This window comes from Streptomyces sp. NPDC058464 (assembly GCF_042721035.1).
Classification (GTDB): domain Bacteria; phylum Actinomycetota; class Actinomycetes; order Streptomycetales; family Streptomycetaceae; genus Streptomyces.
Genome location: NZ_JBHXMA010000037.1, coordinates 1 through 114,986, shown reverse-complemented (window position 1 = coordinate 114,986; position 114,986 = coordinate 1). Strand labels below are relative to the sequence as shown.

At 69.4% G+C, this 114,986-nt stretch carries 96 protein-coding genes and 2 pseudogenes (1 of these 98 running past the window's edge); 53 read left to right on the top strand and 45 right to left on the bottom strand.

All coding sequences use genetic code 11. From position 1 onward, the window contains the following. Positions 1-240, bottom strand: partial view of a cupin domain-containing protein gene (locus ACFWPQ_RS38305; RefSeq protein WP_384045539.1) — the start only. 876 nt of this gene lie to the left of the window's left edge; the window shows 240 of its 1,116 coding nt (coding positions 1-240); its start codon is at positions 238-240; its stop codon lies off the left edge, out of view. Positions 241-347: 107 nt separating this feature from the next. Here ACFWPQ_RS38305 and ACFWPQ_RS38300 point away from each other — a divergent pair, with 107 nt between their 5' ends. After that, positions 348-1,082, top strand: coding sequence for an IclR family transcriptional regulator (locus tag ACFWPQ_RS38300; protein ID WP_384045536.1), 735 nt, complete (start codon positions 348-350; stop codon positions 1,080-1,082). Positions 1,083-1,247: 165 nt separating this feature from the next. On the opposite strand, the gene ACFWPQ_RS38295 is transcribed toward ACFWPQ_RS38300, so the two are convergent. The 5 genes from ACFWPQ_RS38295 to ACFWPQ_RS38275 all read right to left on the bottom strand — a co-directional run bounded on the left by ACFWPQ_RS38295 (position 1,248) and on the right by ACFWPQ_RS38275 (position 7,813). Continuing rightward, positions 1,248-4,070 carry a hypothetical protein gene (locus ACFWPQ_RS38295; RefSeq protein ID WP_384045533.1) on the bottom strand — a complete coding sequence of 941 codons (2,823 nt, stop codon included), beginning with the start codon at positions 4,068-4,070 and terminating at the stop codon, positions 1,248-1,250. Positions 4,071-4,098: 28 nt separating this feature from the next. After that, positions 4,099-4,629 carry a hypothetical protein gene (locus tag ACFWPQ_RS38290; RefSeq protein ID WP_384045530.1) on the bottom strand — a complete coding sequence of 177 codons (531 nt, stop codon included), beginning with the start codon at positions 4,627-4,629 and terminating at the stop codon, positions 4,099-4,101. Continuing rightward, positions 4,629-5,858, bottom strand: coding sequence for a hypothetical protein (locus ACFWPQ_RS38285; RefSeq protein ID WP_384045527.1), 1,230 nt, complete (start codon positions 5,856-5,858; stop codon positions 4,629-4,631). The genes ACFWPQ_RS38290 and ACFWPQ_RS38285 overlap by 1 nt, the downstream gene beginning before the upstream one ends. A 21-nt stretch (positions 5,859-5,879) precedes the next feature. After that, on the bottom strand, positions 5,880-6,578 hold the full coding sequence (locus ACFWPQ_RS38280; RefSeq protein ID WP_384045524.1) for a hypothetical protein: 699 nt from the start codon (positions 6,576-6,578) through the stop codon (positions 5,880-5,882). A 542-nt stretch (positions 6,579-7,120) separates the two neighbouring features. Beyond that, entirely contained in the window at positions 7,121-7,813 is a 693-nt protein-coding gene (locus tag ACFWPQ_RS38275; RefSeq protein WP_384045521.1) for a TetR/AcrR family transcriptional regulator, read from the bottom strand. A 96-nt stretch (positions 7,814-7,909) separates the two neighbouring features. On the opposite strand from ACFWPQ_RS38275, the gene ACFWPQ_RS38270 reads away from it, so the two are divergent. Beyond that, positions 7,910-8,836: an SDR family oxidoreductase gene (locus ACFWPQ_RS38270; RefSeq protein ID WP_384045519.1), complete on the top strand. Its 927-nt coding sequence runs from the start codon at positions 7,910-7,912 to the stop codon at positions 8,834-8,836. 88 nt (positions 8,837-8,924) lie between these two features. Next, on the top strand, positions 8,925-9,398 hold the full coding sequence (locus ACFWPQ_RS38265) for a 4-oxalocrotonate tautomerase family protein (protein ID WP_384045517.1): 474 nt from the start codon (positions 8,925-8,927) through the stop codon (positions 9,396-9,398). A gap of 17 nt (positions 9,399-9,415) precedes the next feature. Here ACFWPQ_RS38265 and ACFWPQ_RS38260 read toward each other — a convergent pair whose 3' ends face one another. Next, on the bottom strand, positions 9,416-10,228 hold the full coding sequence (locus ACFWPQ_RS38260) for an amidohydrolase family protein (RefSeq protein WP_384045514.1): 813 nt from the start codon (positions 10,226-10,228) through the stop codon (positions 9,416-9,418). Between the two features lie 65 nt (positions 10,229-10,293). Then, positions 10,294-10,707: a PaaI family thioesterase gene (locus ACFWPQ_RS38255; protein ID WP_384045512.1), complete on the bottom strand. Its 414-nt coding sequence runs from the start codon at positions 10,705-10,707 to the stop codon at positions 10,294-10,296. Between the two features lie 85 nt (positions 10,708-10,792). Here ACFWPQ_RS38255 and ACFWPQ_RS38250 point away from each other — a divergent pair, with 85 nt between their 5' ends. Then, positions 10,793-11,218 carry a MarR family winged helix-turn-helix transcriptional regulator gene (locus ACFWPQ_RS38250; protein WP_384045509.1) on the top strand — a complete coding sequence of 142 codons (426 nt, stop codon included), beginning with the start codon at positions 10,793-10,795 and terminating at the stop codon, positions 11,216-11,218. Between the two features lie 1,050 nt (positions 11,219-12,268). Here the strand turns inward: ACFWPQ_RS38250 and ACFWPQ_RS38245 are convergent. Together ACFWPQ_RS38245 and ACFWPQ_RS38240 are read right to left on the bottom strand one after the other, a co-directional pair. After that, positions 12,269-12,661, bottom strand: a complete 393-nt coding sequence (locus tag ACFWPQ_RS38245; RefSeq protein ID WP_384045507.1) for a VOC family protein — start codon at positions 12,659-12,661, stop codon at positions 12,269-12,271. A gap of 5 nt (positions 12,662-12,666) precedes the next feature. Beyond that, positions 12,667-14,541 carry an AMP-dependent synthetase/ligase gene (locus tag ACFWPQ_RS38240; RefSeq protein ID WP_384045504.1) on the bottom strand — a complete coding sequence of 625 codons (1,875 nt, stop codon included), beginning with the start codon at positions 14,539-14,541 and terminating at the stop codon, positions 12,667-12,669. Between the two features lie 167 nt (positions 14,542-14,708). Here ACFWPQ_RS38240 and ACFWPQ_RS38235 point away from each other — a divergent pair, with 167 nt between their 5' ends. Beyond that, positions 14,709-15,983, top strand: coding sequence for a PucR family transcriptional regulator (locus ACFWPQ_RS38235; RefSeq protein ID WP_384045501.1), 1,275 nt, complete (start codon positions 14,709-14,711; stop codon positions 15,981-15,983). A gap of 50 nt (positions 15,984-16,033) precedes the next feature. Continuing rightward, positions 16,034-16,678: a TetR family transcriptional regulator gene (locus ACFWPQ_RS38230; protein ID WP_384045498.1), complete on the top strand. Its 645-nt coding sequence runs from the start codon at positions 16,034-16,036 to the stop codon at positions 16,676-16,678. Positions 16,679-16,690: 12 nt separating this feature from the next. On the opposite strand, the gene ACFWPQ_RS38225 is transcribed toward ACFWPQ_RS38230, so the two are convergent. The 12 genes from ACFWPQ_RS38225 to ACFWPQ_RS38170 form a co-directional block, all read right to left on the bottom strand. Beyond that, entirely contained in the window at positions 16,691-17,935 is a 1,245-nt protein-coding gene (locus ACFWPQ_RS38225; protein ID WP_384045495.1) for an MFS transporter, read from the bottom strand. A 101-nt stretch (positions 17,936-18,036) separates the two neighbouring features. Further along, positions 18,037-18,540, bottom strand: a complete 504-nt coding sequence (locus ACFWPQ_RS38220; RefSeq protein ID WP_384045492.1) for a VOC family protein — start codon at positions 18,538-18,540, stop codon at positions 18,037-18,039. Positions 18,541-18,604: 64 nt separating this feature from the next. After that, positions 18,605-20,284, bottom strand: coding sequence for a thiamine pyrophosphate-binding protein (locus ACFWPQ_RS38215; RefSeq protein ID WP_384045489.1), 1,680 nt, complete (start codon positions 20,282-20,284; stop codon positions 18,605-18,607). A gap of 70 nt (positions 20,285-20,354) precedes the next feature. Further along, positions 20,355-21,137 carry an SDR family NAD(P)-dependent oxidoreductase gene (locus ACFWPQ_RS38210; protein ID WP_384045486.1) on the bottom strand — a complete coding sequence of 261 codons (783 nt, stop codon included), beginning with the start codon at positions 21,135-21,137 and terminating at the stop codon, positions 20,355-20,357. Between the two features lie 44 nt (positions 21,138-21,181). Next, complete coding sequence (locus tag ACFWPQ_RS38205) at positions 21,182-22,066, bottom strand: SDR family oxidoreductase (protein ID WP_384045483.1); 885 nt, start codon at positions 22,064-22,066, stop codon at positions 21,182-21,184. Positions 22,067-22,732: 666 nt separating this feature from the next. Beyond that, positions 22,733-23,773 (bottom strand): LacI family DNA-binding transcriptional regulator, encoded by a 1,041-nt coding sequence (locus ACFWPQ_RS38200; protein WP_384045480.1) that lies wholly within the window; start codon positions 23,771-23,773, stop codon positions 22,733-22,735. A 40-nt stretch (positions 23,774-23,813) separates the two neighbouring features. Next, positions 23,814-24,710, bottom strand: a complete 897-nt coding sequence (locus tag ACFWPQ_RS38195) for a carbohydrate ABC transporter permease (RefSeq protein ID WP_384045559.1) — start codon at positions 24,708-24,710, stop codon at positions 23,814-23,816. Positions 24,711-24,781: 71 nt separating this feature from the next. Next, positions 24,782-25,762, bottom strand: coding sequence for a carbohydrate ABC transporter permease (locus tag ACFWPQ_RS38190; protein WP_384045477.1), 981 nt, complete (start codon positions 25,760-25,762; stop codon positions 24,782-24,784). A gap of 78 nt (positions 25,763-25,840) precedes the next feature. Next, positions 25,841-27,160, bottom strand: a complete 1,320-nt coding sequence (locus ACFWPQ_RS38185; protein WP_384045474.1) for an ABC transporter substrate-binding protein — start codon at positions 27,158-27,160, stop codon at positions 25,841-25,843. Positions 27,161-27,843: 683 nt separating this feature from the next. Continuing rightward, on the bottom strand, positions 27,844-28,887 hold the full coding sequence (locus tag ACFWPQ_RS38180) for a lactonase family protein (RefSeq protein ID WP_384045471.1): 1,044 nt from the start codon (positions 28,885-28,887) through the stop codon (positions 27,844-27,846). A 118-nt stretch (positions 28,888-29,005) separates the two neighbouring features. Next, complete coding sequence (locus ACFWPQ_RS38175; RefSeq protein WP_384045468.1) at positions 29,006-30,058, bottom strand: glycoside hydrolase family 43 protein; 1,053 nt, start codon at positions 30,056-30,058, stop codon at positions 29,006-29,008. Between the two features lie 418 nt (positions 30,059-30,476). Continuing rightward, positions 30,477-31,256, bottom strand: coding sequence for a DeoR/GlpR family DNA-binding transcription regulator (locus ACFWPQ_RS38170; protein ID WP_384045465.1), 780 nt, complete (start codon positions 31,254-31,256; stop codon positions 30,477-30,479). Positions 31,257-31,798: 542 nt separating this feature from the next. On the opposite strand from ACFWPQ_RS38170, the gene ACFWPQ_RS38165 reads away from it, so the two are divergent. After that, positions 31,799-32,467 carry a DUF1080 domain-containing protein gene (locus tag ACFWPQ_RS38165; protein WP_384045462.1) on the top strand — a complete coding sequence of 223 codons (669 nt, stop codon included), beginning with the start codon at positions 31,799-31,801 and terminating at the stop codon, positions 32,465-32,467. 41 nt (positions 32,468-32,508) lie between these two features. Next, positions 32,509-33,744 (top strand): glycoside hydrolase family 27 protein, encoded by a 1,236-nt coding sequence (locus tag ACFWPQ_RS38160; protein ID WP_384045460.1) that lies wholly within the window; start codon positions 32,509-32,511, stop codon positions 33,742-33,744. Positions 33,745-33,869: 125 nt separating this feature from the next. Here the strand turns inward: ACFWPQ_RS38160 and ACFWPQ_RS38155 are convergent. After that, positions 33,870-34,013: pseudogene (locus ACFWPQ_RS38155) on the bottom strand (2Fe-2S iron-sulfur cluster-binding protein); the annotation flags it as partial. A 20-nt stretch (positions 34,014-34,033) separates the two neighbouring features. Here ACFWPQ_RS38155 and ACFWPQ_RS38150 point away from each other — a divergent pair. The 4 genes and pseudogenes from ACFWPQ_RS38150 to ACFWPQ_RS38135 all read left to right on the top strand — a co-directional run. Next, positions 34,034-34,183 (top strand): annotated as a pseudogene (locus ACFWPQ_RS38150) (TetR/AcrR family transcriptional regulator); the annotation flags it as partial. 61 nt (positions 34,184-34,244) lie between these two features. Beyond that, positions 34,245-34,523 (top strand): hypothetical protein, encoded by a 279-nt coding sequence (locus tag ACFWPQ_RS38145; protein ID WP_384045457.1) that lies wholly within the window; start codon positions 34,245-34,247, stop codon positions 34,521-34,523. A gap of 408 nt (positions 34,524-34,931) precedes the next feature. Further along, complete coding sequence (locus tag ACFWPQ_RS38140) at positions 34,932-35,486, top strand: TetR/AcrR family transcriptional regulator (protein ID WP_384045454.1); 555 nt, start codon at positions 34,932-34,934, stop codon at positions 35,484-35,486. Positions 35,487-35,531: 45 nt separating this feature from the next. Further along, positions 35,532-36,400 (top strand): IS5 family transposase gene (locus ACFWPQ_RS38135; RefSeq protein ID WP_384045451.1). Its coding sequence is split into 2 segments (ribosomal slippage): positions 35,532-35,906 and positions 35,909-36,400, totalling 867 coding nucleotides; the frame shifts between segments, so codons are not numbered across the junction. A 34-nt stretch (positions 36,401-36,434) separates the two neighbouring features. On the opposite strand, the gene ACFWPQ_RS38130 is transcribed toward ACFWPQ_RS38135, so the two are convergent. The 3 genes from ACFWPQ_RS38130 to ACFWPQ_RS38120 form a co-directional block, all read right to left on the bottom strand. After that, entirely contained in the window at positions 36,435-37,073 is a 639-nt protein-coding gene (locus tag ACFWPQ_RS38130) for a DUF6518 family protein (protein ID WP_384045448.1), read from the bottom strand. Positions 37,074-37,375: 302 nt separating this feature from the next. Then, positions 37,376-37,804 (bottom strand): transposase, encoded by a 429-nt coding sequence (locus tag ACFWPQ_RS38125; RefSeq protein ID WP_384045445.1) that lies wholly within the window; start codon positions 37,802-37,804, stop codon positions 37,376-37,378. A 691-nt stretch (positions 37,805-38,495) separates the two neighbouring features. Beyond that, positions 38,496-38,990: a transposase gene (locus tag ACFWPQ_RS38120; protein ID WP_384045442.1), complete on the bottom strand. Its 495-nt coding sequence runs from the start codon at positions 38,988-38,990 to the stop codon at positions 38,496-38,498. Positions 38,991-39,642: 652 nt separating this feature from the next. On the opposite strand from ACFWPQ_RS38120, the gene ACFWPQ_RS38115 reads away from it, so the two are divergent. Then, the gene (locus ACFWPQ_RS38115; protein WP_384045439.1) at positions 39,643-40,329 is read left to right on the top strand and encodes a ThuA domain-containing protein; all 687 of its coding nucleotides are present in this window, start codon (positions 39,643-39,645) and stop codon (positions 40,327-40,329) included. Between the two features lie 57 nt (positions 40,330-40,386). Beyond that, a complete protein-coding gene (locus ACFWPQ_RS38110; RefSeq protein WP_384045436.1) occupies positions 40,387-41,898 on the top strand; it encodes an alpha-L-arabinofuranosidase C-terminal domain-containing protein in 1,512 nt (503 codons plus the stop codon). Between the two features lie 226 nt (positions 41,899-42,124). On the opposite strand, the gene ACFWPQ_RS38105 is transcribed toward ACFWPQ_RS38110, so the two are convergent. Beyond that, the gene (locus ACFWPQ_RS38105) at positions 42,125-43,003 is read right to left on the bottom strand and encodes a VOC family protein (protein WP_384045433.1); all 879 of its coding nucleotides are present in this window, start codon (positions 43,001-43,003) and stop codon (positions 42,125-42,127) included. A gap of 48 nt (positions 43,004-43,051) precedes the next feature. Then, on the bottom strand, positions 43,052-43,894 hold the full coding sequence (locus ACFWPQ_RS38100) for an alpha/beta fold hydrolase (RefSeq protein WP_384045430.1): 843 nt from the start codon (positions 43,892-43,894) through the stop codon (positions 43,052-43,054). A 304-nt stretch (positions 43,895-44,198) separates the two neighbouring features. On the opposite strand from ACFWPQ_RS38100, the gene ACFWPQ_RS38095 reads away from it, so the two are divergent. The 8 genes from ACFWPQ_RS38095 to ACFWPQ_RS38060 all read left to right on the top strand — a co-directional run bounded on the left by ACFWPQ_RS38095 (position 44,199) and on the right by ACFWPQ_RS38060 (position 51,486). Then, on the top strand, positions 44,199-45,017 hold the full coding sequence (locus ACFWPQ_RS38095; RefSeq protein ID WP_384045427.1) for an IclR family transcriptional regulator: 819 nt from the start codon (positions 44,199-44,201) through the stop codon (positions 45,015-45,017). Positions 45,018-45,184: 167 nt separating this feature from the next. Further along, positions 45,185-46,519, top strand: coding sequence for an aromatic ring-hydroxylating dioxygenase subunit alpha (locus ACFWPQ_RS38090; protein ID WP_384045425.1), 1,335 nt, complete (start codon positions 45,185-45,187; stop codon positions 46,517-46,519). A 5-nt stretch (positions 46,520-46,524) separates the two neighbouring features. Further along, the gene (locus tag ACFWPQ_RS38085) at positions 46,525-47,091 is read left to right on the top strand and encodes an aromatic-ring-hydroxylating dioxygenase subunit beta (RefSeq protein ID WP_384045422.1); all 567 of its coding nucleotides are present in this window, start codon (positions 46,525-46,527) and stop codon (positions 47,089-47,091) included. 5 nt (positions 47,092-47,096) lie between these two features. Beyond that, positions 47,097-47,471 (top strand): bifunctional 3-phenylpropionate/cinnamic acid dioxygenase ferredoxin subunit, encoded by a 375-nt coding sequence (locus ACFWPQ_RS38080; RefSeq protein ID WP_384045557.1) that lies wholly within the window; start codon positions 47,097-47,099, stop codon positions 47,469-47,471. A gap of 2 nt (positions 47,472-47,473) precedes the next feature. Then, positions 47,474-48,271, top strand: a complete 798-nt coding sequence (gene hcaB, locus ACFWPQ_RS38075) for a 3-(cis-5,6-dihydroxycyclohexa-1,3-dien-1-yl)propanoate dehydrogenase (RefSeq protein ID WP_384045419.1) — start codon at positions 47,474-47,476, stop codon at positions 48,269-48,271. Between the two features lie 106 nt (positions 48,272-48,377). Further along, the gene (locus tag ACFWPQ_RS38070) at positions 48,378-49,673 is read left to right on the top strand and encodes an NAD(P)/FAD-dependent oxidoreductase (protein WP_384045416.1); all 1,296 of its coding nucleotides are present in this window, start codon (positions 48,378-48,380) and stop codon (positions 49,671-49,673) included. After that, on the top strand, positions 49,670-50,290 hold the full coding sequence (locus ACFWPQ_RS38065) for a helix-turn-helix domain-containing protein (RefSeq protein ID WP_384045413.1): 621 nt from the start codon (positions 49,670-49,672) through the stop codon (positions 50,288-50,290). The genes ACFWPQ_RS38070 and ACFWPQ_RS38065 overlap by 4 nt, the downstream gene beginning before the upstream one ends. Before the next feature lie 182 nt (positions 50,291-50,472). Beyond that, positions 50,473-51,486, top strand: a complete 1,014-nt coding sequence (locus ACFWPQ_RS38060) for a zinc-binding dehydrogenase (protein WP_384045411.1) — start codon at positions 50,473-50,475, stop codon at positions 51,484-51,486. 261 nt (positions 51,487-51,747) lie between these two features. On the opposite strand, the gene ACFWPQ_RS38055 is transcribed toward ACFWPQ_RS38060, so the two are convergent. Continuing rightward, the gene (locus ACFWPQ_RS38055; RefSeq protein WP_384045408.1) at positions 51,748-52,653 is read right to left on the bottom strand and encodes a helix-turn-helix domain-containing protein; all 906 of its coding nucleotides are present in this window, start codon (positions 52,651-52,653) and stop codon (positions 51,748-51,750) included. Between the two features lie 325 nt (positions 52,654-52,978). Between ACFWPQ_RS38055 and ACFWPQ_RS38050 the strand changes: the two genes are divergently transcribed. The 6 genes from ACFWPQ_RS38050 (at position 52,979) to ACFWPQ_RS38025 (ending at position 60,708) form a co-directional block, all read left to right on the top strand. Beyond that, complete coding sequence (locus tag ACFWPQ_RS38050; protein WP_384045405.1) at positions 52,979-54,097, top strand: saccharopine dehydrogenase family protein; 1,119 nt, start codon at positions 52,979-52,981, stop codon at positions 54,095-54,097. After that, a complete protein-coding gene (locus tag ACFWPQ_RS38045) occupies positions 54,094-55,323 on the top strand; it encodes a thiolase family protein (RefSeq protein WP_384045403.1) in 1,230 nt (409 codons plus the stop codon). Before ACFWPQ_RS38050 ends, ACFWPQ_RS38045 begins: the two co-directional genes overlap by 4 nt. A gap of 32 nt (positions 55,324-55,355) precedes the next feature. Further along, positions 55,356-56,204 carry an enoyl-CoA hydratase/isomerase family protein gene (locus ACFWPQ_RS38040; protein WP_384045400.1) on the top strand — a complete coding sequence of 283 codons (849 nt, stop codon included), beginning with the start codon at positions 55,356-55,358 and terminating at the stop codon, positions 56,202-56,204. Between the two features lie 12 nt (positions 56,205-56,216). Next, a complete protein-coding gene (locus ACFWPQ_RS38035; RefSeq protein WP_384045397.1) occupies positions 56,217-57,518 on the top strand; it encodes an acyl-CoA dehydrogenase family protein in 1,302 nt (433 codons plus the stop codon). A 26-nt stretch (positions 57,519-57,544) separates the two neighbouring features. Continuing rightward, positions 57,545-59,116: a class I adenylate-forming enzyme family protein gene (locus ACFWPQ_RS38030; RefSeq protein WP_384045394.1), complete on the top strand. Its 1,572-nt coding sequence runs from the start codon at positions 57,545-57,547 to the stop codon at positions 59,114-59,116. Positions 59,117-59,235: 119 nt separating this feature from the next. Beyond that, positions 59,236-60,708 carry an FCD domain-containing protein gene (locus tag ACFWPQ_RS38025; protein ID WP_384045392.1) on the top strand — a complete coding sequence of 491 codons (1,473 nt, stop codon included), beginning with the start codon at positions 59,236-59,238 and terminating at the stop codon, positions 60,706-60,708. Here the strand turns inward: ACFWPQ_RS38025 and ACFWPQ_RS38020 are convergent. Beyond that, on the bottom strand, positions 60,698-61,339 hold the full coding sequence (locus ACFWPQ_RS38020) for a hypothetical protein (protein ID WP_384045389.1): 642 nt from the start codon (positions 61,337-61,339) through the stop codon (positions 60,698-60,700). The genes ACFWPQ_RS38025 and ACFWPQ_RS38020 overlap by 11 nt on opposite strands. 318 nt (positions 61,340-61,657) lie before the next feature. On the opposite strand from ACFWPQ_RS38020, the gene ACFWPQ_RS38015 reads away from it, so the two are divergent. Further along, complete coding sequence (locus ACFWPQ_RS38015; protein WP_384045386.1) at positions 61,658-61,918, top strand: hypothetical protein; 261 nt, start codon at positions 61,658-61,660, stop codon at positions 61,916-61,918. 851 nt (positions 61,919-62,769) lie between these two features. On the opposite strand, the gene ACFWPQ_RS38010 is transcribed toward ACFWPQ_RS38015, so the two are convergent. Continuing rightward, positions 62,770-63,354: a TetR/AcrR family transcriptional regulator gene (locus ACFWPQ_RS38010; protein WP_384045383.1), complete on the bottom strand. Its 585-nt coding sequence runs from the start codon at positions 63,352-63,354 to the stop codon at positions 62,770-62,772. 213 nt (positions 63,355-63,567) lie between these two features. Between ACFWPQ_RS38010 and ACFWPQ_RS38005 the strand changes: the two genes are divergently transcribed. The 6 genes from ACFWPQ_RS38005 to ACFWPQ_RS37980 all read left to right on the top strand — a co-directional run bounded on the left by ACFWPQ_RS38005 (position 63,568) and on the right by ACFWPQ_RS37980 (position 70,457). Next, the gene (locus ACFWPQ_RS38005) at positions 63,568-64,254 is read left to right on the top strand and encodes a PaaI family thioesterase (protein ID WP_384045380.1); all 687 of its coding nucleotides are present in this window, start codon (positions 63,568-63,570) and stop codon (positions 64,252-64,254) included. A 192-nt stretch (positions 64,255-64,446) separates the two neighbouring features. After that, positions 64,447-65,484, top strand: coding sequence for an AraC family transcriptional regulator (locus ACFWPQ_RS38000; protein WP_384045377.1), 1,038 nt, complete (start codon positions 64,447-64,449; stop codon positions 65,482-65,484). Positions 65,485-65,540: 56 nt separating this feature from the next. Further along, the gene (locus tag ACFWPQ_RS37995) at positions 65,541-67,064 is read left to right on the top strand and encodes a flavin-containing monooxygenase (protein WP_384045374.1); all 1,524 of its coding nucleotides are present in this window, start codon (positions 65,541-65,543) and stop codon (positions 67,062-67,064) included. Between the two features lies 1 nt (position 67,065). Beyond that, a complete protein-coding gene (locus ACFWPQ_RS37990; RefSeq protein WP_384045371.1) occupies positions 67,066-68,220 on the top strand; it encodes a serine hydrolase domain-containing protein in 1,155 nt (384 codons plus the stop codon). 873 nt (positions 68,221-69,093) lie between these two features. After that, on the top strand, positions 69,094-69,417 hold the full coding sequence (locus tag ACFWPQ_RS37985; RefSeq protein ID WP_384045368.1) for a putative quinol monooxygenase: 324 nt from the start codon (positions 69,094-69,096) through the stop codon (positions 69,415-69,417). Between the two features lie 20 nt (positions 69,418-69,437). Next, the gene (locus ACFWPQ_RS37980) at positions 69,438-70,457 is read left to right on the top strand and encodes a zinc-binding dehydrogenase (RefSeq protein WP_384045365.1); all 1,020 of its coding nucleotides are present in this window, start codon (positions 69,438-69,440) and stop codon (positions 70,455-70,457) included. Positions 70,458-70,558: 101 nt separating this feature from the next. On the opposite strand, the gene ACFWPQ_RS37975 is transcribed toward ACFWPQ_RS37980, so the two are convergent. The 7 genes from ACFWPQ_RS37975 to ACFWPQ_RS37945 all read right to left on the bottom strand — a co-directional run bounded on the left by ACFWPQ_RS37975 (position 70,559) and on the right by ACFWPQ_RS37945 (position 81,069). Continuing rightward, on the bottom strand, positions 70,559-71,758 hold the full coding sequence (locus tag ACFWPQ_RS37975) for an alginate lyase family protein (RefSeq protein ID WP_384045362.1): 1,200 nt from the start codon (positions 71,756-71,758) through the stop codon (positions 70,559-70,561). 109 nt (positions 71,759-71,867) lie between these two features. Continuing rightward, positions 71,868-75,251, bottom strand: a complete 3,384-nt coding sequence (locus tag ACFWPQ_RS37970; RefSeq protein WP_384045359.1) for a Tat pathway signal sequence domain protein — start codon at positions 75,249-75,251, stop codon at positions 71,868-71,870. 102 nt (positions 75,252-75,353) lie between these two features. Further along, positions 75,354-76,949, bottom strand: coding sequence for a beta-xylosidase (locus tag ACFWPQ_RS37965; RefSeq protein WP_384045357.1), 1,596 nt, complete (start codon positions 76,947-76,949; stop codon positions 75,354-75,356). Next, a complete protein-coding gene (locus tag ACFWPQ_RS37960) occupies positions 76,946-77,743 on the bottom strand; it encodes an alpha/beta fold hydrolase (protein ID WP_384045355.1) in 798 nt (265 codons plus the stop codon). The genes ACFWPQ_RS37965 and ACFWPQ_RS37960 overlap by 4 nt, the downstream gene beginning before the upstream one ends. A gap of 152 nt (positions 77,744-77,895) precedes the next feature. Further along, positions 77,896-79,179, bottom strand: coding sequence for an ABC transporter substrate-binding protein (locus tag ACFWPQ_RS37955; RefSeq protein ID WP_384045352.1), 1,284 nt, complete (start codon positions 79,177-79,179; stop codon positions 77,896-77,898). 55 nt (positions 79,180-79,234) lie between these two features. Next, complete coding sequence (locus ACFWPQ_RS37950; protein WP_384045349.1) at positions 79,235-80,059, bottom strand: carbohydrate ABC transporter permease; 825 nt, start codon at positions 80,057-80,059, stop codon at positions 79,235-79,237. Next, complete coding sequence (locus ACFWPQ_RS37945; RefSeq protein WP_384045346.1) at positions 80,056-81,069, bottom strand: carbohydrate ABC transporter permease; 1,014 nt, start codon at positions 81,067-81,069, stop codon at positions 80,056-80,058. Before ACFWPQ_RS37945 ends, ACFWPQ_RS37950 begins: the two co-directional genes overlap by 4 nt. A gap of 431 nt (positions 81,070-81,500) precedes the next feature. Here ACFWPQ_RS37945 and ACFWPQ_RS37940 point away from each other — a divergent pair, with 431 nt between their 5' ends. From ACFWPQ_RS37940 to ACFWPQ_RS37920, 5 genes are all read left to right on the top strand, one after another. Beyond that, entirely contained in the window at positions 81,501-82,478 is a 978-nt protein-coding gene (locus ACFWPQ_RS37940; RefSeq protein WP_384045554.1) for a hydroxyacid dehydrogenase, read from the top strand. A gap of 106 nt (positions 82,479-82,584) precedes the next feature. Then, positions 82,585-83,661 carry a LacI family DNA-binding transcriptional regulator gene (locus ACFWPQ_RS37935; protein WP_384045343.1) on the top strand — a complete coding sequence of 359 codons (1,077 nt, stop codon included), beginning with the start codon at positions 82,585-82,587 and terminating at the stop codon, positions 83,659-83,661. A 17-nt stretch (positions 83,662-83,678) separates the two neighbouring features. Next, on the top strand, positions 83,679-86,306 hold the full coding sequence (locus ACFWPQ_RS37930; protein ID WP_384045340.1) for a family 78 glycoside hydrolase catalytic domain: 2,628 nt from the start codon (positions 83,679-83,681) through the stop codon (positions 86,304-86,306). Between the two features lie 80 nt (positions 86,307-86,386). Continuing rightward, complete coding sequence (locus ACFWPQ_RS37925; RefSeq protein ID WP_384045551.1) at positions 86,387-87,415, top strand: LacI family DNA-binding transcriptional regulator; 1,029 nt, start codon at positions 86,387-86,389, stop codon at positions 87,413-87,415. Then, on the top strand, positions 87,412-89,055 hold the full coding sequence (locus tag ACFWPQ_RS37920) for a glycoside hydrolase family 43 protein (protein WP_384045338.1): 1,644 nt from the start codon (positions 87,412-87,414) through the stop codon (positions 89,053-89,055). The genes ACFWPQ_RS37925 and ACFWPQ_RS37920 overlap by 4 nt, the downstream gene beginning before the upstream one ends. Before the next feature lie 42 nt (positions 89,056-89,097). Here ACFWPQ_RS37920 and ACFWPQ_RS37915 read toward each other — a convergent pair whose 3' ends face one another. After that, positions 89,098-90,717, bottom strand: a complete 1,620-nt coding sequence (locus ACFWPQ_RS37915; protein ID WP_384045335.1) for a hypothetical protein — start codon at positions 90,715-90,717, stop codon at positions 89,098-89,100. Between the two features lie 785 nt (positions 90,718-91,502). On the opposite strand from ACFWPQ_RS37915, the gene ACFWPQ_RS37910 reads away from it, so the two are divergent. Genes ACFWPQ_RS37910 through ACFWPQ_RS37885 form a run of 6 tightly spaced genes read left to right on the top strand, consistent with a single transcriptional unit; the run spans position 91,503 to position 98,494 of the window. Next, positions 91,503-92,390 carry a branched-chain amino acid ABC transporter permease gene (locus tag ACFWPQ_RS37910; RefSeq protein ID WP_384045333.1) on the top strand — a complete coding sequence of 296 codons (888 nt, stop codon included), beginning with the start codon at positions 91,503-91,505 and terminating at the stop codon, positions 92,388-92,390. Then, complete coding sequence (locus tag ACFWPQ_RS37905; RefSeq protein ID WP_384045330.1) at positions 92,377-94,290, top strand: ATP-binding cassette domain-containing protein; 1,914 nt, start codon at positions 92,377-92,379, stop codon at positions 94,288-94,290. The genes ACFWPQ_RS37910 and ACFWPQ_RS37905 overlap by 14 nt, the downstream gene beginning before the upstream one ends. Continuing rightward, positions 94,287-94,991: an ABC transporter ATP-binding protein gene (locus ACFWPQ_RS37900; protein ID WP_384045326.1), complete on the top strand. Its 705-nt coding sequence runs from the start codon at positions 94,287-94,289 to the stop codon at positions 94,989-94,991. Before ACFWPQ_RS37905 ends, ACFWPQ_RS37900 begins: the two co-directional genes overlap by 4 nt. A gap of 14 nt (positions 94,992-95,005) precedes the next feature. Beyond that, a complete protein-coding gene (locus ACFWPQ_RS37895) occupies positions 95,006-96,259 on the top strand; it encodes an ABC transporter substrate-binding protein (RefSeq protein WP_384045323.1) in 1,254 nt (417 codons plus the stop codon). A 56-nt stretch (positions 96,260-96,315) separates the two neighbouring features. After that, positions 96,316-97,224 carry an intradiol ring-cleavage dioxygenase gene (locus ACFWPQ_RS37890; RefSeq protein WP_384045320.1) on the top strand — a complete coding sequence of 303 codons (909 nt, stop codon included), beginning with the start codon at positions 96,316-96,318 and terminating at the stop codon, positions 97,222-97,224. A gap of 46 nt (positions 97,225-97,270) precedes the next feature. Then, on the top strand, positions 97,271-98,494 hold the full coding sequence (locus tag ACFWPQ_RS37885) for an FAD-dependent monooxygenase (RefSeq protein WP_384045548.1): 1,224 nt from the start codon (positions 97,271-97,273) through the stop codon (positions 98,492-98,494). A 57-nt stretch (positions 98,495-98,551) separates the two neighbouring features. Here ACFWPQ_RS37885 and ACFWPQ_RS37880 read toward each other — a convergent pair whose 3' ends face one another. Then, complete coding sequence (locus tag ACFWPQ_RS37880) at positions 98,552-99,478, bottom strand: helix-turn-helix domain-containing protein (RefSeq protein ID WP_384045317.1); 927 nt, start codon at positions 99,476-99,478, stop codon at positions 98,552-98,554. Between the two features lie 399 nt (positions 99,479-99,877). Here ACFWPQ_RS37880 and ACFWPQ_RS37875 point away from each other — a divergent pair, with 399 nt between their 5' ends. The 3 genes from ACFWPQ_RS37875 to ACFWPQ_RS37865 all read left to right on the top strand — a co-directional run bounded on the left by ACFWPQ_RS37875 (position 99,878) and on the right by ACFWPQ_RS37865 (position 101,871). Then, positions 99,878-100,057, top strand: coding sequence for a hypothetical protein (locus ACFWPQ_RS37875; RefSeq protein ID WP_384045315.1), 180 nt, complete (start codon positions 99,878-99,880; stop codon positions 100,055-100,057). 104 nt (positions 100,058-100,161) lie between these two features. Beyond that, the gene (locus ACFWPQ_RS37870) at positions 100,162-101,007 is read left to right on the top strand and encodes an MFS transporter (RefSeq protein WP_384045312.1); all 846 of its coding nucleotides are present in this window, start codon (positions 100,162-100,164) and stop codon (positions 101,005-101,007) included. A 216-nt stretch (positions 101,008-101,223) separates the two neighbouring features. Then, positions 101,224-101,871: a MarR family winged helix-turn-helix transcriptional regulator gene (locus ACFWPQ_RS37865; protein ID WP_384045309.1), complete on the top strand. Its 648-nt coding sequence runs from the start codon at positions 101,224-101,226 to the stop codon at positions 101,869-101,871. Here the strand turns inward: ACFWPQ_RS37865 and ACFWPQ_RS37860 are convergent. After that, positions 101,859-103,319 (bottom strand): benzaldehyde dehydrogenase, encoded by a 1,461-nt coding sequence (locus ACFWPQ_RS37860; RefSeq protein WP_384045307.1) that lies wholly within the window; start codon positions 103,317-103,319, stop codon positions 101,859-101,861. The genes ACFWPQ_RS37865 and ACFWPQ_RS37860 overlap by 13 nt on opposite strands. A 123-nt stretch (positions 103,320-103,442) precedes the next feature. Then, positions 103,443-104,948 (bottom strand): carotenoid oxygenase family protein, encoded by a 1,506-nt coding sequence (locus tag ACFWPQ_RS37855; RefSeq protein ID WP_384045304.1) that lies wholly within the window; start codon positions 104,946-104,948, stop codon positions 103,443-103,445. Between the two features lie 204 nt (positions 104,949-105,152). On the opposite strand from ACFWPQ_RS37855, the gene ACFWPQ_RS37850 reads away from it, so the two are divergent. Together ACFWPQ_RS37850 and ACFWPQ_RS37845 are read left to right on the top strand one after the other, a co-directional pair. After that, positions 105,153-105,836 carry a TetR family transcriptional regulator gene (locus tag ACFWPQ_RS37850; RefSeq protein ID WP_384045301.1) on the top strand — a complete coding sequence of 228 codons (684 nt, stop codon included), beginning with the start codon at positions 105,153-105,155 and terminating at the stop codon, positions 105,834-105,836. Next, positions 105,829-107,436, top strand: coding sequence for an MDR family MFS transporter (locus ACFWPQ_RS37845; protein WP_384045298.1), 1,608 nt, complete (start codon positions 105,829-105,831; stop codon positions 107,434-107,436). Before ACFWPQ_RS37850 ends, ACFWPQ_RS37845 begins: the two co-directional genes overlap by 8 nt. Before the next feature lie 336 nt (positions 107,437-107,772). On the opposite strand, the gene ACFWPQ_RS37840 is transcribed toward ACFWPQ_RS37845, so the two are convergent. From ACFWPQ_RS37840 to ACFWPQ_RS37830, 3 genes are all read right to left on the bottom strand, one after another. Continuing rightward, a complete protein-coding gene (locus ACFWPQ_RS37840; RefSeq protein ID WP_384045295.1) occupies positions 107,773-109,338 on the bottom strand; it encodes an aldehyde dehydrogenase family protein in 1,566 nt (521 codons plus the stop codon). 45 nt (positions 109,339-109,383) lie between these two features. Further along, complete coding sequence (locus ACFWPQ_RS37835) at positions 109,384-110,877, bottom strand: MFS transporter (protein WP_384045292.1); 1,494 nt, start codon at positions 110,875-110,877, stop codon at positions 109,384-109,386. Between the two features lie 163 nt (positions 110,878-111,040). After that, positions 111,041-112,384, bottom strand: a complete 1,344-nt coding sequence (locus ACFWPQ_RS37830) for an acyl-CoA dehydrogenase family protein (RefSeq protein WP_384045289.1) — start codon at positions 112,382-112,384, stop codon at positions 111,041-111,043. A gap of 367 nt (positions 112,385-112,751) precedes the next feature. Here ACFWPQ_RS37830 and ACFWPQ_RS37825 point away from each other — a divergent pair, with 367 nt between their 5' ends. Both ACFWPQ_RS37825 and ACFWPQ_RS37820 read left to right on the top strand, forming a co-directional pair. Further along, positions 112,752-114,107, top strand: a complete 1,356-nt coding sequence (locus ACFWPQ_RS37825) for a helix-turn-helix domain-containing protein (protein ID WP_384045286.1) — start codon at positions 112,752-112,754, stop codon at positions 114,105-114,107. A 151-nt stretch (positions 114,108-114,258) separates the two neighbouring features. Further along, on the top strand, positions 114,259-114,986 hold a 728-nt coding region (locus ACFWPQ_RS37820), incomplete at its 3' end, for a dolichyl-phosphate beta-glucosyltransferase (RefSeq protein WP_384045284.1).

The window sequence follows — 114,986 nt, the reverse complement described above, 5'->3', positions numbered from 1 at the left end:
CCCGACCGGGATCAGCTCGCCGGCCCGCGCCGCGGCCGGCCGCAGCCGCTGCCAGCGCCACAGATGCGGCACGGCCCGCGACGAGGGACTCGGCGGCATCAGCTCACCGATCTCGGTCCACAGCGGTACCAGAAGCTGGTGTTCGAAGGAGCGGTACAAGTCCTCCAGCTGGGGCGTGCGTTCAGGCTGGTCCGAGGCGTCGGTGGCCTGGATGCGCACAGGTGACGTGACGGGTGTCATGCGGGTACTCCCGATCTCTCGACGGCGGCATGCCGTCGACTCCCTGCGGGTGCCGGTCGTCCCCCACCCTTCACCCCTTCCCGCTCTGTGGGATAGGTTTTTCTGCTGTGAAGAATGCACCGCCCTATCCGATCGCCTCGGTCGACCACGCGCTGCACCTGGCGCTGCTGCTCAGGCAGGAAGGGCCGCTCGGGGTCAGCGACGCGGCGGCACGGCTCGGGGTGTCGGTGTCGACAGCCCACCGGCTGCTCGCGATGCTGGTCTACCGGGGTTTCGCCGAGCAGCGGACCGACCGCCGTTACGAGGCCGGGGAGGTGCTGCGCCCGGCCGCCGCCACCCTGGCGCCGGTGGCGGAGCTGCGCCGGGCCGCGCTGCCGTTGATGGAGCGACTCGTCGACCGGACGGGGGAGTCGGTCAACCTGATCGTCCTCGCCGGAGCCGAGGCCCGGTTCGTCGCCACCGCCGAGTGCGACCAGGTCCTCAGGGTGGGCAGCCGGGCGGGCCGGGTCCTGCCTGCCCACCTCACCTCGGGCGGCAAGGTCCTGCTGGCCGCGCTGGACCAGGATCAGGTCACCGCCCTGTACGCCGCCGATCCGGGAGTGGACCTGCCCCGGCTGCGTCGCGAACTCGCCCTGGTCCGGAAGCGCGGGTTCGCCATCAACGACCAGAAGACGGAGACCGGACTCACCGCGGTCGCCACCGAGGTCCGGGACCCGGACGGGACACCCGTGGCCGCGGTGGCCCTCGCGATGCCGAGCGCCCGTTTCGACCAGGACCACCTGCCGGGCTGGGTCGCGGCGCTGCACGGCACGGCAGCGGCGGTCACGCGCGCACTGGGCTGACGGCAACCCGGCCGGGAAGGGAGTGTCCGATCTGACCGGACGTATCCGGAAGCCGGGCTTCACCGTACTGGTCATAGCGGTTCTTCCACTTGGACAGGCAGCCGCGGGACACGCCGGTCTCGGCGACGTGGGCGATCGGAAGGGTGCGGCCGGGCCGGAGCGGCATCAACGCAGGTAGAACTCGACGGCCCGACGAACCCAGTCGGAACGGACTTCCATTCGGCGCACGTCACCCGAGTAGTCCCGTACACCGAGTCTCGCGAGTCCGTAGATCGCGGGAGCCTGCACCGAGGGGTCCGGGTCGAAGATGCAACTGGCGATGGCCTCCGTCGCGACCGGTCCCCCAAGGCGCACCAGGGCGTAGATGGCCCGTTCCCGTACCTGACCGCTGCTGTGGCGGGAGGCCCCTGCGATGACCGTGACACATTCCGGGGACCGGATCGATTCGAGCGCGTCCAGGCAGGCGGTGATCTCCTCCATGTCGTGCGATGTGCTCAGCAGAGAACGTAGGGACCCGATGAGCATCTCGGAACGAATGACGCTGGCGGCCCCCAGCGCGGCCATCCTCATTTCCCGGTCGGACTCCGGCTGTGTCAGTACGTCGGCGAGAACGGCTCCTGCCTCGTCAGGCCTCAGAGTTCCTAGAAGCCGAAGGGCTGCCGCGCGTACAGTTCCTTGTCCGAGGCGTACCTCGGTACGGAGGAACTCAGCCGAGGGAGCCTCCTGGTAATGCGTCACAACCTGCAGGATCGCCTCCCTGATCAAAGGGGAGGGATCACGCTCCACCAGTTGCAACAACTCCAGCGCGTTCTCCTTCGGCAGTGAGGTGCGCAAAGCATAGGTCGCCCCTTCCCGCACGATCTCACTGCGGTCTTGAAGCGCCAGTTGCAGAAGGGGGAAACGATCGCGCGGCAGAATGTCGGCGGCGATCTCCGTGAAAGCCTCGCGCACCAGAGCGGACGGCTCGGAGGAGAACTTCTGGATCAGGTATCCCTCGTCGAGCAGGCTCGCAACGGCCGGAACCTGCAAGACGGTACGACGCCTGAGGTCCACGTCGGCGGAAGTGAAGAAGGAACCCAGGGTTTCCCGCCAGCCGTGCGCGCGGCTCGTGAGAGTAATACGGAGTCCGAAGGACGCGATTTCGGAATCCTCGGACCGTTGGATTTCGCCGACTTCGTCTTGGAGCCATAGGTAGTGATGGTCCGACAGGAGCCGTAGCAGGCTTCCCTTCGCGCGAGGGGGACACTTCGCCCATAGCCGCAAGGCGTTTTCCTCCGAGGGAGACTGCATTCCCCTGACACAGTAGGAATCGAGCACCAGCCTCCAGATCCGCAAGGGCCAGGTCTGCGTTTCTCCGGTCAGGAGTCCCAGCAACTCTGTATTTCCCGAGTCCACGATGGCCCGCCGGATGAGTGAGTCGTTGAAGGACTTCACCTCCTCGTTCATCGATGTGAGGATGCGGAGCACGTTCAGCCCCCCTTCGGAATCCTGAGGGACCAGCAGGGCGAAGATCTCCGCGGGCTCCAGTTCGGCGGGCCTGCCCAGGCGGCCCGCCCGCGAGAGCACCACCCTGCGGATCGTCTCCGAGTCCATGGAACGTCCGACGCGCCTGATGAGATGCAGGAGTCGGTCGTCTCTGCGGTAGAGCCTGTCGAAGGAGATGGCCGCGACGCAGACGAAGTGCGGGCTCGCGATCTCGCCGGAAGCCAGCTGGAGCTCAAGTTGCTGGAGGACCACATTGGACGGCGTCTCGTTCTGGCCGAGCCAGGCCCCGACTCCCCGGTCCAGCAGTTCGATCTCGAGTTCGTCCTGCGACCCACCGGTCCTGAGGAGCAGCGCCGCCGAGAGCAGGCTGTCGTGCGCCGGGCCGAACCGCCCTGGCCGAATCTCGCGTACCAGACCGAAGGCATCGAGGTGGGCCATGGCAAGTTGCACGTCATACTCCGTCAAACCCGGCGCACTCGCCGCGATCGACCTGACTGCCTGCGGGCCGGCGCTGGCACTGAGTCTCGCGATTTGGTGGAGGACCACGAGCGCGTCCTCGGCCTGCGAGCGCTCAAGTGGTTCCAGACGAGCCCGCACTGCCCTGGCAAGTACTTCTGCCGGCGTCGCCTCCCGCTGAGACCTGTTTCCGGCCAGCCGTCGGGTGTACTCCTCTTCCAGGATCGCCTGCCAGGCGACCGGCCAGACCAGCCCTTCCTCCGTCGCCACCTTTTTCGACAGCGCCGCGAGACGGCGAGGTGGAATACGCACCGGAGTGTCTGCCAGAGCGGACTGCGCGTACTTCACAGCATCGTCGGTCGTGACTCCCCTGATGACACCGATGTACTGGGCAGGTCGCGTCGTTTGGGCTATCCGTGCGAGCAGTTCGCCCATGTAACGGTCACGGACTCCGAGAATCACGGCCAGATGGGAGTGCTCCAGACATGAGATCGCGATCAGCGAGGTGAGGATCGACTTCTGCTCCGCGGTTTCTTCCACCACGAGTTGCTCGGCCTGGTCGATGAGGAGGCAGACCCGCTCCGATCCCTCAGTAACCAGCGATAGGAGGCGCGCCAGAACAGAGTCGGTCCCCGGACCACTGGTTGCGGTGGCGGACTGGATCATCTGAACGATGTTGACGGAACTGGATCGTTCGACGTCACCTGCCGACTGCTGAATCTGCTGCACTCCTGGTTCACGCCCCAGGCTGCTGGCCACGATTATCAGCAAGTTGTCCGGATCGGCGATCTGTCCGGCGGAGAGGTAGACGGGCCGCCATCCGTTGGACTCGATCACGGCTCGCGCACGCGTCTGGAAGAACGACGATTTCCCCGCTCCGACCGGCCCGGAGATGATGCCCCACCGAAGTACTCCGCGAAGCGTGTCCGCCACCACACCTTCGGCGTCCTGCCAGGACGCGAACGCGAACGGAGCCGCGTCCAAGGCGACGAACGGGCGGAACGGCCCTCTGGACCGGGAACCGTGGCCTTCGCTGCTCTGATTCATCACAGGCCCTCAAACGCCTCGGAGTTACTCAGAGATTGCCCCGCAATCTGCTTCCCAGCCATTGAAGGAACCGCATGACCGGTTCCGGCTCGATGAGATGCGTCAGGAGGAGTGTCATGGGTGCGGCCACCGCCATGGCTTCCACACTGGACAGCGATCCGATGGCCAACGCCCCGGTCGTCACCGTGAGAGCGGCGGCCAGAGCCTGGATCGCTCGCGACACCTTGCTGCTGCCGTTGTCCAAGTGCTCCGCCTGCGCGGCTGCTAGCTCGGCATCTGCCGAGGTGATGGTCACCTGTCCGATGCTGCCCAGCGCCGCCCGGACCTCTTCGAGTGATACGTCATGCAACGCCGCGGAGCCGAGCAGAGAGCTGGCGAGATCCAGCGACTGACCGACCTGTTGTCTGATCCGCACCCCGCGCGAAGCTCTGATGCTCCCGACTGCCTGCGAGAATTCGCCATCGGTCTCCGCGTACTGGTCGACTGCGATGTCTTCGGAGTCCGATACGTCACCTACCGACTGGCGCCTGTTTGCAGGTCCGCTGTTCTCCGCCGCCATCACCGCGTTCCCATCTGCCCGCCGAGCGCCACTTGAACGCCAGGTTCCGTGCTGTTCTTCGCGGTATCGATCAGCCGTGCCGACCGATCCTCCGACTCATCTCCGTCGGCGAACGACCGAGCCAGCGATTCCGCCGCGATGATCTGGGCTCGCATGCGTGGTCCGGGGTCTGCGAGTGTGATCGGTACATACGTGGACGGGTCGTGAAGGTCTTCCATCAGTGCGGGGGTGAGCAGGCCGGCGGACAAGAGCAGGTCACAAACCGTCTTGAACCCCCGGACGGCCCCGATGTAGTTGAGCGGATCCTCGGCCATCCGACGGAATGAGGTGGAGAAATCTGTCCCGTCTCGCGAGACGTTGCCGTAGGGGAGCGGCATGCCGCCGTACAGATAGACGTCCCCGCTCCAACGGACACCGGCGTTCCATCCGCCCTTGTAGAGCATGGGCCAGCCACCGCCGAGTTCGTACTCGTAGGCTTCCAGGAGTTCTGCTGCCGTCTTTTCCTGAATCCTTCTGGCGCGCGACAGACGCATTCTTCCCAGTGGCACTATTCCCCGGGCTGTCACAGGGAACGTGAGGTCTCCCACCCGTGCGCTCAGCGACCCGCGTCCTGCATCACGAAGCGATCCGCCGAGCCTGCGAATCAGGTCCTCGACATATGTCTCCTGCCCGAGGATCGTACGCACTTCGTATGACACATCCACGGAGGAATCACACCCGATGTGGGCGCGGGATGCCGAGACGATATTGCCGAGTATCTCGTCGCCCAGGGTCCGGGCATGAAACCGGTCTACGCTGAGCCGAATCGTCAGGCTGCGTTGCGTAACACCTGATCGCGAGAGGTCGATGAGACTGCGCAGCATTTCTGACGCGTCCGCGGCCGTCCGCGCCCATTGGCCGGCGGTGTAGAGGCTGACATTTTTCGTGAACGTGCGGTTCAAGAGGGCTGCGACCACGGTCATTTCATAGGTGGGTTCACCCCCTCCGGTGATGATCAGTTCTTCCAGGGGGTGGGACGCAGAGAATCGAACGACTGCGTCCAGGGCGCTCGGCGGCAAAGACATGCGGCGCGCATCGCCGACACCACGGGGGACAGGACTGTACTTGCAGAAGGTGCATCCGACGTCGCAGTTCAGTGTCGGCTCGACAAAGAGACGACGGGGATACAGGCGATGGACGGCCTCGTCGGGCAGTTCGAACCGTAAATCAGTGGGAAGGAATTCGGTCAAGTGAATGCACCCCTTCGAGCTTCAGTGGTCCAAACTGACTCGCTCACCTGGGCGGTACGAAACAATTGCCGTTCCATGATCGGTCCGCGTGATCAGATGCACCTTGCCGAGGCCATGGACGAGCCCGGCAGAGCCCACTACGTGGAGCAAGGTGTCCTCGTCAATGGCGACGGCGCGCTCCACGAGACGTGAGGCCACGGCCGTGATGGCGCGAGACAGGGTGCCCCACTGGGTGGCGTGCACCTCGACCGACCAGTCCAGGAGGCCGATACCGCTGCTGATGAGAAGCTCGTCCGTTTCCTCGCTCGACTCCTCCGGACAGATCCGGATGCCGTCGTGCAACCAGCCGCCGACGATCCCGACCTGCGCCGCCGCCGCGGCACCCGCGGAGTATCCGCCGTAGGGGCGCGCACCCGTCCGCAGCCACTCCCGCAGTTCTCGAGCGTAGGGGGAGAGCGCCTGCGCGTAGGTGGGTGTGTGTCCTGCGCAGACGAAGAGCGCGTCCCCGTCGGTGTCCTGGAGGCGCTTCATGGTGAAGGGGTCGTTCTCGGTCGCCATCACGGGAACCGGCCTGCACGTCTGCGCCGCCTGCAAGGCCTTGGCGGCCCGCTCGTACGTCCCCCAGTCGCCCTCCGGGTGAACGACGACGCAGGCGATTTTGGGATTGGGCACTCGACTGGCCGCCGCGGCTACGAAGGGGCCGTAGATGTCGCCGTACACGTCGCTGCGCTCGCCCCCGCCAACAAGGTGGATTCCCAACCCGGCCCCCCGATTCCGTATCGCCCCTCGACGCGGGAACAACTGCCCCCGACTCAGGCTACGACGAGCGGTAGTCCACGTACAGACAGTGAACAGATCGGGTGACAACCGGGACAAATTTCCTACCGTCGGCCGTGCGCTCGTCGGAACAGAGGCCGATCGGCGCTCTCCTCGACCATGTCGACGGCTGGCGGGCCGCGGTGCTCAAACCCAATTCCCGCCAGCGGGAACAGTGCGGCGGCTGATGGTCCGGCTGCGCGACCGGTCCGGCGCTTGAAGGTCGCCGAGTGGCTCCGCGATGTATGTGTCAGACCCTGGCCAGGGTGATGTTCTGCGGGGTGGCGTGGAAGAACGACGGCAGCGTGCCGGACGAGGGGTGAGTCCGTGGTCGTCGCCTCGAAATGAGTTGCACTGAGTGAACCGTCCACTGGGGCCGCGGCGGGAGCGGTGCCGCACTTGGAGCGGGCAACGGACAGGAATGAAGGACCCCTGGATGATGCGGATCAGGCCGAGTCGGCGTGGGCCGCGCGGGCCAGCAGGCCGGAGAGCAGCACCTCCAGCGTCTGCCGGAGTGCGTCGATGAAGTCGAGGCGTGCCGCGGCCAGGTCGGGATCGGCCTCGTACGCGGCGATCACGGCCGCGGACGGATGCGCGTGTATCCATACGGCGCCGGTCGTCATGAAGGTCGCTCCGGCGAAGCGCAGTGCGTCGTACTCGCCGAGTTCCGGGATCCGTTCGCGGACGAGGCCGGCCAGCACGGCGGTGTTCGCGTTGGAGGCGTGCTTGTACTCCGCGGCCGCCCGGGCCGACACGTTGCGTTCCAGGACGGAGGCCTGGGCGTTGACGAGATCGCACAGCACCGGACGCTCGGTGAGCGTGGCCGCGAGAACCGCGGCCACCTGGTCGCCGCGCGACATGGCCTCGGCGTCCATGTCGACCCCGCTCCGGAGATCCGCGCCCAGGTGGTCGAGCCACTCGTGGCAGGCCGTGTCCAGCAGTTCCAGGAGCACCGCCTCGCGGGACTCGAAGTAGCGCAGCACGTTCGACTTCGCCAGGCCCACCCGGCGGCTCAGCTCGTTGAGGCTCACCTGTGCGACCGGCATCTCCGTGAGCATCGCGGCGGCGGTGTCGAGGATCGCCTGCCGGCGCAGAGCGCGTTGCGGTTCGCTTCGGGCGCGCTGGAAGGGCGTGGTCATGTGTCCCAGGTTACAGACTCCCGGTCTTTTGCTATCGAACCACCGGTCTGATAATTTTCCTGCAAGAGACCGATGGTCTGATAGAGGGGAGTTGCTGTGTACAACCTGCCTGACCAAGGCGGCAGAGTGGCGGTCGTCACCGGCGCCAACAGCGGCGTCGGCAAGGAGGCCGCGCGCCGGCTCGCAGATGCGGGGGCATATGTGGTCATGGCCGTGCGGACCCCCGCGGCGGGGGAGCGGGCGCGTGCCGAGCTGCTGCGGCGGAACCCGGACGCGCTGCTGGAGGTGCGCCGTCTGGACCTGGCCGACCAGGCCTCGGTGCGGGAGTTCGCCGCCGGACTCGTCGCCGACGGGCTGCCGGTCGATCTGCTGCTCAACAACGCCGGAGTGATGGCCCCTCCGGCCCGGACCGTCACGGCCGACGGCTTCGAGCTCCAGATGGCCACCAACTTCCTCGGCCCCTATGCCCTCACGGTCCGGCTCCTGCCCGCCCTGCTCGTGGCCCGGGCGCCGAGGGTGGTGTTCATGAGCAGCGGAGTTGCTGATCACGGGCGGATCGACTTCGACGATCTCCAGTGGGAGCACCGGCGCTACAGTGACACCCGGTCCTACATGCAGTCCAAGCTCGCCGTCCTCATGCTGAGCCAGCGGCTGGCTGCGCTCGCCGCCGACCGGGGCTGGAACCTGTTGAGCGCTGCGGCGCACCCCGGATACACGCGGACCAACCTGCTCACCTCGGGCCCCAGCCTCGGGCGTGACAAGCCGAAGCGCTCGCTGTTCACCATGCTCGGCTTCCTGCCCTCACAGGACGTGACCGAGGGAGCGGGTTCGCTGCTGTACGCGGCGACGAGCTCCGAAACCGTCCCCGGCGGTTACTACGGGCCGGGCGGCCGCCTCGGTCTGGTCGGGCCGACGGTCTCGCTCGACGTCACCCCGAAGGCCCGCGACGCCGTGGCCGGTCAGCGCCTGTGGGCGGAGGCCGAGCGCCTCACCGGCGTGGTGCCGATGGTGTCCACGTCGTGACGTGCCGCCCGGCCGTTCCGGGTCCCGGCCCGGCCGGACGCAACCGATCCATCAGCCGCGCAACACCATGTCAACCGGAGGTACCGTCATGACCGTCATCACTGTGAACACCCCGAAGGGCCGCCTGAGCCGGGAGCAGCGCGCCAGGCTCGCCGAGTCGCTGACCGACGCCGTACTCGTTCCCGAGGTCGGCCAGTTCGTCCCGGCGGCCCGCGTCGGATTCCAGGTGCACTTCGTCGAGCGCGAGCCCGACATGGTCGCCATCGGAGGGATCCTGCTCGCCGACGCGGCGGAGCCGGCGGACGTGATGGTCATCGACGTGGCCGTCATGAACGCGGACTGGTCCGACGAGGTCCGCGGCGAGGCCATCCGTCGTGTCCTCGCGGCCATGACGGAGGCCTGCGGGCTGCCGGAGCCGTCGCCGACCTGGTGGGTGAACTTCCGTGTCATCGAGGAGGGCGCCTGGGGCTCGCGCGGCGGTGTGCTGTCGATCCTCGATCTGCTCGGCAGCGGGGTGTTCACCGAGGAGCGGGCCGAGGCCATTCGGGCCGCGCTGGCCTGACGTGTTCGGCCGGGGCGCTACAGGCCGAAGACGCGACGGGCGTTGCCCGACAGGAACAGCTCTCGCGTCTTCGCGTCCAGGCCGAGGTCGTCCAGGTGTTCCAGGGCCCGAGCCGGCGTGATCATCGGGTAGTTGGTGCCGAACATGACCTTGTCGCGCCCCCGGCCGCGCAGGTATTCCACCAGTTCGGGCGGATAGCGCCGGGCCGTGTAGGCGCTGGTGTCGATGTAGACGTTCTCGTGTTTGTCCGCGACAGCGATCATCTCCGTGGTCCACGGGTAACCGATGTGCCCGCACACGATGACGAGTTCGGGGAAGTCCAGGGCCACCTGGTCGACATAGGGGATGGGGCGCCCGGTCTCGGAAGGGCGCAGTGGGCCCGTGTGCCCGACCTGGGTACAGAAGGGGACTCCGAGGTCCACGCAGGCCGCGTACAGCGGATAATAGAGCCGTTCGGTGGGCGGCAGGCCCCAGAGCCAGGGCACGATCCGCAGCGCCACGAAATCCAACTCCCTGATGGCATAACGGAGTTGGCGCACGCCCTCCATGGGGTTCGCCAGGTCGGCCCCCGCGACGCCGCGCAGTCGGCCACCGGACCGCTCGACGAATCCGGCCACCTCCTCGTTGCTGATCAGCGGTCCGTCGGGGCCGTACCAGGCCGCCGCGAGGCCGAGTTCCACGTCTGCGGCCTCCAGCGCGGACACGGTCACCTCGACCGGCAGGGCCTCCTCGAGAAGGCCCTGCCCGGTCCACCGCCGCAGTGACTCGAACATCTGGTGGTTGGAGTGACGCAGCGTCGGATGCTGCATCCACACGTCGACGATGGACAAGGTTCCGCCTCTCCGTGCTGTCGTGGTGCGGTCAGGGTGCGCCGTGCCGGATGCCGTTCGAGGGGTCAGGTGAAGGAGACGGCGCCCTGGGCGACGGCGCAGAGGGCCACGGCGCCGTCGGCGGCGACGGTGGTCAGGTCGCATCGGGATACGGCGCGCGTGCGGCCGGCCCGGATCACGTGGGCGCGGGCGCGCAGGAGTACGCCCTGTGCCGGGCGGACATAGTCGATGGTGAATCCGGCGGTGAGCGGGCGGCTCCCGGCCGCGGTGCCGGCGGCGAAGGTCAACGCGTTGTCCGCCGCGTAGCTGAGGACCCCGCCGTGGACGAAACCGTTTTGCTGGCAGAGCTCTTCGCGGATGTCGAGCTCCAGTGCGGCCTCTCCGTCACCGAATGCCACCAGTCGTGCGCCCAGGAGGACACTGAAGGGCTGGGTCGCCAGGATCTTCTGGGCGAGGGCCAGGTCGGGGACGTCGGTCATGTTCTTGCCTGCCTTACTTCACCATTCTCAATTCACTACTGAACTGAGAATGGTGCCCGGCCGTCGCGTCTGTCAAGATCGGTCCATGCCCGAGCCCGACCAGCGTCTGTTCTTCCTTCTGCAGCGTGCGGCGCATCAGCTGCGCACCAGTGCCGACCGGCGTTTGCTGGCCGCGGCCGGGATCACCACCGCGCAACTGGGCGCGCTGCTGGCGCTCAGCGACGAGCCCGGCATCACCCAGCAGCGACTGGCCGGCATCCTTGAGCAGCGCGAGTCCGGAATCACCGCGCTGGTCCGCCGGCTCTCGGCCGCGGGTCTCGTCACCAGACGCAGGCACCCACACGAGCACCGGGCCGTCGTAGTGGAGCTGACCGAGCGCGGGGCCGATGCGCTGGCCGCGGCCAGGCCGGAGATCGACCGCTTCAACGCCGAACTGCGGGCGCTCCTCGGTACCGACGGCTTCACCGGCACCGTCGTGGCCCTGGACAGGTTGGCACACTGGGACTCCTGAACAGCGCACGGTACGTTCGGGACACCGCCGTCCTCGGCCGCTGCGAACACCGCAAGCCGTCCCTCGGCTGCTGCGCCCGCGTGTGGGGAATCGAGCAGTTCAGGAGGCGGACGCTGACTACGGTCGCCACGGTCACCGGTCGCGATGAGCGATGTGCCCGAGCGGAGCCTGGGGACGTGGGTGATTCCTGGGCGGGAACGGCTGGTGGAGTCCAGCGATCGGTACGAGTCTCACCGGCTCCCCGATCGCGAGGGTCTGACGGTGGAAGCGATCGCCGTCGACTTCCGGGAGGTACTGGCGGCCGGGAAGGCCCCGGTGACGGCCTGCGGCAGTTCGGAGAAGCACGGTGCGCCGCCGCCCCGGCCCGGTTCCCGCGCCTGGTGCCTGCTGGAGGTGTTATCGCGCCTGGGCCCAGGATTCCGCCCCTCACCAGGATTCCACCGTGATCCAGGAAGTCTGCACGCGCTCCTCGATGCTCCGGCCGATCCCGCCCGGCGCCCGCGCCAGGCCGAGATCCGCAGCAACCTCGTCGCCCGGATCACCGAAGCCGGACGCGAAGGCCGGCTCGGCGAAACGAAGGACCCGATGTCGGCCTTGCCGGTGCCCTGGACGAACTCGCCCGGCTCGACGACGAACAAGCCCGCAACCGGCGGCCTGTCGATCTCGGGATGTCCTCATTCACCCAACTCGCGGGAGATGCCTCCTCAGCCGCGCATGGTCGCCCGGGCCCGGAGGGCACAGGCTCCCAGAAGAGCACTGTCTGACTTCTTCGATCACCTCGGCAGTGCCCTGCGTGAACTGGTACCGGTCGTGTTTCAGGCGTCCGGAGGGACTGGTCCCTGGCGTGACGAGTGCGACCGCCAGGGAGGCGCGGCCAGGAGACCGAACTCTTCGACGGTCAGGTCGACCTGGACACCAGCGGTCACATCAAGGTCGCCGCCCCGTCCACGTGAACGAACCTGCCGGGAGTCCTCGACGCCGAACGCCACCTTGCCGCTCGACGAGGGGATCGCGTGCGTCGGACGGACGTGGACGCACACGATCGGTGGGTCATGCCTCCAGGCCGAAGTAGTGACGCAACTCCGGCGGGAGGAGCGTCGGATCGGGCTGGAAGATCTCGATCAGCAGGTTGTCCGGTCCCTTGGCCATCGCATACGTCGCGGTGGGTTCCTGGCGGATGTCCGTGACCGACACTCCCAGCCGCCGCAGTCGCTCGACCACGGTCTCCAACTCGTCGGTCTGCACACCGAGGTGGTGGACAGTGCCCTGCCCGACCACCTTGGGCGGCTGGTCGTAGAGATGGATACGGCCGGTGCCGAGGGTCAGGAAGACGTTCCGGGAACCCGCGAAGTCGACGTCGTAGACGACCTTCGCGCCGAATCCGTGTCGCCAGAAGGACATCGTCTCCTCGATGTCGGTGGCCATGAGATGGGCGTGGTGCATGTTGATCAACGGACCGGCTCGCTTTCGTGCGGGGTGTTTCCGTGGGTGTCCGCCGTGTACAGGGCGGAGATCTCGGCGGCGTATCGCTCGTGGATGATCCGCCGCTTGAGCTTGAGGGTCTCGGTGGTCTCGCCGGTCGCCGCGCTCCACGGGTCGGTGATCACGCGGTACCGCTTCACCTGCTCGACGCGGGCCAGCCGGGCGTTGGCGGCGGCCACCGCCTGCGCCAGCTGGTCCCGGATCTCCGGCCGTTCGGCCAGCAGCGCCGGCTCGGTGCCGGCCAGGCCCTGCCCGGCCGCCCACGCTCCGAGCGCCTCGTGATCGAGAACCAGCAGCGCGGTCACGTACGGCCGGCGGTCTCCGATCGCGAGGGCCTGTGCGACCAGCGAGTGTTCTCTGAGCAGGCTCTCGACCTGGGCCGGGGCGATGTTCTTGCCGCCGGAGGTGATGATGATCTCCTTCTTGCGGTCCGTGACCGTGAGGAAGCCGTCGTCGTCGAGGGAGCCGACGTCGCCCGTGGCGAACCAGCCCTTCTCGTCCACCTCCGGCCGGATCCTGCCGTCCTCCTGGAGATAGCCGAGGCACACCACCGCCCCGCGGACGAGTATCTCTCCGTCGTCGGCGAGCGCGACCTCGGTCCGGCCCAGCGCCCGGCCCACGCTCCCGGCCCTGAAGCCGGTGGCGGAGTTGGTGGTGAAGACCCCCGACGTCTCCGACATGCCGAGAACCTCGTAGACCTCGAGACCGACGCCCGCGAGGGTGCGCAGCACCTCGACCGGAACCGGGGCCGAACCGCAGCTGAGGAACCAGAGCCGGTCGAGTCCCAGGGAGCGCCGCACGGGAGCCAGCACCGCCGGGTCCACCTCGGCGATCCCGGCCGTCAGCTCGGCGGGCACGTCCTGTCCGGCGCTGCGCAGGTCGTAGTCCCGCTTGCGCAGTTCCATCGCGTCGAGCAGCGCCGCGCCGGCCTCCGGCGGCAGGGTCTCCCAGGTCCGCCGCAGCCCGGCGGCCAGCTTCTCCATCAACTGGGGCACGCCGAAGAACTGCTGCGGGCGAACCTTCGGCAGCGCCGCGCCGATCGCCCGCGGGTCGGCGAGGGTGTGCACATGGCCGGCGCCCACGATCGGCATGTAGACCGAACCCTGCCGCTCGGCGATGTGCGCCAGCGGGAGATAGGAGATGTTCGTCATGTGCATGGGGCAACCGTGCAGTTCGAGCAGGGCGTACGACTGGTCCAGCACCCCGCGGTGCGAGAGCACGACGCCCTTGGGGTCGCCGGTGGTCCCGGAGGTGTAGATCATCGAGAGCGGATCCTCGGGGCGTACGGCCGCGCAGGCGTCCTCGAACACCCGCGGATCGGCGGTGTGCAGTGCGGCGCCGGTGCGCCGCAGCTCCTCCCAGGAGACGTACCGTTCGTCGCCCTCCGGCACGGCGGCGGGATCGATCAGGACGACCCGCCGGATCGCCGGGAGCTCTCGCAACGCCCTTTTCCACCGGCCGAGTTCGTCCGCACCACCCAGCACGACCACGCGTGCTCCGCTGTGCCGGGCGAGGTACACGATCTGGTCAGGGCTGAGCGTCTGGTACGCGGTGCAGGAGATCGCTCCGAGATGGACCGCCGCGAGATCGGCGATCAGATGGTCCGGAGACGAGGCCGCCATGATGAGCATCCGGTTGCCTCGAGCCAGCCCGATGGCGGCCAGACCGCGTGCGGTCTCGGCGATCTCTTGGCGCAGGCCGGCCCAGGTGATCGTGGGACGATCCGCTTCGTCCAGGGACGACAGCGCGGGCGCGTCGCCGTAGAGCGTCGCGTTGCGCAGGACGAGGCGCGGAAGAGTCTGCTCCTGGGGACGCTCGGTGGCATAGAGCGCTTCGGTCACCGTTGACCTCCTCGTAGTGCGCTGTAGCCGGCCCCGTCGGGATACCGGCGTCTCGGCAATATGTGCCACAGCACAGCCTCTGCCATGGCGGACCTGCTGGATACTGGGAGCTCTCGCAGAGATTCCGGGAGGTTATTGTGACGGGTCACAAAAGTCCGCTTGATGGCATGGACCTTCCCAGGACCGAGCTCAAGGTGGGGGGCGAGCCCGTCCATCTCCGGCTGACGGGCATGGTGCCCGTGCTGGCCCGACGGATCGTGCTGAGCTTCGTGGACACGATCCCGATCTACCGGCAACTTCCCGACGAGGAGATCCAGGGCGACATCGCCCGGGTGGTCGAGGACAGCCTGCTGCTCGTAGCCCGGCTGCTCGGTGAGCGCCGGGACCCGCTGCCGGAGGAACTGTCCGAACTGGTCGACTCGGCCGCACGGCGGGCCGAGGAGGGAGTGCCGCTGGAGGCGGTGATCGCCGGATACCACCTGGGTATGCGGCAGTTGTGGGACGCGCTCGTGGAACCGGCGGCACCCGGCGACCTCACGGACGTCCTGAGCGCCAACCGGCTCGTGATGCGTTTCCTCGGTGCCGCCGTCGAGGCGATCTGCGAGGGCTATCTCCTGGAACGGCAGAGCATGCTCAACCAGGAGCAGCACGCCCGGGACATGGTCACGTCCGTGCTGCTGCGAGGTGAATCGCCGGCCGAACCGGCGGCGAACGCCGGCATCCGGCTGGCCGACCTCTATCTGGTGATGCCGCTGAGGCTGGGCGAGCATCCGGACGAGGCAGAGCGGGGACCGGGCGGCCCTATCGCCGGCCGTCGCAAACTGCGCCGGGTGCGGGCCGCACTGGAGCGCTTCACGGCGGAACCCGTGCTGTCCGTGCTCGACCACGGCGGCGGCATCGTACTGGTGCCCGTGGACAGTGCGGGCACCTCCTGGGACTGGGGCACCGTCGGCACCCTCGTCGCGGACATCGGCCGGGCCGCGGGCGTCGACATCACGGCGACCGCCGAACTCGCGGCCCCGGACGGCGTCAAGGACGCCGCCCAGCTCGCCCGCCAAGTCCTCGACGTGGTACGGGCCTTCGGGCGCCCACCCGGCCTCTACCGGCTCCCCGACGTGCTTCTCGAATACCAGCTCACCCGCCCCGGTGAGGGCCGCACCGCACTCGCCGCGCTGCTGGAACCGCTGGCGGACCATCCAGACCTGGCGCACACCCTGGACGTCTACGCGGCCAGCCGGTTCGACCGCCGCGGGACGGCTGCGGCCCTCCACGTCCACCCGAACACCGTCGACTACCGGTTGCGCCGCGTGGCGCACCTCACCGGACTCAACCCCGCCGATCCCGTGGACATGCAGCGGCTCGCCGCGGCCCTCGCAGCCCGCCGGCTCATCGCTCCGCAGGGACTCCGTGATTCCTCCGGCCTTGCTCGAAGCCGCGACTGATGTCCGGCTCGCGGGCTCCACCCCGTCCGGCGTATTCGTGCAGTCACTGCATGCTTTACGTCCTGTGTAATAATCCGTTCATGGTCATCCCCGGTGAGAGCCTGCGGGAGCGCAGGCGCCGTGAAACGCGTCATGAGATCCGCGTAGCCGCCCTGCGGCTGGTCCGGGAGCACGGTTTCGACAAGGTCACCACCGACATGATCAGCGCGGAGGCGGGCGTCTCCTCCCGGACCTTCTTCAACTACTTCCCGAACAAGGAAGAAGCGGTTCTGCCGGGGCCGACGGAACTGCCCTCGCCACTGATCGAGGAGTTCGTCGCGGCGGGCCCCGCGCCGGCCAGGGAGGTCCTCGCCGACCTGACCCGGCTGCTCGTGCGGGAACTGGCCGACAACCCGCCGTCGCGTGCGGACCTGCGCGACGTGTTCGCGCTCGCCGGTGAGCATCCCGCTCTCCATACCGCGCTGGTGGCCCGCTTCGACGGGTTCCGGCGGTCCGTCGCCGAAGTGGTCGGCCGACGGCTCGGTCTGGAGCCCGGGGACGAGGTTCCGGGCCTGATGGCCGCCCTCGCCCTCACCGCGGTGCGCACGGGGGTGGAGCGCTGGTCGGGATCCGGCTCGGAGGGCACCGACGACGATTCGCCGGTGCCCCATGTCGAGAGGTCGATGGAGCTTCTGCGGTCGCTGCTGACCGGCTGAGCCGGTCCCCGGTCAGGCGGCGGCTGTCTCGGCCGCGGCGGCGACCGGTTCGGGACTCTGCCGACGCCGGGTCTCCTTGAGTGCCAGCGCCACGAGGACGACGACCAGATAGGAAGCGGCCGAGGCGCCCATGACCGCCGTCAGCCCGTTGCTGTCGGCCAGCCGTCCCGCGATGCCCACCACGAACGCCCCGAGCAGTTCACCGGTACCCATGATCAGCGCGCCCGCTGTGGCCATCAGGGCGGGCGGCGCGCTCTCCACCGGGATGATGCTGGTGAACAGCGAGGTGAGCGTCAGGATGATGCCGCCGATCGCCACATAGACGACCAGACTGCCCGTGCTCTTGGGGAACAGGAACAGCAGTGCGGGCGTGATTCCGGCGAGCACGGCGTAGCCGAGCATGGCCGGCCTGCGGCCGATCCGGTCCGAGGAGTAGGGCAGGAACACCTGCCAGAAGATGGTGCAGATGCCGAAGGCCGACATGACCACGCCCGCGGTGTTCACGGACAGCCTGCTCACCTCGGTGAGGTAGAGCGAGATGTACGAGTTGAAGGTCCACAGGCCGGCCATCGCGAAGACGCTGATGACCACGCAGGTCACGATGTTCCGGTTCTTCAGTACGGCGGCCAGGGTGGCCCGGTCCGCCGCCGCGGCCGGGTTCGCGGCGGGCAGCACGCCGACGTCCTTGACGCCGAACCACACCAGCACGGCGGCGATCAGGCTCGGCACGCTGATGAAGAGGAACGCGAACCGCCAGTTCGTCGCGGTGGCGACCTGGGTCACCAGGGTGGGGCCGATGGTGGAGGCGATGACCGCCGCACCCGCGTAGACGAGTCCGACGTTGCGGCCCAGCTTCCGCGGCCGGGACGCCATGGCGACCAGCGTGATCGCGATCGGCATGACGACCCCCTCGGCCGCGCCCAGCAGGGCCCGGACGACGATGAGGTAGGTCAGTGAGTGCGCGCCCACCATGGCGGCCGTCAGGACGGAGGTCGCCGCGATGCCGATGAGAAGGATGCGCTTGCGGTTGCCGAGCCGGTCGGCCAGCAGGACGAACGTCGGCGCCGACAGCGCGTAGCAGATCGTCTGCCACATGTTGACCTGGCCGATCTCACCGTTGGTGAGGGGAACGTCCTTGATGATCAGGGGCATCAGGATGGACAGTGCCTGGCGGTCCAGGAAGACCAGCCCCCAGGCGAGGAAGAAGATCGCGACCAGACGGTGCTCGTACGTCAGAGTTCTCTTGATGCGGCTCATCGGGGTTTCTCCTGCGCTTTCAGGGACGGGTGTGCGACGGGGGAGGGGAACGGGGAAGGCGCGGTGAGCGGGGAGTCGGGGAGCGGACGGGGAGGGGGCGGCTAGGGGAGGGCCGCCTTGTACATCGCTGTGAACATGGAATTGAGCGACGGGCTCGCCTCCATGAGTTCGGTCATGCCGGGGAGGACGTCCCGGGTGTCGAAGTACGCCACGCGTGATCCGGGGCCGACGCGGTCCGTGAACACGGGTGGGTAGCCCTTGTCCCGCATCGCGCGCACCCGTTCGTCGAACTCGGTGGTGGCACAGCCGAAGTGGTGGAACCCGTAGCCGCGTTCCAGGACGACGTCCCGGTGCACCGAGGGCAGGTCGTCCGCCGGCTGGATGAGTTCGTACTGCAGGTGCCCGCCGAACCCGAGCGCGACATGCGCGCGTGCCTCGGTCGGGCTGTCGTGGTAGCGAGGGGCCTCACCGGCGAAGTCGCGGAACACGGTCCACGGGCCCACCCCGAGGCTGTCGGTGAACCGGGCCATGGACGTGTCGAGGTCCTCGACGACGAAGGCCAGCTGGATGATGCCGTCGGTGGGTTGGCCGAAGTCGAACAGCACGGTCCACTCCTTCGTGGGCTGCGGCCTGGTGGGGATCGCGGTGGAACGGTCACGGACACGCTGCTCAGAACGGACTGCCGCCCATGATCACGCGCTCCTCCGGCGGTACGGGGTCGAGGCTGACGTGCACCTCGACGCAGGCCGGGCGCCGGGCCGCCAGTGCCTTGGTCAGCGCGGGCGCGAGATCCGCGATGTCCGACACCTGGTAGGCGTCCGCGCCGAGGGCCGCCGCGACCGCGCTGTAACAGCCGTTCTCCAGACGGTTGTTGACGATCCGGTGCGGTCCGTGCGCAGCTTGCTGCGCGTGCAGGGTGGCGCCCCAGGCCCGGTTGTTCAGTACGACGGTCACCACGGGGAGTCCGGCGCGGACCATGGAGTCGAACTCGGCGAGGCTGTAGCCGAGCGCGCCGTCACCGGTGACCAGGACGACGTGGCCGTCGCGGTCGGCGGCCTGCGCTCCCAGGGCCACGCCCATGCCCACCCCCATGGAGCCGAGGTATCCGTGGCAGAGGAAGGCGCTCGGGGCCGCGTCGGGGATGGTCTCGGACAGCCACAGATAGGTGAGGGCGCCGTCGGCGACGACGACCGAGCCGGCCGGGACGCAGCCCGCGATGGTGCGGACCGCCCGGTACGGGTGGATGCGGTCGTCCAGGACCACCTGGGCGGCCACGGCGTCGCGGCGGCGCCGGAGGTGTGTGCGCAGCAGTTGTTTCCAGGCGTGCCGCTGCCGGTCCGCCGTCGCCGGCCGGCGCGCGGCCTCCTGATCCAGTTCGCGCAGCGCCGGGAGCGGGTCGGCGACGACCGACAGATCGACCTGTTGCAGCAGTCCCAGCTCGGAGCCGTCCGGGTCGATCTGCACCACGCGGGCGGAGTGCGGGACGAGGGCGCCCGACCCATGGGCGGTGGTGAGCCCGAAGCGCAGGCCGACCATGACCACCAGGTCGGGTTCGGATCCGGCGGGCAGCCCGTGGAGCGACTGCAGCAGGCCGAAACCGAGTGGACTGCCCGTCAGCGAGCCGAGCCCCTCGAAGTCGGCGAACACCGGGACGTCCATCCGCTCGGCGAAGGCGCGCAGCGCACCACCGGCCCGCGACCGGGGCACCTCGGAGCCCGCGAGGATCACCGGACGTTCGGCCTCGGCCAGCATGTCCAGCACCTGCGCCACGGCGGTGGAGGAAGGGGCGGGGCCGTGGTCGGGCCGGCCGATCAGTTCGCCGCTCAGGTCCGGTTCGTCGGTCTCCGCCGTCAGTACGTCCCACGGCAGATCGATCATCACAGGGCCGCGCGGTGCGGACAGCGCGGTGCGGACCGCGCGGGCCAGGACACGCGGGATCAGTTCGGTGCGGGTCACCCGATGGGCCCACTTGGTCACCGGAGCGGCCACCGCGACCTGGTCCAGGCCCGCCTGGAGGGTGTTGGTCTGGTCGTCGGCGAGCGGCCCGGACGCGGCGAGGTAGAGGACGGGGGTGCGGTCCAGGAGCGCGTTGGCCATCGAGGTCACCGCGTTGGTGAAGCCGCCGCCGGCGGTCAGCAGGGCGACACCGAGGGCGTTGCGGACTCGGGCGTATCCCTCGGCGGCATGGCCTGCGTTCATCTCGTGCCGGGTGTCCACCACGGGCAGACCGTGGTCCAGGGCTGCCTGGTAGACGCTGTCGATGTGGGCGCCGTTGATGCCGAACAGGGTGTCGACGCCGGCCTGGCGCAGGATCCGTACGACGATCTCGCCGCCGTTGATGCGGCCCATGGGTTTCCTCCTTGCTGGTCCCGGGCGCTCGCGGGCGCGGCTCCGGGAGGTCGACGAGCCGGGACGGGGCTCAGGGTGCAGCCGTCTCCCCGCCGTCCACGCTCAGGACGTGACCGGTGACGAAGCTCGCCCGGGGCGAGGCCAGCCAGTAGGCGGCCTCGGCGATCTCGCGGGGCTCGGCGATCCTGCCGAGGGGGGTGCCGGCGGCGGCACCGGCCACGTCGAGGTGCTCGATGTCCCTGAGATGCCGCAACATGCCTGTCTCCGTCAGTCCCGGAGCGATGGCGTTCACGCGGACCCCGTGCCGCCCGTGCTCTGCCGCCGCAGACCTGGTCAGACCGACCACACCGTGCTTGGCCGCGGCGTACCCGGCCGAGCCCGGGCAGCCGGCCACCCCGGCGACCGACGACGTGTTGACGATCGAGCCGGCGCGCCGTGGCACCATCACGGCCAGTTCGTACTTCATGCACAGCCAGACACCGCGCAGGTTGACCGCCAGGGCACGCTCCCAGTCGGCGGCGCCGATCGTCTCCAGCGGTCCGACGGGTGGCGCGACACCGGCGTTGTTGAAGGCGGCGTCCAGGGCTCCGTACCGGTCGAGCGTGATGGCCACCATCGCTTCGACCTCGGTCTCCACGGAGACGTCCGCCCGCACGAAACACGCCGTGCCACCGGCGGCGCGTATCTTCTCGGCGGTCTCGGCTCCCGACTCGGAGCGGTCCGCTGCCACCACGAGGGCGCCGCGTTCCGCGAAGAGCTCGGCGGCCGCCCGGCCGATCCCGGAGCCGGCCCCGGTGATCAGGACGACCTGGCCCTGGGTCTCGGACCAGGACGGGACAAGCCCCTTGGCCACGGACGGGGGCGCATCAGGGCTCCCCGCCACGGACGGGCCGGGCGTCATGACCGCGCCCGGTGGGCGAGGGCGACCACGTCGTCGTAGACCGGGTTGGCCAGGATGGAGCGCTCGACCGTGGCGCGGCGGGGGTCGGGCTCCTCGTCCGGGACCGAGCACAGGATGGCCTCGAAGCGGCGGGAGAGCAGTTCCCGGTGTTCCGGGTGGGTGACGACGTAGAAGCGGTTGTCGAGGATCGCCCTCAGCACGCGGTCGCCCACTTCTCTCGGGTCCATCGCGGCCGCGTGGAGGGCGTCCTCCGTCGCGCCGCCCGGTGTCCGGGCGGGCGCGGAGCCCGGAGGCGGCGGACCGTGGTGGATGTTGGTCCGGGTGATCCCCGGGACCACGACGGACACCTTGACGTCGGTGTCCCGCAGTTCCACCGCGAGGGATTCCATGAGGCCGATGACACCGGCCTTGGCCGCCGAGTACACCGCGCCGGGTGCGCCGAGCAGGCCGCCGATGGAGGCGGTGGACACGATGTGGCCGGGACGGCCGGAGGCGAGCATACGGGGCAGGAACGTGCGGACGCCGTTGTAGACACCTGTGAGGTTGATGTCGAGGACCCAGTCCCACTGCTCGAAGGTCGCCTCGGCGGCGGACGAGAGGAAGCCGACACCGGCATTGTTCACCAGGACGTCCACGCCGCCGAAGTCCCGGTCGAGCAGGTCGGCGACGTCCGCGAACGCCCCGCGGTCGCGGACGTCCAGGGTCACCGCCCGGGCCTCGCCGGTCCGGGCCAGCCTCTCCTCCGCCTCACGCAGTGTCTCCTCGACGAGGCCACAGATCACGACCGTCGCCCCGGCCTCACCGAGCGCCTGGGCGATGCCGAATCCGATGCCACTGTCGCCACCGGTGACGAATGCCGTTTTTCCGCGCAGGTCGTACATGGCCTCGTCGCCCTTCTTGCTGTCCTGTTTTGTGGGAGTGACATCCCGTAAAGCGGGACACTGGGGCCAGTGGGTGTGTCATGTCAAGGGTTGTGCGCAACGGGAGGGTGCCTCCGGTAGGCGCGGGGCGGGCGACGGCCGGGCGGCGAGATTCCTCGGCGGGAGGATGCCGCGGGATCCAGGACGCCCTTGATCTGGTCGTGGGTGTCGAAGAGCGCCAGGCGGAAAGTCGCGGCGTCCGGCACTGTTGCCGAAGTGGCGGCTCGGCGGGTCGAGTGGTGGCATGTCGGGGATGCGGGGCGGGAGCAGGTCTGGTGGACGCGTCTGGTCCGCCGTCACGTCGTCCCGGTTGTGGAGCGACTCGACCGCTATGGGTGAACGCGCCGCGCAGTCTCTCGGCGGCCTTGGCCGTCATTGCGTCCGGTGGATGAGGAGGCGTGCCCCCGGTAGCCGATTGGGTGCGCATGCCGCTGCGGTCAACTGTCCTGAATAACAAGACTTTGCACCTTGCAATCAGGAAGCGACTTATGTCATCTCGGGGGCGACCGTCGCCCCGGAGCGGGGCCGGGCCTGCATGTGTCGGGAAGGACGCCTGCGCCGTCATCGACGAGGTCACCCGGAATGATGTGGGCCTGATGCACGGCATCCGTCGGTCGCCGTCGCCGATCAGCGGAGCGGCCTCGCCGTGGTGGAACGGACCACCAGCTGCGTCGGCAGTTCCACGCGGATGTCCTCGGGAGGCATTCCACGGGCCATGCGGGCCAGCATGCGCACGCCTTGGGCGGACATGTCGGCGATCGGCTGCCGCACTGTGGTCAGCCCGGGCAGGGGCCAGTGGGATGCGGCGATGTCGTCGAAGCCGACCACGCTGAGCTCCGAGGGAACCCTCAGTCCGCGCCGAACGGCCGCCCGCAGGACTCCCGCGGCCATCTGGTCCGAGGCCGCGAAGATCGCGGTCGGCGGGACGGTCAGACCGAGCAGTTCGTGCGTGGTCCGCTCCGCGAGCCCGGTGTCGAAGTTCGCGTGGCGGACGAACTCCGGTCGATGCCGTACACCGGCCGCGGCCATCGCCGACCGGTAGCCGTCGACACGTGCCCGGCTGCACAGGGTGTGAGGGTGGCCGCCGAGCACGGCGATCCGGCGATGGCCCAGCGCGAGCAAGTGCTCGGTGGCCTGTCTGCCGCCGTCCCGGTTGGCGGCGCCCACCGCGGGTACGCCGGCCGGCGGCTCGGTACCGGGGTCGACGAAGACGTACGGTACCCCGTTCCGGGTCAGCCACATGTACTGGGCTGCGGTGAGCTCCGCGAGTCCGAACAGGACACCTGACGTGCCCCGTTCGCGTACCCGGTCCAGCCAGCCGCTGGGCGGCCGCATCCCCGGCCCGGCGGCGGCTCCCCCGCGCTGTCCCGAGACCACGACGCCCAGACCGCGATCGGCGGCGGCCTGCTCGGCGCCGCGGAGCATCTCCCCCGTCCACGGACTGTCGAGGTGAGGCACCACCAGATCGAGCAGGGGCGTCGCCAGGGTCTCGGAGGCCCGCGGCCGGGGCCGGTAGCCGGTGCGCCGCATCACCTCCTCGACCCGGACCCGGGTGGCCGGGGCCACGTGTTCCCGGCCGTTGGCCACCCGGGAGGCGGTCGGTACGGACACCCCGGCCATACGGGCCACCTGGGCAAGGGTGGGGGTGTCGGCGAGCGGCCGCTGCATGTCTGCACGTTCCTTTCAGCAGGACGGCGGTTCGCCACCGTCACTTCAGCGCCCCGAGGGTCACTCCTGTCCTCCAGTAGCGCTGCATTGCGATCATGAATACGGCCAGGGGTACCACCGAGAGCAGTGCGCCGGTGAGAACCAGGGCCGTCAGGTCCACCTCGGTGCTGGCGCGTTGCGCGTTCCAGGCGTAAAGCCCGACACTCAGCGTCCACTTGTCCTCGCCCTGCAGCATGGTCAGCGGCAGGAAGAAGCCGTTCCAGCTGGAGACGAACGAGAGCAGGAAGACGGTGGCGGCGCCGGTGGTCATGAGCCGCATCACGAGGGTGGCGAAGATGCGCACCTCGCCCGCGCCGTCGATGCGCGCCGCCTCCACCAGTTCCTCGGGTACGGATCCGTCGATGTAGACCTTGGACAGGTACACCGAGAAGGGGCTGACGAACGTGGGGATGAGCACCGCCCAGACGGTGTCGACTAAACCGATCTTGGAGAACAGCAGGTACATGGGGAGGGTCAGCAGCGCTCCCGGGAGCAGGAAGGAGCCGACGACCAGCCCCATGCCGAGGCGCCGGCCCGGGAACTCGAACCGTGACAGGGCGTAGCCCGCCGCCACCGAGACGACCGTGCACACGACCGCACCGACCCCCGAGTAGAGAAGGGAGTTGAGCAGCCAGCGCACGAAGATGCCGTCGTCGTAGGAGAGAACGGTCCTGATGTTGTCCGCCAGTCTGAAGTGCGAGAACCACACACCGGTGGAGTACAGCAGTCCGTGCTGGTCCTTGGTGGCGGAGACGAGCAGCCACCACACCGGCGCGACGGAATACACCGCGAACAGGGCGAGCCCGGCCAGGACGAGCAACTGTGAGGTACGTGAACGGTGATGGCCCACCGGGAGATTCTCGGCGTTCTCCGCCGCCCGGCGCCGCCTGCGGGGCAGGGCCTTCCCGTGCGACCCCGCATCGCGCCCGGCCGCCGCCCCGCCGGGCCGGGCCGTCCTGTCCGTGAGGGTCACCGCTGCCTCCGGTTGGTGAACGAGTAGAAGAGGAACGAGGCGATGCCCGCCACGACGGCGAGCAGGACGGAGAGAGCGGCGGCGTAGTTGTAGTCGGTGCTGTCGAAGGCCTGGTTGTAGATCATCAGAATCGGGGTGTAGTCCTTGGTCACCGTCTCCGGGGCGGCCTGCCGGAAGAGGAGTGGCTCGTTGAACAGCTGCAGGGTGCCGATGATGGAGAGCATCCCGGTGAAGACCAGCGCGCCGCGCACGAAGGGCAGCTTGACGGAGAGCGCGATCCGCAGCTCGGACGCGCCGTCCACCCGCGCGGCGTCGAAGACCTCCCGGGGGACCGCTTGCAGGGCACCGTAGACGATCAGCATGTTGAACCCCATGTGCGCCCAGGTCAGCAGGTTCCCGATGGAGAACCAGAGCAGCCCGGACGAGAAGAAGTTCACCTCCGCGCCGAGGTCCGAGAACACACCGCGCAACGGGCCCAGCCGCGGGCTGTAGAGGTAGAGCCACATCAGACCGGTGACGATGCCGGGGATCATGTACGGCACGAGGAAGGCGAGCCGGAAGCGGTTCGCGGTGCGCCGTGGGACGGTGTCGAGCAGCAGGGCCATCACCACCGCGAGGCCGAGCATGACGGGCACCTGGACACAGGCGAAGACGAGCACGCGCAGCACCGAGGCCCAGAACGCCTTGTCTGCGAGCCCCCGGGCGAAGTTGTGGAACCCGGCGAACTCGACGGTCTGCCCGCCGATGCCCAGGCCCGAGCTACGGATGGTGAAGAAACTCTCCCACAGGGCGTAGCACAGTGGCGCGACGAACGTGAGCAGGAAGCCCAGAAAGAACGGGGCGGCGAAGCCCATCCCCTTCAGGGCGCGCAGCGTCCGCCAGCGGGGAGTCCGGCGGCGCGGCTCGGATCCCCGGGACGGTCGGGTCTGTGTGGTGGGTGTTCCCTGGGGTGCTACGTGCGTTGCTGAGGTGACCATGGCACTTCCTGGGTGCGTCTGTCTGCGGACGGGTCGGGCGGCGCCCCGTCGGCGGGCGCCGCCCTTGGCTGATCCGGATCATTCGACGACGTTGATCCCGCGCTGCTTCAGGTCGTTCACGGTCCACTGCTGCATGTGGTCGAGGATGGACGCGACGGTGAGCTGACCGTTCATCGCCTTGCCCCACTGGTCGGCCAGTTCCTCGTACATCGCGGTGGAGTCGGGGCCGTACTCCCAGCCGTCCGCGTAGGTGTCGTTGTCCTTGATGACCGACTTGAGCCCCGGGGCGTACTTGCCCATCAGCTTCTTCGGTGTGACGGCGTCGATGTACGCGTCCGTGTTCTCCACGGCCGGGTACCAGCCGTTGCCGGTCGTGGTGTTCGCCATCGCGTTGAGGGGCTTGGACTGCGTGGTGAGCCAGACGGCCGCCTTGACCGCCTCCTCGGAGTGTTTGCAGAGGGAGGGCACCATGTAGCCCGAGGTGTCGGAGGCGGAGGTGGGGGTGGACTGGCCGGGCACCGTGAGGTTGTCGTGCGCCTCCCAGACACCGAGGCTCTTCTTCATGTTCTGCTCGAAGCTGGCCAGCTGCCAGGTGGACAGCTGCCGGACGGCGATCTTGCCCTGCTCGTAGTCCCGCATCATGGCCGCGTAGTCGGCGTAACTGATCTTGGAGACCAGCTTCTTGTCGAGCAGTTCCTGCATGACGCGCGCGGCGTTGCGGGAGGCCTGGTCGGTGAAGTCCACCTTCCACGCGTCGCCCTCGACCTTGTACCAGTGGGCCCCGCCCTGCCACGCGATGTACATGAAGGTCGAGGGGTCCTCCCCGGCCAGGTTGAACACGGACACGCCGTGCTGCTTCAACTTCTCGCCGACCGCGATCAGTTCGTCCCAGGAGGTGGGAGCGGTGAGGCCGTACTTCTTGAAGAGCGCCGCGTTGACGACGGTGAAGATCGGCTGGCGCTGGGCCGGGACGCCGTAGATTCGGCCGCCGATGCTGAGGTTGACGAAGGAGCCCTTGGCGTACTGGCCTTCATAGGACTTCACCGAGTCGGTGAGGTCCTTCACGATGCCCTGCGACAGGAACATGCCGCCGTTGCGGTTGTCGTTGAGCACCAGGCAGGCGGCCTTGGACGCGTCTCCCGCCTTGTGGGCGTTGGTGACCTTGTTGACCAACTCGGAGCCGGGGACGTTGACGTACTTGAGCCGCACATCCTTGTGGGCGGCGTTGAAGGCCTCGACGGCCTGCTTCACGCCCTCTTTGTCGGTCCACACCTCAAGCGTCACGGGACCGGACGAGCCGTCCCCCTTGTCGCCACCGCCTCCACCGCAGGCGGACACGGTCAGGGCGAGTGCGCAGACGGCTCCGACGAGCGCGAGGCATCGGTATCTCATGGCCATGGCTGTGCTCCTTGAGTGACAGCGGCTGAGCGGGCGCGAGGCGTCCCGGGGGATGGTCGGGCGTGCCGGTGTGTGGGGGTACGGCGGCGGGCCGGCGGCTCATCCGACCCTGGGAGCATTGGATGGTAATCGATTGCCGTGGAACGTACGTCGACGGCCGCGGGAAGCGCAAGAGGCGTGCATCGGATTTGTTACGAGCGGAAGTCGTTCTGTGTCGCCGACTCGCTGATGAGCTGGGATGATGCTGCAACCGAGGTGTCTGTGGCTGCCGATTATGTGTGGCTGGGGTCGGTCCGGTGGGCTCGTCATCTCATCGAGTTGGGGTCGTTTTATGTTGGTACTCGATTACTATGACCTTGCGCAGGCTCCGCTCGTGTGTCGCGACGCTCGCCGACTCCTGCCGCCGTCTGTCCCGAGGACCCGCCGGGACCGCGTGACGGGTGCACGGCCCCGCGCGTGACAGCAGTCCGTGCGGAAGCGGAGATCCTCGCCCCGTATCGAGTCTGGTCCGGGCGCCGCCCCGCGTTGCTCCCGTCCCCCCCCCACGCTCCGTCGGCATGAGGCCGCGCCCTTCCCGGGGCGCTTTCCGATGGCACCCGGTTCGTGTCCTTTCGTGCCCTTGCCCCAACGCTCGTTGCCCCGGCCGATGGGCCGGGGCAACGTCATCGCGGGGGCCGCTTTCCCTACACCACGACGATGCCCTCCATCCCGGACTCGGTGAAGGAGTGCAGTCCCGTGACGGTGGTGATCTTCGTGTGGGAGCCGTTCGCCCCGACGCGGAAGCCGTCGACCGTCCCCGACGTCGCGTTCTGGACGTAGAGGAACCTGCCGTCCTTCGTCACGGCTAGGTCGATGACGCCCTGGGACTGGGCCGAGGGCGGGGTCGCGATGCCGACCTCGTTCGCGAGCGTGAGCCGGCCGTGCCGGTCGGACCGGTAGCCGGTGACGGTCGAGCTGCCGGTGTTGCCGCCGAAGAAGAAGTCACCCGCCCGCTCCACCCAGCACAGGGTGTTCTGCCCGTTGGGCAACGGCTCCTGCGCGACCTCAAGCTTGCCGTCGATCATGATCCGATAGGTGCTGACCGTCGACTTCGCGGCCTCCGCGACCAGCATCCGCCCCCTGGCGTCGAAGGTGATCGCGAACGGCACCTGGCTGGCCGAGGCGTTGACCACCGGCTGGTCGGCGGGGCGCCCGTCCCTCCCCATCGGGAAGATCTCGATCGTGTCGGCGGACTTGGTGGTGACGATCAGATCCTTGCCGTCGGGGGAGAAGGCGACCTGTCCGGGCGAGCTGGAGAACAGGGGAACCTTCTTGTCGTGCAGACCCAGCGAACGGGTCGAACCGCTCAGCGGCATCAGGCCCTTGTCCGTGAGTCGGAAACCCTGGACACTGCCCGCGCCTCCCGCGTTCATCACGTAGGCGAGATTCCCGGAGACCGCGATGGACGACGGGAAGTCGCCGCCCGAGTTCACCATGTGCCGGTCGGTGAGACGTGTCCCCTGCACGCGGAACGACGTCACGGTGTCGCTGCCCGCGTTGACGGCCAGCAGCTGCCCGGAGGCCGGGTCGTGGACGAGCGAGCCCTGAGAGGCGAGGGAGTCCGTGGGGGCGTCGGTCTGGTCCCCGCCCATGCCGCCGGTCTGGTACGTACCCGCGGCGGTCAGTGTGCCGTCGGCGCCGCGGGCGAAGGCACGGAGTGTCGACCTGCGCCTGTGGTGCCTGCTCATGCGCGTCGCCTCGGGGCCGCACCGTCATGGCCACTCGATGACGGCCGGGAGAAAGGTTCGTTCACGCGTGAAGCGGGACGCGATGGGTTCGGCGGCCACGTCAGCATTGCGTAATGACTCAGCTGTACCGCTCCTGGAGCCGGTCGTACTCGGCCTGGGTGACCGGGAGCACGGTTCCGTGGCGCGGTCGGCTCGGCAGCGTGTAGTCGTTCGCCTTGGTCCACTTGCCCGAGTTCAGGTCGGTGGTCTCGAACGGGACGTAACCCCGGCCGCCGTACTCGTCGATGAACTGGTACCACTTGTTCTCGGTGTTCGACTTGAAGACCAGCGGTCCCTCGCCCCGGGTGATCGATCCTTTGCCGATGCAGTCGGCGACATGGGTGTAGCTCGTGTCGAGGAGGGCGGCCGACTTGTCCTCGCTGATGAACTTGGCGCAGGTGCCGCCGTCCCGCTCGTCCTTGGTCAGCCGGTAGTAGGTTCCGCTGTTCCTGATCACCGTCGCGTCGATGACCGAGTGCCCGGGGTCGTACCAGGTCTTCGCGGTGCTGACCGAGGTGAAGTCGGCGGTCGTGGCGGAGAGCATGCGATTGTACGTCGTGCCCGTGTGGTCCGGGTCGTTCGCCGCGTAGATCTTCGAGGCCCAGTAGACGACGTACTTGCCCGTGCTCTCGTCGTAGTTGGCCTCCGGCGCCCAGGCGTTTCCCGCGCTGTCGGGCGCCACCTTCAGCAGGTGCTGGCCGGTCCACTTCACCAGGTCGGTGGACTGCCACACCACGATGCTCTTGCTGCCGTGACGTTGCGGGGTGTCCCAGTCGTTGCTGCCGTACTGGCGCTGATCGGTGCCGAGCAGATAGAACCGGTCGCCTTGCGGGGCACGGACGACGAAGGGGTCGCGGACGCCCTTCGTGCCGACGGTGGACGAGAGCACCGGCTTCCCGCCGTTGAGTTCTGTCCAGTGCAGCGGATCGTTGCCTTTGCTGAGTGCGTAGTGGATCTGCTCGCCGTCGGAGTAGCCCTCACCGGTGAAATAGACGAAGAGATAGCCGGCGTAGGCCGGTGCCGCCGTGGCCTGTTGGGGCCAGGAGGCCGTCGCGGCGATCAGGGCCAGCGCCAGCGATCCGGTGGCCCGGCGGGCGCGCCGGACGGTCCGCGAACTCGATGCTTCTTCCACGTTTCCTCCCTGGACGGGATGGGGGACGGATTCAGTGCGGGTGGCTCGTACCGGGTGCGGCCCCCTCCCTAGCGGCGGGCCGCCTCCCGGACGATCGGTTCGTCGTACATGGCGCGTACGGTGCGAAGGGTGCCGTGGGGAGTCGGGCGGCGTGGCCCGCTTCGGCGTTGGCACGACCCTGACCGGGGGTGCGGGTTCCGCGGATGTCGGCCCGGACGCCCGGCTGGTCGGTGATCCGGCGTAGGGCGAACCGGGCCGCGGGAGTCCTGACCGACTCCAGGGGTGCCGGAGGCCGTACCGCATCAAGTCCGGTGCCGAAGTCCGAGAAAGAGGAGTTCGCGTCGGCGGCGGAGGCCTGGCACTCCGGTGTATCCCCGGGGCGGCGCCCGGCCGCCGGGCACATGGTCGTGCACACCGGTCACCTCGCCCCGCCGAACACCACGCGCTGGACGGGAACGCCCCGCCGCTGCCACTCGGCCGCCGCGGGCTCGACGAACCCGTTGTCCGTGTAGAGCCCGGTGATCCGGTCGGCCGGGACGAACGAACAGAGCGCGAACCGGTTGGCCTTGGAGGAGTCGAACAGCGCGTAGGTCTCCCGGCAGGCCCTGGCGAGCCGGCGTTTGGCGGCGGCTTCGTCGCTGCTCAGCTCCAGCAGCCCATGGACCGGCGACAGTGAGCGGACCCCGAAGAAGCCACGGGCGAGAGGGCCGCCGCGGACCGGGAAGTCGGCGTCCTCGCCGACCAGTGACCAGGAGGAGGTGCGCAGCACGCCACCGGTGAGGATGACCGTCGCCGTCCCGGCGAGCACCTCGGCCGCCCGCAGGCCGTTGGTCACGACCACGAGGCCCTTCCGCACGCGTAACAGTTCGGCCAGGTAGTAACAGGTCGTGCTGCAGTCCAGAGCGATGGCGTCACCGTCACGCACCAGTCGCATCGCCTCCCTGGCGATCGCGCGCTTCATCTCGGCGCGGTGGCGCAACCGCATCTCGAAGGCGCCTTCGTCACCGCAGTCCGTACGCACCGCGCCGCCGCGTATACGGCGCAGCAGCCGCTGCCGTTCGAGGGTTTCGAGATCCTTGCGGATCGTCACCGGTGAGGTCGTGAACCGGATGCTCAGGTCTGCGACCGTCACCTTGGACTGGACATCCAGCAGACGGAGAATCTCCATCTCGCGCTCGTGCGCCGCGGTGTTCGGCACCGTTCCTCCGCGTCGTCATCCTGTGGGGGAGGACAACGAAAGTGGATGAGCGCGAGAGCGTCAACGGTGTGGAACGGAAATGGCCGACACAGTGGTTTCGAATGACGCGTGATGGCTTTCGGTTACTCGGGTCAACGCAGACTTCCGAGGGGCTGCCGAATTTTGATACCGAGGTCTCCTGATGTGCGCCCTTCGCGGACTGGCCAGGAGTTTTTCATGGCGGCGGGTTACTGGCGGCTAGGCGCGGGTCGGATTTCAGTGAGTTATGGAGGCGATGACAACACTTTCATGGAAAGCGCTGTCATCCCTCTCGACATCCGACATCGGCTGTCCCATCCTGCCTACTGCGCAAGTTCCCGTCCGAGTCGCGGAACCCGGCGGTCGCGGGGCTCCGGGGCCGCCCTTTCTCCCGTCCTGCCCCCGCATTGTCGTAATTGTCATGATCGCGTCATTCTTTGTTCCTGTGACGACTACTCCACCCTGGAGGCACGATGTTCCACCGCCGCACCTTGACCTCCGCGCTGAGTGCCACGCTGCCCACGATGGCAGCGGTCGGCCTCCTTCCCCTGGGCGCGCCGACCGCCGCCCTGTCCGCACCGCCCTACGGCGACAAGAACCTCGTGTCGATGTTCGACGGGAGCACACTGGGCGGCTGGACCGCCTCGGACGCCAAGGGCTTCACAGTGCAGGGCGGCGCCCTGCACACCACCGGCAACGCCCGTGGCTGGATCTACTACGACAAGCGGCAAGTGGGGTCGTTCCGCTGGATATTCAAGGTGCGTCAGGTCGTGGGCACCGGGCACGAGCCCACGGTCCTGTTCTGGGGCACCACCAACCCGATCCGCGACGCGCTCAGCGCCGTCCAGTTCCAGCCGCCGGACGGCTACTGCTGGGATTACCGCCCGGGCAAGAACAACGGCTGTACGGGCCTCTACAAGCACTACTCCCACGCCAAGTTCGACCTGGGCGCCTGGAACCAGTGCGAGATCATCGGCAACCAGACCACCGGTGTCGTGAAGATGGCCTGCGGTACGGCGGGCGAGAAGACCACGCCGGTCATCCAGTTCACGGACAAGACCGCGGCGCGCGTCGGTCCCCTGGCGATCCAGGTCCACAACGCGGGGATCCAGGACGAGTACAAGGACCTCTACGTCGAGTCGCCGGTGACGACGAGCCCGGACGACTTCATCACCACCAAGGCCACCGGCTGAGTCCGGACCGCCCGTCCACTCCTCACAGACAGGACACCCGCATGCAGCAGAGCACCCCGCACCCCCGTCCCCGGCGGCGCACGGGTCTGGCCCTCGCGGCCGCCACCCTCCTCGTCGCCGCCCCCGCCCTCTGGGGAACCTCGGTCACCCCGGCTCGCGCCCTGGACAACGGGCTGGCCAGGACCCCGCCGATGGGCTGGAACAACTTCAATGCCTACGACCAGAACATCACGGACGCCTTGGTTCGCAAGACCGCGGACAAGATGGTCTCGTCCGGGATGAAGGACGCCGGATACGTCTACGTCAACATCGACGACTCCTGGATGGCGAGCACCCGGGACGGCAACGGCAATCTCCAGGCCGATCCCGCCAAGTTCCCCAACGGGATCAAGGCGGTCGCCGACTACGTGCATTCCAAGGGGCTGAAGCTGGGCATCTACGAGGACGCCGGCCTGCAGACCTGTGCGAAGAAGCCCGGCAGCCTCGGCCACGAGGAGGCCGACGCGAAACTCTTCGCCTCGTGGGGCGTGGACTACCTCAAGTACGACAACTGCTACGCGGGTCAAGGCTGCGCCCAGGTCAGCTGCCCCAACGGCACGAAGGTCGCGGCGAAGACCCGGTACAAGGCCATGCGGGACGCGCTGGCCGCGACGGGCCGTCCCATCGTCTTCAGCATCTGCAGCTGGGGCGAGGACGACGTGTGGGCCTGGGGCAAGGACTACGGCAACTCCTGGCGGACCACCGGCGACATCAAGGCCAACTGGAGCCGCATGCTGGAGATCTACAAGGCCAACGTCAAGCTCGCCGGCTACGCGGGCCCCGGCCACTGGAACGACCCCGACATGCTGGAGACCGGCAACGGGATGTCGGCGACCGAGGATCGCGCCTTCTTCAGCCTCTGGGCGCAGATGGCGGCCCCACTGATCTCCGGCAGCAATCTGGTCGACGCCTCGCAGACGACGCTGTCGATCCTGACCAACAAACAGGTCATCGCTGTCGACCAGGACTCACTCGGCAAGCAGAGCACACTGGTCTCCTCCGCCGACGGCCTGGACGTCCTGGCGAAGCCGCTCGCCAACGGCGATGTCTCTGTGGTGCTCTTCAACCAGAACGACACGGCGAAGTCGATCTACACCACCCTCACCGCCATAGGAAAGACCGGCTCCGGCACCCGGACGATCACCGATCTATGGACCGGCGCGAAGAGCACCACGACCGGGACCGTCAAGGCGGCCGTCCCGGCCCACGGCGCGGTGATGGTGCGGGTGAGCGGCTGAGCCTCCGGCCTTGTCAGGGGGAGACCTGGGCCGGAGACGGGCTGGAGATCCGGGGCCAGCGAAGGAGTGCCGGCACGCGAGAAGCAGACCGTCATGAACTCGACGACATCGCGTTCCCCGGGCGTCAGCACGTAATCCTGGTGATCGGGTGTGCCGGCGAGCACGCGTACCTCGCAGGAACCGCAGGTGCCCTCCCGGCAGGTGGACGGCGCGTTCGCGCCGGCGGCGTTCACCGCTTCCAGGACAGACTGTCCCGCGGCCACGGTCACCGTGCGTCGGACCGCAGGCCACCTCTCTGCAGGCGGTAGGCGAGCGGTCGCGCGTCAGCCGCGGCTCCATCTCGTGGCACTTCAAGTCGAAGGATGCCTTGATCTCGGCGGTCATCTCCCAGGCGTTCGCGAGTGCGACTGAGGAATTCAGGGCCTGGCTCTCGGGATAGGAGCCCTCGCTCTCACAGGTGTTCGACGCCCACTGGGCTCTAGTGAAGGGGGGTGCGATGCGTGTCGTTCACAGCTGCCACTCCGAGGCGTGGCGCGTGGAGCCCCTACTCCGAAGCCTACGCGGCGGGCCTCGCGGGCATGTGCCAGGCGTATTCCGACGCCCTGCGTCCGCTGCGCGACGGTTCCCCGGACGCACCGCACCCGACGGACCTTGCCAGCGCGCTGTTCGGTATGGCGCTCGGGGTCAACGCGCAGTACCACTTCGACTCCGGTCTCGACCGGGAAGCCGCGTGCGACACCATCGAGGCGCTGGCACGCTTCGGCCTGGGGGTGCGCTGAACCCCGGTCGCGCGCGGCTGCGGCACGCCGTCCGCAGCGTGCCCACGGGTGACCGTCCCGGGTGAGTGATCCGGCGCTCGGGCGTGACGGCAGGGCTTCGATCATCGTTGGGCAGACCGGGTTCGATCCCGAAGACCTCTTCCACCGCCCAGCACCCGGCCCGGTCCTCCGTTCGCACCGGCGGCGCCGGCGACGTCAGCCGGTTGGCTACCAGCGCCGCCCACCGGCTGCACACCGCCCATGAAGCGGACGTCATCGCCGTGGTCGAGAACAGCCGGATCAGCGAGTTCGGCAGCCACCACGTGGCTCTGATCACGAGAAACGGTTCTGGCTCACTTAGAAGTGGACCAGAGCCGGAACTCCTGAACAAAGCCATACCGCAGCGGCATCAAACGGCGGGAGCAGATCGTGGCCGCCGCCGCGAGGGCCTTCACCGAACACGGCTACAACGGAGCGTCCATGCGGCAGATCGCCGCGGACGTCGGAGTTTCCCCCGCCGCCCTGCTGCGGCACTTCTCGAACAAGGAGGACCTGCTCTCCGCGGTCCTGCAGTGGTGGGCGGGTGAGACCGCCGGCCTCACCCGCACGAGACACATCGGTCTTGCGGCCTTCGACCAGCTGCGGGCGGTGATGCGCTACCACACCCAGCACCGCGGCCTGCCGGAGCTGTTCATCCGGCTCACCGGCGAATCCTCCGACGAGAAGCACCCCGCGCGTCCGTTCATCCAGCAGCGTTACGCGGGTCTGCTGACGACTCTCGTTCAGCGCTTTCTCGACGCCGCCACCCACGGAGAGATCCCGCCGGCAACCGCTGAGCAGGCCGAAGGGGAGATCCGCACCTTGTTCGCCACGATGGACGGCCTGGAGATCCAGTGGCTGCTGGATCCGGCCGTGGACCTCGTCGGCGTCTTCGACCGCCACCTGGACCAGACACTGCGGTGGCGGGACGGAGCCTTCATCTAGGGCGTGTATCGGAAGTGGATCTTTAACGTGAGATGATCTTGCTTCGTGGCGCGTGGAGATCTGACGGACGCGCAATGGGCGGTACTGGAACCGCTGTTGCCGAAGGGAAAGAAGCCCGGACGGCCGCCGACGTGGGCCAGGCGGCAGCTGATCGACGGCATACGGTTCCGGGTCCGTACCGGAGTCCCGTGGCGGGACCTGCCCGCCGAGTACGGGCCATGGGGCCGGGCGTACGACTTGTTTCGTCGGTGGCAGCGGGACGGCACCTGGCATCGGATCTTCACCGCGCTCCAGGCCCGGGCTGACGCGAAAGAGCTGATCACCTGGGACATCAACATCGACTCCACCGTCGTTCGGGCCCACCAGCATGCCGCCGGGGCGAGGAAAAAGGGGAACTTCAGAAGGAGCCGCCCGGCGGCGTCGAGCCAGACGACCACGGGCTCGGGCGCTCGCGTGGCGGCCTGACCACCAAGCTGCACCTGGCCGTCGAACAAGGTCAGAAGCCCATGTCCGTCGTGATCACGGCCGGACAGCGGGGCGACTCCCCGCAGTTCGAGCCGGTCCTGAACAAGATCCGCGTCCTGCGTCTTGGCCCGGGCAGACCGCGCACCCGACCAGATCGCGTGCGCGCCGACAAGGCATACGCCTCCCGGAAGGACCGCGCTTACCTGCGGCGGCGCGGGATCCGCTGCACCATCCCGGACAAGGCCGACCAGGCACGCAACCGCAAGAAACGCGGCTCGCGCGACGGCCGGCCACCCAAGTTCGACCCGCAGGACTACAAGGCTCGGCATGCAGTCGAGTGCGGCATCAACCGTCTCAAAAGACACCGAGCCGTGGCCACGAGGTACGACAAGCTCGCGGTCCGCTACGAGGCGACCGTCCTCGTAGCGGCCATCAACGAGTGGCTGTGACCAGCCCATTCGACGAGTGAGGGGTTGGCCGAAGTCATACCGATTCGAGCAGGCCGTCGAGGATGCCCTTCTCGGCGAGGTAGAAGACGAGACCGCCCACGGGAGCGAGCACGGCGCACAGCCAGTAGCGATGCACCCCGGCGCGTACCAAGTAGACGGTCAGGAGGGCGGTGAGCAGCGCACCAACGGCCAGGAAGACGACCGCTTCTCCCCAGTAATGGAGCCCCAGCCCCAGCCCCAGCCCCTCACCCAGCACCACCATCGTGATAACCGCTGCGGCTACCGCCCGCACATCACCCCGGCCGCGTCGCACCGTCCACCCTGCCCATCCCAGCAGAGGCCCTCCGATCAGCCCCGCCAGTGACCACACAGCGGCGATTCCGAGCCCTCCGCTCCCGAAGGTGCCTCCAAGAGCGGACGCCGCGTAGTAGCCGCAGCAGGTGGCGAGCATCATCAACGCCCCGCCCCAGACGGCCAGCGACCGTGGACGGATCAGCGCACCGGCCGCGGCCGTCCAGATAATCCAGGTGGACACCGAGTTGGTCGCCTGCTCCAACAGGGGTGTCGTCCCGTGTAGCGCGTACGTTGCCCAGCCGAGCAGCAGTCCGAAGGCGGCGGTCGCGGTGAGCACGGTGACGGGGGTGTCGCGGCGAGATGCGGTCAGAGGAGTCATGCTCCCGAACTATACATGGAATGTATACGCTCGATGTATAGTAGCTGAGGGGTCCTAGACACGCGTCGATCACCCAGTCCCTGCATGACGCTCCCCCTCGCCCCCGTCCGCTCGGGGTAGCCCTGGAAGCACAATCGGCCAGGGTCGCGAACACGTATGGGGAAAGACGCGTTCTGGATGCTTGCCACCTCGTCGGGAAGGTTTCCGTCGCGGCAGCAGCCCTTCCCCACGCCGCGACCCGAACACCGCCCAAGATCCATATTCGATACACGCCCGGGACTCTGTTGGTGATGTTGGCGGGGTCATGTGGTGGCTGCGGACAGGCACAGTGCGTGGAAGCGGGTGGTGCGGCGGCGGATTCTGGGGGTGCTGGATACCCAGTCGGAGACTCGGGTGACGTTGCAGGCCAGGGCGGTGAGGACGTGCTGGACGTGGGTGCGGGCCAGGCCGCGGTAGCGGGAGCGTCGAAGGCCGTGGGCGCGGACGTTCTGCGAGAGGGTGGCCTCGATGCCGGCGCGGATCGCGTAACGGCGCTGCCATTGCTCGGTGCGCTGGTCGAGCCGGTTGTGCATCTGGATCTCGTGCAGCGGCCGAGGCAGTACGGCGATGGATCGGGGCCCGGTGGCTGATGTGGTGCACTGTGCGCGGTCTGGGCAGGCCCGGCAGTCCGCTTCCGCGAACCGGGCCTGCAGATAGGTGTGGTCCTTGATGTTCAGTTTCGTCCAGGACACGCTCGTGGCCCGCGTGGGCAGATCGCCTGCTCGTTGTCCCAGTCGATGGTGAAGGCTGCTTTGCCGAAGCCCGAACCGGCCTTGGCCTGGACGCTGTGGTCGGCGGTGACCGGGCCGAGGAGGGTGATGCCGTGAACGCGCCGGGCCCGCTCGATGCGTGCGGGTGAGATGTAGCCGGAGTCGACGACGTGCTCGGCGGGCAGCAACTGCCGTTCGGCGAGCTCGTCGTGGATGATGTCGGTCAGTTCGATGTCCTGGACGGTGGAGATGGTGGTGGCGACATGGACCACCAGTTCGGGGCGTTCTTCGTCGCAGGTTTCGGTGAAATGTGTCCGGTATCCGCTCCAGGCGGTGTCCCGTTTCACGCAGTAGTGCGCGTCGGTGTCATACGGGGAGTCGAACCGCAGCGAGGCGGGCGGGAGCGCGTGGCCGTCCCGCCAGCGCAGTAATCCGTCCGTGTCCCAGTAGTAGTGGTGGACCCAGACCTGCCGCAGAATCTCCACTTGAGGAAGAAGCCGCAGGTGCCGCAGGTGAGGCGGGTTGTGCGCGGCCCAGGCGGTGGTGAGGATCTTCTGTCCGTCCCTGCCGAACTCTTCGGCCCGGGCGGTCACGGCCGCTTTCCCGCCCGGCAGTTTGCCGATCTCCACCCGGCGCCCGTACCGCTTGGTCCACTCGGGCTCGATCAGCGGAGTCAGCCAGGCGGGGGCGGCCTCGGCCAGTTCCTCCAGCGCCGCCCGCAGCGTCTCCCCGACCAGTTCCAGGCGGCTGAGGGTGCGCACCCCGACCAGTTCCAGGCGGCTGAGGGTGCGCACCGCGGCCAGTACATGGGTGGCGTCGGTACGCTGCCGGCCCCCGGCTTGAGCAGGCCGGCCTCCACCAGGCGGTCCAGCATCACCTGCAGCAACTGGTCGGCGGCACCCTCCTGTTCGGCCAACCGGGCCCGGAACTCGCACAGCACCGAGTGGTCGAACCCCGGATCCTCCAGCTCAAGGCCGAGGGCATACTTCCAGTCGATCCTGGTGCGGACGGCGTCCGCCGCCGCACGGTCGGAGAGGTTCTCCGCGAACTGCAGCACCGACACCAGCGCCAGTTGCCCGGGGGACAGCCCCGGCTTGCCGTCGCAGGGATACAGCCCGACGAACTCGTCGTCCTCGAAGAGGACATCGAGCCGGTCCCGGATGAACATCGCCGGAGTGCCCTTCGGGCACGCCGCCCGCGCTGTCCGCACCGTCCTCACCGGAATCCGTTGGAAACTCCTCGGCCGTAACGACACTGCCCCCACACCCCAAAACCCAAGGTCACCCCGCACTCCTCCAGCGAACCATCCGGCGGCCCCACCGTCAGCGCCCCGGACAACATCACCAACAAAGTCACGGCATTGGCCCTAGAAGTGTTCTGAAGATCTTGGAATTGCGCCCGGCTTCCGGGCCTGTGCGCGCGGGTCATCGGTCTCAAGTGCCGCTCCACCTCGACCTTGCGGTGTCCATCACGAGATGTTCGATCTCGTCCTCAAGTGTTACGAATGACGCGACGGTGAGGGTTTGCCTGTACGTCAGCCGAAATCATGGCCATTGCCTCTCACCGGCGCACCGTCCCGATCGCCCGCCCGTCACAGTGCTGCGAAGCCGGGATCCCATGCCTTGAGTCACTGTGCGGTGAGGCCGGCGGTGAGTTGATTCGAGTTGATCGCCAACCTGTGCCCCGTCCGCTTGCCAGGCTCCCTGAGTGTTTCGTAGCATCGTAGTAATCGATATCTATCGGTTCTCCACGCACCCCCCCGTAGGCCCGACTCATGCCAGGAAGCCGATGCGGACCGCTGGTGCGGAATGCCTGCCGCAGTGCGGACGATCGAGGAGCCAGCCCTGAACAGTCATCGTGTCGTGGTCTTCACCCGGACCCTCGGCTATCGCCATGAGTCGATCGAGTCGGCTGTAGCGCTCCTGGTGAGGATGGGGGAGGCGCAGGGGTGGACCGTGTGCCCCACCGAGAACCCGGACGAACTCTCGTCGCTGCTGCCGGACGCAGATACGGTCGTATTCGCCTCCACCAGCGGCGAGGTCCTCACTTCTGAAGCTCGCGATCTGCTCGTCGAGCACGTCAGCCGGGGAGGCGGCTTCGCCGGCGTGCATGCCGCCGCCTGCACGGAGTACGCGTGGCCCTACTACGGCCGCCTGGTCGGTGCGCGCTTCGCCGGACATCCCCCGTACCAGCGGGGCACGGTTCTTGTAGAGGATCAGGACCACCCGGCCACCGAGCACCTGCCCCGCGTATGGGACTTCGAGGATGAGTGGTACGACTTCGACGTCAGTCCTCGGGCGCACGTCCGTGTTCTCGCATCGGCCGACGAGTCCACTTACGCCGGTGGAGGCATGGGCCACGACCATCCGCTCGCATGGTGCCACGACTCCTGCGGCGGGCGCGTCTTCTACACCGCGCTGGGGCACGCCGTGGAAGCCTATGCGGACCCGGATTTCCAGGCGCATCTGATGGGTGGGCTGCGCTACACGCTCGGCCTGGCGGGCTGACGACCGCCGTCGACCGACTGGCCCGTGTGGCAGACCGTACTTCCCGAATGGACAATCATGGTTGATGTCGTTCTCGACCCGCGACGCGTCACAGGTCGCGTGGACCCCATGGTCTTCGGCAGCTTCGTGGAGAACCTCCACCGGTGCGTCTATGGGGGGCTCTTCGACCCCGATAGCCCGGTGGCCGACGACGAAGGGTTCCGTACCGACGTCATAGCGACGGCTCGCGCGATGAAGGTCAGCAACGTGCGCTTCCCAGGCGGCTGTTTCGCGGCCTACTACCACTGGAAGGACGGCATAGGGCCGCGGGAACAGAGGCCGCGGACGCGTTATCGAGCCGATGACACGTGGCCCGCGTCCAACGCCGTCGGAACCGACGAGTTCGTGGCCTGGTGCCGCAAGGTCGGTGCCGAGCCCTATCTGTGCGTCAACATGGGGACCGGCACCGCGGAAGCGGCACGGGACTGGGTTGAGTACTGCAACGGCCGAGCGGGCAGCCGCTGGGCCGACGCCCGTATCGCTGGTGGCCACGCCGAACCCTACGGCGTGCGCTACTGGGCTCTGGGGAACGAGATCAGCGGCCCGTGGGAGCAGGGCTACACCGCCACGGCGGAGGAGTACATCCAGCGCGCCCGCGACTTCGCCATGGCGATGAAAGCGGCCGACCCCACGATCAGCCTCGTCGTCTCGGGTGCGCATTTTCCCATCGACTTCCCTCAACCGCACTGGAACCGCGACGTGCTCGCCGCGCTGTACGAGTACGCCGACTACGTATCCATGCACCACTACATCGGGCACGACTACAAGGACGACATCCGGACGCGCTACCCGTCGATGAGCACCCGCGAGGTCCACGACTTCCTGACCGAGCACATGAGGCTCCTGGAGGACGCGATAGGACTGCTCCGCGAGGACATCAAGCTCGTCAACCACAGCAGGGGAGTGGCCGTCAACCGCATCGGGATCGCTCTGGACGAGTACAACGCCTGGTACAAGACGGACGGTTCGCAGGGCGACGACCTGGTTGAGACCTACCCGTTGTCGGACGCTCTCCTGATCGGTGCCTACTTCAACATCTTCCTGCGCAACGCCGATGTGCTGCGCCTTGCCAACATGGCTCAGCTGGTGAACACGCTCCCGGCCATGGTGGTGGAGAGCGGTGGCTCAGGTGCCTTCCGGCAGGGCATCAGCTATGTGCAGGAACTGTTCGCCGCCAGCGCCGGCCTGCAGGCGATCGACGTGTGGTGCGACTCGCCCGCACGACCCGGTTCGTACTATCCGAACGTGGCGCACCTGGACGTATCCGCCAGCTACGACTCCGCCGCACGCGAGATTCAGCTCTTCGCAGTCAACCGCGACCCGGATCAGGCCTACCCCCTGAACCTGGTGTCGCCCGCCGGCGCCTTGCGCGTGCGGGAGACGGCTGTGATCGGCGGGGACTCCCTCGACGCAGCCAACTCCTTCGCCGAGCCGAGTGCCATCAGGATCGACCGTGGCCCCGTGAGCGAGGAGAGGCCGCCGGTCGTGCCCCCGGCAGCGGTCCTGCGCGTCACGCTCACGCTGGAGTGACCGCCCGGAGGTGAGGCCTGGCCGGTCCGGCCGAACTCGGGGGTGTCCTGTCCCCGGTCACCCGTCACGACGCCGCGGGCCGCCGTCACGTCGGACGGCGGCCCGCCTGTCGCCGGTGCGGTCGGCGACGTTCCGGTGCAGGGCCCGCAGGGCTGCCACCGCGGGCCTGCGAGGAGAGAACAGGCTCCGACCGTTCAGGGCCGGGCGTCTGCCGGGAGCCGGCGGCTCACACGTCCGGTTCGTCGGGGTCGGTCCTGCGATGGCCCCAGTAGCTGGTCGCCGAGTAGCGGACGGGCGCCCAGTTCGTGTCGTCGACCAGCTTGCCGCCGTACCCGTACTCGACCTGGAATCCCGACGGTGTCTTCACATAGAACGACAGCATCTCGTCGTTGGTGTGCTTGCCGAAGGTCGCCGCGACGGGCGCCGCTCCGTCCTGGACCTTGTCCCAGGCCCGTCCGACGAGGTCGAGTTCGTCGACCTCGAACATCAGGTGCCCGACGCCGCTCAGTCCGGGGAACGAGGCGAAGGCGAACGAGTGGTGGCGCTCGTTGGCATGGAGGAACGTGCCGCTGAGGCCGGGCCCGAAATCGATGAAGTCGCTCAGCCTGAAGCCGAGCAGCTCCTGGTACAGCCTGCCCTGGGCCGCGCCGTCCGCGGTGAACTGGAAGACATGGCCCATGCCGCCCGCCCCGGTGACGAACCGGGCTCCGGTGGGCGAGACGAAGCGCTCCTTCGACTCCGTCAGACCCCAGAACAGCTCAAGCCGTTGGCCCGTCGGGTCGTCGAACTCGACGAGGCCGCTCACCTGCCGGGCCCTGGCCGCGTCCTCGTCCGCCCGCTTGACGGAGTAGCCGTCGCTCTCCAGCCGGGCGGCGATCTCCTCCAGTTCCCGGGGTCCCCTCACCTCCCAGCCGAGCACGGCCACACCGTCCGTGTCGCTGTGCCGGATGTCCACGCGGTACGCCTTCGAGTCCATCCGCAGCAGCAGGCGCCCCGGAGTCTCCACGGCCGGTTCCAGGCCGAGCAGGTCGCAGGCGAACGCCCGCCAGGCGCCGAGGTCGCGTGCCTCGACGATCACATATCCAAGACCGATGACCTCGGCCATGTTCCGTCCCTTCGTGAAGTGCCGCCGTGCCGGGGCGAGTCGCCGTGATCACCGGGTGGCGACGAAGTCGCCCACGAGCCGGTTGAACTCGTCCGCGTGCTCCAGCTGCAGCCAGTGGCCGCAGCGGTTGATCAGCACCAGACGGGAGTCGGGGATCAGCGTGACCAGCCGCAGCGCGCTCTCGTAGTGCACGACCCGGTCGTCCCGGCCGTGGAAGACGAGGGTGGGGGTCTGGATCGCCGCGATCCGCTCCAGCGGGGCCTGCACGCTGCGGACGCCGGTGAGTCCGCTCGCCAGGAAGTTGGCGAGGTGGTCCGGGCGCTTGCGGGCCGCGTCCGAGCGCTGGGCGATGAGCTCGTCGGTGACGAAGGCGGCGTCGTACGTCATGATCTCGACCAGCTCGCGCATCGTCTCCGGGGACGGGTCGCGGTACCCCTTGAGCAGCACCTTGAGGCCTTCGGACGGGCCGTCGGAAGCGCCGAAGTAGGCGGGACCCGGGGATCCGGCACCCATGGTGATCAGATGTGAGATCCGGTCGGGATGCCGGACCGCGAAGGCGATGGAGGTCATACCGCCCATGGAGTTCCCGACGAACGCCGCCTTGTCGATCCCCAGCGCGTCGAGGAGCTGAAGCGCGGCTTCGACGGGGTCGCGCTCATCGGGGGTCACCGCGTCGGAGGCACCCCAGCCGGGCGTGTCGACGGCGATCACCCGGAAGCGGTCCGAGAGCACCTTCATGTTGGGGCCGAAGTTGCTCCAGCCGGTGGCACCCGGACCGCTGCCGTGCAGCATGACGATCGGGTGTCCCTCACCGGCCTCGTTGTAGTGGATCTTCCAGTTCTTGGTCTGGACCGTGCGGCTGGTTCCCTCAGCCGTCAGCGTCTGCGGCACGACAGTCTCCTTCGTCACTCGTACCCGCCGAACAGGTCCGTCGGCGTCCCTTGACCGACCGGGGACCGGGCGGGGCGATCGAGGTCAGCCTGCTGCGACGGCGAGGGGTCTGGACAGCGAGGTGTTCCACATCGCGGCACACACCGTTGTGAAGACCGGGGGAGAGGGGGCGACCGCATCCGGGGCGGGCGGGGCCGGTGATCGCTTGCGGCCACTGCTTGACACCCAACCCGTGGCGGGCGTACATGTCGAAGCGTGTAAATGGCCATTTACATGCTGGGTGTCGGCGATGGAGGCGGCAGTGATGAGCGTATTGTCCGGTGTTCGCGGCGTTGAATCGGACTCCCGGCCCCCTGGCTCCGGGCCGGGCCACTGCGCCGTCGGCCATGCCGACACCTCCGCCGCCAAGGTCCTGGTCCTGCTCGACGCCTTCAGGGGCCCGAAGGCCGTCCTCGGCGTGACGGAGCTCGCCCGGGCGGTGGGCGTCCCGAAGTCGACGGCGCACCGGCTGCTGTCGATCATGGTCGAGGCCGGCTTCGTGCGGAAGGACGGGCCCCGCTACTGCCTCACCGAGAGGCTGTTCGAGGTGGGGAACCGAGCGGGTTCCACGGCCATCCGCTCCACCGGTCTGCGGCGCCGCGCGATGCCGTACCTGACGGAGCTGTACGCGGGCACCCGGGACACCGTGCATCTGGCGACCCTGAGCGGTACGGACGTGCTCTACCTGGAGAAGCTCTTCGGTCACGAAACCGGGAGCTCGCCCACGGCGGTCGGTACGCGCCGGCCGGCGCACTCCACCGCGCTGGGCAAGGCCATGCTCGCGTACGCCGCCGACGACCAGGTCGCACGCGTCATGGACGGCCCCTTCCGCCGGTTCACCGTGCGCACGATCCACACCGCCGCCCAGCTGGAACAGCAGCTGGACCGGGTGCGCGGGGAGGGCCTGGCCCACGACGAGGGGGAACTGCGGGACGGCCTGCACTGCATCGCCGCGCCGATCCTCGATCCGGGGACCCGTACGGCGGTGGCGGCCGTCTCGGTCTGTTCCGTGCGCGCGCAGAGCCTGAAACGTCACGCCCCCCGGCTCATCGCCATGGCCCGGGAGCTCTCCCGCGCCGTCTGAAGCGGGTTCCGCGGTACCGGCCCGGTCGCCTGTGGAGCAGGACCCGTCACCCGAGGGACAGGACCCGGTGAACTGTTCCACCCCTCTGAACGGGACGGTTCGCCTGCGGGTCCGGGTGGCGCAGGCTGATCGCCGAACGAGCCGCATCGTCTCCAGTGGGAGCGGACATGATTGACCTGAGCAGCGCGGTCGACCCCGACCGGGGTTGGAACGACCCGCGGATCTACACGGATCCGGATGTGTACGAGCGGGAACTGGAGCATGTCTTCGGGCGGACCTGGCTGTTCCTCGCCCACGGGTCGCAACTGCCCAAGCCCGGCAGCTTCGTGCAGACCTACATGGGCGAGGACCCCGTGCTCGTGGTCCGGCAGCGCGACGGATCGGTGAAGGCCTTCCTCAACCAGTGCCGGCACCGGGGGATGCGGATCTGCCGCTCGGACGCGGGCACCAGCAAGGCCTTCACCTGCACCTACCACGGCTGGGCCTACGACCTCGAGGGCAACCTCGTCAACGTACCGATGGAGGACCGGGTCTACCACCACCGGATCGACCGGAGCGCCTGGGGCGCCCTCAAGGTCCCGCGCATCGCCGAGCACAAGGGGTTCTACTTCGGTACCTGGTCGGAGGAAACCCCTGAGTTCGAGGACTACCTCGGCGACATGGCCTACTACCTGGACGCCGTGGTCGACCGGTTCGACGGCGGCCTGGAACTCGTCCCGGGGACCTCCAAGTGGGTCATCGACAGCAACTGGAAGTTCGCCGCGGAGCAGTTCGCCAGCGACATGTACCACACACCGGTCTCGCACGCCTCGGCCACCATGGCCCTCACCGACGATCCCTCGGTGCGGTCCAGGTTCGCTTTCCCGGACGCTCAAGGGCGGCAGTTCAGCGGCAGCGGACACGGGTCGGGTTCCTTCGAGCGTCCGGAACCCGTCTCACCGAGCCCGGAGTACGGGCCGCGCACCTACGCGTGGCTGAAGAGCCGGGAGGAGGAGATCGTCCGGCGGATCGGGGCCGACCGGGCCCGGAGGGTCACCGGCCACAACACCGTCTTCCCGGCCTTCTCGTGGCTCGGCGCCTTCTCGACCATGCGGGTGTGGCATCCGCGCGGCCCCGGCCAGATCGAGGTCTGGGCCTGGACGTATGTGCCCAAGGACGCCCCTGCCGAGGTCAAGGCGGAGATACGCGGCATGACCCAGCGGACCTTCAGCCCCGCGGGCTCCTTCGAGACCGACGACGGCGAGAACTGGACCGAGATCCAGAAGGTGCTGCGCGGTTACAAGGCCCGGCAGAACCGGTTCCACACCGGCATGGGCCTCGGCCACGAGGAACGCGACGCCCACGGCCTTCCCGGACTGACGAACGACGTCTACGCCGAGACCGCCGCACGCGGCTTCTACCGCCGCTGGCACGACTTGGTCACCGGAAAGAGCTGGCAGCAGATCCAGGAGTCGGACCGGGCACGAGAGGCCGCCGAGGCCGCGATCCCGGAGAAGGTGTGAGCGCCATGACGACCGTCGACCACGCCCGGACGTCCCCCTCGGCGTACCGGACGACCGACCCGCAGACCCAGCACACGGTCGAGCAGTTCCTCTACGCCGAGGCCGAACTCCTCGACCGGCACCGCTACGACGAGTGGGCCGGCCTGTTCACCGACGACACCCACTACTGGCTTCCCACCCGTACCACCAAGACCCAGCGCGAACGCCACCTGGAGATCGCCGCCGAGGACGAGGCCGCCCTCATCGACGACGACAAGTACTTCCTGCTCGGCCGGGTCCGGCGCTATACCTCCGGCCTCTCCTGGGCCGAGGAGCCGCCCTCCCGCACCCGCCGGCTCATCACCAACGTCCGTGTCGCGCCGGGCGCTGAGGCCGGGGAACTCGACGTCGTCTCCAACTTCTACGTCTACCGGAGCCGCCTGGAACGCCACCAGGACTGGTTCGTCGGCGAACGCTTCGACACCCTGCGCCCCGCCGACGCCACCAGCGGCTACCCCTACCGGATCGCGGCTCGGAAGATCGTCCTGGAGCAGACCACGCTCCTCGCGCCGAGCCTCAGCATCTTCCTGTGAGCGCCATGACCCGCAACGCCCTTCCCCCGACCCTGCCCGAACTCCCCGACCGGACCTGGGTGCGCGCCTGCGCCGTGGACGAACTGGTCCCCGACGAGGGTCTCAAGCTTCCCACAGTGCCGGCGACGTCCGTCTTCTCCGCCGAGGACGAGGTCTTCTGCATCGACGACACCTGCACGCACGAGACCTACTCGCTCGCCGACGGCTGGGTCGAGGGCTGCGTCGTCGAATGCACGCTGCACATGGCCAAGTTCAGTCTCCGCACGGGTGAGGCCCTGTCACCCCCGGCCGTCCGGCCCGTGGCCACCCATCCGGTGTCCTGTGCCGAGGGCGTCGTGTTCGTCGCGCTCCCCGCGAACTACCTGGTGAAGGAGGGATGACCATGGGGCGACTCGACGACCTGTCCGTGGTGGTCACCGGAGCGGGCTCGGGTCTCGGACGCGCGATCGTCGACCGGTTCACCGCCGAGGGCGCGAGCGTCGTGGCCCTCGACCGTTCGGAGAAGAAGCTCGAAGAGCTGAAAGCCGCACATAGTGACTCGGTGATCACCGTGGCGGGCGACGTCACCCGCTACGCGGACAATCTCCGGGCCTGTCAGGCCGCCGTCGACCGGCGGGGAAGACTCGACACCTTCGTCGGCAACGCCGGCCTCTGGGACTTCGCACGGTCGCTGCCCGACACGGGGCCCGACGAACTCGCGGCGGGCTTCGACGAGCTGTTCGCGGTCAACGTGAAGGGCTATCTGCTCGGCGCCAAGGCCGCGTGGCCGGCGCTGCGCGAAACCCGGGGCTCCCTCGTGTTCACCCTGTCGAACGCGTCGTTCTACCCCCGCCACGGAGGACCGCTGTACGTCGCCGCCAAGCACGCCGGTGTCGGCCTGGTCAAGCAACTGGCCTACGAACTCGCCCCCGAGGTACGTGTCAACGCGGTCGCACCCGGCGGCATGGCCACCGACCTGCGCGGCCCCGAGTCGATGGGCCTGGCGGCGACCTCCCTGCGGGAAGCGACCTCGATCGGCGAGTCGCTCAGGCACTCCACGGCCCTGCACCTCGACATCCGGCCCGAGGACTACGTGGGCGCCTACGTCCTCCTGGCGGCCCGCGAGGAATCCCGCACCATGACGGGGGCCGTCATCGACGTGAGCAGCGTCGGGACTCCCCGACGGCCCACGGACCCGTGAGCCGGCCGGTACGACCCGACCCCCGGCAACCATCCGACCGTGCGTGACACGGCCGCCGCGGGCGCCCGCCCGCGGCGGCCCGCGCACTCCGACCGAGAGGGCCACCGTGTCCCAGACCCACCACGTAGTCATCGGCGGCGGCATCGCGGGGGTGTCGGCCGCCGTGGCGATGCGCCAGGCCGGATTCGACGGCACCGTCACCGTGGTCGACGCCGAACCGCCGCTGCCCTACGAGCGTCCACCGCTGTCGAAGGCGGAGAACGCCGAAGCCGCCCTGCGCCCCATCTTCCCCGAGGACCACTACGCGCGGCACGGGATCGAGCTGATACTCGGCACCCCGGTGCGGCGCCTCGACGGCGTACGCCGACGGGTCGAGCTGACCGGCGGGTGGGAGCTGCCCGCCGACCGGGTCCTGCTGACCACGGGTGTCTCCGCACGGCGCCTGGGCACCCCGGGGGAGGAACTGGCGAACATCCACACGCTGCGCACCGCCGCCGACGCACGGCACATCTTCGCAGGCCTGGACCGGGGCGGTCCCCTGGTGGTGGTCGGCGGCGGCTTCATCGGGCTCGAGGCCGCCGCCGTGGCCCGGACGGCGGGCATCGAGGTGACGGTCGTGGAAGCGGGCGAGCTGCCCCTGCTCGGCCCCCTGGGACCGGCGGTCGCGGAGCTGGTGACGCGCGCGCACCGGGAGCGGGGCGTGCGCGTCCTCACCGGCCGGACCGTGGCGGAGTACGCCGGGCCGGGCGCCGTACGGGAGGTCGTCCTGAGCGACGGCGAACGGCTGCCCGCCGCCCTGGTGATCGTGGGCGTCGGCGTGGTCCCGAACGACAGGCTCGCCCTGGCCGCGGGCGCCACCTGCCACGGCGGCATCGCCGTAGACGAGTTCGGCCGCACCGACCACCCCCTGCTCTGGGCCGCCGGAGACGTGGCCAGCCGGGTCCATCCCCGCACCGGCGTGCGGGAGCGTATCGAGCACTGGGACGTGGCCATGCGGCACGGCGCCGCGGTCGGCGCCTCGATGGCCGGCCGTCCCACGGCCGACGACACGCTGCCGTTCTTCTGGTCCGACCAGTACGGGAAGACGCTCCAGATGTTCGGTCGAGGACGCCCGGGGGACCGGGTCGTCCTGCGGCGCGACGCGACCCCGGACCGGTTTCTCGCCTTCTGGCTGCGCGAGGGCAGGCTCGCCGCCGTCGCGGGACTCGACGAGGCGAGGACGGTCCGTGCCGCGCGGACGATCCTCGACACGGGAGTGCCGGTCGCGCCCGAGGCGCTCGCGGACCCGTCCACCGACCTGCGGGCGCTCGCCCGCCGGCTCCCGCGTCCCGCCACGGTCCCGGCCGGGGGAACCGCGGCCGCCGGGCCGCGCACCACAGGTGTGGCAGACTGGCCCGCATGAGTTCAGCTGGTCCATCGGAGACGACACGGCCGGCTCGTTCGAAGGGACGCGACGCACAGCGCGCCAAGGACTCGGCCGCGACGCGCAAGGACATCCTGCGGGCCGCGTCACGGCGGTTTGCCGAACGCGGCTACGCCCATGTGACCCTCCAGGAGATCGCGGACGACGCCGGTGTGACACCGGCACTGGTCAACCGGTACTTCGTCTCCAAACGCGCCCTGTTCGAGCTCGTGGCCCAGTCCCAGTTCACCGTCGGCCCCCGCTGGACCGACGCGGCCGAGTTCGCGAACCTGACCATGGACTACTGGCGGGACTCCGACTGGAGGACACCCGCGCTCGCCCTCGTCCGGTCCATCGACCTGGACGGCGGGACCCTGCTGAGCCGGGAGCTGGAACGCAGGGTCCGCGAGCCCTGGCGATCCAGCCTCGAAGGCGACGACGAGGTGGAGGCGAAGGTCCGCCTGATCGAGTCCCTGTTCATGGGCGTCGGCCTTTTCGGCCTCGGCACTCTCCTGGACGAGGGCGCGGAGGGGAACCAGGACGGCCTCTCCCCGGAGGTCGCCGAGGCGATGAGGCGTCGGATCACGCGGATGCTGGAGGCGTGCCTGGGTGACTGACGGCTGTCACGCCCCGCTTCTCCCTCACCTGGCGGCCCGTCGTGCGGCTGCGTGGCGGGCATCCGCGCCGACGTGCCGTCTGACGGAACACGCCCGGGTGCCGGACGGCCACCGGGCGTAGATCTGGTCGGAACCGGGTCCTGCCGGATCCCGGGGAAACCGTCCGGAGAGAAGACAGCATCATGGACCTCATGCGAGCCGCTCGCCTGCACATCCCCACCCACACCCTGACCGTCGAGGCGGTGCCCAGGCCGACGCCCGGGCCCGGCCAGGTACTGATCGAGGTCGGAGCGGCCGGAGTGTGCATGTCCGACGTCCACTTCATCGACGGTTCCCTGGGCCGACCCCCGCACCTCCGGGGTGACGTCGTCACGATCGGACACGAGGTCGCGGGCACGATCGTCGAACTCGGCCCGGGCGTCTCCGAGTTCGGCGTCGGCCAGCGGGTCGTCCTGCAGGCCGGGGACATCAAGGACGGACAGATGCACACGCGCGGGGTGGACTTCGACGGCGGCTGGGCCGAGTACGCCCTGGCGAGCGTGGAGTCCGTGTTCGTCCTGCCCGACTCGATCCCGTTCGAGCAGGCGGCGATCATCCCGGACGCCGTGTCCACCCCGTGGGACGCGATCCTCCGTACCGCCGGTGTCCGGCCGGGTGAGGCCGTGGGCGTCTGGGGTGTGGGCGGGCTGGGGGCCCACGCCGTGCAGCTGCTGCGGGCCGTCGGAGCCTTTCCGATCGTCGCGGTCGACCCGGTCCCGGCCGCGCGCCGGCGGGCCCTGGACCTGGGCGCGGATCTCGCCCTGGACTCTGCCGACCCGGCGTTCAGGGAGCAGGTCCTGGCCGTCACCAAGGGCCGGGCGCTGAGCGTCGCCTTCGACTTCGCGGGCGTCACCCCCGTGCACGAACAGGCGCTGGCCGTGCTCGCGTCCGAGGGTCGGCTGATCCTGGTGGGACTGTCCGGGCGCCCCCTCGTCGTGCAGGACAGCACCACCTTCAGCTACTTGAAGCACGAGATCCGCGGCCACTTCGGCAGCGCGCTCGACTCCGTGCCACAGCTCGTGGACCTGGTGGCGAGCGGGCGCCTGGACTTCTCCCGATCCATCACCGACGTGCTGCCGCTGGAGGAGGCAGGCGTCGCCGTCCGACGCCTGCACACCAAGGAAGGCGATCCCCTCAGGCTGATCCTCAAGCCCTGACGGACCCGCGCGGCGGCGTCCCCGGAGCCCGGGCACCAGGTGCCGTCGCCGAAGGACCGTGGGCCGGGCCGACGGGCCGTCCGGCGTTGCCTGGCCGGGTAGCCGCGGATGTCCGTGATGGACGACGTCGGCGCCGGGGGCGGAAGCTGTGGGGCGCGGACCTCCGGTCCAGATGCCCGTGGTTGCCCGACTCAGGTCCTCCCGGAGCGCGCGGGGCGCTGTCCCCGGGCCCTGCGCACGCCGCGCCGTTCGTGAGCGTGGTCAACGGGACCCGGCGGCCGGCATGCGCCGCCCGCGGGCCAGGACGCTGCTGGGGGTGACTCCGAACGCCTGCTTGAAGACCCGGCTGAAGTGCGCCGTGTCGTTGAAACCCCATTGGAATGCCACGTCCGTGACCGTGGCGTTGCCGGCGCCGCGGACCAGTTGCCGGTAGCAGACCCTGAGCCGCCGTTCCCGGATCGAGCGGCCCACGGTCGTGCCGGTCCCGGCGAAGGCCAGATGCAGGGTGCGGACGGACACGTCGAGGGCTTCGGCGATCGACGAGGCGGACAGTCCGGGGTCGTCCAGGTGCTCCTCCACGTACCGGCGCGTCCGGACGAGCAGCGCCGCCCTCGCACCGGGGGAGGGCGACGGCTCCACGGCGGGGGCGAGCGCCGCGTCCAGGGTGTCGAAGAGGCTCTGGCAGGCGAAGGCGAGGCCGACGTCCGACAGGTGTTCCAACTCGCGGACCACGGCCCGCAACTGCGCGCCGGCGATCGCGGCCAGACCCGCGCCGGCACCGGCTGGCACGACACCGCTCGCCCGCGCGGCGGCCTCCGCGAGCCCCTGCGGAACGCGCTCACGGGGCAGCAGCAGGGACAGCTCGTGGTGCGGCTCGACGGCCTCGAAGCCGTGGGCCAGGTCACTGTCCCACAACAGCAGCTCATCGGGCCCGACAGCCATCTGGCTGCCCGCGTAGCGGCACATGACCCGGCCACTGAGGTTGAACAGCACACCCACGAGCGGCTCGCCGCCGCCTGGGGCGACGTCGTCCGCCCGCCGGCCGGCGAAGCGACCGCCCCGGAACTCGGCGACGGTCAGACCGTCCAGCCGCCGGTAGCGGACCTCGGCCCGGAACGGCTCCCGCTCCGGAAAGGTCAGCGCCCACGCGAGGTGGAGCTCGGGCATCTTCTCGGACCATGCGTCCGAGGCGCGACCGCGCGCCAGACCGTCGGTCGACCACCTACCCGTACCGGTCATCCCGGACCCTCCGTGTGCCGCACGTCGCTGACCCCCGTGCCCCTTCATTGTGCAGTCCATTCCAGCCAGACGTGGGCGGCAAGGGGCCGTGCCGTCAGACGGACCGGGCGGCAGAGGAGCTGCGTTGACGAACAACCCGGCTTGCGCTCTGGGACAAGCGCCGCCGCCGTTCGTTGCACAGAGTTCTCCTCACCGTCATCCGCGCCGAGCCCGCCCCCGACAGGGACCTCGGCCCATCAGGGAAGGACCAGCGGTGAACGCAAAGCGCCCGGTCGTCATCTACGGAGCCAGCGGTTCCACCGGCCGTCTGGTGGCCGAATACCTCCGTGAGTACAGCATCCCCTTCGTGGCCGCGGGCCGGAACAAGGACCGGGTGCAGGAGGTCATGAGCAAGGTTCCCGGCATCGAGACCGCGGACTACGAGATCGCCGAGGTGGACGGCTCGGTCGAGTCGCTGACCCGGCTCTTCGAAGGCCGCCGTGTGGTGTGCAACGTCGTGGGCCCGTTCCTGCGCTACGCTCCTGCGGTCGTGGAGGCGGCGCTGCGCGCGGGCTGTCACTACCTCGACACCGCGGGTGAGCAGAGCCACATGCTGAGCCTGCTCGACGAGTGGGGCCCGAAGTTCGCCGAAGCCGGTCTCGTGGCCTCGACGGCGGTGTCCATCCAGTACGCGCTCCACGACATCGCGGCCCGCATCTGCCTGGAGACGCCGGGCGTGGACACCCTGGAACTCGGTTCCTACGCCAACGCCATCCCGACCGTCGGCTCCACCCAGTCGATCTTCGACGTGATCCGCGCGCAGGCGCACTACCTGGAGGACGGCCGGCTCAGGAAGTACGACGGCGTCGTCGTGCAGGACCTGGTGGTGCCCGGCTCGGGGTACGTGGTCACCGGCACGAACTGGGGCGGCACCGCGATGCCGGTGTTCTTCCGCGACGACCGCAGGGTCCGCAACTGCCGCATGTTCGTCGCGATGCACAACCAGGACATCTGGAGGCGGGTCGTCGACCTGGAGCGGCTGTTCAAGGTCTCCCTGCAGTGGCTGCCGGAGGAGACGCTGTACCCGGTGCTGGACCGGATGGCCGCCGGCATGACAGCGGACAGCCCGCCGCGCGAGAACCGGCAGATCCAGCGGTCCGTCGACTGGTGCACCGCCCGGGGCAACACGGCCACCGCCCGGGTCGTCATCCACAGCAGCACCGGCTACCAGATGACCGGTCTCATGCAGGCGTACACGGCCATGCGGCTGCTCGGCTCCACCCACAACGGAACCGGGTTCCGCTCGCCCGCCGAGCTGGTCGGGCACCGCGAGCTGATGGGCGCGCTGGAGTCGTACGGGTTCGCCCGGATCACGGAAGAGAGCGCGGCGTGAGCCCGCTCGAACCGGTGTGGATCGCCGGTGTCGGCATGACACCGTTCGGGGTGCGGCGCGACGCCTCGGTCAAGGACCTGACCCGGGACGCGGTGACCGAAGCGCTCAAGGACGCGGGTGCCGCACCGGGCGACGTGCAGGCGGCCTACTTCGGCAACACCTGCCAGTCCGTGCTGGAGGGCCAGCTTGTCGTGCCCGGCCAGATGGCGCTGCGCGCGATGGGCTTCGAGCGCATCCCCGTCGTCAACGTCGAGAACGCCTGCGCCACCGGCGCGACGGCACTGCACCAGGCGGTGCTGCACGTCCGCTCCGGAGCGGCGGACGTCGTGCTGGCCGTCGGCGTGGAGAAGACGAACGTCGACGACAAGAAGAAGATGCTGGGCCTGTTCGACGGCGGCGTCGACGTCCACGACCCCGAGGGGGTGCGGGCGGTGCTCCGCGAACTCGGCGGCGACAGCGCGGCCGACGAGTCGGTGCCGCGCAGCAGGTTCATGGACATCTACGGTGCCCTCGCCCGGTCGCACATGTCGGCCTTCGGCACCACCAGGCGGCAGCTCGCGCTCATCGCCGAGAAGAACCACGCCCACGCCGTCGACAACCCGCTGGCGCACTTCCGCAAGGCCATGACGGCCGACGAGATCCTCGCGGCCCGTACGGTCACCGAACCCCTGACGGTCCCGATGTGCGCGCCGCTGACGGACGGCGCCGCCGCGGCCCTGGTCTGCAACGAGGCCGGGCTGCGCCGTCTCGCTGCCACCCGCCCCATCCGCGTCCTCGCCTCGGTCCTCGCGACCGGCACCGCGCGCGCCCTGTCCGACTGGGAGAACTCGGTCAGCGCGCTCGCGGCCCGCACGGCGTACGAGCAGGCCGGTGTCGGACCGCAGGACGTGTCCGTCGCCGAGGTCCACGACGCGTCGGCGTTCGGCGAACTGCTGCAGACGGAACTGCTGGGCTTCTGCCCGATCGGATCGGGCGGGGAACTCGCCGAGTCCGGAGCCACGACGCTCGGTGGCGGCATCCCCGTCAACCCGTCCGGCGGCCTGGAGTCCAAGGGGCACCCCATGGGCGCCTCCGGCCTCGCCCAGGTCTTCGAACTCGTGCAACAGCTTCGCGGCGAGAGCGGGGCCCGGCAGGTCCCCGACGCGCGCATCGCCCTCGCGGAGAACGGCGGCGGCATGTACGGCGGTGAGGAAGCCGTCGCCGCGATCACCGTCCTCAGCGCCTGACCTCCCGTCACCCCACTTCCGATGGAGCCGTCATGACCTACAACACGCTCGCCCTCCGGCGCGAAGGCCGCATCCTCCACGTCGACCTCGACAACCCGCCCCTCAACCTCATGACCATCGAGATGGTCGGCGAGCTCTTCGACCTCGCCGGAAAACTGGTCTTCGACCAGGAGACCTCCGTGGTGGTCCTGGGCAGCGCCAACCCCGACTTCTTCGTCGCGCACTTCGACCTCGACGACATGTTCCGCGCCATGAACGACCCGGACGTGCCGCAGAGCAAGTACGACGACATCAACGTGCTCCAGGCGCTCACCACCCTGTGGGAGGCGCTGCCGCAGGTGACCGTCGGCCTGGTCGACGGCGTCTGCCGTGGCGGCGGCCTGGAGTTCCTGCTCGCCACCCACATGCGCTTCGCCACCCCCGGGAGCAGGTTCTGCTTCCCCGAGGCGAGCGGTGGCTTCCTGCCCACGGGCGGCGGCACCACACGGCTCGCGCTCCAGATCGGTCCGGCCCGGGCCCGCGAAGTCCTGCTGTCCGCACGGGACTTCGACGGAGCGGAGGCCGCGGCGTACGGCATCGTCAACCGCGCCCTGCCCGCCGACGGCATACGCGGCTACGTCGACGACCTCGCCCGGCGCCTCGCGGCCCGCTCCGCCGGGTCCGTGGCGTCCGTCAACCAGGTCTTCGCGAAGGTCTACAACAGCGCGGTCGACGCCCAGTTCGCCGGCTTCGCCGTCGAGAACGAGGCCATGCGGACGCTGCTCGCGATCCCCGCGGTCCAGGAGCACCTGGCGAAACTGGCCGGACTCCAGGACGTCGAGCACGAACTGGACCTGCCGGAGACGATCGCGGGCGTCCTTTCGGCCGCCGCGGCGAAGTAGAGGAGCCGGACGATGACCGAGCGGACACAGACCCCGTCCGGGGTACGGCCCGGCCTGCCGCATGTCGAACTGAGCGGCTTCGAACCGCCCCTCGCCGACGACGAGCGGGCCGTCCAGCAGGCCATGCACCGGTTCGCCCGCGAGGTGATGCGCCCGGCGGGGGTGGCACTGGACAGGCTGAGCGCGGAGGAGACGGTCGCCCCGGACTCGCCGTACTGGCAGTTCCTCAAGACCGTGGCGGCGTCCGGCATCGAGTTCGACGCCTCCGCCGACGACGTACCGCCCGCCGCCCTGGCGCGCCTGCAGGCCATCGCCGTCGAGGAACTCGGCTGGGGCGACGCGGGGCTCGCCGTCTCGCTCGGCGCCGGCGCCTTCCCGGGGATGATGGCCGCCCGCGCGGGCAACCAGGAACTCGTCGGCCTGTGCGAGGGCCGTCTCGGCTGCTGGATCGGCACCCAGCCCGACCGCGGTTCCGACGGCCTGAGCCTCTACCCGGCCGAGCGGCACGCCCGCGCCCCCCAGGGCAACAAGGGCAACCTGACCGCCCGGGTGTCCGGCGGCGAGATCGTGGTCAACGGGCAGAGCTCGGCATGGGTCTCCAACGGCCCGGTCGCCCAGGTCGGCCTGCTCACCATCGCCGCCGACTACGGCGAGGGCTTCTTCGACGAGGAGGGCCACCCGCGCGGCGTCGAGGTCATCGTCCCCCTGGACCTGCCCGGGGTGAGCCGGGGCAGGCCGCTGGAGAAGCTCGGCAAGCGCGCCCTGCCGCAGGGCGAGGTGTACTTCGACGACGTCAGGGTCCCGCTCCGCTTCGCCCTGTCCGCGGGCGACGGCTACTGGCCCGGACACGCCGCCACCTGGTCCTCGGCCGGTGTCGCCATGGGGCAGATCATGACGGGCCTGGCCCGGGCCGCCTTCGAACACGCCCTGGAGTACTGCCACGAACGGCGTCAGGGCGGCGCCCCGCTCGCCGACCACCAGCTGGTCCAGTACCGGCTGGGCGGCATGGCCCGGAAGGTGGAGACCATGCGGGCCGTCTCCCGGCGGGCCACCGACTACACCTTCCTGTCCCCCCGCAAGCACCCCTACTACACGGCCGGTTCCAAGGTCACCTGCACCGACCTCGCGTTCGAGGTCGCCGACGAGGCCCTCCAGCTGTTCGGCGGCTACGGACTGACCCGCGAGTACCCGGTGGAGAAGCTCTTCCGCGACGCGCGGGCCGCCCGCATCGAGGACGGCGAGAACCACCTGCTGTCCATGAAGTTCGGCCATCTGACCTCCCTCCTGCACCGCGCGGGCTGGGCACGGCCCTGAGCGGCGCGAAAACGAGAGGAAACACCATGGCAGTGACCGACTTCTTCGACCGCGGCTGGCGGGCCGACCCGGACGGGGTGGCCTTCGTCGCGGGCGAGCGCTCGTACACCTACCGGGAGATCGGCGAGATCTCGTGCCGGGTGGCGAACGCGCTGCTGGAGCGGGACATCCCCCCGGAGACCAAGGGCGCGGTCCTGGCCGGGAACGACCCGGTCGCGTGGGCGTGTGTGCTCGGGATGTGGCGGGCCGGTCTGGCCTGGGTACCGGTCAACCCGGCCAATCCGCCGGAGGAGATCCACCGCCTCCTGGAGGGGTTCGACTGCGAGGTGCTGTTCTGCCACGAGCAGTTCCTGCCGCTCGTCGGGAAGCTCCGGCCCGAACTGGAGCAGCTGAGCACCGTCGTGTCGCTCGGCGCGGACCCGGTCATGGCCTCCACCGCCGGTGCCATCACCCTGGAGGAGTTCCTCCGCGACGCGTCCGGCGACCTCCCGGAGCACATTCCCGACCCGTCGTCCGTGGCCGGTGTCATGCCGACCGGCGGCACGACGGGAGCGCCGAAGGGCGTCATGAACACCCACCGCGGCCTCGGGGTGAGCGCCGTGCAGCAGATGCTGGCCGCGCCCTACGCGCCGGGCGAGCGCGTCGTGAACCTCGTGGCCGCGCCCATGACCCACACCGCGGGCACCCTCACCCTCCCGTGCACGGCCCGCGGCGGAACCGTCGTGGTGATGAGCCGCCCCGACCCGGTCGCCCTGGTCGACCTGATCGAGCGGCACCGCGTCACGGAACTCTTCCTGCCGCCGACCGTGATCTACCGCCTGCTGGAGATGCCGGGGATCGAGCGGCGGGACTTCTCCTCGCTCAAGTACCTCATGTACGGCTCCGCACCCATGTCCACGGAGAAGCTGCGCCGGGCCATCGAGGTGTTCGGCCCGGTGATGTTCCAGGGCTACGGCCAGACGGAGGCGCCGTCGGCGATCGCGTTCCTCCGCCCCGAGGAGCATTTCCGTGACGGGGAGATCGCCGACGACGCGCGGTTGTCGGCGGCCGGCCGGCCCGGCCCGCTGACGCGGGTGGAGATCCTCGACGCGACCGGCAGGATCCTTCAGGCCGGAGAGACCGGTGAGATCTGTGTGCGCGGCGATCTGGTGATGAAGGGGTACTACAAGGCCCCGGACCGGACCGCCGAGACGATCGTCGACGGCTGGCTGCACACCGGCGACGTCGGTCACCTCGACCCGGAGGGTTTCCTGCACATCACCGACCGCAAGAAGGACATGATCATCTCGGGTGGGTTCAACGTCTACCCGAGTGAGGTGGAGCAGGTCGTCTGGGCACATCCGGCGGTGCAGGACTGCGCCGTGATCGGCACACCGCACCCCGACTGGGGCGAGGCCGTCACCGCCGTGGTCGAGCGCAACGAGGGCGCCGAGGTGACCGAGGACGAGCTCATCGCGTACTGCCGACCCCGGCTCGGCGGCATCCGCACGCCCAAGTCGGTGGTCTTCGTCGACCGGCTGCCCCGCAGCGCCAACGGCAAGGTGCTGAAGAAGGACGTACGGGAACCGTTCTGGCGCGCTCACCGACGTGCCATCTGACGACGCCAGGGCAACGACCCGGCGACGGGGGAACCGGCCCCACCCCCGGAACACCGAGGCAAAGGAGTTCTGAGCGGACGTTCACGTTGTCCTCAGCCAGGCCGTCTACCGTCGCGATCGTGGCAACGTTCCAAGATCGGGCGGACGGGGCGGCCGTGGCCCTCTCCGAACTCTATTCCAGCATCGTCGGCCTGGCGGAAGGCTCGTGCAAGCTGCCCCTCCGGGTCGCACGCGACCTCGAAGAACGCTTCATCCGCGACGGCTGGCCCGTCGGCAGGGTGTACGGGAACGAGTCGGATCTCGCGGCGGGTTTCGGTGTGGGACGTGATGTGGCACGGGAGGCCGTACGCATTCTCCAGGCGCGGGGGTCCGTCCGGACGCTGCGGGGCCGCCGGGGCGGAGTCGCGCTCTCCCGGCCCCGTGGCGCGCAACTGGCGGACGCGGTCGCCGACCACGCCTACCTGACCGGTACGACCGCGGTGGAGATCCTTGAGGCGTGGGCAGCGGTCCACGCCGCCGCGGTCCGGCTGCTGTCCGGACAACCGGGTGACGCGTGGACCGGCGCCGAGCCGGCGACCGGCTCCGAGGCGGCGGCGTGGCTGCGGGAGTGGGCCGCGGGTCTGATCGAACGGAGTGGCAACGCCACGCTCGCCTGCCTGGCACGGCTGTTGATCCCGTTGCTTCCGCCGGCCCGCGGGACCGGGTCGGTGGAGCGGGTCGCCGAACGGGCCAAGCGGATCCAGGACGATCTGCGGGAGGGGCGGACCCGTACAGCCGTGCGTGAGACGCGCGGCCTGTTTCTGGACACGGAGAAGCACAACCTGTCCGTGGCCCAGCGCACCAATGGACCGGGCGCGGTCCCGCCGTCACCGTCGTCGAGCGTGAACGCCATGACCGCGCTGGACGTGGTCCACACCCTGATGCGGCAGGTCACCCCGGCCGAATGGAGCCGCGGCGTGCGGCTCGGCCATGAGGCGGAGCTGTGCGATCGGCTGTTCGCCGACCGGAGCGTGATCCGGCAGGCGGCCCGCATCATGGAGGACGAGGGCACGGCCGTCACGCTGCCCGGGCGCGGCGGTGGCCTGGTGACGCGGCGGCCGGACTCCGTCTCCCTGAGCCGTCGGCTCTGCGCCGTCCTCGCGTCGGGCGAGGCGGAGCTGCCGGACACCGAGCGAGCGCTGCAGGCCCTGATGGTGGAGATGGTCACGCTCGCCGCGAGCAACCGCAGGTCCGAGGACGAGACGCTGATCGACTCGCTCCACGCGCGGTTGCGGCAATTGCGCCGCGCCGGCCCGCTGGCCGCGATCCAGCCGGTCGAGCGGCTGCTTTACCAACTGGCGCACAACGACCTTCTCCTGGTGTTCGTCGACGGGCTGAAGGCCTACCTGACGTGGAGCATGGCCGAAGAGGCGTCGGTTCCCTCCTGGATCATGGAGGTGTACGCCGAGACCACCGGCGCAGTCCTCCACGCCGTGGCACGCAACGACGTGGAGGAGGCGGAACTGCGGCAGGAGGAGAAGCAGGAACGCCTTGAGCGATGTCGGCGACTTTTCCTGGAGGGACAGCACTCAAGCCGTGCCGCTAGCTCCTAGTGCAGGTCACGGGTACGTCGACGGTCGTCTTGCCGCTGGCGTCCTTCTCCGTGAAGTGGTTCACGAACTTGTTGTCGCTCTTCTTCTCCCACACGTTCACCGCACTCGTACCGTCGGAGGCGAACGAGGTCTTCATGGTCATCCGGTTGCCCTGCCAGCCCGACGAGGAGGCCACCTCGTAGAAGGCCGTGCTGTCCCGCCAGAACCAGATCCACTGCTTGGTCCGGGAGTTGTAGGTGAGGCTGATCGTGGTGTCGATGGCGTTGCCGCCGACACCGCTCGGCGGCTTGAGGACGTCGTGGGCGGTGAGGTAGGCGCCGTTGAGCTCCTTGTCCCATGTCATCGTGTCGGTGACCGTGGAGCCGTAGAGCTGCTGCGAACAGGTCCACGAACCACCCTGCAGGAATTTCCACGACGAGAAGTCGGGCAGCTTTTTCGCTGTCGACATCCCGGGTGCCGCACTGCCCGTCGGCTTGCCGGTGGGCATGGCACCCGTGGGCATGGCACCGGTGGGAGCGGCCGCCGGTGAACTGCTCTGCTCCGCCGCGTTCTGCGACTGCGATGAGCTGCCGCAGGCGGACAGCCCGAGCGAGGCGGCGGCGAGGACGGCGAGCGCCGCACTTCTCTTCATGGCGGTGGCGTCCCTTCGAAAGGCCGCACGACGCGGCCGGATCTGGTGACCCGGAATTTGGATGATTTGATTCCGGTTCCACAGACCCTAGGCAGACCCCCTTGCCCAAACCAGACGGCGCATTTCACAGGTCACTCTCAGGCGGGAGGGGTGCCCCTCCGGTCCGGGGCGGCGGAAACCGGGGGAGCCCGGATGGGCCGACGCACCCCGGCGCGACTCAGCTCTTGGGCGACTCCTGGTTGTACAGGTGCATGACGCCGAAGGCCGGCGGTTCGCCTGGCACCGTGGAAGGCTGTATAGCCCCCGGGGGCTCGCTTTGTGGACGTCCTGGACAGCCGATGCGGTGAAGCTCGTGTTCAGGTCCTGCGCGGAGGAACCGGTGGGCTGGTGCTGGATCGCGTTCAGGGGCCACTTGCCGGAGAAGAGCTGCTGTGCGATGTCCATGGTGTGACTGGAGATCTGCAGGTTGACGCCGACCTTGTGCAGCCGGCCAGCGATGGCCTGCGCGAGTTCGTCGGTACTGGGGACGCCGAGGACTTTGATCGTGAAGCCCTTCGCATAACCTGGCACGGCCAGTAGTTTCCGCGCCTTGGCGGGGTCGTACGGACAGGTCTTCTGGAGCGCGTCGACGGAACCGCCTGAGCCTGACCCCGGTAGACGGCCTTCACTGTCTCCTCGCGGTTGATCGCGTAGTTCGCTGCCGCACGCGGACGTCGGCGAGCGGTCACTTGGCGCCCTGCTGGTCGTTGAGGAAGAATCCGGTGAAACCCGAGACGCTACTCACGGTCTTGACCACCGTGTTCGACTGCTGGTGGCACACTGGCGACCTCGGCTGTCTCCGAGCCCAGTGCCCCCCGTTCGCCGACACCCTGAGCAACGCCCACCCTGCGGGTGCGCTGCGTGCCGCGGCGGACATGGCCCGGAGTCTCGGTGAAACACGAGAGGAGAACTCGACCCGCTCCGCGACGCGATCAACACGCTGCTCCGCAACCCCTCCACGCCTGCACGGCAGCAGCGCGACCGACCTGACCGACGTCACACTCGATGGCACGCCGGCATTCGGCACAGGCACCAGCCTCTGCCATCCTCGGTCCGCCCCGCCCACCGCGGCGCTGTCGAAGTACGTCCTCGGCGTGCCTCCCCGAAGTCCACGGTGCGGCAGCCAGGCACGGCCACGGTCCCCGAAAAGGGGCGGCCGGGCTATACCTGCACGCTGGGCAGGGGGAGGGGGAACACCATGTCATGACGTCCCGCTGAGCAGATCACGGCCCAGGCCGCCTCCCCGCCCGGGCCGTCGGGTCGTTGTCGGCAGCGGTCGCCTCACGGTCGATCACGTGGACCGCTGCTGGTCTTCCGGGTGGACCCGGGCGCATCCGGAAACGGGAACGGAGGGCGCCGTGCAGCGCATGCGCGGAGGGCGGCATGCCTGGTCAGTTCCTGATCGCCGCCAGGACGATCGCCTCAAGCTGTTCTGCGACGTCGTCCAATGGCTGAGCGCTGCGCCTGGCGCGACACATCGCGACGGTTCCCTCGACGGCGGCGACGATCAGCGTCGAGAGCTGGGCCGCTTGCCGCGGTTCGACCCCGTGTGTTCGCAGCGAGTCGGCCAGCAGACTTTCCCATGTGGTGAAGACATCTGCGGCGGCAGCGAGGGCGGGGGGCGTCTCGTCGTCGACGGGCGGTTCTTCGATGGAGACGGCGAGGACCGGGCAGCCGGCCTGGAAGCCGCTGTCCACGACGATCCTGCGCCACACGGCAAGGAACCCCCGCAGCCCGGCGACCGGCCCTGCCTCCAGCGCCTTGCGCAGGCTCCGGGCGGTCCACTCTCCCGTGTGGCGGACGGCCTCCATGGCCAGCTGCTGCTTCCCGTCGGGGAAATAGTGGTACGTAGAACCCAGCGGCGCACCGGTGTACTTGGCCGTCTCCCGGATGCTGGTCGCGTTCAGGCCGCGCCGACCGATCATATCGGCCGCGCCGGCCACGATCTGCTCACGCACCGTCGGGCTGGGCTTCATGTACGCGGTCCTTCGGGCTCGGTTGCCTATAACGTTCGTCATACCATAGCGTGGCCTCGTCTATAGCGACTGTCATAGCGGCCGTCGAAGACAAGCGTTGTCCGTGTTGTCCCACCGGCCGGTCCGCCGGGCCGCTCCGCAGGCTCGTCCTCCGGCCGGGACGACGACTGAAAATCTCTTCACGCAGTCTCTCCAGGAGCACCGAGAATTCCGATGCGCATTCCCCTCACCGATCCGCCGCCCAGTGACGCCGATACCGGTCCTGCTCGACTGGCTGCCAGGGAACTGGACCACCAGAAGGCGGCCATCACCCGCCTCGGTGACGAACTCCGCAGTCTGGTGGAGGCCACCGTGCGTACGGCCGCAACCCCCGACACCCTTCATCGGGTGGCGGATGCCGTCCGTCAGGTCACGTCCCAGCTGGCTGGACGGCGGCGGATGCGGGCGGAGATCCCCGAGGTGGACGAGTTTCCCGGTGGCGTGCGCATGTACAGCCCGGTGACCGGAGCCGGGAGCCCGGTGGCTCCGCCGGTGCGCGTCACGCCGACCGCCGACGGGCTGATGGGCCGGTGCACACTCGGTGTCGCCCACGAGGGTCCGCCCGGATACGGCCATGGCGGCATGAGCGCCATGCTTCTGGACGAACTCATGGGCCGCGCCTGTGCGGCCCAAGGGACGCCCGGCATGACGGTCTCTCTCGAACTCCGCTATCGCAGGCCTGTCCCGCTGGAGACACCGCTGCGGATCGTCGCGCGTGTCTCCGGTACGGACAACCGCAAGATCTCCGTGACCGGCTCGATCACCACCGAGGCGGACCCCGTCACGGACCTGGTCAACGCGGATGCTGTTTTCGTCGTACCCGATCCACACCGCGCACGCGCACTGTTCCCCGACCTGTAGGTCGGAACGCAGGGGCGCGGGCTGTGCCCGTTCAGGGTATGAGTACCTGCGTTCGTGCGACTCATTCGGCCTCTCGGTTTGATTCCCCGATCTTCACTCGTCGAGAGTGAGCGGTCGATATCCGGTTCCCTCGCCCGTGGTGCGAACGGCATTCGGTCCACGCGGGCTCGACGATATGGTTGGTGTATACAGATGGAGATTCGGGCCGCTGCGATTCGTGGTATCGATCGTCTGATTGACGATCTCGGTGGCGATGGAGCGGGGCTGTTGGCTGAGTTCGGTGTCTCGCCGTGTGATCTGGATTCTGATCAGGGACTGTTGGCGGCGGTGACGGCCGGGCGGATCCTGCGCGGTGCCACGAAGAAATTAGGCTGCCCGGACTTCGGGTTGCGTCTGGCGGCGTATCAGGACATGTCGATGCTCGGCCCGCTGGCCATCGCCGTCGGGAACTGCGACACGGTCGGAGAAGGGCTGGACTGTGCGTCACGGTTCCTGTTCGTGCACAACCAGGGAATTCGTCTCTCTCGTGAGGATGATCCCGAACGCTATGCGGGTGTGGGAGCCGTCGAGTATCGGATGCTGCACCCAGATATTCCTTATGAGCCACAGACGATAGACGCGGGCCTAGGGCTGCTGCACCGCAATCTCATCACGATGAGTGGGGGATATGAGCTAATCGCGGTGTATATGCCGCACCCCCCGCTTGCCGAAGAATCGGTGTACACCGAATTCTTCGGTGCACCGGTGCGTTTCAACGCAGGCCGAGCTCTTTTGCGCGTACCGAAAACCCTCTTCGCTCAGCCGATGTCCACCCCGGTCAATCCCGAGCTTCGGCGCATGGTCGTGGAATACCTCGAGGCGCATTACACCGACCCCCGTGAGAGCGTCGCGAGCGAGGTGCGGTCGGCGGTCAGCCGTGCGCTGGGCACGGTCCCCGCGCGGATCGACACGGTCTCGGAGTGGCTGCACATGCATCCACGTACGTTGCAGCGGCGTCTGGCGGAGGAGAGCACGTCCTTCCAGGAGATCCTCGACGACGTGCGCAAGACGGCGGTACACCGACTGCTGACGAAGACTGATATGCCGTTCTCTCAAGTGGCGTCCCTGGTGGAGATCGCCGGACAGGCCTCGCTCACTCGTGCGGTGCGCCGTTGGTTCGGCAGGACACCGACTCAGGTGCGCCGTGACGCCAGGAAAACCTCCAGGTCACACGGTGTCGTGCAGGGTTAAAAACTTGTCGCCCGGAGGCAAGTAACGTCTTCGGAGCAGCTCCACACTCAGGTGCCATGACCAGTTCCCCAGCCCCCGCCTCACTGCCCGGCCATGTCGACATTCTGATCGTCGGCGCGGGGATCTCCGGTATCGACGCCGCCTACCGGGTGCAGTCGCAGTGTCCCGACCGGTCGTACGCCGTGCTGGAGGCCCGCGAGTCCTTCGGTGGGACCTGGGACCTGTTCCGGTATCCGGGGGTTCGGGCCGACTCCGACATCTACACGCTCAGTTTTCCGTTCCAGCCGTGGACCGGCGAGAACTCCATGGCGGACGGGGCCGAGATCCTCGACTACCTGCGGCGCACCGTGGAACGGTTTGGGATCGATCGCCACATCCGATGTGCCACCAAGGTGATCGCGGCGGACTGGTCGGGCGAGACGGCCCGCTGGAGCGTGACGATCGAGCGGAGCGGCGGCGAGGACGGCCCCCGGCGATCCGTCGTGACCTGCTCGTTCCTCTATCTGTGCACCGGCTACTACGACTACGAGCGTGGCCACGACCCGCAGTTCCCGGGCATCGAGTCCTTTGCCGGTACGGTGGTCCATCCGCAGTTCTGGCCCGAGAGGCTCGACCACGCGGGCAAGCGTGTCGTCGTGATCGGGAGCGGGGCGACCGCGATCACCGTGGTTCCCGCGATGGCACGCGACGCGGCGAAAGTGACCATGCTGCAGCGCACACCGACCTGGATCAGCGTGCTGCCTCGCCGGGACCGCTTCGCCGCCAAGGTACGGCGGCGGCTGCCCGCCAGGCTGGCCCACCGCGTCATCCGCGCGCGCAACGCCGCCTATTCCAACGCCTTCTATCACTACTGCCGACGGTTCCCGGACCGAGCCAGGACCCTGCTCACCACCGCCGCCGCACGGCGGATCGGCGAGGACGCCGTACGTGAGCACTTCACCCCGTCATACGCGCCGTGGGACCAGAGGGTGTGCATCACGGCCGACGCGGACCTGTTCAAGGCGATCAAGCGCGGACAGGTCGAGGTGGTCACCAATCACATCGAGGGCTTCGTCCCCGAAGGGATTCAACTGCGGTCGGGCAGGGTGCTGCCGGCCGACATCGTGGTGACCGCGACCGGGCTGCGCATGCTGGCGTTCGGTCATATCGAGGTGAGCGTCGACGGCGTGGCCGTAGACCCTGCGCGTCACCTGCTGTGGCGGGGCACCATGCTGAGCGGCGTCCCGAACCTCGCGCTCTGCTTCGGTTACGTCAACTTGTCCTGGACCATGCGGGCGGACCTCACGGCGCGTCTGGTGTGCCGGGTCCTCCACCACATGCGGCGCTCCGGCCTCGCCGCGGTGGCCCCGCCCGCCGAACCCGGCGTGCGCGAGGAGCCCCTGATCGACCTGGCGGCCGGCTACGTGCAGCGGGGCGTCCAGAGTTTCCCCCGGCAGGGCCACCGCCCCCCGTGGCGGATGCATCAGACCTACCTGCTGGACGCCGCCGACATCGCGCGCGCCAACCTCCGTCGCGAATTGCGCGCCGTGCCCGGTGCGTCGGTGCGCACGGCCGACGACGACATCCGCCTGGGAAGCTGACATGACGGACCTGGATCTCGTACCGGACCTGGACGGAGTCTGCGACCCACGGTTCGCGGAACTCGCCGCCCGGCTGGCCCGGAACCTCAGCTCGGGCAAGGACCTCGGCGCGTCGATCGCGGTCACGGTCGACGGGGAGCCGGTGGTCGACCTGTGGGGCGGCTGGGCCGACCAGGGCCGTACGGTGCCGTGGCGGCGCGACACGATCACGAACGTCTGGTCGTGCACGAAGACGATCACCTCCCTGGCCGCGCTGCTGCTGGTCGACAGGGGACTGCTCGACGTCGACGCTCCGGTGGCCCGGTACTGGCCCGAATTCGCCGCGCTCGGCAAGGAGGGGGTGCTGGTCCGGCATGTGCTGTCGCACACCTCCGGCGTCTCGGGGTGGGACCGGCCGGTGACCATCACGGACATCCTCGACGTACCGGCGTCCACGGCCAGGCTGGCCAGGCAGGCACCGTGGTGGCCACCGGGCACGGCGTCCGGATATCACCTGCTCAACTACGGCCATCTGGTGGGGGAGTTGGTCCGGCGGACCGACGGGCGCAGTCTGGGCCGGTTCCTCGCCGAGGAGATCGCGGGTCCGCTCGGCGCCGACTTCCACATCGGCCTGCCGGACTCCGAGTTCGGCAGGGTCGCCGATGTCGTCCCGCCGCCGTCGCGATCGAGCGATCTCGCCGGCGCGGATCCGAACGGTGTGGCGGTGAAGACCCTCACCGGACCCCTGGGTGGTGCGGACGAGTCGTGGCGCCCCGAGTGGCGCCGAGCCGAGATCGGCGCCGCGAGCGGTCACGGCAACGCCCGATCGCTCGCCCGGATCCATTCCGTCATCGCCTGCGGTGGCACGCTGGACGGCGTACGGCTGCTGTCGCCGCGGAACATCGACCTGATCTTCCGCCAGCAGTCCGACGGAACGGACCTGGTGCTCGGGGTGCCGCTCCGGTTCGGCATCGGGTTCGGGCTCCCGTCACCGGCGGTGCCGTATCTCCCGCCGGGACGGATCTGCTTCTGGACGGGCTGGGGCGGATCGGTGGTCGTGATCGACACCGAACGCCGTGCCACGATCTCGTACGTCATGAACCGCATGGGCGCCGGGCTGCTCGGCAGCGATCGTACGACCGAGTACGTCAGGGCCGCGTTCGCGGCCCTGGAATGAAGGCGCGCCGATGACTTTCACCGGCATCCATGCCGACGTGGAGGTGCCTGAGATAGGGGTCCGTGTCTCTCTGTCCATGGCTCTGGAGTGCGACGACCTTGGCCTGGTCGCCCTGGCGACGCGAGGCATCAACCCCGGCGACGCGGGGGCGCTGCTGTGTGCGAATGATCTGGCATCTGCGGTGGCTCTCCTCGGGATCCCGTGCGTCGCCGCCACCGTGACCACGGCGCGCACCCCGCTGACGGTGACCGCCCTGAAGCCGACGGCCGCCGCAGCGCTGGACACGTACCGGGCTCGGTGCGGGCGCGGCGCCGCTGTTGGGTGCCGGGCGGACACCCGCGCTCGCGCTGGAACAGGCGCCCGACCGGTTCGACCAGGCGGGGCGGGTGGCCGTGCCGCCCTACCGCTCGGGCACCACCAGCGTGCCGAAGGGCGTGATGACGGCCGTCCTCCCGTTCTTCCGTATCTACGACATGGCGGCGGTGCTGAACCCGACGGTGGCCGCACGCGGCCGCCTGCTCATGAGCGCCGTACCCCCTGGAAGAAGAGCGGGGCACGACGCTCGCCCGGCAGGTGGTCGCTGCCCAGCACGGTCAACAGGACCGTCCATCCCCTGCCTGGGCAATCCCCAGGGCACTCGTCGTCACAGGTGACCCCATGCGGAGCGCCTGACGTGCGATCGAGATGCGTCGCCGCGCATGGTCGCGCCATGGAAGAAGGTGTGGGCCGGCGAACTCGTGGCTGCGATCACCGAGTCGTCGGCGGGCAAAGATCGGCCGCAGGCAACTGCGGATCACTCGGGCGCTGTGAACAGCAGAGTCCTCCGTCTGACATAGTTATAACGAGTGTTATATTCCTGAGAGGGGTCACCCCATGACCGATCCGGTAGTCCTGGTCGCGACGATCGTCGCCAAGCCGGGCCAGGAGGAGCTGGTCGAGAAGACGTTGAAGTCGGCGGTGCCCATGGTGCACGCCGAGCCCGGATGTCTGCGCTACGCGCTGCACCGCAAGGCCGGCGCCACCGATGAGTTCGTCCTGATCGAGAAGTGGGCCTCGCAGGAGGCGCTGGGTGAGCACATGAAGGGCGCCGCGATGCGGGAGCTCGGCACCACCCTGGCTCAGGCACTGGCCCGCCCCCTGGACGTGGTCTTCCTGGAAGCCGTCGTCGTCGGTGACCTCGACGCCGGCGCCGTCTGACCGAAAGAGGAGTTTCTCCCATGAAGAGCTTGATGTTCGTTGCTCCCGGACAACTGCGCTTCGACGAGGTCGATGCCCCCACCATCGTGGACGGCTCGGATGCGCTTGTGCGTCCGCTCGCGGCCACGACGTGCGATCTCGACCACCATGTCATCGCAGACAAGACACCGTTCTCCGGCTTCGGACCGTTCCCGCTCGGCCACGAATGCGTGGGCACGGTGGTAGAGGTCGGCCCCGACTGCACGGACGTCGCGGTCGGGGACGTCGTCGGCGTCGCCTGGCACATCGCGTGCGGCACCTGTGCGCAGTGCCGACTCGGACACACCGCCCGCTGTCTCCTGCACGGCGACGCTCAGTACGGGCTTCCGGTGAACGGGGCCTGGGGCGGGACCTTCGACGAGCTCATCCGCGTTCCCTACGCGGACTTCAATCTGGCCAAGCTGCCTGTAGGGGTGGACCCCGTGCATCTGGCCTCGATCGGCGACAACTTCGCGCTTGGCTGGGAGACGGTGATGCCGACCGTCGCCGGGATCACCGATCCCAAGATCGCGGTCTTCGGCGGAACCGGGTCCATCGGCCTCTACTGCGTCGATGTCGCGGTCCACTGCGCGGGCGCACGTACCGTCTACTACGACGACGACCCGGTCAGGATGAAGGTCGCCCAGCGGCTCGGTGCCGAGGTTCGGGACGTCAACGGTAAGCGGGAGAAGGACTTCCACCTCGCGGTGGACGCCAGCTGCGACCCCGAGCGACTGCGCAAGGCGTTGCTGTCGGTCATGCCCGAGGGATACGTCAACAGCGTCGGGATCTATTTCGACGAAGTCCAGCTTCCCCTGCTTTCCCTCTATCAGCGTGGAGTCCACTTCCACAACGGTAAGGGGCATGCGCGACCGAACATGACACCGACGCTGGAAGCGGTGGCCGCCGGCACGCTCCACCCCGAGCTGGTCACCAGCGGGACCTACGGCTGGGACGAGATCCCAGAAGTCCTGACCTCCGGTCACGCCGGCCACAAGCCGATCTTCGTCCTTGGGGACTGAGAGACCGAAGCCGGGCCCGCGGTGGTGGAGGGCAGACCTGCTCCCCACAGCCACGGGCCGACCCGCCGCGCGGACCTGATCTGCCGAATCCTTCGGAAGAATCAGCGGGTGTAGAGGAGGGTGCCGAAACCCGGATGGTCGCACTGGAAGGCGGCGCCCTCCGGGCGGAGCCGGGCAGCGGCCTGGGAGGTGTAGCCTGCCCAGCCGCCGAGTCGCTTCACGTAGTGGTTGTGGCCCATCTCGTAGATGGGCCGGAACTCTCCGCGGTTCTCGCTGGAGATGGTGTTGTACGTGACCTTGCAGCCGCCCCAGGGCGTGAAGTCGACGTTGTTGCCGAGGCTATAGCTGGCCTTGTACTCGAATCCGGACAGCAGCCTCTTGTCGGCCGCGCCGTACAGGTCGAGGCCCTGGATCCAGGCGGTCTCGCAGACCTCCGCGAGGGCGCCGAGGATCAGCTGGGTGTGCTGCTGGTCGCGGCCGCTCTCGGTGCACTGTCCAGTGGAGTTGATCATGCGGCCCAGGGAGCAGCAGTTGTTCGTGTAGAAGGCGTTGTAGGCGGCGTTGAAGACCGTGAGGTTGTCGCAGAACACGCCGATCTGGAACATGCCGCGCAGACACATCAAGCCCCAGCCGCTGTCGTCGTAGCCCTCGATGACCGGCACGAAGACGTCCTCGAACATCGCGACGGTCCGGGCGATCTGGGACGAGGTCCAGCTGCCGGAAGGTGCCGTGTAGTGCATGATCTCTGCGGCGGCCGCCAGCTTGGCCCCGTAGATCCCGCCAGCCAGCTCGGCCTCGCTGCCGTTGATCAGAGTGAGGGTCGTGGACCAGCCCTTTATGATCTGGAGGGCTTTGGTGGCGTGCGCCGTGTCGCCGGTGATCACCCACATCAGGGCGTTCTGGTAGGCGGCGTTGGCGTCGCTCCACAGCGCGTCGTTGCCGCCGTAGCCAGAACTGCCACGGCTCACCGTCGCGTAGGGACCGGCCATCGAGTACGACGACGAGGAGTAGCCGCTGGCCGCGAGCTGCTGGTAGCCCGCGTACCAGGGGGCCGTGCCGGCGCCGACCCTGCTCTTGATCCTGGCGAGGTCGGAGCTGTTGTGCAGGATGCCAGGGTGGGTGAACGACGTCAGCGGTGCGGTGACCGCGCTCGCCCGGCCGGCTGTACTCAGGACGGCCGGTCCCGCCAGTGCGCCCAGCCCGGCACCGGCGACCGTCAGCTTGAGGAACTTCCGACGGGCATGGCCTCTGCCCGGGCCGTCGCTGCTGTTGGCGTCGTCCGTGCGGTAGTCCTCTCGCATTCCGTGAACCGTCTCCGAACTGGGGGGGGAGGGGAGGGCGGATCCCCGCGGGGATCCACGGGAACCCGCGCGGTCCGGTGGGGGCGGGCCGCGCGGGTCGGTTCCTTGCTCAGTCGCAGGTGTCGCGGCGGTGCTTGGCGTAGAGCACCACGGTGGTCAGCGGCGGGACCGTGATCGGCCGCCCGAGGGCGACCGGGCGGCCGGTCCGCAGGTTGATCCCCGAGCCGTTGCCCGGCAGGCGGTGGGTGATGGTCTGGTCGCTGGTGGTGTTCATGACGACGATGTAGCCGGCGTACTCCAGGACGTAGAACGGCGCCTTGCCGACCAGTACCTTCTCCACACCCAGTGTGGTGGTGCCCAGGCCGGGGTCGACGTCGTCCGGGACGGGGGCGAGGTAGAAGGTCTGTCCGGCCATCGCCTGGTGCAGGGTGGGCCCGGAGTAGGTCCAGCCACCGGCCGGGATGGTGGAGGTGTTGCCCGAGTCGTTGATGGCGAAGTCCCAGCAGACCCAGTCCTGGACGGTGTAGGTGTCCGCGTTCGCCTTGTCGAAGACGGAGGTCTCCCGGATGGTGGCCGAGTTCTCCGAGTCCGGGGTGACGAGGTGGACGCGGGCCAGGTCGTTCACGCCCTGCCGGGCCCGGTAGTACAGCGAGGAGTAGAGGATCTCCTTGCCGCGCTTGATGGCGATGCACGCGTTGACCTCGTCGGTGAAGACGAAGTCCGGCTGGTCCCAGCCGCCCGGCATACGGCTGCTGGACGACGCCTGGCGCTGGAAGGCGGGCAGGTGCTTGGAGATGAACTTGAACGCGCTCAGACCGACGCGCTGGTAGAGGCTGGTGCTGGTCAGCAGCGCCAGCTGGGGCGCGAACTGGCCGTCGGCGACCATCTGCTGGCTCCAGCCGACGAGGTCGGAGTCACCGAAGACGGCGGTCGCCGAGATCGGGGTGTCGTCCCAGCTGGTGCGCTCGGTGTAGACGATGTCACCGGGGAAGGGCTCGTTGCGCCAGCCGATCTGCGTCTCGATGCGGAAGGTCTGGTTGCCGTCCGCGTCCAGAGCCGGGTAGCGGAACCAGGAACGGGACTTCGCCATCTCGATCATGCGGTTCTTGAGCTTGGTGTCCTCGTAACCGCCCTTGCCCTCGCTGACCGACTCGTACATGCGGGCCAGCATGCCCGAGGTCTCGCCGTAGTCGGCGACGTAACCCAGCTCACGGGAGAGTCCCTTGGGCGTGATCACCCGGTAGTCCGAACCCAGTGTCCAGGCAGGGTTGCCGTCCTGGTCCTCGGGGCCGCGCCACGGGACCAGGCCGACGCACTCGTACAGCCAGCGCATGGCCTCGTCCTCGTCCCAGGCGTCGCCCGGGGAGAGCAGCTTCAGGCCGCGGTTGCACTCGTAGATACCGAGCGCGGTGAACATCGCCTGGTTGCTGTAGTGGCGCTGGTGCTGCCGCCAGTAGTCGCGGCTGGAGAGCAGCATGTCCTTGTAGGCGTCCCGGCGGGCCACCGGCGCCTTCGCGGCCGGCTGCGGCGCGGTGATCTGGAGGTCGTCGAAGTGGGCGCTGTCGCCGCCGCTGGTGACGATCCAGAACTGGTACTGGGTGGCGCCGGAAGGGACGGTGACGGTCTTGGAGATCTGCTGCCAGTCGGTGATGCCGGACGCGACGTGGTACTCGGAGGTGCCGGACACGTAGGCGTTCTTGCTGTCCCAGAACTGCACGCTCACCCGGGGCGAGGTGGCCGTGCCGTTCGTCTTCGCCCACACCGAGAATGTCAGGTCGCCGGAGGCGGTGGCGCCCTTCCCGGTGGGCGAGACCAGCATGGAGCCGCCGTTGGAGGTGATGCTGAGCGAGGCCGCTCCGGAGCGGGCCACGGAGGTGTCGCGGGCGTAGGAGCCGTTGCTCGCCCAGCCGGGGCTGGTCCAGCCGCTGGGGGTCGCGTCGCCGTTCTCGAAGCCGAGGTTGCCCAGGGTGGCGGTGGTGATCGACGGGTCGGGCGCGGTGATCTCGATGTCGTCGAAGTAGGCGCTGTCACCGCCACTGGTGACCAGCCAGAAGTCGTACTGGGTGGTGCCGGAGGGGACGGTGACGGTCTTGGTGATCTGCTGCCAGTCGGTGGTGCCGGCGGCGACGTGGTACTCGGACGTGCCGCTGACGTGGTTGCCGTTGGCGTCGTAGAACTGCACGCTCACGCGGGGGTTGGTGACGGAGCCGTCGGTCTTGGCCCAGACCGAGAAGGTGAGGTCGCCCTGGCCGGTCAGCGCCTTGCTGGAGGGGGCGAGCAGCATGTTGCCGCCGTTGGAGGCGAGCTTCACGGAGGCCGTTCCGGAGCGGAAGACCGAGGTGTCGCGGGAGAAGCTGCCGTTGCTCGCCCAGCCGGGGCTGGTCCACCCGTACGGGGTGTCGCCGCCGCCCTCGAAGCCCAGGTTCTTCAGCGCGGTCGCCCCGGAGGTGACGTTGCGGTCCAGGGCGTCCTGGAGGTCGTCCCAGCCGGTGAACAGCGCGACGCCCACCCGGCCGAAGCCCTCCCACTGCTGGCCGGAGGCGGTCAGCACGGTGCTGTCCTTCTTCCAGGACAGGTACTGGCTGTCGATGGACTGGCAGACCAGCTCCAGGGCGTCCTTGTTCTGGTAGGCGGGGGAGTCCGACCAGTAGTAGCCGCGCAGCAGGGTCTCGTAGCCCCAGGGGTCCATGCCGGAGCCCGAGGTGCCGTACAGCAGCGAGCCCTGGTCCTTGAGGACGCGCTTGCGGACCGCGGCTATCTGCGTGTCGTCGGTGCTGGTCCGGGTGGTGGTGGCACCGGCCGAGCCGAACTCGTCGTCGTCCGCGGGCGTGAAGTGCGGTGCGGTGTGGGTGTAGGCGCGGTACAGCCCCCGGGACGGCTTGGTCATGTTGTGGTAGAAGGAGTTGGCGTCGCCGTAGGGCCAGATCCGGCCCATGGCGCGGATCTCGATCTCCAGCGTCTCCTTGCCGCGGGTCGCGCCGAGCGGGAGCGGCAGGGTGTGGCAGAAGAACCGGCCGGGCAGCCGGGGCGCCACGTCGATCATGTCGATGTTGTCGACGACGCACTGGTCGAACCAGCCCAGGACCTTGCCGTCCAGGAACAGCTGCAGCCGCCAGGCGTCGTCGCCGGTGTCCGCGTAGTCGCCGCCCCAGAACTTGACGGAGACGTAGTTCGCGCTCTGCGGGTCCACGTCGAGCGTGAACTTGGTGGTGCCGCCCCACCAGTCCGCCGGGTCCAGCGGGTTGAGCACCCGGGCGGACTGGCCGAGCTGACCGTCGACGACGTCGGAGTGCGTGGCGCTCAGCGCGTGCGCCGTCTCGGAGGAGGTGTCGCCGAACACGACGGTGTCGAGGACGGAACCGGACCGGCCGGCCGGGTCCGGCTGCGGCGCCGCAGCCGCCTCGGCGGGTACCCACCACTGGGCGCTGACCGCTGCCGCGCCGGCGATCGCGCCGGCCCTTCTCAGGATCGAGCGGCGGCTCATGTCGTTCATCTTGATCTCCTGTCCCGTGGAGTCTGCTCATGAAGGGGTGTCACCACGGCTGCCCGGCGGGGAGGGACGGGCAGCCGTGGGCAAGCGGAGCCGGGAGCGGGGTCAGACCTCCCGGAGGAGGACCACGCTCCACGGCGTCAGGTCTTCGTCGAACACGAACCGGCCCTCGTCGTCGGCACTACGGACGACCAGGCCGACCTCGTGTCCCGCCTTGCGCAGCTGCGCCACGTGGTCGCGGGACAGCGGCTCCGGCGAGCCGAGCCCGGCCCAGGCGGCCATGGCGTTGCCATGGGCGGCGTCCAGGATCTCGACGGTGACGCTCGCGCCGGGGCGCAGACCGGTGAGCTCGGCCCGCAGCCGGCGCGGAGCACCGGTGGCCAGCAGGCCTTCGACCGTCTCCCGTCCGCCGAACGAGCCCGGCGGCGCCAGCCACACCTCCGGCGGGTAGTGGTAGGCGAGCACCGAAAGGGCACCCGTGGCGCTGTCCCGGGTCGCCACCGCGCCCTCGGTGCGCTCCAGGAGCTGGTCGCCCAGCTGGTGCATCATCCGGTAGGCGTGGAAGACCGGCTTCGGGACGCCCTGGTAGTTGATCATCCCGAAGCCGCCGTGAAAGGCGGTGTCGCCCGCCCCCTGCTCCTCGAACACGTCGGTGAAGGTCCAGTAGGCGAGGGAGTCCGTGAGCCCGATGGACTCCAGGTTGGCCTTCACGACGAAGGTCGCGGCCGGCAGGTGGTCGTGGGTGTGATCGCGGGATGACGGGCTGGAGTTCCACTCGGTGAGGTGGATCTCGGCCCGGGGGAAGGGGCTCGCCTCGACGATCCGGCGCAGGGTGAGCAGGTCACGGGTGGTGGCGTCGGCCGCCCTCGTGTACTGCTGCGTGGTGCCGTGGCCGTCCAGTGCCCAGTCCGTGGGGTACGGGTGGCAGGAGACGAAGTCCACGGGCACGGCGTTCTCGTGGCAGTACGCCAGGAACTCCGCCACCCACACCGGCCGCCAGTCCAGCGCGTCGAGATCCTCCGCCTGCGCGACCACGGCGTGCTGGGACGTGTCCTCGTGCTCACCGGCGAACCGGCCGTCGGGGACGAAGTTGCTGGTGGCCGGGCCGCCCACGCGCAGCTCCGGATCCACCTCCTTCAACGTCCGCGCGGTGACCGCGTACAGCTCGAAGTACTCGCTGCGCGAACCCCGGAAGAAGGGGCCGAGGTTGGGCTCGTTCCACACCTCGAAGTACCAGGCGCGCACCTCGTCGATCCCGTAGCGGGCGATCCAGTGCTCGGTCAGGGCGCGGATCAGGTCCGCCCACTCCGTCAGGTCGGTGGGCGGGGCGCCGTTGGCCTTCCACCAGAAGGTGGTGCCCTTCTCGCGGGCCAGGTCCGGCGGAGAGAAGGCGAACTCCACGAAGGGCCGGACCCCGGTGTCCAGGATCCGGTCGAAGAGGTCGTCGACGTACTGGAAGTTGTGGATGACGCGGCCGGTCTCGGGGTCGCGCCGGTGGACGAACATGTCGTCGTGGAGCAGGCCGTGGAAGCGGACATAGCGGAAGCCGGCCGCCGAGGCCACGGTGCTCAGGTGCTCCAGCCAGGTCGCCCGCAGTCCCTCGGCCGCCCGGCCGGCGCCCACGCAGGTGCTCCAGAAGTGGGCCAGGGGTGTGCCGGGAGCGGCGGTGTCGGCGGTGATGGCGATGGCCGGCGGGGTCATGGAGCTTCTCCGTTGGTCTCGGCCCAGTCCTGGATGAGCCTGATGGTTCGGTCCTGGTGTTCTTCGTGCAGGTAGTGGCCGGTCGCCGGCCAGTGGTCGACGCGGGAACCGGGCACGCGGAGGGTGGTGCGTTCCCACGCGGCGAAGGGAGCCGAGCTCCACACGGTGAGCGCGGGCTGGGTGCGCCGGCGCAGCAGGGCCTCGGTCTCCGGGCGCAGGCCGGTCGCGCCGGGATCGAGGTACATGCCCGCGTAGGCCTGCGCGATGACGTGACCGGGGGTGCCCAGCATGGTCCTGACGTGCGCCGTCCGCAGGCCCAAGGGCGAGTGCGCGGTGAAGGCCCCCGACACGAATGCGGCCGCGGCGGCCGCGCCCCGGTCCCGGTAGACCGCCAGGTTGTGCCGCATCGAGTCCCGTTCGTCCTCGGGCGCTCCGTGGGCCGGGTCCAGGGTGATGACCGACCGCACGGTGTGCGGGTGGTGGACGGCGAGCAGGTTCACGACCTGCCCGCCCATCGAGTGCCCGACCGCGACCACCGGGCCCGCGTCGAGTGCGGTGAGGAGGGCGGCCAGGTCATGGGCCATCTCGGCCGGGGTGTTGCCGGCGTGCGGGACCGGGGAGCGGCCGTGTCCGCGCAGGTCGGGCACGATCGTCCGGAAACCCTCGGCGTTCAGGGCCTCGGCGTGCGGTGACCACTCCCGGCCGTCGCCGCCCCAGCCGTGTACGAGGAGTACCGCGGCGGAGTGCGTCGCTCCGGCTCCGGAATCGGTGTGGAAGAGGCGGGCAGCCGGCACGGGTTCTCCTCGTCGATGTCGGTGAGAGGTGCACCGGAGGCGCGCCCACGGTGGGAAGGACGACGGGGACGCGGAGTCCCTGGTCCGCCGGGCCGTGGCTCCGGGGGAGCGGAGCCACGGCCCTCGGCCGGCCGGTCACCGTGGCGGTTTCGCTACTTCTTGTCGGCCTTGGCGTAGGCGTCATCGAGCTTCTTCAGCGCGCCCTGGGCGTCCAGCTCGCCGCCGAGCATCTCCTGCAGCGCGGTGAGGTGCGCGGCCTGCACGGTCGCGTCCGGCCACGACTGGTCGGGGGCGGTGGTCAGACGGCCGTTCTTCTGGGCGGTCAGGATCGGCTTGAGCACGTCGGTGGCGTGGAAGCTGCTGTCCGCCGGCAGCGCGTTGCCCGAGCCGGTCGCGGTGGAGACCAGGGAGACGCCCTGCGGCGAGGCGATGAAGTCGAGGAGCTTCTGGGCCAGGCCGGGGTTCTTGGCCTTGGCGTTGATCGCGTACGCCGAACCGATGCCGCCCACCTGGTAGGTGTCGGCGGCGTTGTCGGTGGCGGGCAGGGCGAACAGGCCGAACTGGGTTCCGCTGGGCGCCTTCTGCTTCAGCGCCGCCTCGGCGTTGGTCGCGATGACGACCGCGACGGAGTCGCCCTTGGCGACCCGGCTGATGGACTCGTCGTAGCTGGTCCCGTTGGGGCTGCTCTGGAAACAGCCCTTCTTGATCATCTCCTGGAACTCCTCCAGGCCCTTCTTCCATCCGGAGTCGGCGAACGTGGTCTTGCCCGCGGCCTGCTCCGTGCCGAAGTTGGGGTCGGGGCCGTAGACGAGGCTCGACGTGAGGGCGTAGGTGTACATCTGCGTGGTCCAGGACTCCTTGGCGCCCACCGAGAACGCCGACTTGCCCTTGGCCTTCGCCTTGGCGCACAGGTTCAGGACATCGCTGAAGGTCTGCGGCTCGCCGACGCCGAGATCGGCGAGCGCCTGCTTGTTGTACAGGGCGCCGATGCCGGTGACGGTGACGGGCGCGCCGTAGACCTTGCCGTCGACGGACATGGCCGACTTGTTGGCCGCGGTGAGGTCCTTGGTCCAGCTGCTGCCGGAGACGTCCTTCAGGAGGTGCTGCTTGGACAGTTCCTGGATGCTGAGGGAGTTTCCGCCCGCCGGCCAGACGCGGATGACGTCGGGCGCGGTGCCCGCCGTCAGCTGGGTGCGCACCTGGGTCATGATGGCGCCCGCGGCGGGGACGGACAGCTTCACCTTGATCTTCGGGTACTTCTTCTCGAAGGCCGCGATCAGGCCTGTCACGTCCGCCTTGGTGTCGGTGACCATGGTCACCGTGCCCTCGTCGGTGCTGGTGTTGGTGGCGCCGGAGCCGCTTCCGCAGGCGGTGAGGGTGCCCGCGGGGACGAGGGCGAGGGCGGCCACGGCCGTGAGGGATCTTGCCTTGTTCACAACTACTCCTTGCTGAGTGCCGGGGCAGGGGAGCCGGCGGAGGAGGACCACGGGGTCAGCCCTTCAGGCCGCCCGCGAAGCCCTGGATGATGTACTTCTGGAGGAAGAGGTAGGCGACGAGCACCGGAATCACGCTCACGACGAGACCGGCGAAGACCATCGGCCACTGCGAGACGTACTGGCCGACGAAGCTGTACAGCGCGACCGGGGCGGTCTGGCTGTCGGTGCCGGACAGGAACAGCAGCGGGGCGAAGAAGTCGTTCCAGATACCGATGGCGTTGAGGATGACGACCGTGCCGGTGACCGGGCGCAGCAACGGGAAGACGACGCTGACGAAAGCCCGCAGCGGGCCACAGCCGTCCATGACGGCGGCTTCCTCGTACTCGATGGGCAGCGCCCGGAGGAAACCGGTGTACAGGAAGACGGAGAACGGGAAGGTCAGCCCCGCGTAGTAGACGATCAGGGACCACGGGGTGCCGAGCAGGCCCAGGTCGCGGATGTTGGTGTAGAGCGGCAGCAGGGCGAGCTGCATCGGGAGGATCAGCCCGGCGGCGATGCCGTAGAAGGTGAGCCGTGACCAGGCTCGTGTCACCCGGGCCAGGGGGTAGGAGGCCAGGGCCGCGATGGGGATCAGGATGAGCAGGCTTCCCGCGGTGATCAGGAAGCTGTTCCAGAGGGCGGGGCCGAGGGCCGCGGTGTGCCAGGCGTCCGCGTAGTTGGAGAGGTGGAGGTGCAGGGTCGGCGTCAGCAGACCCGAGGTGGCGTTGGCCGGTTTGAGCGAGATGTTGACCAGCGCGTAGAGCGGGACAAGGAAGAGCAGGGCGGTCAGGACGAGGACCGCTTCCAGCAGACCGGTCCGCCAGGTGTAGCGAGCGATCACGAGGACCTCCCGGCCCGGTTGAGGAACGTGTACTGCAGACCGGAGATCACCATCACGAACACGGTCAGGACCAGGGCCAGGGCGACGCTGTAGGAGAACTGGCCGAGGTTGAAGGCGTCCTTGTAGATGAGGGTGGAGATGGTGTCGGTGGCGTTGCCCGGTCCGCCTCCGGTCATCACCATCACGACGTCGAACTGCTTGAGCGCGCTGATGACGGTCAGGGAGACGTTGACGGTGAGCGCCGGGAACAGGAAGGGGCGGACCACGTACCAGAACCTGCGGAAGGCGCCGGCGCCGTCGAGGTGCGCGGCCTCCAGCACGTCCTGGGGAACGCTCTGCAGTCCGGCCAGGAAGATCGACATCGTGATGCCGGTGTGCTGCCAGATGAGGACCGCGCAGACCGACCAGAGGGCCAGCTGGGGATCGCCCAGCCAGTCCTGCTGCCAGGACACGAGTCCCACGGCCTTGAAGAAGGCGTTGAGGGAACCGGTCGGTGAGAGCAGATACTGCCACACGAAACCGGCCACCAGCGGGGTGATCACGACCGGGGCGAAGAAGAGGACGCGCAGCACCAGGCGGCTCTTGACCCGGGCATGGACGCCCAGGGCCAGCAGCAGTCCCAGGACGAGCTGTCCGAGGGTGACGACCAGCCCCAGCACCAGGGTGTTGCCGATGGCACTGCGGGCCGCGTCGTCGTCGAGGATGTCGCGGAAGTTCTTCCAGCCGATCCAGTCGAAGTGGGTGCCGAGCCCGGTCCAGTCCGTGAAGGCGTAGGCGCCGCCGCGGATGCTGGGGACGATCACGATGTACCCGTAGAACAGCAGTCCCGGTACGACGAACCACCACGGTGGTGTCATCCCTCTCCCGCGCCGTCCGCCCGGTGGGCGTGAGCGGCCGGACGCGACGGGTGTGGTGCCGGATCCGCCGGTCTTCCGCAGGGTGCGCAGGCGTCCGGCGCGGGACGGGGAGTCCGTGCCGGCGCTGGTGTTGGTCTGCTGCGAAAGGGTCACGGCAGACGTCCCGCGGTCATCCGGGTGTAGCGCATTCGTCTCTCCAGGGTCGATCTGTCCCGTAGTAATCGGTTGCCGAGGAAGGTACGACCTAGGTGGATTCCTCGACAAGAGGCAGACGTGTATTTGTTTCCGAAGGCTTTCTCTGACGTAACCCCTGGGAGCCGATCATGGCCGTTTGGTAGTGATATTTACGGTATGGGGAGGGCGTCGGGGGCTGGATTCTCAGACTTGAGGGGCGGGCGTTGACTGCCCTCGTGGTGTCTGCTTACGTAGTACTCGATTACTACGCGATGTCTTCCGTCGTACGGGGGCTCGCCCATCCGAAGAACACAGGAGCCTCATGCGTTCGTCGTGCACGTCATCAGCCGGCAGCGCGACACCCACTGGCGGGGTGTCGCGTGGCTGACCGACCGGCGGCTCTGTTCGCCATGAACCCGGAGCACCTTGCCGAGCTGTTCCCGTCCGCTGTGCTCGGCAGACTGCGGGAACTGGTACGTATAGACCCCTCTCTGGTGGTCCAGGACTTCGCCTCGCCCGACGCGGTGGCCGCGCTCGCGGAGGCCGAGATCCTGGTCACCGGCTGGGGATGCCCCCGCCTGGACGCGACCGTACTGGAGCGCGCCCCCAGGCTCCGGGCCGTCCTGCACGCGGCGGGCAGCGTGCGATCACTGGTCAGCGAGGCGTGCTGGCAGCGCGGACTGCTGGTGTCGAGCGCGGTACGGGCCAACGCGCTGCCCGTGGCCGAGTACACCCTGGCCGCCATCCTGCTCGCGGGCAAGGACGTCCTCGGCGCGCGCGAACGCTTCCGCGCCGAGCACCGTTACCCGCCCACGCGCGACCTGGTGGGCCTGGGCAACTTCGGCCGTCGCGTCGGCGTGATCGGAGCCTCGCGCGTGGGCCGCCGGGTGCTGGAACTGCTGCGTCCCTTCGATCTGCGGGTCGCTCTCTACGACCCGTACGTGGACGAGGAACAGTCGGCGGAGCTGGGGGCGGTCCCGCTGTCCCTCGAAGGCCTGCTGCGGGGCAGCGACATCGTCACCGTGCACGCGCCGGACATCCCGGCCACCTACCGGATGCTCGACCGGGAACGACTCGCGATGATCCCGGACGGGGGCGTCCTGATCAACACGTCACGGGGCGCTCTCGTCGATCCGGAGGCCCTGACCGAGGAACTCGTCAGCGGCCGGCTGAGCGCGGTGCTCGACGTCACCGAGCCGGAGCCGCTGCCCGCCGACTCCCCGTTGTACCGGCTGCCGAACGTCTTCCTGACGCCGCACATCGCCGGATCGGTCGGCAATGAGCTGGAGCGCCTGGGGCGCACGGTGGTGGAAGAGGTGGAACGCCTGGTCGCCGGCGCCCTCCCCGCCTACACCGTGCGGGAAGCCGACCTGGCCGTCGTCGCGTGAGGTTCGTCGGGCGGCGGAACCACGGTCCTCGGGGTGATTCCGCATCGGATACCGACGGCCACTGACGACCCGTCACGACGGGCCCGGGACGAGGGAGAGCGAAGAGATGCCGAAACGAGCGGCCGACGGGACCGGCGACGCGAGGAAGCGGGCCACGGTCAAGGAGGTGGCCGCTCGCGCCGGCGTGTCGACCGCGACCGTTTCCCGGGTCCTGGGCGGCACCTATCCCGTGGCGGCCGGCACCCGGATCCGGGTGCAGCGGGCGCTGCAGGAACTCGACTACGTCATGAACGCGAGCGCCCGGGCCCTGGGCAACACCACCAGCAACACGGTCGCGTTCGTGGTCGCCGACGTGACCGGCCCGTTCTTCGCCCACATCGCCCGTGGCGTCGAGCAGCAGGCCACCGCCGAGGGCCGGCTGTGCCTGGTGTGCACCACGCACAGCGATCCCGACCGTGAACTCGCGGTGATCAACCTGATGCGCGAGCAGCGGGCCGAGGCGGTGATCCTGGTCGGCGGTGCCGTCCTCACCCCCGAGTACACCGAACGCATGGTCAAGCTCGCGCACGCGCTCGACTCCGACGGCTCCAGGCTGGTGCTCTGCGGACGGCCCTCGCTCGGCCCGGACATCCCGGAGACCGTGGTCGAGTACGACAACGAGGGCGGCGCCTTCGCCATGACCAACTACCTGCTCTCGCAGGGACACACCCGCATCGTGCTGCTCGGCGTGGAAGGGCACACCACCGCGGCCGAGCGCGTCGCCGGCTACCGGCGTGCCCTGGAGAGCCGGGGCGTGCCCTTCGACCCCGAACTCGTCGTCCCGGGCGTGCACACCCGCGCGTCCGGGCACGCCGCCACCCTGGAACTCCTCTCCCGGGGAACGGAGTTCACCGCGGTCTTCGCCGTCACGGACATGATCGCCGCCGGCGTGCTCAAGGCCCTGCGCCAGGCCGGGGTGCGGGTACCCGAGGACGTGTCCGTGGTGGGGTACGACGACATTCCCCTGGCGATGGACCTCGACCCCGAGCTGACCACGGTGCATGTCCCGCACGAGGAACTGGGCCGCACAGCCGTGCGGCTCGCACTGCACCGGGCGAACCACCCCGTCCAGCACATCAAGATGGCCACCCATGTCCTGGTCCGGGAGTCGTCCGGCCCGGTCAGCGCGTGGAGCACGAGTTAGTGGAGCACGGACCCAGAATGAGAGCACCCCGTTGCCTGCGCGTCGAGCACCTCGACGAACCGCTCGGCATCACCCGGCGACGGCCCCGGCTGTCCTGGCAACTTCCCCAAGGCACGACCCACCAGCTGAAGTACCGGATCCGAGCCAGGGCCACCGACGGCGACCTCGCCTGGGACAGCGGGCCCGTGGCATCCGACCGGCAGCTGCTGGTGCCGTGGCAAGGCCCGGAAGCGGTCTCGGGGACCCGCGTCGAATGGCAGGTCAAGGTATGGACCGACGCGGGGGAGAGCGACTGGTCGCCGCGCGGCTGGTGGGAATGGGGCCTGCTCGACGCCGATGACTGGAGCGCGGCCACCTGGATCGAGCCGGCCGAAAGCCACATCCAACCTCCCGGCGAGCGCCCCGCCTACGTCCTGCGCTGTCCCTTCACCCTGGCGGCCCCCGTCACCCGTGCCCGGCTGTACGTCACCGCGCACGGCCTGTACGAGGCACACCTGAACGATGTCCGGGTCGGCGACCAGGAGCTGACGCCCGGGTTCACCTCGTACGGACACCATCTCCAGGTGCAGACGTACGACGTCGGCGGCACCGTACGAGGGGGAGTCAACGACTTCGCGGTCGTGCTGAGCGACGGCTGGTACCGCGGACTGACCGGCGCGCTCCAGGAGCCCGATTCCTACGGCGACCGGGTCGCACTGCTCGCCCTGTTGATCGCCGAACACCTCGACGGCGGCCGTACGGTCGTCGGCTCCGGACCGGGCTGGCGCAGTGCCGTCGGGCAGGTGACGGCGGCCGACCTGCTCGGCGGCCAGACGTCGGACCTGCGCCGCGAGGCCTCCGCCTGGGCCCCGGCGCGACTCGGCGAGGGCCCGCGCTACACGGACTTCTCCCGTCTGACCTCGTCGCCCGCGCCGCCCGTCCGCCGTGTCGAGGAGATCCGCCCGGTCGCCGTGACCCGGCCGGGTCCGGGCCTCCAGGTCGTCGACCTCGGCCAGAACATCAACGGCTGGACTCGTCTCGCCGAGCCCGGTCCGGCCGGCACGCGGGTGACGCTCACACACGGCGAAGCCCTGGACGGCGACGGCGATGTGACGCTGGACCATCTGACCTCGCACCACTACGTCACGGGGGAGCCCTTCCCCCTGCACCAGCAGGACCGGGTCGTCGCCGCGGGCCGCCCCGGGGAGGTCTTCGAACCGCGCCACACCACCCACGGCTTCCGCTACGTGCGCGTCGAGGGCTGCCCGCGTGACCTCACCCCCGACGACGTCACGGGCGTGGTCGTCCACACCGCCCTGCGCCGCACCGGATGGTTCCGGTGCGACGACGAGGACCTGAACCGCCTCCACGAGGCCGCCGTATGGAGCCTGCGGGGCAATGTCTGCGACATCCCCACCGACTGCCCCACCCGGGAACGCGCCGGCTGGACCGGGGACTGGCAGCTCTACCTGCCCACCGCCGCCTTTCTCTACGACGTCGCCGGGTTCAGCGAGAAGTGGCTCCGCGACCTCGCCGCCGACCAGTGGCCGGACGGCAACGTCCCGTGCATCGTCCCGCGCGGTCCGTCCGGAGTCATGGACGCCCTCGACGGTTCGGCCGGGTGGGGCGACGCCGCCGTCATCGTGCCCTGGGAACTCTGGCAGGCCTACGGCGACGAGGACATCCTGCGCGAGCAGTACGGCTCCATGACCGCCTGGGTCGAGTACGCGGCCCGCTGTGCCAGGGAGCGACGGCACCCCGATCGCCGCGCCGCGCGCCCGCACCCTGCCGAGCACGAGGCCTTCCTGTGGGACACCGGTCACCACTTCGGCGAATGGCTGGAGCCGGGCGGCACCGAGGTCATCGACCCCAGCCTGGACCACGGCGACGTCGCCACCGCCTACCTGTTCCGCTCCGCCGACCTGCTGTCCCGCACCGCACGTGTGCTGGACCGGCCGCAGGACGCGGACCGCTACGCGGCCCTCGCCGACGGCGCCCGGCGCGCCTGGCAGACGGAGTACCTGGCCCCGGACGGCGTGCTCGCCCCCGACACCCAGGCGACCTATGTCCGGGCACTCGCCTTCGGCCTGCTCCCGGGCCCCCTGCGCCAAGCCGCCGCCGACCGGCTGGCCGCCCTGGTCCGGGCCGCCGGCACCCACCTCGGGACGGGATTCCTGGCCACCCCCGACCTGCTTCCGGTCCTCGCGGACCACGGACATCTCGGCCTCGCGTACGAGCTGCTGCTGCGGCGCACACCCCCGTCCTGGCTGACCATGACCGACCGGGGTGCCACCACGGTCTGGGAGAGCTGGGAGGGGATCGGCGACGACGGCACACCGCACGCCTCCCTCAACCACTACAGCAAGGGCGCGGTCATCTCTTTCCTGCACACCCGCACCTCGGGAATCCGCGTACTCGAACCCGGATACCGCCGCTTCCGAGTCGCCCCCTCGCCGGGCGGTGGTCTGAGTTTCGCCGAGGCCGAACTGCACACCCCTTACGGCCGGATCGGATCGGGGTGGCGCATCGCGAAGGGCTGCTTCCACCTGGATGTCACCGTGCCACCGGGGACCCGCGCCGAGGTCCTTCTCCCGGACGGCACCCGCGCGGAGGCGGGTCCTGGAGAACACCGGTACATGGGCCGGGCACCGCTCGAACGTCAGTAGACACCCGGGGCCCGCGGAAGCACGCACGCGGATCCGGACGTCCCGGAAGCGCGGGGAAGGAGGGGCGGCCCGTGGCGAGCATGAGGGACGTGGCGCAGCGCGCCGGGGTTTCCGTCGCGACCGTCTCGAACGTGGTCAACCACCGCGACGTGGTCGCGGAGAAGACACGGCAACGGGTGCTGGCCGCGATCGAGGAGCTGGGTTTCGTGCGCAGCGAGCCGGCTCGCCAACTGCGGTCCGGGCACAGCCGGATCATCTGCCTGGTCGTCCCCGACCTGGGCAATCCCTTCTTCGTCGATGTCGTCCAGGGGGCGGAAGATGTCTGTCGTCGAGCGGGTATGCGCGTCACGGTGGTCAACTGCGCGCGGGACCCGGGGCGGCAGGCCGCCTGCCTGGCTCTGTGGGCCCAGCGGAAAGCGGAAGGTGTCCTGCTCGCCCCCGTGGGACCGGTGCCGGCCTACCCCGCGGCACTGAGGCAGCAGCGCATACCGCTGGTCCTGGTCGACGCGGCGACGGCCGGCGCGGGCGTCTGCTCCGTCTCCGTGGACGACAGGCTCGGCGGACTGCTGGCGGGCCGACACCTGGTCGGAACGGGGCACAGAACCGTGGCGCTGGTCGGTGGCCGTATCGCACGTCGGCAGATCCGCGACCGCCGAGAGGGTCTGCTGGCGGCCATGGCGGAGGCCGGGGGGCCCGGTCGGCCGTCACTGGTGGACGTCCCCACCGACGGCCTGGACACCGCGGCGGGCCGGACGGCCGGTACCCGGTTCCTCGATCTCGTGCCCCGTCCCACCGCGGTGGTCTGCGTGAACGACCTGCTGGCCCTCGGCGTGCTGCAGACCCTGCTCGCGGCGGGGGTGCGGGTGCCCGAGGACGTCGCCGTCATCGGGCACGACGACATCGCCTACGCCGCCGCGGCGGCGGTGCCGCTGTCGTCGGTCCGCAGACCGGCAGGGGCCATGGGCCGGATCGCCGCGCAGCTGCTGCTGGACGAGATCACCAGGTCGTCCACGGATCACTGCCACCAACGTGTGGTGCTGCGTCCGGAAGTACTGGTGCGCGACTCCAGCCTGGTGTCGCGCCGAACCGTCACCGAGGAGAAGACGTGAACAACGCAGGACCGGTCCGGGCGGCGGGCGGAACGCAGGACGCCACGCTCAGGAATCCCGTGCTCCGCGGATTCGAACCCGACCCCGCCCTGGCGCGGGTGGGTGACGACTACTACCTGGCCACCTCGACCTTCGAGTGGTACCCGGGCGTCCGCATCCACCACTCCCGCGACCTCGCGAACTGGCGCTGCCTCGGTGGCGTGCTGGACACCCGCAGGCTTCTCGACCTGACGGGAGTGCCGGACTCCGGGGGGATCTGGGCCCCGGGACTGACCCATGTGGACGGGCTCTTCCACCTCGTCTTCACGGTTGTCGACACCTACGGCGAAGGCTGGAAGGACCTGCCCAACTACCTCACCACGGCGCCCACGATCGAAGGCCCCTGGTCCGATCCCGTGCCCCTGCACGCACGCGGATTCGACAGCTCGCTCTTCACGGACGAGGACGGCACCAGCTGGTTGCTCAACATGCGCTTCGACTGGCGTCCGGGCAGGGACCACTTCGCCGGAATCCAGCTCCAGCGTTTCGACCGGGCCGCCCGGCGTGTGGTGGGGGAGCCTCGCACCGTCTTCCGGGGTACCTCGGTCGGGGTCACCGAGGGCCCGCACCTCTACCGCAAGGACGGCTGGTACTACCTCGTCACAGCGGAGGGCGGCACCGGCTACGACCACCAGACGACAGTGGCCCGTTCGACCAGGATCGAGGGCCCATATGAGGCCGATCCGGCCGGGCCGTTGCTGACTTCCCGTCACGATCCTTCACTGCCCCTGCAGAAGGCCGGACACTGCAGCCTGGTCGAGACCCCTGAGGGGCAGTGGTACGCGGCGCACATCGTCGCGCGCCCGTACACCGAACGCGGTCGCTGTGTGCTGGGCCGGGAGACCGCGCTCCAGCCGGTGCACTGGAGCGCGGACGGCTGGCCGCGCATCACGGGCGGCATACCCGCGGTCGAGATTCCGCTCCCGGACCTTCCTCCCGCGCCGGTCCCGGAACCGGCCGCAGTCGACCACTTCGACCGGCCGGTCCTCGGCCCCGACTGGTCCACCCTGCGGCGCCCGGCCTCGGAGGACTGGCTCAGTCTCGGCGAACGTCCCGGCCGTCTGCGGATCCGAGGCGGGCAGTCACCAGCCACGCGGCGCGCGCCGAGCCTGGTCGCCCGGCGCGTGACCGCGAAGAGATGCGTGTTCGAGACATCCGTCGAGTTCACCCCCCGGTCCAGTGACCACCTGGCCGGGCTGACCGCTTACTACAACACCCGCAACTGGCACTTCCTGTACATCACCGCCGACGACGCCGGCGCCGCGGTTCTCCGGCTGCTCAGCTGCGAGGCCGGCCGCCTGACCTCCCATCCGCCGCACGTTCCGCTCGCCGCGGGGCATCCCCTCGTCCTGCGGGCGGAACTCGACGAAAGCGCGGTGCGCTTCTCCTACGACACCGGTGCGGGATCGGTGCCATTCGGCGCGGCGCTCGACGTCACCGTGCTCTCCGACGAACACGCGAACGACTTCGTCGACGGCCGGATGCGGACACTGGGCTTCACGGGCGCCATGCTCGGTCTCTGGGTCCAGGACCTGGAGGGCGACGGAGTGCACGCCGACTTCGACCATGCCGGCTACACGGCGTTCCCGGAGGACGCCTGACACCAGGCCCCTGACACCGGGTCCCGCCCACGCACGCGCAGGTCACCAGGTCTTCTGACCGGCTCTGGATGAGGAAGCGCGCGCGGGCGGGACTTCACCCTCGGTGTCGTCCCTGCGGCGATCCAGGGTGCTGACGCCCCAGCCCAGCAGGAACGCGACCGGGATGGAGATCACGGCGGGGTTGCTGTGGTGGAACCACGCGAAGTCACGGTCCGGGAAGAGCGCGGAAGAACTTCCGGACACCAGGGGGGAGAACGCGTACAGCACGAAGGTGATGAGCGTCCCGCCGTACACCGTGCACAGGAGTCCCGCGCGGGTGTAGCCCTTCCAGTAGAACGAGTACAGCAGGGCCGGTGCCACGACCGATGCGGCGACCGTTGTCGTGAGCTGGGCCAGGAATCCCGCCGAATACCCCTGGAGCAGGACGGCGATCGCGATACCGGCGAGGCCGAAGAAGAACACGGCTGTGCGAGCGACCGCGAGTTCTCTTCCGGGGTCCTGCTGAGCGGGCCGGGCGGCGTGACGGTACACATCCTTGGCGATCGCCCCGGCCGCGGCGACGATGTTCCCTCCCACGACGGAGAGCACGCTGAGGAAGACGGCGCAGGCGATCGCCGTAAACAGGATCGTTCCGATGACCGGCTGGGGTCCCTTGCTCAGATACTGGGCCAGGGACATGAGAGCGTCGTCGCCGTTCGGCTTGCCGGAGAAGATCGAGCGTGCTCCCACCTTGGCCGCGGCACCGATTCCCAGGAAGACCACCGCCAGGCAGACGGGCGCGACGATCCAGATCGCGTATTTCACGGCACGCCGTGCGATGACCGGATCTCCTGTGGCATGGATCCGGTTGAGGACGTGCGGCATGGCCGCGCTGCCCAGGACGAGGGTGAGCTGGATTCCGATGAAGTCGACGCGGTCGGTGCCGCTCAAGCCGAGTCCGCCGGGGCTGAAATACCTACCGGGATAGGCGCCTCCGGAGTCCGCCGCCGTGAAGAGCGAATTCAGTTTTCCGTGGAACAGCGCGATCACCGACAACGCGGCCGCGGTCATCGCCCCGAGCGTGACACCTGCGGCGAGGATCTGCACCGAGGTGAGCCCCCGGGCGCCGCTGAGAATTCCGCAGGTGACGACCAGTCCGCCGATGACGACGGTGCAGAGCCGCTGTGCTCCCAGACCGGGGAAACCCAGCAGGTTGGCGGTCACGTTGCCGGCGCCGATGAGTTGGACCACGAGGAACGGGCCGGCGGCGGCCAGAGTGGCCACCGCCGCGGCGACGCGCGGCCCGGCCCCCGACGCCCGGCGCGCGAACACGTCCCCCAGCGTCTGGGAACGACTCTGCTGGAGAGGCCTGGCGAGCAGGATGAGCAGGCCGAACGACAGGAGCACGTCGGTCGCCATCGTGATTCCGTCGAGTCCGACGGTGGCCACCACACCGGTGATGGTGAGCAGCAGGGAGGTCGACACGAAACTGCCTGCTATGGCCAGGCCGTTCGTGATCGGAGAAGCCTTTTCAGTCCCTATGTAGAACTCCTTCGGGCTCTCCGAGTCGAGACCGGAGAAGACCGAGAGGAAGAGGGTGATGGTGATGAACAGCATGAAGCCGAGAACCACGAAGGTCTGGTCCGTGGTGGCGGAGGCCAGGGCGATGCTCATGTGGCTCATCTCTCGTCACCTGTTCGTCTGTGATGTCTCATATTGGACTCGGTGATTTCGCTTGATATGTCGGATGATGCTGGAATTCTGCGGCTGCGCCTCTCGAAGAGAGAGGCGGTACGCAGCAGGACTGCTGTTTGCGTGAGGCAGAGCAGAAGCCCCAGCGGAATGTCCGCCGAGGCGAAGAGGCGATATCCCAGAACATTTCCGTCCGCCCCGAGGGCGATGCCGGTCAGGATGAGGGCGATGTTCGGGGCGAGATAAACGGCATCCGGATTCTTTGGGGGTCCGGGTAAGGCGTCGCGGGGCATTCGTCGGCTCCAGGTAACTCAAGGAGTGTCAGGCGGTCTTCGCGGTGCGTGCTGATGTGCAAGTCCGGTTCCGTCGGAGAGTCGGATGGTTCGTCGCGCGCCGGTGATGCGAGGTGGGCGGCTCGGCCCGTCTGCTGCCGGGCCCGATGTCGTGCGGCCTGTCTTGTGGACGGCCCGTCATCTGGCCCCGTACCGCCGGACGTGTCGGCCAGATTGTTGACACAAGCGTTGACGATACTCCGGGAGCATAGCTACTGTCCTCAATCGCGAGATGCTTGTTCTGCAAAGTAGGACTAGATGAGCCTCCTTGCCGAAGGCCGGCGAGAGGTCCGCCAAGAGCCGCCGGCCGTCTCCGCACGCGTCTGGGCATGACGTGTGCGACGGCTGTGGCGGATGTCGCTTCGATTGCTGCCCGCAGCACGGCATCGCTCCGAACGGCGTGGGTGCCGCGCTCGCTCCGCTTCTCAAGGAGTACGTAACGTGGTGGTGTCTGGGTCTTTCCTGTCGGGGCTGGGACTCCCGGCCAGTGCGGTCGCCGGTCTGCCCGGTGGTGCCGCATACGCCCTCATGGGCGTCGGACTGGTGCTGCTGTACCAGATGGGTGGCGTGCTCAGTCTGTGCCAGAGCGCGATCGGGGTCTTCGGCGCCGTGCTCTTCCAGGGCTGGTACGACTCCGGCCGGTCGATGTGGCTGGCCCTGCCGGCCGGCCTGCTGCTCAGCGCCGCACTGGCGGCCGCGGTCGGCTGGCTGATGACCAGGTGGTTCGCCGACAAATCCCTCCTGATCCGTTCGGCCGTGACCATCGCGTGTGCCGTCAGCTTCTCCGCGCTGGCGCTGCGTCTGTACGGCACGGACAGCCTCGTCTTCCCCTTCCTCCTCCCGGCGGCCCGGTTCGAGGTCGCCTCCGTGATCGTGAGCGCCAACACGGTGCTCGCACTGGCCCTGGCGGCGGTCACCGGAGCCGGCATGTGGGCGCTGTTGCGCTTCAGCCGGCTGGGGGTGTGGCTGAAGGCGATGGCCGAGCGAGCCCCGGCCGCGGAGCTGCTGGGCGCGCCGGTGCGCATCCTGAACGTGGGCCTGTGGGCCTTCAGCGGGGCGCTCGCCGCCCTCGCCCTGATCGTCATAGCTCCCACCCAACAGAGCGACGTCTCCAGCCTGGGCACTGTCGCTCTCCCCGCTCTGGCCGCCGCTCTCATCGGCGGCTTCCGCAGTTTCGGGGTGACCATCGCCGTCGGCATCGCCATCGGTGTCCTGGAAAGCGTGATCATGGCGAGCAGCCTTGCCGCGTACAACTCGCTGGTGAGCGTCGCGCTGGTCCTCGGTGTCCTGCTCTGGTCCCGGCGAGGGGACGTGTGGAATGAGGCACGCTGACCCGCGGGGCGTGGTCCCCGGCGAACCGTCGACGGCCGAGGCCGAGGCCGTGGCAGCGCCGACCGGGCCTCGTCCGAGCGCCTGGCGCGACATGACGACGCCCCTTCGGCAGATGTGGGAGAGAGCCGCCGCGTGGACCGATGCCCGGCCGACGGCCCGGCAGTGGGCGTTCCCCGCCCTGCTGACGGTGACAGCCGCCGTGCTGGGTGTCGTATCGCCCCCTTACTGGGGCTACTTGGGCGTCAACGCGGTCACCACCGCCCTCCTGGCCCTGTCCGTCGGACTGGTCTTCAACCGTGCCGGAATGCTCGCGTTGTGCCCCATGAGCTTCGCGGCGATGGGAGCCTGGGCGGCCGGCTGGCTGACCGTCGAGCACTCCGTTCCCTTCCTCCTCGTGCTGCCCGCCGCGGCCCTGCTCTCCGTCCCCGCCGGCCTGGTGGTCGGGGCGCTCGCCGTCCGTCTGAGGGGCATGTACCTCGCCATCGCCACGCTGGCCCTCGCGTCGGTCACCGAGCCCCTGCTGGCCCGGTTCCCCGTTCCCGGGGTGTGGGAGGGACGGGCGGTGCCGCGCCCGGGAGGGGCGCAGTCGCAGTCGGCCTACTTCCTCCTGGCCCTCGCCGTACTCGTCGTGATCGGCGTCGCCGTGACCCTCGTGATGCGGGGGCGGGGCGGAACCTCCTGGATCATGCTGCGGAGCGAGCGGGCCACCGCGGCCGCGGGCACCAGCGTGTTCCGGGCCAAGCTCGCGGTGTTCGTGGTCGGAGGCGCCATCGCCTCCGTGGCCGGCGTCCTGATGGTCGGTCAGAGCGGCCTGGTCGACAGCCCCTCCTTCGGGGTCTCGCCCTCCCTGCAGATCGTCGTGATCGCGCTGCTGGCGGGCGCGGGCCGGGTCGAGGGAGCCGTCACGGCCGGCCTGCTGGGCGCGCTGTTCTCCGAACTCCTGCTGCGTCTCGGTATCCCGGCAGACTGGTCGGGGGTGTTCTTCGGCCTCGCCGTGATGCACATCCTGAGCAAGGGCGACCAGGGCGTGGCCGGTCAGCAGCAGGCCCGGCGCGCCGAGCGCAGGGCCCGGCGCGCGGTGGCCAGGCGGGAGCGGGAATCCCCGGTCACCGGCGGGGAACCGGCGGTGACGACGATCCAGGCGACGCCCCCGACCGGACACCCGCGCCGGCCCGCCCGCGCCGAACCGGAACCCCCGGTGTTCGAAGTGTCCCGGCTCACCGTGCGGTTCGGCGCCGTGAAGGCCCTCGACGAGGTGAGCCTCCAAGTACCGCCCCGCACCGTCGTGGGACTGATCGGCCCCAACGGTGCGGGAAAGTCCACCCTGCTCGACGCGGCCACCGGGTTCGTCCCCCTGACCACCGGCACGGTGACCCTGTCCGGCACACCGCTCGACGGACGCCCGCCTCATCTGCGGGCCCGCGCCGGACTGCGCCGGACCTTCCAGCAGACCCGGATCGCCGACGACCTGACCGTGGGCCGCTACCTGAACTTCGTCACGGGCCGCACCCTGCCCCGGGACGAAGTCGAGGCGCTGGGCGACCTGTTCGACCTCCCTCCCCTCGACCGGGTAGTCGGCACACTCGACGTTCCCGCGCGACGCAAGACGGAGGTCGCCGCCGCCGTGGCCGCCCGGCCCGAGATCGTTCTCCTCGACGAGCCCGCTGCCGGACTGGGCGAGCGGGAGTCCGCCGACATGGCACGTTCCCTGCGCGGCGTTCCCGAACGGTTCGGCGCCTCGGTGCTGCTCATCGAGCACGACATCGACGTGGTCCGCACCGCCTGCACCTTGGTGACCGTCCTGGACCACGGCACGGTGTTGGCCTCCGGTTCCCCGGACGACGTGCTCGCCGCCGAGGCCGTCCGGGCCGCCTATCTCGGCACTGGAGGACAGCGGTGAACCAACCCCGTGACGGCGGTCTGACGTGCCGGAACCTCGTCGTCGAACGCGCGGGTACGACAGTGGTGCGCGGAGTCTCCCTCATCGCCGCCCCCGGCGAGGTGACCGTCCTGCTCGGCGCCAACGGAGCCGGTAAGACCACCCTGCTGGAGGGCTTGTCGGGGCTGGCTCCCGCACGCGCCGGAACGGTCCTCCTGGCCGGCCGGGACCTGACCCGGCTGTCTCCGGGGCGGCGGGCCCGAGCCGGTCTGTGCCACGTGCAGCAGGGCCATCCGGTGTTCGGCGGCCTCACCGTCGAGGAGAACCTCCTGGTGGCCGCGCCCAGCGCTCGTGTCGAGGAGGCGTACGCGTTCTTTCCCGAACTCGCGCCACTGCGTCAGCGCAGCGCGGGGCTGCTCTCGGGCGGTGAGCAGCAGATGCTCACGATCGCCCAGGCGATTCTGTCCCGACCGCAGGCCGTGCTGCTGGACGAGGTGTCCCTGGGGCTGGCACCCGCCGTCGTACGCCGACTGCTGCCACGAGTACGGGAGCTGGCCGACCAGGGGCTGGCCGTGCTGCTCGTCGAGCAGTTCGCGCACCTGGCCCTGCCCATCGGCGACCGGGCCTACGTGCTGGCAAAGGGCACGGTCGTCTTCGAGGGCGCCTGCCAGGAGTTGATGTCCGACGACCAGGTACTGCACTCCGCGTATCTGCGGACGTGAGAGCGGAGGAAGCGATGATCTGGAACAGGACGGCGGCGACGACCGCCGCGCGGGAACGGCACGGCGTCCGTGGACGTCTGCGGGCCGCGGCGCTCGCCGTCGCCCTGCTCGCCGTCGGCTGCGGCGGGCAGAACAGCTCCACCGGGACCTCCACGGCCCATGGAGCGCCCATCAAGGTGGGTGCCATGTGCGACATGACCGGCCTGTACAACTTCACCGAGGCCTGCGACGCGGCCAAGGCCTACTTCGAGAAGGTGAACAGCGAAGGAGGTGTCGCAGGCCGGCCCATCGAGTACCACGTCGAGGACTCCGCCTCCAACGCCGGTACCACGGCCCAGGTGGGCACACGGCTGGTCGACCAGACCAAGGTGGTCGCCCTCGTGGGCGGCTCCAACGGCAACCAGTGCACTCAGATCGGCCGGCTCATGGCGGCGGAGAAGGTGTACGCACTCGACGGGCAGTCGGCCGACTCGGCCTGTTGGAGAAGCCCGTACGCCACCCCGCTCAACAACGGCCCGAAGCTGAGCCTCGCCGTCTCCGCCTACTTCATGATGCGCAACCTCGGCGGAGACGACGTCTGCACCATGTGGAACAGCCGCTCCGACAGCGAGAAGGCGCTGGAGAACCTCGAACGGATCCTGAAGAAGCTCACCGGCAGCGAGTTCCGCAAGGTCCTTGAGTGGACTGGCGGCGACCTCACCCCTCTGGTCACCCAGGTCAGGCAGAACGGCTGCAAGGCCGTGATCCTCGGCGGCAGCGCGGCCACCTACGTCAGCCTCATGCAGACCGCGGCCAACCAGGGGATGACCGACGGTTCCGTCGTCTGGCTCGGGCTGGGCACCGGTTACACGGAGAAGACGCGGAAGTCGGTCCGGGCCGACGGCTACTGGTCCAACAGCGAGTTCCTGCCATGGAGTCTGGACACCGACTCGCTGAACGAGTTCCGCGCTCTGCAGAAGGAACACGGATTCCTCCTCGACAGCACGGCCGAGTCCGGTTACACCGCGGCCAAGCTGTTCGTGACCGCGCTGAAGGGGATCAAGGGCACGATCGACCGGCAGTCCGTCGGCCTGGCCCTGAAGTCGATGAAGAGCGTCTCCACCGACGGCCTGACGGCGAAGCCCTTCACCTGGGGACAGCCCAACGTCTCAGGCCAGTTCCTCGAGTTGAAGAACGGTGAATGGAGTCCCTACGGCGGTTCGACGGGCAAGTGGTACACGCTTCCCGCATCCGACGAGGACGTCAGGTCGCTGCTGACCACCGACTGAGGAGCGGTTCCACCGTGCGGTTGTCGAAGAGTCACGAGCGAGTTCAGGAGTTGCAGATGGATCCCACCCCCCGTCGGTTGTTCACCGAGGCCGCGTCGGCGGACGTCGTGATCGAGAGTCTCGGCTCCGCCGTCACACCCCGGACGCGCCGCATCCTCGGTTCCCTCGTGACACACCTCCACGCCTTCGTGAAGGACGTGCAGCTGACCGACCAGGAGTGGGAGACCGGCATCGAGTTCCTGACCGCGGCCGGACAGAAGTGCGACGCCGTACGCCAGGAGTGCATCCTGCTCTCGGACGTCCTCGGCGTCTCGATGCTGGTCGAGACCATCAATCACCGAGCCGTCCGCGAGGCCACCGAGCAGACGGTGCTCGGCCCCTTCCACCTGGTCGTGTCACCCGAGCGGGAACTCGGCGCGGACATCAACCTGACGGGCGAGGGAACACCGTGCCTGGTCACGGGGTCGGTGCGGGACATGGACGGCCGGCCGGTCCCGGGCGCGGCCGTCGACGTCTGGCAGTCGGACGCGAAGGGGTTCTACGACGTCCAGAAGCCGGGCGAGATCCCCGAGCGAAACCTGCGCGGCCTCTTCCGCACCGACGGGCAGGGCGACTTCTGGTTCCGCACCATCGTGCCGTGCCACTATCCGATTCCGATCGACGGACCCGTCGGACGCCTGCTCGCCGCGGCCGACCGCCACCCCTTCCGGCCGGCGCACATCCACTTCATCGTCGAGGCACCGGGATACGAAACGGTCACCACGCACGTCTTCGACAAGGAGGACCCGTATCTCGACACCGACGTCGTCTTCGGTGTCAAGGAGTCCCTGATCCGGACCTTCGCCGTCACCGACGACGAGGAACGCGCCGTCCGTCTCGGCCTGCCCAACCCGTTCCGTGAGGTGCGCTTCGACTGCGTCCTGCGCCCCTCCACCAGGGAGACCCGGGCCGAGACCCAGCCCTGAACACCCCGGCCCGCAGTCGCCGTAGAGAGAAAGCGCAGTGAAACGCATGGACGTCATCGTCGTCGGTGGAGGGATCGGTGGTCTCGCGACCGCGGCCTTTCTGCAGCATCGGGGCCTGCGGGCCCGTGTGTACGAACAGGCCCGGACCCTGCGACCGGTCGGTGCCGGAATCGTCCTGGCGCCCAACGCGGTCCGGCTGCTCCGCCGACTAGGGCTCACCGACGCACTGGCACGCCGGGCGCTGAAGGTACGCACCGGATGGGAGTTCCGACGCTGGCAGGACGGAGCGGTCCTGTTCTCCCAGGACATGACGGAGTGCGAGAATCTGTACGGGGAGGCGGCCTGGCTCGTACACCGCGCAGACCTTGTCGATGTCCTGCTGTCGGCGATCGATCCGGGGACCCTTCATCTAGATCACCGTTGTATCGGTGTGCGGCAGTCGGCGACACACGTCACGGCCTCCTTCGAGGGGCGCCCCCGCGCTCTCGGTGACCTGGTCATCGCCGCCGACGGAATTCACTCGCCGATCCGGGACTCCCTGATCGGACGCATCCCCGCACGCGATTCCGGCCTCTGCGCCTGGCGGGCGATGATCCCGGCCGAGCGTCTTCCCGACCGCTGTCTGTCACCCACGCAGACTCTGTGGCTCGGACCGGGACGCCACCTCGTGCACTATCCCGTGTCCGCCGGCCGGACGGTGAACGTCGTGGCGTTCACCCCGGCGTCGCCGGGCGAGACGGTCGAGTCGTGGACGGCGGAGGGCGAACCGGAGGACTTCCGGCGGGAGTTCGCGGGGTGGGCCCCGCCGGTCGGCGACCTGCTCGATGCCGTGACCGAGGTGAGCCGGTGGTCGGTCCTGGACCGCTCACCCCTCCAGGAGTACGTGCACGGGCGGGTGGCGCTGCTGGGAGACGCGGCTCACCCGATGCTGCCGTTCTTCGCCCAGGGCGCGGGACAGGCGATCGAGGACGCGGGTGCCCTGGCCGCGGCTCTCCTCGAAACGGAGGACCTGACCACGGCACTCGCGGCGTACACCCGGGTCCGGGTGCCGAGGACCGTACAGATCCAGCAGGCCAGTCACGATCGTGCCGCCGTCAACCACCTCCCGGACGGTCAAGGGCAGAAGGAACGGGACCATGCTTTCACCACGCGGGACTCCTTGCGCGACAGCGCTTGGCTCTACGACTACGACGCGCAGGCCGAGGCCCGCGAGGCACTGGCGGCTGTCGCGGGGCGTCGGCGGGCCATGGGCGGTGGCGTGGGCGGATGAGGGGCCCGGCGCCAGCGGTCCGAAGGATCCGCAGCACCGTCGAGGCAGGTCGCATCGCTATGTTCCCACTGCACCTGGGGCGGAGGGCTGGGCCAGGGCCCGGAACTCTCCGGGTGTCATGGCCGTGTGCTTACGGAAGAAGGCGCTGAACACCGTCGGGTAGGAGAAGCCGACGAGTTCGCTGATCGTGGCCGGGCTCAGCGCGGTGTGCACGAGTAGGCGTTTGGCTTCCAGGAGCACCCTGTCGTCGATGTAGCGTTTGGCGCCGCAACCGGCCGCGGCCCGGGTGGCCCGGGTCAACGTCCGTGTGCAGTAGCCGAGTCGCGTGGCGTAGTCGTCGACGCGATGGGTGCGGGTGAATCCCTCCTCGACTGCCCGGCGGAAGCGTTCGAAGGCCTCGTTCCCCGGACTCCGCTCACCGTGTGTACCGGCCAGGTGGGCGAGGCGGATGAGGATGACCGACAGCAGGCTTCTCGTGGTCTCCAGGTGCGCGTCCGCCGGGAGGTCCGCGGACGAGGCGCACTGCGCGGCCAGGGCGTCGAGCACCTGTGTCAGCGCGGCATGCCGGTCGGTGTCCGGTGTGATCACGGGGTGCCGGCGGTGTCCGAAGTCATGGATGAGCGTGTCCGTGGCCGCATTGGGGAAGCCGGTCGGAAAGACGAGCAGTCGGCCGTCGCACCGGGCGGGATCGGTCTCGAACCGCACCACTCGTCCGGGCCACACCCAGAGCCAGTCTCCTGGGCGCAGGGTGTAGGCGCCGAAGTCGACCGAACAGTGCAGCTCCCCGGCTTCGAGGGTGATCAGTTCGTGGAATCCGAGCCGCAGAGGCCGACTCAGGTCGACACCGTGGCGCCCGGCGCGGTCGAGGAGTCGGGGAAAGTCGATCACCTCGGCGCCGGGTGGTGATCCCGCCGTGGGCCGGAAGGGCACGACGTCGATCGCGAGGTCGCGGGCGGACGCGGCGTTCTGTCCGTTTTCCTTCATGGTGTGCCCGAGACTACGCCAGGGTGGGGGCACGACGGGGCCTAGCGTCTTGATCACGGGGAGGACCGGTTCAGGTGTCGGTCACCGAGCACCAGGCACCTCACTCGGTTCGGCTCGACGCGTCCGTCACAAGGAGCACCGCATGACCAAGGACAACCGCACCCACGAGGCCTGGACCGCGCTGCCCGGGCGGCCCCGGCCGTATGTGCTGCGCTCGGGGGAGGGAGAGCATTCGGTCGTCTTCGACCAGGTGGCCACGGTCCGGCTCAGCGGCGACGAGACCGGCGGGCAGTTCGGGCTGCAGATCCTGGAAGGGCCGAAGGGCGATGTGATTCCCGCGCATCTGCATCCCGACGCCCATCACACCATCTGGGTCCTGGACGGTCCGCAACCGCGCGGATGGCGGGCATCAACACCGGCGGGTTCGAACGGTTCGTGCACGCCATGGGCGTGCCGACGGATTCGCCGAGCCTCCCGGGGGCGCCGATCCCGGCCGTCCCGGAGAACTACCGGGCCGCGGGCCTGGAATTCGGCATCGAGTTCCATCCGGAGTGGGAACCCGATGCCGCGGGGCGGTGATCCGTTCCGGCGTGTGACCGGTGATTGTCCGTGCACGCTGGTTGACCCAGGCCGAATCACAGGAGTAATTAGAAGTCTAATCATAATCTCCCGTGGAGAACGCCATGACCACCGAGCCGCCACCCGTCAGCACCGCACCACCTCTGTCGGAGCCTGTCGTGCATGTACCGCTGCCGCCGGGAGGGGGGTTCCGGCGTTTTCTGGCGCTGTTCGCGCTGAACTGGCCCGGGATGCTGCTGGTGATCAGTGCGGTGCTGAGCGGGAAGCTGCAGGGGAGCCTGGTCGACGACCTGCCCACCTCCCACGCCGGTCTGTTCACGCTGGTGTTCGCGCTGGCGAGCCTGCTGGGCATCCCCTTTGCCGTGAAGGCGGGTGACCTGTACGGCAAGAAGCGGGTGCTGTACGTCGCCTGTGTCTTCGGTCTGATCGGCCATGTCGCCACCGCGCTCGCGCCCACGTTCGGCTTCGCCCTGGCCGCGCACGCCGTGACCGGCCTGTACACCTCGGCCGGTCCGATGTGCCTGTTCGCGATGCGGGACTGTTTCCCCCTCAAGCGGTTCCCGCTGGTGGTGCTGAGCATCCTCGGAGTGATCGGGGTGTTCGTGCTGGTGACGAACGCGGTGGCCGCCTCCCTCGTGGACGCGCTGGGCTGGCGCGGTTGCGTGTGGGGGCTTGCCGTGCTGACGGTGGGGGCCGTGCTGCTGCTGCGGGTGGTTCCGGACGCCCCGCCCCGGGAGATCAAGTTCAGGGACCTGGACGTCCCGAGCCGTCTTTTCGACGCCACCAGCCCGATGCTCGTCACCCTCGCAGTCGTGAAGGGCAGTGACTGGGGCTGGACATCGCCCGCCGTCCTCGGCGCCTTCGGAGCCGGTGTGCTGCTGGGCGCTGCCACCGCGGTCCGGGCCCGCGCGGCGAAGCGCCGTGCCGCGACCGCGGCGAGGGTGGTCTGACCCGTGGCACAACCTGCCGTGCGTCCGGCGCCCGAACAGTACCGATGGCGCCGGGCGCGAGGCGTTGGCCGAATACAGTCCGTCAGGCGGTGGAGTCCTGTCCGATAGAGTCTCCGTGTCGGTTTCCGGCCATGCGTGGGACGTTCACCGGCAGCAAGGGGAAGGGACAGTCGAGTTCGTGACGCCGATACGGCTGTGTCGAGTGAGGAGGCGGCCGTGGCCGACGAGGCGGCTGGACGACCCGACGGGCAGGAGTACGCCGATCACATCGCGGCACTGGCCCGACTGGCGGACGTCCGGCTGAGCCGGGAGGCGCCGCCTTCGTCGCTGGCCCGGCAGCTGCCTCCCGAGTCGTGGCGCGCGCTGTCGTTCGGGCATGGCCTGATCCAGGTGGCGAAGTGGATCGAGCGTCAGGTGGAGACCGAGTTCGCTCGCCCGGCCGGTCTGTCCTTCGCCGGTTTCCGGATGATGTCGGCGCTCAAGCTCAACGGACCCCAGGCCCCGAGCGAGTTGGCCGACCAGCTCAGCCTGTCGCGGGCGAGCGTGACCTCGTCCCTGGACACGCTGGAGCGGGCCCGGCTGGTCGTCCGGGTTCCCCAGCCGGACGACGGACGACGGCTTCTGATCACGCTGACCCCTGAGGGCGAGGGCGTGGTCGAGGAGTTCCTGAAGTGGCTCAGCGGCCAGCCGGAACAGGCCTGGTTCGAGACGCTCACCCGCGAGGAGATGGTCGTCCTGGACTATCTGCTGCGCAAAGCGGCCGCCAACCAGGGGCCCGTCCCGCGCATCCGCCGGAAGGCGGAGGACGGGACGGGCGGCACGGCTGCGGCAGGTGCGCGGCGGCCCGGACCTCAGAAGGGGTAGGCCGGGATCTCGCTCTGCGCGGTGACCCACTGCACCTCGGTGAAGGCCTCCAGGTTGGCCTCCGGGCCGCCGAAGCGGGCGCCGGTACCAGAGGCGCCCTGGCCGCCGAACGGGGCGACGGGCTCGTCCGCGACCGTCTGGTCGTTGATGTGCACCGCGCCGACCGGGATCCGCTCGGCGAGTTCCATCGCCTTGAGGCCGTCACCGGTGAGGATGCCCAGCTTGAGCCCGTACGTGGTGTCGGTGGCCAGGGCGATGGCCTCGTCGATGCTGCCGTACGCCACCACGGGCGCGACGGGGCCGAAGACCTCCTCCGCGTAGGCCGGCGCTGTCACCGGCGTGTTGGCCAGCACGGTCGGCCGGTAGAAGAGTTCCTCGAAGGTGCCGCCGGCCGCGAGCAGCGCACCGGCCTCGACGCTCTCGGTGACCAGCCGGTGAATGGTGTCGCGCTGCCCGGCGTCGATGACCGGGCCGAGAGCCACGTCCCCGGCGTGCGGGTCGCCGACCGTCAGGGCCTCGGCGTGCCGGGCCAGGGCCGCGGTGTAGTCGGCGACGATCGCGGAGTCCACGATGTGCCGGCCGGTGGTCATGCAGATCTGGCCCTGGTGCAGGAAGGAGCCGAACGCGCCGGCGGAGACGGCCCTGTCGAGGTCGACGTCGGCGGTGACGATCAGGGCGGAGTTGCCGCCCAGCTCCAGGTGGGCACGCTTGAGGTGGTCGGCGGCCAGCCGGCCGACGATCCGCCCGGCGCGGGTGGAGCCGGTGAAGGAGACGACCCGCACCGCCGGGTCCGTGACGACGGCCTCGCCCACGTCCGCACCGCCCGGCAGCACCGACAGCAGCCCCTCGGGCAGACCCGCCTCCTCGAAGACCCGGGCCAGGACGATCCCGCCGCACACGGCGGTACGCGGGTCGGGCTTGAGGATCACCGCGTTGCCCAGCGCGAGCGCCGGGGCCACCGAACGGATCGACAGGATGAGCGGGAAGTTGAACGGGGCGATGACGCCGACCACTCCGGCGGGGACCCGCCGGGACAGGCTCAGCCGCCGCTGCCCGCTGCGCAGCACCTCGCCGAACGGGTGCGAGGCGAGCGCGGCCGCCTCGAAGCACTCCTCGGCGGCGGTGTGGGTCTCCAGGCCGGCCTTGGGCGGGGTCGAACCGGCCTCGCGGACGATCCACTCCTGGATCTCCTGCGCCTTCTCCTCGAACAGGTTCCCGGCCCGGCGCAGCAAGGCCGCCCGCTGGTCGTAGGTGAGGGCCGCCCAGGCGCGCTGGGCCTCGACCGCGCGCGCGGTCGCCTTGGCCACGTCCGCGGGCGTGGCCGTGCCCAGGCGGGCCAGTTCCTTGCCGGTGGCGGGCTCCACCACCGAGCGGTCCTCGCCGGAGCCGGCCACCCACCCTCCCAGGTGGATTCTGGACTGCCACAGGGATTCGTTCAGCCACGTCATGGCTCTACTCCTCGTCGAGTATGTCGAAGTACGGGGTCCGGGTCGCCGCCGAGCGGCGGGGGAGACAGGCTGACCGGGGCGCCCGCGCCGCTCAGGCGGGCGCCCCGGGGCATGGGGCCGGGATCAGGAGGCGGAGCCCGGACGGTGGTAGGAGGTACCGGCCGCGAGGTCCTCGTCGCCGACCCAGCTGCCGTGGAAGGTCAGGCGGATGCGCGTCGGGATCCGGATCGTGGCCACCGGCTCGCCGTCGACGTTCTGGGCGTCGAGGATGACGAGATCCGTGACCATCTCCCTCTCGCGGTTCACGTGGACCAGCAGGTAGCCCTCGCCCTCGGCGGCTTCCCGGTGGGCGGGGACGAAGACCGGCTCCATGCTCGCGGAACCGTCACCGGGGTCCCAGGCGCGAACCTCACCGGTCTCGTGGTCGATGTGGGCGATGCCCACCTTGAAGCCCGGGAGCATCACCAGGGAGTAGCCGTGCCGGTAGGGCTGGCCGACGAAGCGGTCGTCGCAGCGCGACATGGCGCCGGTGTTGTGGCCCGGCGGCAGCTCGAACTTGAGGTCGAACTCGTCTCCGCCGTCCAGGTCCAGTGTGACGCGGCAGAGGCGGAAGATGTCGTCCATCGAAGCGGGCGGCGGGTAGGGGGCTCCGTCGTGGTTCGGGAAGGCGATGAACCCGGTGTCGGAGTAGTCCACGTCGAGGACGATCCTGCTGCCGTCGACATGGCCGTTCATGATGTGCGAGCCGAAGAAGGCGGGACCGTTGAACCAGCGGATGTCCTCGGCGGTGCCGTCGACCGGCAGGACGGCGAAGTACGCCTTCTCGTCCCGGTGCCACTGGTAGTACGGACCGCCCGCCCTGACCACGTCCATGTCGGTGATCAGCGGGAAGAAGCCGAAGACGACGTAGTCGCCGGCCAGTGCGTAGTCGTGCACGGTGGCCGCGTACGGGGCCTCGAACCACACCTCCTTGACGACCTTGCCGCTGGTGTCGATGCGGTAGTAGGCCATGTCCTTGGTGCCGTCGCCCTTGGCCTGGTAGGCGAAGGTGTGCATCTCGTCGGTGAGGGCGTCGATCTTCGGGTGGGCCGACAGCCAGGGCGCGGTGACCTGGCCTTCGAAGTCGACCTTTTCCTTGGTCTCCAGGGTGACCGGGTCCAGCTCGATCGGCAGACCGTCCTCCTTGAGGGCCAGGAGGCGGCCGGAGTGCCACACGACGTGCGTGTTGGAGGTGGTCGGGTCGAGTTCGGCCGCCAGCTCGTCGTTGGTGTAGCGGTTGCGGTAGCGGCCGAAGAGTGAGCGGCGGGCCTTCTCCTGGGCGAGGAAGCGCTCGTTGCGGACCCAGCGGCTGCGGTAGTCGACGTGCCCGTTCTCGAAGCGGAACCGGTGGACCATGCCCTCGCCGTTGAAGTACTCCTCGTAGGCGACGAGCATGTCGAAGTCGGCCTTCTCGACGCCGAGGCGCGGCGGGTACTGGGTCTCCGGCCCGCATCGGTACAGCGTGCCGTTGAGCGCCTCCGGCACCGCACCCTGGATCACCTCCAGGTCGTGGATGTCGGACTCGGCCCGGACGGGCTCGTTGAAGCCCTGGAAAAGTGAGATCTCGGGGAAGCGGATCGGTTCGGCCATCGGTGGGCTCCTGTTCATCGTGAGCGTGCGGCTGTCGTCGGGCCGGGCATCCGAGGAACTGATTAGATATCTAACTAGTTCCCCGCAGGTTAGGAGGCGGCGCGGGGGTGGTCAATCCCTGCGGCTCGCCCCGCTCGTCTGTCTACAGAGTACGCATCAAGTGCCGATTCCGCAAAACTTGCGGAGTATGCAATAATAGGTTTCATGAGTCCCTCTGGTGAAACCCTGCGTGAGCGTCGGCGTCGTGAGACGCGCGACGAGATCCATGCGGCGGCGCTGCGCCTGGCTCGGGGCCGCGGGTTCGACAAGATCACCGTGGACATGATCAGTGCGGAGTCCGGCGTCTCCGCGCGCACGTTCTTCAACTACTTCCCGAGCAAGGAAGACGCCATCGTGCTCGGCCCCGCCGTCCTGCCCCGGGCGGTCGTGCGTGAATTCGCGGCGCTCGGGCCGGCCCACCCGAGGGACGTGCTCGCCGATCTGACCCGTGCGCTGGTGGCCGACATCGCGGCCCACGGGCCCAGGCGCGAGGAGATGCAGGCCATCTTCCTGCTCACGCACGACCATCCGACCGTCCTGGCCGCCATGCTGACCCGCTTCGACCAATTCCAGCGCTCCGTGGCGGAGGCGGTCGCGGAACGCCTGGGGCAGCGACCGGAGGACGAGGTGCCCAGCATGGTCGCCGCTCTCGCGCTGGCCGCGGTCCGTGTCGGCCTGGAGCGCTGGACGGCCGACGACTCACCGGAGCGCGACGACTCGGCCGTGCCGTACGTGGAGCGCTCCGCAGACCTCCTGCACACACTCCTCACGCCCAGAGACGCGGCCGGTCCCAGGGCCGTTCGCCTCGCCACCCACCCGATGACCCGAACTCGGAGACCCGATGAGTGACACCGTCCCCGCGGCACCTTCGTCGGAGGAGCAGACCTCCTCCGGCGGGCCGGGCCGCTTCGGCCTCATATACGCCGGCCTGATGGCCGTGATGCTGCTGTCCGCGCTCGACCAGACCATCGTCAGCACCGCCCTGCCCACCATCGTCGGCGAACTGCACGGTGTGAACCACATGGCCTGGGTGACCACCGCCTACATCCTGGCCGCCACCATCGCCATGCCGATCTACGGCCGCCTCGGCGACCTGCTCGGCCGCAAGAACCTCTACATCGGCGGCATCGTCGTCTTCCTCGCCGGTTCGGTGATCGCCGGTTCCGCGCAGGACATGACGATGCTGATCGTCGGCCGGGCCATCCAGGGACTGGGCGGCGGCGGTCTGATGATCACCTCGCAGGCGATCGTCGCCGACCTCGTACCGCCCCGCCAGCGCGCCAAGTACATGACCCCCATCGGTGCCATCTTCGGCCTCTCCGCCGTCATCGGCCCGCTGCTCGGCGGCTGGTTCACCGACAGCGTCGGCTGGCGCTGGTGCTTCTGGATCAACCTGCCGGTGGGCCTGGTCGCGCTCACCCTGTGCACCCTGGTCCTGCGCCTGCCGCGCAAGGCGGCCAAGGTCACCATCGACTACCTCGGTATCACCCTCATGGCGGCCGCGGTCGCCTGCACCGTCCTGGTCGCCGACTGGGGCGGCACCGACTACGCCTGGAGCGACCCGCTGATCCTCGGCCTGGCCGCCGCCGGTGTGGCCGCCTGGTCCCTGTTCTTCTTCTCGCAGAGCCGGGCCACCGAGCCGATCATCCCCCTGCGCCTGTTCCACAGCCGAATCTTCAACATCGCCACGCTCATCGGCATGATCGTGGTCGGTGTCGGTATGTTCGCCGTCGTCAGCTACATGCCGACCTACCTGCAGATGGTCTACGGCGTCAGCGCCACCGAGTCCGGCTGGCTGCTGCTGCCGATGATCGTGGGTCTGATGGGCGCGAGCATCCCTGTCGGACAGGTGATGAGCCGGACCGGCCGCTACAAGATCTACCCGATCATCGGATCGACCGTCGTCGCGGTCACTGCCCTTCTGCTCTCCACCATCGACGTCAACACTCCGCTCGCCCAGCTCTGCGCGTACCTCTTCCTGCTGGGTGCCGGCATCGGTCTGATGCTGCAGGTGCTCGTGCTCGCGGTGCAGAACGCGTTCCCGTCGAGCGACGTCGGCACCGCGACCTCCGCGAACAACTTCTTCCGCGAGATCGGCGCGACGATGGGTACCGCGGCGGTCGGCGCGGTCTTCACCAGCAGGCTGAGCGACCAGCTCGCCTCCCGCCTGTCGCAGAGCGACCTGAAGGTGGTCGGCAGCACCGACTCCCTGACCCCCACCCTGGTCCACTCTCTTCCGGCCAAGATCCAGGACGCGGTCATCGGCGCCTACCAGCACGCCCTCACCCCGGTCTTCCGCTACCTGGTGCCCCTCTTCGTGGTCGGTATCGTCCTCGCCTTCCTGCTCCCCGAGAAGCGCCTCACCGACGACGACCCGGGCGAGGGCGGGGCGGCGGCCCCGGACACGGAGCCCCAGGGCCAGGGACCGAAGGCCGTGTCGGTCGGCTGACGACGGGCTGAGAGGCCCGCCTGCTCCACGGCGAGAGCGCCGTGGAGCAGGCGGGCCTCTTCGTTGTGCGAGGGCCCGCGACGGCCGGCGGCGCGGCGCCTGTTCGCCACCGCTGTCCAGTACGAGCCGGTCCTGGACCAGGCCGGGCGATCATCCTCGCTTTCCGGAGGGGGAAGCTTCGACTCCCGGAGGGGACAACTGCGCCGAGGACACGCGGACAGCCGTACCACTTGCGGGGCTGTAGTGCTCCGGCCGCTCGGTCACGCGGGCTTCTCGGGCAGCGAAAGGGGGCCGCCACGTCCATGGCGGCCCCCCTCATGGATATCGCTCCCGACGTCAGGCCGCCGTCGGAGGCGGGAACCCGGGCGGAGGAGCCATCGGCCCGCCGGGCGGCGGGGACATCATCGCCGCACCGGGCGGGGGCATCATCGGGCCCCCGGGCACGGCGGAGGCGTTGATGACCACGGTCTTGGACTGGGTGTGGTTGAGGACGGAGTCGGCGCCCATGGTGCGGCCGAAGCCGCTGTGCTTGTAGCCGCCGAAGGGAGCGCCGATCACCTGGAACGAGTCCCCGGCGTTCACGGTCACCTGCCCGGCCTGGAGGGCCTTGGCGACCCGGATCGCGCGTCCGGTGTCACGGGTCCAGAGGTAGGCGGCCAGGCCGTACTCCGTGTCGTTGGCGACGGCCACCGCCTCGCTCTCGTCGGCCACCGGCAGTACCGAGAGCACCGGACCGAAGATCTCCTCCTGGGCGATGCGCATGCTCCGCTCGACATCGTCGAACAGCGTCGGCTCCACGAAGAGGCCACCCGGGTCGCCGCCACCGGTGACCAGCGTGGCGCCCTCCTTCCGGCCCACCTCGATGTAACCCATCACCCGCTCCTTCTGCTTTCGGTTGATCAGCGGGCCCATGTCCGCCTGCTCGTCCCAGCGGCCGATGCGAACCGCTTCGAGGGCCTGCGCGATCCGGTCCACCACCTCGGCCCGGACGCTCTCCTCCACCACCAGTCGGGTGCCGGCCATACAGATCTGGCCGGTGTTGAACGTGATGCCCCGGACGATGGCCGGTACGGCGGCGTCCAGGTCGGCATCGGCGAACACCACCTGGGGGGACTTGCCGCCCAGTTCGAGATGGAGCGGGGTGTGGTTCTTGGCGCACGCGGCCATCACCGCCGCGCCCACGGCCGGCGAGCCGGTGAAGCTCATCCGGCGGATGCCGGGGTGCGCGGCGAGCGCGGCGCCGGCCTCGTGGCCGTAGCCGGTGACGACGTTGATGACGCCGGCCGGGATACCCGCCCGCTCTGCGAGGGCGGCCAGCGCCAGCGCCGCCAGCGGAGCGTCCTCGGCCGGCTTGACGACGATGGTGTTGCCCGCACCGATGGCGGGGGCGACGTCCCCGACGAACATCGCCGCCGGCGCGTTCCACGGGATGATCGAGCCGACGACGCCGTACGGCTCGCGCAGGGTGAACCCGAGGGCGTCGGGGGAGTGGACGGGCAGGGTCAGGCCGGTCACCTTGTCCACCTGGCCGGCCACGAAGTCCAGCGCCAGGAACAACGGAATGGCCTGGCCCAGCGGCCTGCCGACCTCCATGCACTCGATCAGTTCCAGGGACACGGCGTGCTCCATCGTCAACCGGCCCCACTGGCGCAGGAGTTCGGCCCGGATGCCGGGGTCGGTGGCTGCCCAGGCGGGCTGCGCGGCCTGCGCGGCCGCCACGGCGTCGTCGATGTCGGCTCCGGTGGCGCGTGGTACGTGCGACAACGGTTGTTCGGTCGCCGGGTTGAGGACGGCGATACGGTCCCCGCCGCGCGCCGGGACCCATCGCCCGCCGATGAGCTGGGTGCCCTCCTGGGGCGCCGGGTCCGGCAGGGCGGTGGAGTTCTGTGCGGAGGTGGTCATGGACTCTTCCTTACGTGTGGGGAGTCATGGGTGCGGGAGGTCCCGTCAGACGACGGGCTCGGGTCCGTGCGGGGTGGGGCCCGCGGTGATCTCGGACGCGGGCCGGATACGGGGGATGAGCAGGGAGAGCAGCAGGGCCACGGCCATGAAGGCGGCCAGGGTCAGATAGGCGGCGCGGTAGCCGGAGTCGCGGTAGAACGCGGTTCCCTTGAGGACCGTGCCGCCCACGGCCAGGGCCAGGAACATGCACTGCGTGCTGAGCGTGGTGACCAGGTTGGCCGCGGTGAGCTGCATACCGCTCGCCACACCCTGCGCCGACCTGTCGACCACGCTCATCAGCAGGATCGGTGAACAGGCCATCACCATGCCGGCGCCGAGGTAGCTCGGGACGCCGGCGAGGATGACCTGTACCTCGTCCGCGTGGAAGTACGCCTGCGCCACCAGGCCGCAGGCCGCGAGCAACAGCCCGCACAGCCAGGGCAGCCTTGGGTCGGCACGGCCGGCGAGCCGCCCGGCGAGCAGACCGGCCAGCAGGAAGACGAGGCCGCACGGCATGATCACGAGCGCTTGGTGGGTGGCGGACCAGCCGAGCCCGTCCGAGACCCCGGGGATCCGTGGGTAGAGCGCCAGATAGATGATCAGCGTGCCGCCCGTCCACGCCGCACCCTGGCCGACGGCCGTGGCGGCCAGGACCGTGCCGAGATCACGGCGTGCCAGGAGCCGTACGTCCAGCAGCGGCCGCGCGGCCCGGCGTTCCACCAGGACGAAGAGCACGGTGAGCAGGATTCCGATGTAGAGCGTCCCCTGGAAGGGGCCACTGGTCCAGCCCGCCGTTCCGCCGATGCCGAGGGCGGAACTGAGCATCGCGGCCGCCCCGCCGAGCGTGAGACCGCCCGCCCAGTCGAAGCCGGCCCGCTCCCCGGTGCCCGGAAGCTCGGGCACCAGTGTCACCGCCAGCAGCAGGGCGAGTGCGACACCGGCGACGATCGTCCAGAGCACGGCGCGGAAGCCGAACCGGTCGAGCAACTGCCCGCCCAGCAGCGGGCCGAGCACGATCACCGCGCCCATGGCGGCGCCGATCGCGCCGGTGGCCGTGCCCACGTGACGAGGCGGGAACAGGTCCCGGACGGCGGACACCACGAGTGCGGTCACCGGCAGATACAGGGATGCGACCAGGCGTCCGGCCAGCATCACTTCATAGCTCGACGCCGACGCCTGCAGAATGTCCCCCAGCAGACCGGCGCCGATGACGGCTACTAGCACACGCTTGCGGCCGAAGACATCACCGGCCCTGGTGACGAAGGGGGTGAACAACGCCCCGCCCAGTGCGTAGACCAGTGTGAACCAGGCGATCTGCGTCGTGTGGTAGTGCTGGGCGATCGAGGCGGCCGACACCGAGGTGAGGATGCCGGCCAGCATGAACAGTTGGGCCGGCCAGACCAGGGCCAGCAGGATGAGTACGGCGCGGGCGCCGAGGCGTTCCGGTGCGGCCGCCGAGGCGGCTTGGACGTCCTGGGGCACGGGCGGAGTACGCGTCATCGCGTGTCCTTCCGGAGCGGGTGGTCACGGTCGCGGTAGGCGCCGTGAGCCACGGGTGCCGACGGAGTTCCGGTGGAAGGGGGGCGGCCGTCGCCGACGACGAGCGGCGTGTCGGGTCTGCGGCGGCGCGGCAGGGTGGGCGATCCGGGGAATCGGCAGGCCGTCAGGAGCGCGGTGCTCCGGCGGCCGCGTCGGCCGCGGCCTGGGCCCGGGCGACATCAGCCGTGCGGTGCGCGTTGCGGTGGTGCAACTCGGGCTGGGCGACGCCGAGGATCGAGCGGCCCCGCATCTCGGCCATCTCCTCCAGCCGGAACATCCGGTGCGTCGCCATGACACGGGCGTCCCGCGCGAACCGCTGGATGGGATTGCGCAGGCTCACCGTCGAGGACCCCAGGGCGATCTGGAGCATGTCGATGGCGTCGGCGCACAGCCGCACGGAGTAGACCAGATCCATCGAGATGGCCGAACTCCGCTCCATACCGATGTCCGCCCCCACCTGCGCGCACCAGTCCAGGGTGTCGGCGTGGCCGTGAATGAGCGAGCGAGCCGCACTGATCATCGCCTGGGCGCGGGCGGCCGTCACCTGCGCCGTCGGCATCTCCGCGACCGTGGGGTAGGAGAGGCCGAACGGCACTCGCTTGCGTGCCTGTTCGACGAAGCACTCCAGGGCTCCTTCGGCCATGCCCAGGGCGACCGGAGCGGCGTTGAGCGCGACCACGACGGCTCCCGCGCTCGGTCCGTAGCGCAGTCCGAGACCGTCGTAGCGGGTGGGCAGTTCCGCCATGCGCCGGGGGAAATCCGCCATGTCCGCGAAACGGTGCTCGGGGACGAACACCTCGCCGTCGACGGTGATCCCGTTGCTGTTGGAGGCCTTCAGGCCCATCACGTGCCAGTCGTCGAGCAGGTGGTACTGCTCTCGCGGGATGATCGCCGTGCCCCGTTGCGGGCGACCCCCCTCATCGTGGAACTCGACGCCGACCATCGCCCAGGCCGCATGTCCGCAGGAACTCGCGAAGCGCCAGTCCCCGCTCACCAGCCAGCCGCCCTGGGTCCGGCGCGCGCGGCCACCGCGGATGTCGAGGATGGAGGCGTTGCAGGTCAGCGGCCCGACCCAGCCGTCGTCGACGGCGAAGAGCTCGTCGACCGTGCGTTTCGGGTAACCGAGTAGCAGGCGGATACCGGTGCCCGCCCAGACCGTCCACCCCGCCGAACCGTCACCACGGGCGGCCGTCGCGATGATCTCCGCGATGTCCCGGGCTCCGAGCGCGTGCCCGCCGTATTCCAGAGGGTGCGCGATCCTGAACGCACCCGTGCTGTCGAGGGCTTTGAGCGCGGTGGGGGTGAGGCTGCCGAGCTCCTCGCTCTGTGTGCCCTCCTGCCGCAGCACCGGCACGATCTCGGCCACCCGGTCGCGGATCTCCCGGCCGACGGGGGTCAGGAACTCCGGATCAGGTCCGCTCGGGGCTTCGTAGGGGGGCTCCGGGGGAAGTACGGGAGGCGTGGGCATGGCGGCTCCTTCACACGACACGGTCTTGCCGACGGGTTCTGTGCGGTGACAGGGACGCGCCGGTTCCCCGTGGAACGGTGGTCATGGCCGGGGTCGGCGGACACGGGGCAGGGGACCGGGCCGTGCCGACGTCGGCAGCTTCACGAGTAAAGCCAGGATCGGATGCGTGCGTCTTGGTGCGGGGCGCCAATCTTGGCGGCGATGTTGCATCCGGATGGCAATCCCGCGACGCGCAGGTGACGTCGCGGAGGCGGGGGCCTGCCTGGCCGGAGCGTTGCGGTCGGTGTTGTCGGCAGGCTTGCCCGCCTGCTGGCCTGCCCCTAGCCTGAGATTGTAGTTAGATTTCTAACTTTCTTGGAGGGTGCCGATGTCGATCCCGCGCAGCCCATGGGTGCGTGAACTCGCGCCTGTCGGCGATCTGCCCGTGACGCCCGTGTGCGGCACGGAGGCCGTGGCCGTGGCGGAGGCCGAACTGGGCCCCGGCCCCGTGGCCTGGGCGGTCGAGACCTGCGCGAGACTCAGCGACTCGGCGCCGGCGGGCGGCTACTCCGGCACCAGAGGCACGTCCCCGCAGGACGACGAGGCCCAGCGCCGCGCCCTCGAACTGGGGCTGCTCTCCATGCTGTGCGCCCTGCAGTCCGGGCGTCTGCCCACGGAGGCCGACGTGGCCGCCGAGTCCTGGAACCTGAACCAGCGCGCCCTGCGGCGCGGAATGCCCCTGGCGGGAATGTTCCGGGCCATGTGGCAGGTGCAGGGCCGCGTGCAGAGCGCGCTGCTCGAATTCCTGGCCGCGCACGGCGTCGCCCGTTCTCCTGGCGAGGCCCTCGCCCTGGCCGGGCGGCTCAACGAGGGGATGACCGCCTATCTCGAAGTGATCCAGCAGCTCTTCAAAGAGGCGTGGGAACGGGACCTGCGGCAGTGGCAGAAGAACGTGGTCGAGTCCAAGCGGAAGATGGCCCGGCGTCTGGTCGAGGGCTCCGCGAAGACGGACGAGGCCGAACGGGTCCTGGGGATCCGGCTCAAGGCCCACCACGTGGCTGTGCTCGCCGAGGAGACTCCCGGATTCCGGGACCTGGCGGGGGCGGCCCTCGGGGGCAGGGGGGCGCCGTTCGCCGAGTACGTCCACCGCAGCCTGGCCGAACCGGCCGCCCGGGCCGGTGCCCAGATCGTCTGCGTCGACCACGACGACGACACCGCAGCGGCCTGGCTGACCTTCCTCGTGCCTCCCGCGCCGGACACGCTCGCCGCCCTGCGCTCCGCCCTGGCGACCTCGGCCACTGCCTGGGCCGCGATCGGTCCGCCGCTGTTCGGGCCTGCCGGTTTCCGGCGCAGCCACCTGGTGGCCCTCCGTCTGGGCCGCTACGCGCGCTTCCATGCCCAGGGACAGGACACGGTTTTCGACCTGGACTCGGTCAACCCGGCGGCCCTGCTGGTCGACGACCATGACTTCGCACAGTGGTTCGTCGAGGCCACTCTGGGAGAGCTGGCCGACACCCGGGCGAAGATCCGGGACCTGCGTACGACCCTGCTCCACTACCTGGCCTCCGGACGCAGCCTGCGAGGAGCGGCGGAAGCCCTGCACATCGCCCCCAACACGGTCGCCTACCGGGTCAGGCATGCCGAGTGCGTGCTGCCGCACGGAGTCGAACGCGATCCGTTCGCGGTGATGCTGGCGTTGTCCCTGGCCGAGGACCTGCCCGAACTGCTGGAGCCGGACGCGTGACACGTCCGATCAGATCTGACTCCCCGTCAGTTCCCAGTTCTCTTCCCGATATCCCCCAGTCGCACCGGCCAGAGTCATGAGCTGGCCCCGCCGGGCCCAGGAGCCGCCCCCATTGTCTCCTCCCGCTTAGGAAGCCATGACTGCCACCCCCATGTCTGTTCCCACGTTCGCCTTCCAGCGCCCGGCCGTCCTCTCGCTCGCCGGATCGGGTACCGCCACCGTCGACATCGTGATCCCGGTCTACAACGAGGAGCGCGCCCTGCCGGGCTGCCTGCGTACCCTGCACACTCGGCTGCGCGAGGACTTCCCGTTCCCGTGGCGCATCACGGTCGCGGACAACGCGAGCACGGACGGCACCCTCGCCGTCGCCCGCGAGCTCGCCGACGAGCTCCCGGGCGTCGCCGTCACCCACCTCGACCGCAAGGGCCGCGGCCTGGCGCTGCGCACCGTGTGGGGCGCGAGCGAGGCGGACATCGTCGCGTACATGGACGTCGACCTCTCCACGGGGCTCGACGGCCTGCTGCCGCTGATCGCACCGCTGGCGAGCGGCCACTCCGACATCGCGATCGGCAGCCGGCTGGCGCCGGGGGCACGCACCGTGCGCGGACCCCGGCGCGAGTTCATCTCCCGCTGCTACAACGCGATCATCCGGCTCACCCACGGCGTCAAGTTCACGGACGCCCAGTGCGGCTTCAAGGCCGCCCGCACCGAGGTGCTCGGCCCGCTCCTGGAGGTGACCCAGGACGACGCCTGGTTCTTCGACACCGAGCTGCTGCTCCTCGCGGAGCACAACGGACTGCGCATCCACGAGGTCCCGGTCGACTGGGTGGAGGACATCGACACCCGGGTCGACGTGGTCGGCACCGCCAGTGACGACCT

Coding starts and splice junctions, on each gene's coding strand:
- ACFWPQ_RS38295 (WP_384045533.1), bottom strand. CDS start 4,070: ATGAATCAGAGCAGCGAAGGCCACGGTTCCCGGTCCAGAGGGCCGTTC.
- ACFWPQ_RS38290 (WP_384045530.1), bottom strand. CDS start 4,629: ATGGCGGCGGAGAACAGCGGACCTGCAAACAGGCGCCAGTCGGTAGGT.
- ACFWPQ_RS38275 (WP_384045521.1), bottom strand. CDS start 7,813: ATGACCACGCCCTTCCAGCGCGCCCGAAGCGAACCGCAACGCGCTCTG.
- ACFWPQ_RS38265 (WP_384045517.1), top strand. CDS start 8,925: ATGACCGTCATCACTGTGAACACCCCGAAGGGCCGCCTGAGCCGGGAG.
- ACFWPQ_RS38255 (WP_384045512.1), bottom strand. CDS start 10,707: ATGACCGACGTCCCCGACCTGGCCCTCGCCCAGAAGATCCTGGCGACC.
- ACFWPQ_RS38250 (WP_384045509.1), top strand. CDS start 10,793: ATGCCCGAGCCCGACCAGCGTCTGTTCTTCCTTCTGCAGCGTGCGGCG.
- ACFWPQ_RS38245 (WP_384045507.1), bottom strand. CDS start 12,661: ATGCACCACGCCCATCTCATGGCCACCGACATCGAGGAGACGATGTCC.
- ACFWPQ_RS38235 (WP_384045501.1), top strand. CDS start 14,709: ATGGACCTTCCCAGGACCGAGCTCAAGGTGGGGGGCGAGCCCGTCCAT.
- ACFWPQ_RS38230 (WP_384045498.1), top strand. CDS start 16,034: ATGCTTTACGTCCTGTGTAATAATCCGTTCATGGTCATCCCCGGTGAG.
- ACFWPQ_RS38225 (WP_384045495.1), bottom strand. CDS start 17,935: ATGAGCCGCATCAAGAGAACTCTGACGTACGAGCACCGTCTGGTCGCG.
- ACFWPQ_RS38215 (WP_384045489.1), bottom strand. CDS start 20,284: ATGGGCCGCATCAACGGCGGCGAGATCGTCGTACGGATCCTGCGCCAG.
- ACFWPQ_RS38205 (WP_384045483.1), bottom strand. CDS start 22,066: ATGTACGACCTGCGCGGAAAAACGGCATTCGTCACCGGTGGCGACAGT.
- ACFWPQ_RS38200 (WP_384045480.1), bottom strand. CDS start 23,773: ATGCAGCGGCCGCTCGCCGACACCCCCACCCTTGCCCAGGTGGCCCGT.
- ACFWPQ_RS38190 (WP_384045477.1), bottom strand. CDS start 25,762: ATGGTCACCTCAGCAACGCACGTAGCACCCCAGGGAACACCCACCACA.
- ACFWPQ_RS38185 (WP_384045474.1), bottom strand. CDS start 27,160: ATGGCCATGAGATACCGATGCCTCGCGCTCGTCGGAGCCGTCTGCGCA.
- ACFWPQ_RS38180 (WP_384045471.1), bottom strand. CDS start 28,887: ATGAGCAGGCACCACAGGCGCAGGTCGACACTCCGTGCCTTCGCCCGC.
- ACFWPQ_RS38165 (WP_384045462.1), top strand. CDS start 31,799: ATGGCAGCGGTCGGCCTCCTTCCCCTGGGCGCGCCGACCGCCGCCCTG.
- ACFWPQ_RS38160 (WP_384045460.1), top strand. CDS start 32,509: ATGCAGCAGAGCACCCCGCACCCCCGTCCCCGGCGGCGCACGGGTCTG.
- ACFWPQ_RS38130 (WP_384045448.1), bottom strand. CDS start 37,073: ATGACTCCTCTGACCGCATCTCGCCGCGACACCCCCGTCACCGTGCTC.
- ACFWPQ_RS38120 (WP_384045442.1), bottom strand. CDS start 38,990: ATGTTCATCCGGGACCGGCTCGATGTCCTCTTCGAGGACGACGAGTTC.
- ACFWPQ_RS38110 (WP_384045436.1), top strand. CDS start 40,387: ATGGTTGATGTCGTTCTCGACCCGCGACGCGTCACAGGTCGCGTGGAC.
- ACFWPQ_RS38105 (WP_384045433.1), bottom strand. CDS start 43,003: ATGGCCGAGGTCATCGGTCTTGGATATGTGATCGTCGAGGCACGCGAC.
- ACFWPQ_RS38095 (WP_384045427.1), top strand. CDS start 44,199: ATGAGCGTATTGTCCGGTGTTCGCGGCGTTGAATCGGACTCCCGGCCC.
- ACFWPQ_RS38090 (WP_384045425.1), top strand. CDS start 45,185: ATGATTGACCTGAGCAGCGCGGTCGACCCCGACCGGGGTTGGAACGAC.
- ACFWPQ_RS38085 (WP_384045422.1), top strand. CDS start 46,525: ATGACGACCGTCGACCACGCCCGGACGTCCCCCTCGGCGTACCGGACG.
- ACFWPQ_RS38080 (WP_384045557.1), top strand. CDS start 47,097: ATGACCCGCAACGCCCTTCCCCCGACCCTGCCCGAACTCCCCGACCGG.
- hcaB (WP_384045419.1), top strand. CDS start 47,474: ATGGGGCGACTCGACGACCTGTCCGTGGTGGTCACCGGAGCGGGCTCG.
- ACFWPQ_RS38065 (WP_384045413.1), top strand. CDS start 49,670: ATGAGTTCAGCTGGTCCATCGGAGACGACACGGCCGGCTCGTTCGAAG.
- ACFWPQ_RS38060 (WP_384045411.1), top strand. CDS start 50,473: ATGGACCTCATGCGAGCCGCTCGCCTGCACATCCCCACCCACACCCTG.
- ACFWPQ_RS38055 (WP_384045408.1), bottom strand. CDS start 52,653: ATGCCCGAGCTCCACCTCGCGTGGGCGCTGACCTTTCCGGAGCGGGAG.
- ACFWPQ_RS38040 (WP_384045400.1), top strand. CDS start 55,356: ATGACCTACAACACGCTCGCCCTCCGGCGCGAAGGCCGCATCCTCCAC.
- ACFWPQ_RS38035 (WP_384045397.1), top strand. CDS start 56,217: ATGACCGAGCGGACACAGACCCCGTCCGGGGTACGGCCCGGCCTGCCG.
- ACFWPQ_RS38030 (WP_384045394.1), top strand. CDS start 57,545: ATGGCAGTGACCGACTTCTTCGACCGCGGCTGGCGGGCCGACCCGGAC.
- ACFWPQ_RS38020 (WP_384045389.1), bottom strand. CDS start 61,339: ATGAAGAGAAGTGCGGCGCTCGCCGTCCTCGCCGCCGCCTCGCTCGGG.
- ACFWPQ_RS38010 (WP_384045383.1), bottom strand. CDS start 63,354: ATGAAGCCCAGCCCGACGGTGCGTGAGCAGATCGTGGCCGGCGCGGCC.
- ACFWPQ_RS38005 (WP_384045380.1), top strand. CDS start 63,568: ATGCGCATTCCCCTCACCGATCCGCCGCCCAGTGACGCCGATACCGGT.
- ACFWPQ_RS38000 (WP_384045377.1), top strand. CDS start 64,447: ATGGAGATTCGGGCCGCTGCGATTCGTGGTATCGATCGTCTGATTGAC.
- ACFWPQ_RS37995 (WP_384045374.1), top strand. CDS start 65,541: ATGACCAGTTCCCCAGCCCCCGCCTCACTGCCCGGCCATGTCGACATT.
- ACFWPQ_RS37990 (WP_384045371.1), top strand. CDS start 67,066: ATGACGGACCTGGATCTCGTACCGGACCTGGACGGAGTCTGCGACCCA.
- ACFWPQ_RS37985 (WP_384045368.1), top strand. CDS start 69,094: ATGACCGATCCGGTAGTCCTGGTCGCGACGATCGTCGCCAAGCCGGGC.
- ACFWPQ_RS37980 (WP_384045365.1), top strand. CDS start 69,438: ATGAAGAGCTTGATGTTCGTTGCTCCCGGACAACTGCGCTTCGACGAG.
- ACFWPQ_RS37975 (WP_384045362.1), bottom strand. CDS start 71,758: ATGCGAGAGGACTACCGCACGGACGACGCCAACAGCAGCGACGGCCCG.
- ACFWPQ_RS37970 (WP_384045359.1), bottom strand. CDS start 75,251: ATGAACGACATGAGCCGCCGCTCGATCCTGAGAAGGGCCGGCGCGATC.
- ACFWPQ_RS37965 (WP_384045357.1), bottom strand. CDS start 76,949: ATGACCCCGCCGGCCATCGCCATCACCGCCGACACCGCCGCTCCCGGC.
- ACFWPQ_RS37940 (WP_384045554.1), top strand. CDS start 81,501: ATGAACCCGGAGCACCTTGCCGAGCTGTTCCCGTCCGCTGTGCTCGGC.
- ACFWPQ_RS37935 (WP_384045343.1), top strand. CDS start 82,585: ATGCCGAAACGAGCGGCCGACGGGACCGGCGACGCGAGGAAGCGGGCC.
- ACFWPQ_RS37930 (WP_384045340.1), top strand. CDS start 83,679: ATGAGAGCACCCCGTTGCCTGCGCGTCGAGCACCTCGACGAACCGCTC.
- ACFWPQ_RS37925 (WP_384045551.1), top strand. CDS start 86,387: ATGAGGGACGTGGCGCAGCGCGCCGGGGTTTCCGTCGCGACCGTCTCG.
- ACFWPQ_RS37915 (WP_384045335.1), bottom strand. CDS start 90,717: ATGAGCCACATGAGCATCGCCCTGGCCTCCGCCACCACGGACCAGACC.
- ACFWPQ_RS37905 (WP_384045330.1), top strand. CDS start 92,377: ATGAGGCACGCTGACCCGCGGGGCGTGGTCCCCGGCGAACCGTCGACG.
- ACFWPQ_RS37895 (WP_384045323.1), top strand. CDS start 95,006: ATGATCTGGAACAGGACGGCGGCGACGACCGCCGCGCGGGAACGGCAC.
- ACFWPQ_RS37890 (WP_384045320.1), top strand. CDS start 96,316: ATGGATCCCACCCCCCGTCGGTTGTTCACCGAGGCCGCGTCGGCGGAC.
- ACFWPQ_RS37885 (WP_384045548.1), top strand. CDS start 97,271: ATGGACGTCATCGTCGTCGGTGGAGGGATCGGTGGTCTCGCGACCGCG.
- ACFWPQ_RS37880 (WP_384045317.1), bottom strand. CDS start 99,478: ATGAAGGAAAACGGACAGAACGCCGCGTCCGCCCGCGACCTCGCGATC.
- ACFWPQ_RS37875 (WP_384045315.1), top strand. CDS start 99,878: ATGGCGGGCATCAACACCGGCGGGTTCGAACGGTTCGTGCACGCCATG.
- ACFWPQ_RS37870 (WP_384045312.1), top strand. CDS start 100,162: ATGACCACCGAGCCGCCACCCGTCAGCACCGCACCACCTCTGTCGGAG.
- ACFWPQ_RS37860 (WP_384045307.1), bottom strand. CDS start 103,319: ATGACGTGGCTGAACGAATCCCTGTGGCAGTCCAGAATCCACCTGGGA.
- ACFWPQ_RS37855 (WP_384045304.1), bottom strand. CDS start 104,948: ATGGCCGAACCGATCCGCTTCCCCGAGATCTCACTTTTCCAGGGCTTC.
- ACFWPQ_RS37850 (WP_384045301.1), top strand. CDS start 105,153: ATGAGTCCCTCTGGTGAAACCCTGCGTGAGCGTCGGCGTCGTGAGACG.
- ACFWPQ_RS37845 (WP_384045298.1), top strand. CDS start 105,829: ATGAGTGACACCGTCCCCGCGGCACCTTCGTCGGAGGAGCAGACCTCC.
- ACFWPQ_RS37840 (WP_384045295.1), bottom strand. CDS start 109,338: ATGACCACCTCCGCACAGAACTCCACCGCCCTGCCGGACCCGGCGCCC.
- ACFWPQ_RS37835 (WP_384045292.1), bottom strand. CDS start 110,877: ATGACGCGTACTCCGCCCGTGCCCCAGGACGTCCAAGCCGCCTCGGCG.
- ACFWPQ_RS37830 (WP_384045289.1), bottom strand. CDS start 112,384: ATGCCCACGCCTCCCGTACTTCCCCCGGAGCCCCCCTACGAAGCCCCG.
- ACFWPQ_RS37825 (WP_384045286.1), top strand. CDS start 112,752: ATGTCGATCCCGCGCAGCCCATGGGTGCGTGAACTCGCGCCTGTCGGC.